The following is a 115,343-nucleotide window of genomic DNA, read 5'->3' as shown; positions in this document are numbered from 1 at the left end:
TGCTGCGTTGGCAGCACCCGGTGCGTGGTCTGCTGTCTCCGGCAGACTTCCTCCCTCCGGTTGAAAAACACGCCCACTTCGCTCTTCCGCTTGGCGACTGGGTGATGGAAACTGCCCTGAAACAGATTGCAGCGTGGCAGGAAACCGGCCTCGATTTTCCAGTCAGTATCAACGCCAGTGCCCTTCAAATTGCGTCGGACGATTTCGAAATCAAACTCAGATCACAGCTGGGCCGGTATCCCGAGATTTCGCCAGGCAAACTGGAGATAGAATTGCTCGAAACGGATGCGATCAAGGATTTTGATCATGTTTCGAATGTGATCCGTAGTTGCCGGGATCTTGGCGTTACCTTCGCGATCGACGATTTCGGCACCGGCTATTCGTCACTTGCCTACCTCAAACAGTTGCCAGTCAATACGCTCAAGATTGATCAAGGGTTTGTGCGGGACAGCGTGAACAACCCTCAAGATCAGGAGATATTGAAACTGATTATCTCGTTTGGGCAGGTGTTCGATCTCAAGGTTCTCGCAGAGGGCGTTGAAACGGTCGCGCACGCGGAATTGCTGAAAACCCATGGCTGCCGGTATGCTCAAGGATATGCTTTCGCTAAGCCAATGCCTGCAGCCGCCGTCGAGCGTTGGTACCGCACATGGGAAAGCGGAAATCCGCTTGGCAACAGCGCCCCCAGGCGGGCGTCGGCAAACTAGCTCAATAACTTCAAGCCACACTCGGCCATTTTTTCCGCCAAGGTCCTATCGACATTTATATAACATGTTATATAAATGCGAAGAGGTTCGAGAGATGCACCATGAACGACATTTTAAAAGAGCTGGGTTACACCTCGCTGGGCAGCCGGTTGAAACGAATTGGCGAGTTGCTGCAGGCACAAACCGCTGATCTGATGGAAGACATCGGGACCACGGGGACCGCAGTGCCCCAAAACCCTGCGCTAGCCGCACTTGCGCGCCATGGGCCTATGAGCGTCAGCGCTTTGTCAAAAAGCCTTGGCCAAAGCCAGCCCGGAGTGACACGGATGACAAACGCCCTCAAGACGGCGGGGCTTGTCGCAGCCGTGCCATGCAAAAAAGACAAGCGCATTTCGCTGCTTGCGCTGACCGACAGCGGATCCGCTCTCGTCTCCCGCCTGCAGGCAGACCATTGGCCAGCAGTCACCCGGGCCGTCACCAATGCCTGCGCTGACCTGCAGGGTGATTTGTTGCAGCAGCTCGAGCAATTGGAGACCACTCTTCTCAGCAAACCACTGGCAAAAAGACAGGAAACAAGTTGGTCATTTCAGGCACCGGCTCTTCCCGCATTTGCAATAAACGGAAAAGCCAGCGCTCCTCCAGCGTTCCGGCGTGCGATTTGGTCTGCACTGACCACCCGACAAAGGGTGTTTTCCTTAGGGGAAGGCACTGCCCTCCGGTTTGACCCAGAGATCGGCGCATTTGCAGCAACAAAAGACGACAGACCGGAAAGCCTGGCCGCTTTGAGCGCATTGCTCCGAACCCGAAGCGGCCCGGTGATGCTCTTGCAAGCTGACGAAATTGCACTGCCAGATGACCTCACCGCCGAAAAGACCGCGACAGGCGTTCTCCTGATCAAACGCCGATCAGTCACGGTTCATCGGAAAGACTTCAAGATCCAGCCGCTCGGAGATACGGATCATGCAGACATGCTTGCCCTGGCCGAACTCACCAAACCCGGGCCGTTTTTTCGGCGAACGCCGGAACTTGGCACTTTTTGGGGACTGAGGATCGATGGGCAACTGGCGGCAATGGCCGGAGAACGGCTTAAGCTCGAGGGCCACACCGAAGTAAGCGGCGTATGCACTCATCCTGATCACCGGGGCAAAGGGCTTGCAAAACTTCTGTCGGCTCGTGTCGCTGAGACAATCGAAGCCCGCGGTGAAGTTCCGTTCCTGCACGCCTATGCCGACAACGAGGGCGCGATCAAGCTTTATCAAAATCTCGGTTTTGACATTTTGACACCGGTCAATGTTGCGGTGGTCAACTCAAGGGACACGGCACCCGTTTTGTAATGCTCGCATGAGGTCATCGGAAAATCTTTCGAAGCGCCTGCATCCAAACCGGCCGCTCAAGTGTCTTTTGCATGTGACGTTTGCTGCTGGCTTTGTGCCCAAACCGGGCGGGCAGCGGTGCGACCACTTGGAGGAGACTACGATGAAAGCTTATCTCACTTTAGGAACGGCCCTTGCGATTGTGTTTGGCGCGGCCACCCTGGTTGCTGCAAATCCGCAAGTCGGCGGCGCTCCGATGTACGAGACCAAAAACATCGTCGAAAATGCAGTGAATTCCAAAGACCACACCGCGCTTATCACCGCCGTCAAGGCGGCCGGTCTGGTCGATACATTGCAAACCCCTGGCCCGTTTACCGTTTTCGCGCCAACCAACAGCGCCTTTGAAAAACTGCCCGATGGTTCCGTCGACAGTCTGTTGATGCCTGAGAACAAGGGTCAATTGACCAAGGTGCTGACCGCCCATGTGGTGTCCGGCGACATCTCCGGCAAGGACCTTATGACTTGGGCGAAATCGAATGGCGGCCGCTATAACATGCAAGCCGTTTCCGGTGATGCACTGACCGCCGTCGTCAAAGGCAGCAGTCTCTACATCTTCGATGAGGCAGGCGGCGCGGCGCGCGTGACCATCTCAGATGTCAATCAGTCGAACGGTGTCATCCATGTGGTCGATGACGTCCTGCTGCCGAAATAACCTGGATCGGCGCCAAAATCCGGTTTTAGTCTCCCGCGCTTAAGCGCGCGGGGGCAAGACTGTACGATTTCCCGGCAACCATTGATATGAACCAACCTGTTTTCAAAGGGCTCGTCGCCCTGCTTGCATTCATTCCCGTATTCATAGGCCTGACCGGCGTGGTTCTTGGCACGTCTTTTCCGGGATTTGACCTCACGGCGCCGGGCATTGATGCAGACAGTCACCTGCGGTTCCTGTCTGCCATTTTTCTTGCTGTCGGGCTCGGGTTTTGGTCCTGCTGTTTGCGCATCGGAGCTTATCAGGCACGGTTCGAAATGCTGTGTATTCTCGTTTTTGCAGGCGGTCTGGGCCGCTTGCTTTCGGCTGTTTTGGAAGGTCTGCCGTCAGCCGGTCACACGGTGGGTTTGTTCATGGAACTGGTGGTCGTCCCGTACCTTTTGCTCTGGAGCCGCCGTTCGGTTGCAGGCCAGCGAACCGAGGGGAAAAAGCCCCTGGCAAAGCTCAGCTAGCGATCCTGCAGCGCGTACCACCAGTAAGCGCCTTGAAGATAAGCGCCGCGTAGGGCCGGCAGCGGAAATTTCCGGGGCGGCGCAGTGATCGCCTGAGGCAGGCTGTCCTGGCCAATTCGGCCAAGGGCCAATTCGGCAAGCTTTTCTCCGGACAAAGACGCCATTGCGATACCGCTTCCATGCCAGGCCATGGCAGCGAAAACACCATCCATCCTGGGCACGGGCCCGACATAGGGTACCAGATCGCGGGTAAGGCAGACATGTCCGTACCAGGCGTGACTGGTTTCGACGCCGCGCCAAGCCGGAAACATGCGATCAAAATCGTCACGTGCGGCGGCATGCATGCGGCTCAAGGATGACTGTGTCTCAAACAGCCCTCCCCGCGTTCCGAACAGGAACCTCCTGTCCGGCAACAAGCGAAAATAATGCAGCAAGGTGCGCGTGTCAGATGCCATAAGATCCGATGTCCACCCCTGATCGGACAATTCGGCATCCGTCAGTGGCCGGGTCACCAGAATACTGGACATGACCGGAAACAGCCGCCCTTTCAGCCAGGCTGGCGTGTCCTCGCGGGCATAAGCGTTGCCGGCCAGGATCACCTTTCCTGCCCGCACGGTGCCTTCGGGGGTTTTAAGGCTCCACGCGCCGTCAAGTGCCGGTTCGATACCAGTTGCCGGAGATCTAGCGTAAATCCGCACGCCGCGCGCCCGTGCCTTGCGCGCCAAACCTTGAACATACTTCATCGGATTGAGGGCGAAACCGACGGGAACATGAAGCCCGCCATGAAACTCCGGACCGGCAATGCCTTCGGTACGAAGGTCCCCGGGCGACAGAACACGGGCTTTTATACCGTAGCTGTCGTCCAGGAACCGGGCTTCCTCCGCAAAACCGGCAAAATCAGACGGCCTGTGCGCGAGATAGATTTCCCCGTGCGAGTGCCGGTCAGCCTCGATCTGATAGCTTTCCAGCCGGTTTGAAACCGCCTCGATCGCTTCGCATTGATAGTCAAAGTAAGCGCGCGCCTGATCCAGGCCATACCGGCGCACCATTTGCCGGTCGCTCAGTTTGCTGCCCCCAAGGCAACAAAACCCGCCATTGCGCCCGGAAGCCCCCCAACCGACACGGCCGGCCTCCAGAATACAGACCGATGCCCCAGCTCCGGTGAGAGCAATTGCGGCACTTAAACCGGTGAAACCTGCGCCGACAATGGCAAAATCAAAGGCCGCCTCACCGAACAGCTTCGGATCTTCCTGAATGCTTCCAACGCTTTCTTCCCAAAAGCTGCCAACATTCAGACTGCCCGTATCCGGCGGCAACGGCATGAGCTAGATCCCCAACCGGTCGCGCAGAGAGAACCAGGTCATGGCGAGCACTAGAACCGGATACCGCAACGCCGTTCCGCCCGGAAACGCAGGAACTTTGAGGCGCTCAAAGATGTCAAACCGGCCGGACAACCCGTCGATTGCCTCTGCGCAGATCTGCCCAGCCAACGTCGCCATGGCAACGCCGTGTCCGGAATATCCGGTAGCGGTTAGAACATTGGGGGCAAGGCGGGCAAAATACGGCATACGCTTCGGGGTAATGGCAAGCGTCCCCCCCCAGCCGTAGTCTATGCGGACGTTCTTCAACTGCGGAAAAATCTCGATCATCGGACGGCGGACAAACTCCTTGATATCCTCCGGGAATTTATACCCATAGGTCTCGCCGCCACCAAACAGCAGCCGTTTATCCGCCGACAGGCGGAAATAATTGATCACAAATTTACTGTCTGCGACAGCCACATTGTCCCTGATCACTTGCCGGGCATCGGCATCCGAGAATGGTTCTGTCGCGACAACAAAGTTATTTATTGGCATCACATGGGCAGCGGTCGTTTTGTCCAGCGTCCCGAGGTATCCGTTGCAGCCAAGCACAAGGTGTTTGGCCCGGACGGTGCCGGTTGCCGTCGTCACAGTTACGGTCGCCCCCGGCTCATATCCGGTCACCCGGCTGTTCTCGCAGATGCGGACGCCTTTCGCCTCTGCCGCAGCGGCGAGGCCCAGGGCAAAGTTCAACGGATGGATGTGACCGGCGCCCCAGTCGACCGACCCGCCGAAATAAGCCGGACTCCCGACCATTTGCTGAACCTTCTCGTAGTCGAGAAACTGCACCTTGTCATAACCGTAGACGTGGCGCAGATGCTCGACATAGTCACGGCTCTCCATTACCCAGTCTTCGCGGTGATCCGCGTGCAGCACACCTGGCGCAAAATCGCAGGAAATTTCGTGTTTTCGTATGAGCTCCAGCATCAGGTCCATGGACTGGATCGACAGGTCCCAAAGCGCCTTTGCATGCGCCATACCGTGGCGCTTTTCCAGAACCGTCTGCTCCACGCGCTGGCCCGGACCGATTTGACCTCCATTGCGGCCGGAAGCGCCCCACCCGACCTTGTGCGCTTCCAGCAAAACCACCTTGTGGCCCCGTTCAGCAAGATGTAGCGCGGTTGAAAGTCCGGTATAGCCGCCGCCGACCACGCCTACGTCACACGTGGCGTCGCCTTCAAGCCGCGGGTAATCGGTCTGCCGGTTTGCCGTTGCAGCATAATAGGAAGGTGCATGAACACCTTGGCGGTCGTTGGCGGTCAAGAGATCTGGATTGCTGAACATTCACAAATTCCGGAAACATTTGTTTCTGCCGATGCGGATTCACGACACCGGCAGCTTCGAACGCACTGCAGCGGAAAGCAAGTGCATTTTGTGATCACAAAAATCCAAGCGCTAAGACAGGGCGAGCACGCGCAAAACATAGGCGGCCAATGCACCTAACACCAGCATGTTTAGGACCCACCAAACGCCTAGGAGCCGCTTGTGTTGCGGCATTTGCGAAAAGCGGCCTTGTCCGGCGTTTTTATTTTTCGCATGCTCAGTCATATGTAAAACGCTCCAAGAGAATGCGATCGGATGGAACGCCAAGGCCGATCAGGGCCACCTCCACTCCGGACATCATGGCCGGCGGGCCGCAGAGAATGTACAGCCAATCCGGGTCCGGCGTGCTGCCGAAAACACGGCGGACAAGCGCACCGTCAAGCATCCCCGTCTCCCCAGCCCAGCCTTCCGGCGGCTCAGACAAGCATTGGACCAGATGCCGGTTGTCTTTTGAGCAAAGCGAACGCAGCTCGGCCCCGGCAACAATCTGATCCGCAATCCGGTTGCCATAAACCACAATCACTGGCCGGTCGTCCCGCTCGGCTTCCAGCTGGCGGAGAATGGACAGCATCGGGGCAATTCCAACTCCACCGGCAATCAACGCATGGCCCGTTGCCTTTATTCCGTCGATCGTCAGATTGCCGAAAGGCCCATCGACGTAGGCGATGGTTCCCGGCGGCACATTTCCGATGGTGTTTGTGAAGTCACCGAGTTCCTTGATGATGAACCGTAAAACACCGCTCTCAGCCGGGGCCGAGGCAATCGAAAACGGGTTTTCCGCCAGTGAAAACGGACTGTGGCCCATATTAATCCAGCCGAATTGGCCTGCGCGGAACTCAAGGCCTTTGTGCCCCTCGGGCTTGAGAACGGCCTCCCATGTCCGGTCGGCCACCTTTTCCACCGACGCCACACGCCAGGGTCTGGCGCGCTGTAACAAGGGCCTTACCAGATAGACAGACAAGAGCGATGCCAGCGCGATTGCCAGAAGCCCGGTCCAAACAGCGGCCAACGCCGGGTCCTGCGCGTACCGTCCGGCATAAACCGTGTGATGCCAGGCCAGAAATGCGATCAGCGCCGCCCCGAGACCATGGGTCCAGCGCCAGCCTTCATAGGTCTTGAACACCTTGTCCCTTGCAAGCGACAACAGGACAAATGCAGGCAACAGCACCCAGGCGGCAGCTCCCGTTGCCAGCGCCAGACCGGGCTCGGCCAGGGTCAACTGACGTGTCGGATCGTAAGGCAGGGCGCGTCCGAACGGCGTCTGATAGAAAAAGGGGTGAAGGATTGCCAAGACCAGGCAGCTGCGCGCCAGCAATTGGTGAAAGCGCATGGTAATGTCCATACCGACACCGCCGGACATGGCTTTGAACCGCCCGGACAGCAAAAATTCTGCAAGCAGTATGGCGAAAGCCAGCATGCCCATTCCGGACGCGGCTTCATCCCAAAACCCGCGCGGCTCCCGCATACCGGCCATTGCCAGACCGAGTGGGATCAACACCACAAATAGATAGAGACCTGAAAGCGCGATACCGTTCATGGCTGTTCCCGGATGCAACGTCTTACATGCAATCCGGCGCAGCAAAGCGCGCGGGGGCCTTGCCCGCGATGATCTCAATCAAACAGCTGCGCGGAAGTCGGCAAGCCAGCCAAGTCCCTCGTCGGTATTGGTGCGCGGTTTGTATTCCGCCCCGACAAACCCTTTGTATCCGATCATATCCAGAACCTGCATCAAAAACGGATAATTGAGCTCCCCCTGGCCCGGCTCCCCGCGATCTGGAACACTGGCGATCTGGACGTGTCCCAAAACCTCTTTGAGCACCTGCAACTTGGTCGCAAGATCGCCTTCGGTGATCTGCACATGATAACAATCGAACAGCAACTTCACGTTTTGCCGTTGGGCCTCTTTCAGAACCGTCACAGCCTGAAACAGCGTCGACACCAGATATCCCGGCATATCACGGTCGTTCATCGGCTCGATCAAGATCCACAAACCCGCGTCGGCGGCAGCGTCGGCCGCATAGCGCACATTTTCTATAAACGTGTCGAGAGCGTCTTGGCCGGTGGCCTTGCCGGCCAGCACATGCACAGCCCCGGCTTTGACTTCCTTTGCATAGGCAATCGCTTGATCGATCGCCGCCCGAGCCTCGTGTTTACGATCCGGCAGGGCGGACAGGCCAAATTCGCCTGCAGCCATATCTCCCGGAAATGTGTTGATACAAATCATGTGCAAACCGGTCTCGTTCAGGACCGATGCGATGTCTTCGGGTGGATAATCATACGGAAAATGGCATTCCACCGCATCGAAGCCCGCGCGTTTGGCCGCCCGGATTGCATCCGGCAATGTCAATTCGTTCCAAAGGAACCCCAAGTTCGCCGAATACAAGGTCATGAGATGACTTTCTCCTTGCAAGAGGTGCATCTCCCACCCAAATGGAGACGGCCAGCATTTGCAAGGGGCTAAAACTTTGTCTGCGCACACTTCACACGCGTTTTTCGACCCTTTGTGGCGGCGTATCCTCTTGGTTTTGGTCTGCGCGGCATGGGTGGGCGTCGAGCTTTACCACGGGAATCAGACCTGGGCACTGATCACCGGCGGCATCGCTGTCTATGCGGCATGGAGCTTTTTGGTCACCTATAAGAAAATGCCGGGAACCGGCAAAGATCCGGGTTAACCGCCCGAAACCTGGGTTGCAGTTTCCCGTTTCAGCCAATCACAAAAGACCTGCGCTTCGGGGGCAAGCCCGCGTCTCGGGCCTGGTGTCACCAAGTAATGGCTGTGGCGGCTGGTAATCCTGTGATCGCTGGAGCGGATCAGGCGCCCGGTGTCGAAATAGGGTTGGGCTAGGCTTTCCAGAACCAGCGCATGGCCAAGACCCTGCGCGGACAATTCCAGAGCAGACAACGTCTGGTCGACCTGCAGTCCGGGTGTCCGCACACCTGGATCCCGGTCCAGATTGCGGAAAAAGCTCTCCCAAGTATCGATCACCCCCATAATGTCCAGCCGCGGCGCTTCAATGAGCTGGGACAGCACGTCCCCGTTCGGATCCAGGGCGAGGTCTGGATGGCAAACGGGCACAATCGGATCGTTGAACAGAAAGTCGACCGCCCCGTCGCGCCAGGAGCCGTCACCGAACCGGATATCGATGCCCAACTGATCCGGATTGAGCGTTTCAGCCCAGGACGCGCTGATCATTTGCAAAGGCACATCTGGGTGAAGGGTCTGAAACTGCCGCCAGCGGGGAATCATCCACAATTGACCGAAGCTGTTCAAGCAACGAAACCGGACCGGTTTTATGTCCCTTTGGCCGAACACGCTGACGGTTGCGATCGACAAATCGGAAAACGCCTTGGCGACCGATGGCAGATAGGTCTGGCCAAGACGCGTCAACTCCAACGAGCGGTGAGACCGGTCAAACAGCGTGTAGCCGAGATGCTCTTCCAGTGACCTGATTTGATAGCTGACCGCGGCCGGCGTGATTAAAAGTTCTTCTGCCGCCCGGGTGAAATTGCCCAGCCGGGCAGAAGCTTCGAATGAGCGCAACCAATTGAGCGGCGGCAAGATTTGGCTCAAAGCGTTTTCCTTCAAATTTTTTCGATGTCAGACCAAATCATTTTTCGTTTCCAGAATCCAGACAACAGAGCGATTTTGATGCTGAGCATCGATCAAAGCTGTATTTTGGCAAGGATTGGACACGCCTTGGAAACGTTCGACTACATCATTGTTGGCGCAGGGTCCGCAGGCTGTATTCTGGCGGAGCAACTCTCGCAGCATCCTGACGTTACTGTGCTTTTGATCGAGGCTGGCGGCAGCGACCGCTCGCCCTGGGTCTCGTTGCCACTCGGCTACGGCAAATTGAACACAGACCCGAAGCGCACATGGCAGTTTCTGACCGAGCCAGATGATGGCCTGTCCGGGCGCCGCATCAAATGGCCGCGCGGGCGGTTGATCGGCGGCTCAGGGTCGATCAATGCCATGGTCTATTGCCGCGGCCTGCCTTCGGATTTCGAGGACTGGGACGCATCCGGCGCGCAAGGCTGGGGCTGGGAAGATGTCAAGCCGTGGTTTGAAGCCTTGGAAACCCGTGTTGCGCCGAATGGCACAAAGCAAGGACAAGGCGCGCTCCATATTCAGGATGTGTCTGACCAGATCCACCCCGTGAACCGCTTCTTCTTCGAGGGTCTTGCGGAAGCGGGTTTGCCATTGACCGAGGACATGAACGGCCCCGACCCGGAGGGCGGCGGCGTCTATCGGATCAACACGCAGGACGGCCGGCGATGCTCCTCGGCCCGTGCGTTCCTGGCAAAAGCGCGCCGCCGGCCCAACCTGAAAGTGGCCACCGCCGCCCATGTAATGCGGGTCCTCGTTGAAAATGGCGTCGCGAGCGGCATAGAGCTAACAGACGGACGGCGGTTTATGGCCGATGGCGAGGTCATCTTGTCCGCCGGTGCAATCGGTTCGCCGCAGATCCTGCAACTCTCGGGCATTGGTCCGGGCGCTCTCATATCCGGACTTGGCCTGCCGGTTCTCGTCGACAATCCGAATGTCGGCGGCAATCTTCAGGATCATACGGGCGTAAATTATGTCTTCGAAGCCAATCAACCCACACTGAACCGGACACTTGGAAGCTACTACGGCCAGGCCAAGGCAGCCCTCACCTATGCTATGACCCGCAAAGGACCGCTGTCCTTGAGTGTCAATCAATGCGGCGGATTTGTGCGTAGCCATCCCGGCTTGAACCGGGCGGATCAGCAGCTTTATTTCAATCCGATCAGCTACAAGCTGATCTCCGCTGGAGCGCGCACCAAACTGACCATCGATCCGTTTCCGGGCTTTATCATTTGCGCTCAACCGACCCGCCCCACCAGCCGTGGCCGCATCGATGTTCAAAGCGCGGACCCGTTGCGGGCGCCAATCATCCAGCCCAACACGCTTTCGACGGAGGAAGACCGGCAAAGCGTCATCGCTGGTGGCAGGCTGTGCCAGAAGATCATGGCAACAAATGCACTGCGCGGGCTTGTAAAATCCCCGGTTGCTCCCGACTTGTTGACCATGGACGATGCGGCCCTGCTGAGAGACTTCCGCGACCGGGCGAGCACCGTTTACCACCCGGTTTCAACCTGCCGCATGGGCACCAGCGCGCAGACCTCTGTCACCGACAACCGATTGCGCGTGCATGGCGTTGACCGGCTGCGCGTCATCGATGCGTCCGCCTTTCCATATATCACTGCGGGCAATACCAACGCCCCGACCATGATGCTGGCGCTGAAGGGCGCAAGCATCGTTCTTGAAGACAGAAAGCGAGTTTTTGCATGAGCGTCCAACATCTTGCCGACACCTATCTGCAGTCCGGCCAGATCGACAATCTGCCCGATAACCATTTCATTGATGGCACATTCGTCGCCGGCAGCTCCGGCGAAAAAATGGAAAGCTTCGACCCGGCCCGTGCAGAGGCCTTCGGGAGTTTCGCGCTCGGCAGCGCGTCCGACATGGACAAGGCGATCGCGGCCGCGGAAAAGGCAGCCGCCAGTTGGCGCAAGGTCGCGCCGTCCGAGCGCTGCCGGATCCTGAACAACGCTGCTCGGGTGCTGCGCGAAAATGCAGACCAGCTATCAGTGCTGGAGGTCGTCGACAGCGGCAAAACGCTTGCGGAGGCGCAAGGCGACGTTGCCGGCTCGGCCCGCCTGTTTGAATATTATGCTGGGGCGGCCGACAAACTCGACGGCCGATCCGTCAACCTGGGTACGGCCAACACTGCCTTCACAGTGCGCGAGCCGGTTGGTGTCACCGGCCACATCATTCCCTGGAACTATCCGACGTCAACCTTCGCACGCGGGGTGGCACCTGCGCTGGCCGCGGGCTGCTCGGTCGTTGCCAAACCCGCCGAAACGACACCTTACACCGCGCTTGTCATGGCCGGGCTGCTCACCGAAGCGGGCGTTCCGGAAGGGCTTGTCAATGTGGTTACCGGCCTGGGGTCCGAGGTAGGTGCGCAGATGGCAAAAGACCCGCGCATCAAGCAGCTGACCTTTACCGGCTCGGTGAACACTGGTGTCAACGTCATGCAGATGGCGGCCCCAAATGTGACCCGCCTTACGCTGGAGCTGGGCGGCAAGTCGCCTTTGGTGGCGTTCGAGGACGCAGACCCGGAAGCGGTCGCGGATGGCGCCTATTGGGCGATTTTCTCCAATTCCGGCCAGATTTGTTCGGCTGGGTCACGGCTGGTCGTTCACAAATCGATCCGCGACGATGTCATTGACCTGCTTGTTCAAAAAGCAAAGGCACTCAAAGTCGGCCACGGATTGAAAAACCCGGACATGGGTGCGGTCAATTCCGAAGTACACCTCGGCCGGATCAAGGCGCATGTGGACGCCGCCAAGGCGCGCGGCCGGGATATTCTGACCGGCGGCAACATCACGACTGACCCGGAAACCGGTCTCGGCTGGTTCTTCGAACCGACGATCATTGCCGACCTCCCGCTCGACGATCCGGCTGTTCAGGAGGAAATTTTCGGCCCCGTCCTGGCGGTTCAGGTGTTCGACACTGAAGACGATGCCATCCGGCTGGCCAATGGCACGGAATTCGGCCTGATCGGCAGCGTTTACACCCGGGATGTCGGCCGGGCGATGCGAGTGTCTCAAGCGCTCGATTGCGGTCAGGTGTCCGTCAATGACTATTGGGCCGGCGGCATAGAGCTGCCTTTCGGCGGCAATGGCAAATCCGGATACGGCCGCGAAAAGGGCTGGGAAGGCCTGGATGCCTACACCAAAGTGAAAAGCATCACGATCTCCAACGCCAGCTGAACCGGACAGACCCCATGAAACTGGACACAATCGAAACCTTCGTGGTCGGCAATCCCCCGCCGCGCCACGGGGGCCGCTACTTTATCTTCGTCAAGCTAACGACAACCTGCGGCATCACCGGCTATGGCGAGATCTACAACGCCACCTTCGGGCCGGACCTGGTGGCAAAAATGGCCGAAGATGTGTTCGCGCGGCAGTTCACCGGTGAGGATCCGCACCATATCGAGCGGCTCTGGCACAAGACCTACGGCGCGGGCTACACGATGCGCCCGGATGTGTCGGTCATGGGCGTTTTGAGCGGGCTGGAAATGGCGTGCTGGGACATCATCGGCAAGGCGGCCGGAAAACCGGCCTATGAGCTGCTCGGCGGCAAAGTGCATGAGCGGCTGCGCTCCTACACCTATCTTTATCCGCCGGCCGGAGACGTTTACCCGGACCCGGCAACGCCGAATGTCTACAACGATGCGCATCACGCGGCCGAAGCGGCAATCAAGGCCGTCGACCAGGGCTTTACCGCGGTCAAATTCGATCCGGCAGGCGCCTACACGATCTATGACGGGCACCAGCCAAGTCTTGGGGATCTGGAGCGCTCGGAAGACTTCTGTCGCGAGATCCGAAAGGCCGTCGGCACGAAGGCGGATCTTCTGTTCGGCACGCACGGCCAGTTCACCGTCTCCGGCGCCAAGCGCATGGCCCGGCGGCTGGAGGCTTACGATCCGCTGTGGTTTGAAGAGCCGGTCCCGCCAGAAAGTCCGGAAGACATGGCCAAGGTTGCCAATGCCACATCGATCCCCATCTCGACCGGGGAACGGCTCTGCACCAAGTACGAGTTCGCCTGCGTCCTCCAGACAGGCGCTGCGTCCATCTTGCAGATGAACCTTGGCCGGGTCGGCGGCCTGCTGGAAGCCAAGAAGATCGCCGCCATGGCTGAGTGTCATTCGGCGCAGATCGCTCCGCATCTGTACTGCGGACCACTGGTGGCAGCCGCCAACATTCAGCTGGCGGCCTGCAGCCCGAACTTCCTGGTGCTGGAATCGATCCGCACCTTTGACGGGTTTTACGCTGACCTTCTGACCACCCCGATCCGCTGGGAAAACGGCTATGTGATCCCCTCAAGCGAACCGGGCCTCGGCCACGACCTCAACGAGGAGGTCGCCCGCGCCAATCCCTACACCGGCACCGAACTGCATCTGGGGCTACAGGAAGCCCCTGCCCTGCCGCTTTAGGCAGGGTCAGTTCCGGCTGGATAACCGGTCATCCAGAGCATCGTGCCGGGCACGGATTCCGGCCGGCCAGCTGGATTTTATAAAGGACAAAACCGCGATGATCTCCTCATCGCTGAGAATATCCCGATAACCCGGCATGTTTGACAGGTGACCGTCCAGACCGGCGGCTTTCGCAACGCCGTACTTGGTCATCGCAAACAACAACTCCGAGCTGTGGTGCCAGGTGTGGCCGGTGGCATCATGGGGCGGTGCGGGCATGGTCCCGTCCGGGTTCGGCGTTTGCCAATCAGCTTCGCCTTCCAGCTGCGCGCCGTGGCACACTGCGCAGTGGGCCGCATAAACCAACGCCCCGAGGGTCACCGTCTCGCGGTCTGCGGGCCGGAGCAGACTGTTGTCTGCCTCACCCGCCCAGAAACCGACACCGCCGAAATACCAAGCGGCAAGGCCGAGCGCGAGACCGCCCAGCCCGCCGAGAACCAGCGTCTTGAGTGACCCGCGCATGATTTAGACCACCAGGACTTCGGTTCCATCCGGAACACGCTGGTAAAGATCAATCACATCCTGATTGATCAGCCGCACGCACCCGGACGACACGGACGTTCCGATGGTCCAATATTCCGCGGTCCCGTGCAGCCTGTAGAGCGTATCGACATTACCCTGGTAGATGTAAAGCGCGCGGGCCCCAAGCGGATTTTCAAGGCCCGGATCCATGCCACCATTCTTCCAGCTCCATTGCTCAAGTTCCGGCTCACGCGCGATCATGTCCTCCGGCGGCACCCAGCGCGGCCATTCCGCCTTACGGGCGATCCGGGCCCGTCCGGACCATTCAAACCCGGCCCGGCCCAGGCCAACGCCATAGCGCATCGCCATGCCATTTTCCTGAACCAGATAGAGATAGTAGTTGGAGGTGTCGACCACGAGCGTACCGACGCGCTCCGTGGTGGGATAGCGCACTTGCTGGCGGTAATAGCGTTCCGGAACCCTTGAAAGCTTGACTGCCGGGATCGGAAACCGCTCTTCAGGCATTGGCCGGTACATCAAAGCGTAAGGGGATGGCGCTGCCGCTGGCGCCGGGGCAGGCCCCGACGACGCACAGCCCGAAACGGCGAGGCCCGCCAGGCTTGCCGAGCCTGCCAGAAAGGTTCGTCTTGTCAGGAAGGACATGTTTCAGTTGCCCTCACCCATTTGCATAAACAGTTTCAGCGGATCGCCAGCCTTGTCCGGCAGCTCATGAACCGGGTACTTCGCCGCCGCATCGTAGTCCATGCCAAGCGAGCCCATCGGCATACCTGCCACGGCAACGCCGCGAATGTCAGGCTGTTCGCTTATCAGCCTATGCATGGCTTCGAGTGGCACATGGCCTTCCAGAATGTATTTGCGCTCCGATCCCAGAACAGCCGTATGGCAGGCCTGGAGTTGGTCTGGAATACCCGCCTGCTTTTTGATGCCGGACAAGTCTTCCATGTCTTTGACGACGACGGAATATCCAGCCTGTTGAACCTTTTCGGCCCAAACGTGACAGCATCCGCACCAGGGAGTCTTGAAGACGGTCACTGTGTTTTCGTCGGCAATGCCGGCCGCCGGTGCGGCGACCAAGACCAGCGTGAGCGCTGCCTGGGTAAGGCGTATTTTCAATGTCATGTTTACAATCTCGTATCTTCGGGCCGGACGCAGTGTTGGCGCAGGGCACCGGAAGCGTTTTTGGTGCATGTCGGGTCCGGCGACGGCCGGTTTCCGCCACTATGTATGTGAATTAGAGGATCACCACCCGGGTGCCGAGCGGAACGCGTTCGTAAAGATCTTCCACGTGCGCATTCACCATTCGGATGCAGCCGTTAGACACCGAGCGGCCAACCGTCCAGGGCTGGGTCGTACCGTGAATCCGATACATCGTGTCCCGCCCGTTCCGGTACAGATAAAGCGCGCGCGATCCCAACGGATTGCCGGGGCCTCCCGCCATGCCCTTAGCGTAGCGGGCGTACTTTTCCGGGCTGCGACGGATCATGTTGTCGGTTGGCCGCCAGCGCGGCCACTCGGCCTTGCGCTCAACGATGGCCTCACCTTTCAGCGAAAGGCCGGCCCGCCCGACGCCAACACCATATCGGCGTGCGCGTCCCCAGCCTTCGACAAGATACAAAAAGTGGTTGCCAGTATCGACCACAACAATTCCCCGATCATAGCCGAAAAAGCGGACCCGTTGCGGCGAAAATTTCGGGTCAAGCTTCGTGTGATGCGCAAAGGCCGGTGCGCCTGTGGCAGACACGGCTGCCCCGGCCAAGGACGCCCCGGCTCCTGCAAGTAAACAACGTCTTGAAATCATCAATTCATCCTCATGTTCCAATCATGAAAGAGGCACGCGGTTCAGGCGGCCAGCTCAAATGATCAGAATCGTTTGGGAGGATGGTCCGATGCGAAAGGCAGGTCAGAGGACATGCGCAAGCCACGTTTGCTTTCCGGGCTCGGCGGTGCTTGCGGATGAATGCCCGCAACAACAGGCAGAAGTGACAGACAATCGGACGCGCAATGTCCGGCACCCAGATAGGCGGACATGTCCACCGTCTCGTCGCAACAGCTGTGCGCGCTGATGTTTTGCCCGCCATCTGGAAAGGTCATCGCAGTAGAGTGCGCGTTTGCCTGCGCAAAAGACGTGGTTGCGCTGACCAAGATGCTGTGTTGCAGCCCGGCAGAAACGGCCGGGGCCGTGTGGACCGCCGTCAACAAAACCAGCAAGAAGACACTCAAGAATCTGCGCATAACCTCCCGATACAGGAAAAGGTTAAAGAAAACCACGTGCCTCCCGGACACATTTTCGAAAGCAGCCGGATCTGCCATGCGGACCCGGCTTTTCTCAACGCCCCTATTTTCCAAGGGCTTCCTTGATCGGCTCGATCGCCTCCCGCACTTTTGCAAGTCCGAAATGGTAAGCCTGACGCGCATTGATCTGCGGTGGCATGATCAGCTCTCCAGGCTCGGTTTCCACGTTCACGACCGTTGCCTTGCCATTGGAAAACGCGGTTTTCAGCGCATGATCCAGCTCCTCAGGCCGGGAGACCTGGATGCCCTCGCCCCCGCAGGCGCGGGCAAAGGCAACAAAATCCGGATTGACCAGATCAATGGAATGTTCCGGCAGGCCTTTGCCTTCCTGTTCCAGTGCGATGAAGCCGAGCTTCTTGTTTTCAAGCACGATAACCGTCACAGGCAGATCGTAGCGGACGGCGGTCACAAAATCCGCCATGAGCATGGCAAATGCCCCATCGCCGCACAGCGCCGCTACAGGCCGGTCCGGATATTTGAGCTGCGCCCCGATCGAGCCGGACATGGCAAACGCCATTGTCCCGAGACATGCCGAGGCGGTGAACCGTTGGGTCTCCTTGACGATGAGATGCCGGGCCGACCAAGCGGTTATTGTTCCCGTATCGCACAGGAACACCGCATTATCGGGGGCGTGCGTGCTCACCGCATGCAGGAGCGTTTGTGGGCGGACGGGCGTATGATCCGATCCTTCGTCGGATGTCCAGTGGCGGCGCTCTTCCTCATGCCGCCTGGTCATGTCCTTTTTGAAGCTGTCATCTGATTTTTCATTCACCAGCTCCAGGAGTGCACCAACCGTCGGGTCGGTATGACCATGCAGCGGGACATCGATAGAGGTTCGCTTGCCGATGTTCCGGACATCGATATCGATCTGAATGACCTTCGCTTTTTTCGGATAGAAATCGACATAGGGATAGTCTGTGCCGATCATGACCAACAGGTCGCAATGCTCCATGGATTTCGACCCGGCGACACCGCCGAGCAGCCCGAGACCGCCGATGCAATCCGGATGACTCTCGTCGATCCAGTCTTTCGCGCGCAGGGTGCGCGCGATCGGTGCTTTGATCTTTTTGGCCAGCGCAATCACCTGGTCACCGCCGCTTCCAGCACCCAAGCCAGCCAGGATGACCGGCTTTTCCGCCTTGTTGATCAAGTCGGCCGCGTGTTTAAGGTCTTCATCGCAAGGCCGCATCCGGGCGCCTGACAGGCCCGGTGTCAAATTAGAGGGGATTTCTGCCACCTTCCGGCCGGCAACATTGGTTGGAACCGATAGATGCGCCGGGGCGCGCTCAGAAATCGCTGCTTTACAAGCTTCCATGATCAATGCTGGAAGCTGGCCTTCATCCATAACGGTTTTCGAATAGACACAAGCGTCGGCAAAAAGCCGCTCCGTGTCGACCTCCTGATGATAGCCGGTTCCGACAAATTCCGTTTGCACCTGTCCAGTGATGGCCAAAACCGGGGCGCGATCGAGCTTGGCATCATACAAACCGTTCAAAAGGTGGATGGCGCCGCCACCGGCCGTGCCCATGCAACAGGCAAGCTCTCCAGAAAGCTTCGCCTGGGCAGAAGCGGCAAAGGCCCCAGCTTCCTCATGGCGCACAAGGATGAAGTCCATATCCTGGCGAGACTTTAAGGCATAGGTGAAGTCACAAATCGCGTCGCCTGGAATGCCGAAAACATGACGGACGCCGTGCTGGTGAAGGGTTTCAATGATCAGTTCCGCAACATTCATGGCAAGCTCCCGCCAAAAAGGTTTAAATACCAAAGCATGCGACACCACCGACATGCGCAGATCCGGGAAAGACACCGGAGGCGCACGGGCAGTCGGATATGGTGCGAGGTTGCCCTCGACGGATCAAAAACCAGATGGCGCGTCAGGTAAACGGAAAAAGCTGTTTTGGAATGCGTATCAGGCGACACGGACCTTTAGTGAAGGCACCGTCTCCATGTCTTTTTGCATCGCCATATCATCGCGCAGCTGATGGCGCAGCTCGCCGATCGCAACCGGTTTGCTGAAAAGGTACCCCTGCACTTCGCTGCATCCCTCACGGGCCAAAAGCACCATATGATCTTCCGTTTCCACGCCTTCTGCCAAAACGGGAATGCCAAGACTGCGGCTCAAAATAATTGTCGCCTGAATGATCGCTTCGGACTGCTTGTTGCGGCCCAAATCCTTCACAAACTCTCGGTCGATCTTGATCTTGTCAAAGGGGAATGCCTGCAGGGTTGCCAGCGACGAGTACCCGGTGCCGAAATCATCCATGGCAATCCGCACACCCAGCGCCTTAAGCTGATGAATGACCTGGAGCGCAAAGCCCGTGTCGCTGATGATGCCGCTTTCGGTGATTTCCAACTCCAGCCGCTGCGGGTCGAGCCCGCTTTCGACCAAGGCCCGCTCAACCACGATCGGCAGGTCCGGATCTGCAAGTTGAACGGGTGCGACATTCACCGCAATTTTGATCGGATTGTCCCAGCTTGCCGCCTCGCGGCAGGCCGTCTTGATGATCCACGCGCCAATGCCGACAATGTGGCCATTTTCTTCAGCGATCGGAATGAACTTGAACGGCGGGATCATGCCGCGCTCCGGGTGGTGCCAGCGCAGCAGAACCTCCGCTCCCGTGACCCGGCGCGTGAGAACGTTGTTCTGAATCTGGTAATAGAGCTCAAACTCACCACGCTCCAGCGCGTGGGCCAGATCGATGGCAAGTGCACTGCGCTCCCGGTTTTCCTCGTCCTTCGCCGGATCGTAGGCGAGGATGCGGTCACTGCCGGCAGCACGTGCCTGCTTCATCGCCCGCTCTGCATATTCAATCAATCCGCCAGCTGTCTTGCTGTCTTTCGGATACATGGCATAGCCGAAAGATGCCTTCACCTGAAAAGACTCCTCATTGAAAATGAACGGTGTTGAGAGCGATTTTTGGATCCGTTTGCAAAGTGCGTTCACTTCATGCCGGGTAAACACCGCGTCGCGCACAATCACAAACTCGTGGGAGGCAACCCGGGAGGCCATTTCGCCGTCTTGAAGGCAGCCCGACAGTGCTTGCGAGACATGCCGCAGCAGGGCATCGCCAGCCGCATGCCCGTGAACGTCGTTGATCTCCTTAAACCGGTCGAGATTAAAAGAGACCACAGCGAGATCGGCCGTGTCATCAAGGTGTTTTGAAATACGCCGGTTGATCAGATTGACGATGCCTGCCCGGTTGGCGAGCCCGGTCAACGGATCGTGCCGCGCAAGATGATCAATGCGCCCGGATGCTGCCTCTTCGTTTTTAGCATCGATGCTGTAGGTCAGGACCGCCAGAAGCAGAAGCGTTACCATGATCACAAAGATCGCGATGCCAACGTAGGTATTTGATACAAGATCGCTGGAGACTGGTCCCAGTTTCAAGGGCACGATCTCGACGCCGGTCATACCGACATAGTGCAGTGTGCCAACCGCGAGAGTAAACGCCAGAGCCGACCCGTATTTGCAAAACCGTGTCACCGGGCGAGCAATGCGGCTCGTAGCCAACATACCGAACAAACATGCAAGCAGCACAGAGACAACGACATAGGTGTGGTCGAGCAGCAAAAGCCCGGACATCTGAATGGCGGCAATACCCGTGTAGTGCATCGCCGCAATGGAACCGCCGAATATGAAACCGCCGACTTCAATGAGCACCGATTTGCGCGTTAGCGCGGCAACGAATAGGCCAAGGGTCGTTCCGACGATTGCAATCACGAGGGAAAGTGCCGTCAGCGGAAGGTCATATCCAAGCAACAGCGGGCTTTTGTAGGCCAGCATGGAGACAAAGTGAGTGCTCCAGATGGTACCGCCTGCAATCATACCGGACAGCATCAACCACAAATACTGAAGCGCGCCCTCTGTCCGCCTGACACGGGCATACAGCCGCATTGTGACCAAAGCGCCGATAACAAGAATGACCGCCGCCAATCCGACGAATACCGGATCGTGATCAAACGCGATGCACGCAAGTACAGATAACATTCAAAGCCCCTACTCGGTTGAATGTTATACTTCGGAACTTGCGGAAACGGATGTTCGCTTCAAAGTCTATGACTAACAAAAAGCAAACATTGACTTGGTAAAACACCCGCCAGTTTTCATGGATGGCATTCCGGTTCTTTTTTGCCTCCCGCGATCAAAGCTTTTGTTATCGTGGGATATTTATACACGGTTTCACAAGAAGCGGCGGATTAAAAGCCATGGAGCCGCTCGAAATGTTACCGTCTTTGTGTCATTCAGACACAGGATTTCAAAACTCCTGACGGATGCACATTTTTGATCACAGACTTGTGACCGCTGATCCGGCAGGCTCGTTCTAGAAAATCAAATTGTGCTGCGCATCCGGTAGCCAGCGGCAAAGATCAGTTTCACATGGGTGATCGGTGCATCGCCGGTCCAGGTTATCCGTTCCATGGTAAAGAGCGCGGTGCCGGGCGTGCAGTCGAGGATCCGAGCCGTATCCTCGTCAGCATTGAGCGCGGAAAAGGAAAGGTCGCCCCGGCTGTAGGGCGCGTTGTGAACCAGCCATTCATTGGCGCTTGAGACCTCGAATTTGCGCTCGCGCGCCTGCGGGACCGTATCCAGGTTGATATGCCGTTCTTCAAAGGCATAGGGCCGCTCATCGGCGAAGTGGAGCGTTTTGAGATAAAGCACATCTTCGCCAAGCGAGGCGTGAAACACGCCGTGAAGCATGGGCGGAACCGGTTGGTACGCCCGTTCCAGAAGGCTGTGGCGGTAGGTCTTGCCCAGCGCCTCGACCTCTTCCCGGATAATCGGAATGGTGAGCGTTGCCCGCTGCGGCGGATTGAGCGCAACGCGTGTGCCCGCCCGGCGCTTTCGGATGACAAGCCCGCTTTCCGCCAGATCTCTCAGGGCCCGGTTCACGGTCGTGCGCGCACAGCCGAACTCCTCCGCCAGATCCGCCTCATGCGGGATCTGCGCGCCCGGCTCCCAGACACGGTCATGGATCCGGCGAAGCAGCTCTTCGCGGATACCCGTCCAGGAGTTTGTATCCGTCACGGCCACGGAGGCTTGGTTCCTTGTTAGAGGCGGGCGCGCAGCGCGCTCATTGTCGAGCGGTACCGCGCGCGGATTTCGTCGCCTTTTACATGAGTCCCGCCGGTGACAACATGGCGGCCCGCGGACCAGACATCCTGCACCATCCTGTCGTCGCCAGCGAAGATGTAGGCATCCAGGATTTCGTCACCCGCACGCCCTTCCAGATCAATGGCCCCGGCATCAAGGGCGACGAGATCCGCGAAGCATCCAGGTGCGATCTGTCCAGACTTGCGTCCGCAGGCCTGCGCGCTGCCGGAAACAGCGCCATCAAACAGCACCCGGCCGGTGGACTTGTCTGGTGTTGCGACGGACGCGCGGCATTTGTCGCGCAGGCGCTGGGAGTATTCGAGTGTGCGCAATTCTTCTGACAAGGAAATGCGGATGTTGGAATCAGACCCAACCCCAAACTTACCGCCCGCCTCCAGATAACGGACGCCTTCGAAAATGCCGTCCCCGAGGCTTGATTCGGTGATCGGGCACAGCCCGGCAACGGCCCCGGTCGCGGCGAGCCCCCGCGTTTCTTCCGGCGTCATCTGGGTGCAGTGGATCAGGCACCAGTTCGCCGAAACACCATGGTTTTCCAGAAGCCACTCGACCGGCCGTTTGCCTACCGCCGCGAGGACTTCCTCAACCTCGGCAACCTGCTCGGCCAGATGCATATGCAAGGGCTTTTGCCCCGCAAGCGCGACCGCATTCAGCAAGCCCTCAACATCGACAGCGCGCAGGGAGTGCGGCGCGACGCCCAAAATGCAATCCTGATCAAGGGACTTCAGCGCGTTGCCAGCCTGATCATGCAGCTTCTGGAACCGGTCAAACGCATTGCCGAAGCGGATCTGTCCCGGCGCGAGCGGACGCTTGTCGCAGCCGCCATGGGTGTAAAGTACCGGCAGCAAGGTCAAGCCGATGCCGGTGGCGCTGGCCGCAGAGACGATCCGCTCGGAAATTTCCGCAAGATTGCCATAGGGCTCCCCGCCCGGCTGGTGATGGAGATAGTGGAATTCGCCGACGCCGGCATATCCGCCTTCCAGCATTTCCATTTGCACGAAGGCGGCAATCGCCTCGACATCGTCCGGGGTGAGCGTATCGAGAAACCGGAACATGATCTGCCGCCAGGTCCAGAAGCTGTCGCGGCTTTCCTGGCCGCGCCGTTCACTCATTCCGGCCATGGCGCGCTGAAAGGCGTGGCTGTGCAGGTTGGACGGTGCAGGCAGCAAGATACCGGCCTTGTGGTCCGCTCCCGCAGACGAGTTGGCCCCGGTTTCGACCCCGGAAACCGTGCCGTTGGCGGACAAATCAATACGGACATTTTCCGCCCAGCCGCTGGAAAGCAGGGCGTGGCTTGCGAAAATCGTGGTGTCTTGCGCCGTGGGCATGCCGGTCTCTTTCCCTCGTTGACACGTTAATATGTGCATGCATATTATCTTTTATCGCAATCTAATCAAGCAGGAGATGTCCGGTGCCTCAGAGGCTGCTGACACATGCCAGACTGGCGACCTTCACCCACACGGGGACGCCCTATGGCTTGATTGAGGACGGTGTTCTCGCCATCGACAGCGGCACGATTGCCTTTGCCGGACCTGCTGCAGACCTCCCGCAAGCCTGTGCCGGGTTTCCAAAGGAAGATCTGGCGGGACGCCTGGTCACCCCAGGCTTGATCGATTGCCACACCCATGTCGTGTTCGGCGGCGACCGGGCCCGCGAGTTCGAAATGCGGCTCGAAGGCGCCTCCTATGAAGAAGTGGCCCGGGCGGGCGGCGGCATTGTCTCCACCGTCAAGGCCACCCGCGCCGCCAGCGAAGACGAATTGCTTGAGGGCGTGCTCTCCCGCGTGGATGCGCTGATTGCCGAGGGCGTCACGGCGATCGAGATCAAGTCGGGCTACGGGCTCGATCAGGAGACCGAACTGAAAATGCTGCGGGCTGCCCGCAAGGTCGGGAGCCTGCGGCCCGTCACCGTGCGCACCACCTTCCTCGGCGCGCATGCTGTTCCGGCCGAGTACAAGGATCGGGCGGACGCTTATCTCGACGACATCTGCCTGCCCGCCCTGGACGCGGCCCATGCCGAAGGCCTGGTCGATGCGGTCGACGGCTTTTGCGAGGGCATCGCCTTTTCGCCGGACCAGATCGCCAAAGTGTTCGACAAGGCCAAAGCCCTTGGCCTGCCGGTCAAGCTCCATGCCGAGCAATTGTCCAACCTGGGAGGCACCGCTCTTGCCGCCTCCTATGGGGCCTTGTCCGCCGATCACCTGGAATATCTCGATGAAGCAGGCGTTCGGGCCATGGCAGACAGTGGCACAATCGCCGTCATCCTGCCCGGTGCCTTCTATACCCTGCGGGAGACCCAGGCTCCGCCGATTGACCTCCTGCGCCAGCACAAGGTGCCGATGGCGCTTGCGACCGACTGCAATCCCGGCTCCTCGCCGCTCGCCTCTCTGCTGCTCACCATGAACATGGGCTGCACGTTGTTCCGCATGACGCCTGAAGAGGCGCTGGCGGGTGCGACCCGCGAGGCGGCCAGAGTGCTTGGCTTCACCGACCGGGGCACGCTGGAGGCCGGCAAACGCGCCGATCTTGCCATCTGGAACGTGCAGCATCCGGCCGAGCTCAGCTACCGCATCGGCTTCAACTCTCTCGAAAAACGCATTTTTGGAGGCTCTGAATGAGCGCCCTGACGCTGACACCCGGCTCTGTGACACTGGCCGATCTGGAACGGATTTACCGTGAGGAACGGGCGGTGCGCATCGACCGCGCTGCGCAACCCGCGATCGACCGCGCGGCAGAGCGCGTTGCCGAGGCGGCCCGCGGCTCGGAAGCCGTCTACGGTGTCAACACCGGCTTCGGCAAACTCGCCAGCGTCAAGATCGCCGCGGACGACACAGCCACCTTGCAGCGCAATCTGATCCTCTCCCATTGCTGCGGCGTCGGTGAGCCGCTCGACCGCACGACCACACGGCTGATGATGGTCCTGAAGCTCTTGTCCCTGGGGCGCGGCGCGTCAGGGGTACGCTTTGAGGTGTTGAAGCTGATTGAGGACTGCCTTGAGAAGGGCGTCACCCCGGTTGTTCCCTCGCAAGGCTCCGTCGGCGCTTCCGGCGACCTTGCCCCGCTCGCCCACATGACCGCCGCGCTGATCGGCGAAGGCGAGGCCGAATTCGAGGACCAGCGCCTGTCCGGCGGAGAGGCGCTGCGCCGTGCGGGCCTGACGCCCGTGGTCCTTGGCCCCAAGGAAGGCCTCGGGCTGATCAACGGCACCCAGTTTTCGACCGCCTGCGCGCTGGTCGGCCTGTTCGACGCCTGGCGGCTGGCCGAGGCAACCCTCGTCACGGCAAGCCTGTCCACAGACGCGATCATGGGCTCGACCGCGCCGCTCCTGCCCGAAATCCACGAGCTGCGCGGGCACCGGGGCCAGATCGAAGTCGCCAGCGCCATGCGCGGCATCATGGAGGGGTCCGAGATCCGCGAAAGCCACCGTGAAGGCGATACCCGCGTTCAGGACCCCTACTGCATCCGCTGCCAGCCACAGGTGGCCGGGGCGTGCGTCGATCTTCTGCGCATGGCCGCGACGACGCTGGAAATCGAGGCGAATGCCGCAACCGACAATCCGCTGGTGCTTGTCGAGGCGGACCGGATCGTCTCCGGCGGCAACTTCCATGCAGAACCCGTTGCCTTTGCCGCCGACCAGATTGCCCTTGCGATTGCCGAACTCGGCGCCATCGCACAGCGCCGCATTGCCCTGATGGTTGACCCGGCCTTGTCGTTCGATCTGCCGCCGTTCCTCGCCAAGGATCCGGGCCTGAACTCCGGCATGATGATCGCCGAAGTCACGACCGCGGCCCTGATGAGCGAAAACAAGCATCTCGCAAATCCCTGTTCGACGGATTCAACGCCGACCAGCGCTAATCAGGAGGATCATGTCTCCATGGCGGCCCATGGTGCGCGCCGCCTGATCCGCATGACGGCGAACCTTGCGCATATTCTGGGCGTCGAGCTGCTGTGCGCCGTTGAAGGCATCGAACACCGGTCCCCGCTCAAGACCAGCCCGCTCCTGCAACTGGTCGCCGCGCGCTTGCGCGACGTGATCCCGCCTCTTGCAAAGGACCGGTATCTCGCCCCGGATCTGGAGACAGCTGCAGAACTGGTGCGCTCGCGCGCGCTGGTCTCGATTGTCTCCGATGACCACATGATCAAGCTGGGAGCCGCCTATGCAGCCCGTTGAGGTCACCGCTGGCGACAGCCCCATCGTTCTGGGCGTGCCCCACGCCGGAACATATGTGCCGCCGGAAATCTGGGCTGACTTGAACGAGACCGGCCACAAGCTGGCCGATACCGACTGGCATGTGGACCGGCTCTATTCCGGCCTTCTGCCCGGGGCGACCATGGTGAAGGCCAACTTTCACCGCTATGTCATCGACGCCAACCGGGACCCGGCTGGCGTGAGCCTTTATCCCGGCCAGAACACGACAACGCTATGCCCGACAACCGATTTTAACGGCCACCCGATCTATCTGGACGGCCGGGAACCGGATGAAGCCGAAATAGAAGCCCGGCGCTTGGCCTGGCATGCACCCTATCATGCCGCGCTCAAGGCCGAGCTGGAGCGGGTGCGCGAAAAACACGGCATCGCGATCCTTTATGACTGCCATTCGATCCGCTCCGTCGTGCCCTATCTGTTCGAGGGCACCCTTCCGGACTTCAACACCGGCACCAATGGTGGCACCACCTGCGCGCCCGAAATCGAGAAAGCCGTTGTCGATGTCACCGCCAAGGCCGGGGGCTATACGTCGATCCTGAACGGCCGCTTCAAGGGTGGTTGGACGACCCGCCACTACGGCCAGCCGCAAACCGGCATCCACGCCATCCAGATGGAACTGGCCCAATCGACGCATCTTGTGAGCGAAGACACGCCCTTTGCCTATGACGAGGCCAAGGCCGACCGTCTGCGCGTTCACCTTGGAGCGATCCTTCAAAGTCTGGCAGAACTGGGAGTGACGAGATGAAGTCAGAAACAGCCGATCCGCTTGCGAGCCTTTCGGCGGACGAGCTCGACTACTATCGCCAAAACCCGGAGGAGATACACGAACTCCTGAACCGGGAAACCGTCCGCCGGAAAATGATCGGATGGATACTCCTGGCAGCGGCTGTCTTGGTGACATTGTCGAAACTTGTCCCTTTCTTCTTCGGGGATGTCATCGGCGAGTTTGCGTCCGAAGTCGCGATGGATCTCGTGTTCGAAATGGGTGCGGCGCTGATGGGCGCAATTGCGACCCTTTATTTCGTCGAGATCACCCAGGCTCAGCAGTATGAAGAAAACAAACGCCTCTATCGTGCACTGAAAGCCCGCCTAGGCGACAAAAATCCTGAACAGCAGGGAGGAGATTCGAATGGTTGACCGCCGCCACAATGCCCGTGACGTTTTTCCGCCGACCGGCACCGACCTCAACACCAAATCCTGGCTAACCGAAGCGCCCTTGCGGATGCTGATGAACAACCTGCATCCCGATGTTGCCGAGAACCCGCATGAGCTGGTTGTCTATGGCGGCATCGGCCGCGCCGCCCGCACCTGGGAAGACTTCGACCGGATCGTCGCGAGCTTGAAGTCCCTGGAAGAGGACGAAACCCTCTTGGTGCAGTCAGGAAAGCCCGTGGGTGTCTTCAAGACGCACAAGGACGCCCCGCGCGTTCTGATCGCCAACTCCAACCTGGTGCCGAACTGGGCGAACTGGGACCACTTCCACGAACTCGATAAGAAGGGCCTGGCCATGTACGGCCAGATGACCGCGGGCTCGTGGATCTATATCGGCACGCAAGGGATTGTTCAGGGCACCTATGAAACCTTCATGGAAGCTGGCCGCCAGCATTATGACGGCAACCTGAAGGGCCGCTGGATCCTGACCGGCGGGCTTGGCGGCATGGGCGGCGCCCAGCCGCTTGCCGCTGTCATGGCGGGGGCCTGCTGCCTTGCCGTGGAATGCGATGAAAAAAGCGCCGACTTCCGCCTGCGCACCAAGTATGTCGATGAAAAGACCCATTCCCTTGACGAAGCGCTGGAGATGATCGAGCGCTGGACCAAGGCGGGCGAGGCAAAATCCGTTGCCCTGATCGGCAACGCCGCCGATGTTTTTGCAGACCTCGTCAAGCGCGGCGTCAAGCCGGACATCGTCACCGACCAGACCTCGGCCCATGACCCGGTCAACGGCTACCTGCCGCAGGGCTGGACCGTCGCCGAATGGCGCGCCAAGGCCGAAACGGACCCGAAAGCCGTCGAGAAAGCTGCCCGCGCCTCGATGAAGGTCCATGTGCAGGCGATGGTCGATTTCTGGAACGCCGGTGTCCCGACCCTCGATTACGGCAACAACATCCGCCAGGTTGCGCTGGAAGAGGGCCTGGAAAACGCCTTCGCCTTCCCGGGCTTCGTGCCGGCCTATATACGGCCGCTGTTCTGCCGCGGCATCGGGCCGTTCCGCTGGTGCGCGCTGTCCGGCGACCCGGAAGACATCTACAAGACCGATGCCAAGGTGAAGGAGCTGATCCCGGACGATGAACACCTGCACAACTGGCTCGACATGGCCCGCGAGCGGATCTCGTTCCAGGGCCTGCCCGCCCGGATCTGCTGGGTCGGGCTCGGCCAGCGCCACCGGCTCGGCCTTGCCTTCAACGAAATGGTCCGCACCGGCGAGCTGAAGGCGCCGATCGTGATCGGCCGCGATCATCTGGACAGCGGCTCCGTTGCCTCGCCCAACCGGGAAACAGAGGCCATGCAAGACGGGTCGGACGCAGTGTCCGACTGGCCGCTCTTAAACGCGCTGCTGAATACGGCCTCAGGCGCGACCTGGGTGTCGCTGCACCATGGCGGCGGTGTCGGCATGGGCTTTTCCCAGCATTCGGGGATGGTCATTTGCTGCGATGGCACCGAAGATGCCGACCGGCGCATCGGACGGGTTTTGTGGAATGATCCGGCAACGGGCGTGATGCGTCATGCCGATGCCGGGTACGAGATCGCGCTCAACTGCGCGAAAGAACAAGGGCTTAACCTGCCGGGTATCTTGGGGAGATAACCAGCCACGGCGCAACAGCTTTCTGTTGCAGTTTGAAAACGAGGGGAACGAGATGAAAAGACGTGATTTTCTGAAAGCGGGCGCCGTTGGTGCTGCCGCCACGGCGGCAACCGGCCTTGCCGCGCCTGCCATCGCGCAGGATGTCATCGAGTGGCGCATGGTCACCGCATGGCCGAAGAACCTGCCGGGACCTGGCGTTGCCGCGCAGATGCTGGCCGACCGGATCACTACGCTTTCGGGCGGACGTATTCAGGTGAAGCTCTTTGCCGCTGGCGAGATCGTGCCCGGCAACGGTGTGTTCGATGCCGTGGGTCAGGGCACGGCCGAACTCTACCACGCCGTCCCGGCCTATTGGGGCTCCAAGTCCAAGGGCATCCTGCTGTTCGGCTCCCAGCCGTTTGGCCTGACGGCACCGGAGCAGGCCGGCTGGCTGATCCATGGCGGCGGACAGGCGCTTTATGACGAAATGTATGCCCGCTTCAATCTGAAGCCGTTCCTTTGCGGCAATTCCGGTCCGCAGTGGGCCGGCTGGTTCCGGAGCGAGATCAACAGCGTGGACGATCTGAAGGGGCTGAAGTTCCGCTCAACGGGTCTGGCCTCTGAAATGTGCGCCAAGCTCGGCATGGCGGTTCAGGCCATGAGCGGCCCGGCCATGTTCCAGGCGCTGCAGTCGGGTGCTCTGGATGCGGGCGAGTTCATCGGCCCATGGACCGACAGCGCGCTTGGCTACTACCAAATCGCCAAGAACTACTATTGGCCGGGCGTCGGCGAGCCGTCCTCCGCGGAGGAATGCGCGGTCAATCTGGAAGCCTATGAAGCTCTTCCGGACGATCTGAAGGAAACGGTCTCCAAGGCCTGCTCCAGCCTCTACAATGACGTTCTGACCGAGTACAACACCAAGCACGCCCAGGCCCTGCAGCAGCTGGTCAACGAGCATGACGTGATGGTGCGCAAGCTGCCGGACGACGTGATCGTTGCCATGGGCAATGCCGCGGGCGAAGTCATCGCCGACCTTAAAGCCGACGATGATGAGCTGGTTCAGCGGATCACCGCAAGCTTCCTGAGCTACCGGGATCTGATGAAAGGCTACATGCCCTATGCCGACAACGGCCAGATGAACGCCCGCCTGCTGGACTATCAGTACAACTGATCGTTTTGGTTGACGGTCTCCGCATTGTCCTCCCGGGTGACACCTAAGACCGGGGATCGGGGAACCTGGGTGGTCCCACAAGACACACGGAGCTCTCCGATCCCGGATAAAGCCTTGGGCTTTTCCGGGATGACTATGGGCACATTCGGCGCTCTTGCAGCCCCGGCCTTGAGCTGAGGCCAGCTCCGGAGTTATTCCGGCCGCAAAGGATCCGAATGGCAAGAGCAGGGAATGGATGCCCCGGTCGAGCCGGGGCATGACGAAAGAGACTGCGGCACACTTTGACCGCCCTCTCCGTCATCCCATGGCTTGACCATGGGATCCAGTCCGTTCTGTTTGTCACTTGGCGCAATCACCCAGGGGCATCCAGATTTTGCCGGGACAGTCCCACTTCCGGGCGGCCCGCCATAGTCCCTGGATCGTGTTGCTCCAAGGCTGAGATGCCGGGCCAGCCCGACAAGACCCTTTGACGTGTCTCCAGGTGAACCGGTTGTCACCTCACCTGGAGACGCAGGAACACAGGACCCGACCGCGATGGAAAAATGTGCGGCTGCGCTTGAGCGCGTCAACTTCGTCATCGGCAACACGCTGTGCTGGGCGGCGCTTGGCATGCTCCTGCTCCAATTCGGGGTCGTGCTGTTGCGCTACGTGTTCGGTTACAGCTTCATCTTCCTCGATGAGGGCGTTTTGTATTTCCACGCGGCGATCTTCATGCTTGGCGCGGGGTACACCTTTCTCGTCAATGCCCATGTGCGGGTCGACATATTCTATGCGAAGTGCTCGGTGCGGACCCAGGCCTGGATCGACCTGTTCGGCCATCTGTTTCTCCTCGCACCCGCGCTGGTGCTGCTGATCTGGTATTCCTGGCCCACGGTGCGCGGAAGCTGGGCGATCCTGGAAGGACCGATCTCCGTTGGCGGCATCCCGGCCTCTTTCCTGCTCAAATCTCTCATTCCCGCCTATTGCGTGCTGCTGCTGGTTCAAGGACTGGCCGCACTGCTGCGCGACATCCTGCGCCTGAAAGACACACAAGCATGAGCCTTCCCCTTGATCTGATCATGTTCGGCGCGCTGATCGCGTTCATCTTGCTCGGCTATCCGGTTGCTTTCACCATTGCCGGTGTTGCGACCGGGTTTGCGTTGCTGGGCTGGGTGCTTGGCGACTTCAACATCCAGCTCATGGGCGCGATGGGCCAGCGGTTCTTCGGCGTGCTCACCAACCCGGTGCTGACGGCCATTCCGCTGTTTGTCCTGATGGGCGTGATCCTGGAGAAAAGCCGGATCGCGGAAGACCTTCTGGAAACGATGGGCCGGCTGTTCGGCAAGATGAACGGCGGTCTTGGCGTTTCCGTCGTGCTTGTTGGTGCGCTTCTGGCCGCCTCCACGGGCATTGTCGGCGCGACCGTGGTCGCCATGGGGCTGATCGCCCTGCCGACCATGCTGCGCAACGGCTATGATCCGAAACTTGCCTCCGGCATGGTCTGCACGGCCGGTACCTTGGGCCAGATCATCCCGCCCTCGACGCTTCTGATCATCCTTGCCGATGTGATGTCCAACGCCTTCCAGCAGGCGCAATATGCGCAGGGCAAGTTTTCCATCGAGACGATTTCCGTCGGCCAGACCTTTGCCGCCGCCATGGTGCCGGGCCTGCTTCTGGTCGCGGTTTATTGTGTCTACATTCTTGGCCGGGCCTGGATCACGCCGAGCGTTGCCCCCGCCATGCGCGAGGATGTCGATGCGCCAACGGGCCTTGAGATCGCCAGCGCGATCGTGCCGCCGATCCTCCTGATCATCGCCGTGCTCGGCTCGATCCTTGGCGGCATCGCCTCCCCCAACGAGGCCGCTTCGGTGGGCGCCATTGGCGCGATCCTGCTGGCCGGGCGCCGGCTGGGGGTGCCGTCGCAATTGATCCTGCTGGCAACCGCCGCGCTGCTGGTTCTGGCTGTAGCTGCAACACTCTTCCCGGTCCGCCTGCAACGCTCGGACGCCGGCCTCGGCAGCTATGGTCTTGCCGCGGTCTATGCCGGGCTGGCGCTCTTTGCGCTGGGTGTGGTGCTGCGGATCCTGATGGCCGCGGTCAAGGACGGGCTGTTGAAAGCCTCCCTGCTCTCGACCCTCACCGTGACCTCGATGATCTTTGCGACCATCCTCATGGCCAGCTTCTTCAGCCTCGTGTTTGTCGGGCTGGGCGGCGAAGACCGCGTGCACGAAATCCTGAAGGAACTGCCGGGCGGTGCGACCGGCGCGCTGATCTTCGCGATGGTGTTCGTCTTCGTCCTCGGCTTCTTTCTGGACTTTGTCGAAATCTCGGTGATCCTGCTGCCCGTTCTGATCCCGCCGCTGATCCTGATGGGCATTGACCCGATCTGGCTGACGGTTCTGATCGCGATCAACCTGCAAACCTCGTTCCTGACCCCGCCCTTCGGCTTCTCGCTGTTCTACTTGCGCGGCGCGGCCCCGAAAGAAATCACCACGGGCCAGATCTATCGCGGCGTTGTTCCCTTCATCTGCCTGCAGATCGTCGCGGTCGGCATCCTCTGGCTGTTTCCAGTGATCGCGACATGGCTGCCGCGCTGGCTTTATTGAAACCGGTGCTACCGGAAGCGGATCGGCAATGTGAATTTCCAGCTCGACCGGTTCGCCGACGCAGGAATTTTCGGGAACGGGGCTGCCCGGCGAACCGCATCAAGCGCGGCCTGGTCATGTTGAGATGATCCGGAAGACCGCACGACCCGCACGGCATCCACCCAGCCGGATGTCGAAATGGTGAAGGCCACCACGACATCCATCTGCCTGCGCCCGCTGCGCCTAGGCGCGCGCACGTACCGGTTTAGCTTGCGTTGCACTTTGGCTGGATAGTTCGTGACATCGGAATTGCCCGCCTGTTTACCGGCGGTTTCGCGCTGAGACCCGCCTTGCTGCGCCGACCGGCTGCCCTGCCCCCCTGCGCCATTGCTGTCTGCTCGGGCCTCTGTCTTGCGCTCCTGGGTTTTTCTGGTTTCCGCCGGTTTGGACTCTGCCTTTTTTAACGGCAGCTCTGCAGGCCGTTTGCGCGGAATTCCAACCGTCTCGACCGCTTCGGCAACCACAACTTCAGACACCGGTTCTTGTGTCTCCGTTTTGATTGCCTCAGCTTCAACACGCTCAGGGGCCGCGTCTTTTGCGACCTGCGTTTCTGCCTCAAGAGTCTCAGCCGGCGGAGCCGCCGCCGCATTTGCAGCATCCAGCTCGGTTTCGGCCGCCGGCAACGCTACCGCATTTTGAGTCGGTTGGACCGGCACCGCTCTAAGAGGCTCGCTCAATTGTGTTGAATCGGCTGGAACCGGCTGCGGATTTTGGGGCACCGGTTCCAAGACTGCCGTGGCCTCCCGTTCAGTTCGCTTGGTTTCGTGAACCACTTCCGGCTCAACTGTGCCGGCAACGGAGCCTGCAACGACCGTGTTGAAAGCAGAACTCCCCAAAACGGCGTGCTCGACGCTGCCACCGCCTTCGACCTCGATCGCAGGCTTGCCCGAAACCGTCCATGCCACTGCGGCAAAATGCAGTCCGGCAGACAGCAACAAAGCCGCGCCCACAGACCCTTTCGTGATCCTCATGGCACCACCTTTCGGGTCACCACAACCACGCGCTCTGCCCCTGCGCCATAGAGCGCATCAACATGTGCAAGGAGATCTGCCGCTGCCAGCGCCTGATCGGCGGCAAGACGCACCTTCGGCATCTCGGTTCCTCCCGTCTTCGCGAGCTGCCGCAGATACTCCTGCGCTGTGACCGGTGCATCCCGATAGAACAGCCCTCCATCCGCCCGCGCATAAAGCGCATCAGGTGGCGGCAGCGGCATGGCGTCCTCGCTTTGAGAAAGCGTCACTTCCGGATCTTCTGGCGGGGTCAATTGGCCCGCGACAAGGAAAAAGATCAGCATCAGGAACACGACATTGATCAACGAGATCGTCGCTTCCGGCGGGGTCTTTTTCGGTGTCGTTTTCAGTTTCAGCATGGCCTGGCCATTTTTACCTTGCAATGGTGACCTGCAGGTCCGGCACCGTCCGCAGAATGCCGAGAACCGTGACCAGCTGCTGGGTTGTGGTTTCGCCGCGAACCAGAACGAGCAGGCTGTCGATCTGTCTTTCACGCAGGGCCTGCACACCCGCAGCCAGCTTCTCGGTTCTTTCAGGCGCGCCATTGAGCTTCAGCGCCTCACCTTCCACAACGAGGATTGCCTTTGGCGAGACGCCGGTTCCGCCGCTGCCGGCGGGTGCGCCGATGTCGATCTCGCCGAAATTCGTGAAGGTCGAGGACAGCATGAAAAACAGCAGCAGCAGAAAAATCACGTCCACCAGCGGCGTCAGGGAAATCGCACGACGGCGTTTCGGCGGGCGTTCAACGCGCATTGAACGCCGATGCCGGAATTTCCAGCCGCCGTTTGATTGTCTGCGGGGTCGGTGCGATTTTGAGCAGGACGGCCCCGGCCAGGGTTTCCACAGCGATCCGCTCAGCTTCCAGACGGCTTTCCAGCCACGTCACGACCAGAGACACGGGCATGGCAACACCAAGCCCGGCTGCTGTTGTCATCAAGGCCACCCAGATCCCGCCGGCAAGTGCGGACGGGTCAACGCTGGATCCCGCCGACTGAAGCGCCTGAAACGCTTCGATCATGCCCAGAACGGTCCCGAACAGACCGATCAGCGGCGCGACCTGTGCAATGGCTTCCAGTGCCCGGACACCCTTGGAGAAGCGGTGCAGATCAACGGCAGCGCGGTTGGCGATGCTTTCTTCTGCAACTGTCTTGTTGAACGTTCCGGTTCCCATGAAGTCGATCGCCTGCGCCACCGCACGTTCAGCTGCGCTGACGGCGGGTTCAATGCGTTTTTTCGCCTCACTCCTATGACCGGACAGCCACAACTGCGCTGCTTCTTCGGCCCTTTTCGGCTGCCCGATTCTGCATCTGAGGAACTGAAAGACTTTCAAAAATACGATCGCGAGCGCAATCACTGACAACAAGGCGATAACCGTAACCACAGGACCGCCAAGGGCGAGTAGGTGTGAAATGCGCTCGACAACGGACTGCATCATGGATTTGGCTTTCTATTGAACGAGGGGAACAGTGGCGCGGCTGGACAGTTTCAACACGGCTGAACAATGCGCCGGTTTTGTCTCGCCGGTGCAGCCGGATGGACCGTTGACCAGGATCCGGCCCGTTCCTGCGCACTCAAGCCCGGGAACCTGAAACTGGCGCACGACTGTCTTGCCGGCGCTCAAGGCGCCGAAGTCGAATGCGGTCAGGCTCTCGATCACCCCTTCCCTGTCAAAGAAAACGAGCTCATATGGGCTCTTCGGAAGGTCTGTGCCGGTACCGTTGACGGCCAAAAATGACAGGCGGCACCCCTTGCTTGTCTGCTCGATCTTGTTGAGTTCAATCGAAAGGCCGTTGCTTTCTGCCGCGACCGGATGACCGGGCAGACCGGCCGATGCCAGGAACGTCAGTGCGGCCAGTATACTGATTGAAAACATCTTTTCGAAAAAATGGCTCATAGCCGTCTCCATCAAGAACGGCGCCGGCCGGTCCCCCGGACAGGCGCCGGTCTGGCTCAAAACCTCTGTGTGAAACTCAACTTGAAGCTGCGTCCCGCCCCCTCATCGTCGCTTAAGTGGTTTCGGTAGGCTTTATCGAAAATATTGTCAATATTAAACCTGAGTTCAGAATTCCGGAAATGCCCATCCTCAGGTTTCCAGGACGCATAAAGATTGTGTAGCGCATAGCCCGAAGTCTTGCTCTCATTGTCGCCGACACGCTCTTGCGCGGCGACGAAATCGCCTTTCCAGCCGAAATCAATGTTCCAGGGCCGGTAAACATAGCCGAGCTTCACAAACACGCTGTCAGCCGGCACAGCATTGAGTGCGATATCATTTGTCAGATTGTCACCACGGATAACCGAGCCGCCGAGACCGGCATACCAGGTTTCTGAACCATAGGCCGCTTCCACTTCCAGCCCTTGGAACCGGGCTTTGGGAACCACGTCTGTGACCACGCGGCCAAGCGTATGATTGTAGTAGCTTGCATAGTAATTCGACAAATTGTTGTGGAACGCAGTGGTCTTGACCTGGACTGCATCGCCCTTTCGGAAGACGTCTTGAAAAGACAGTGTGAACCCGGCTTCGAAATTGGTCGAAACCTCCTTGTCTACGTCATTGACTTCGTAGTTGTTGTAAAGTTCGTCCAATGTCGGCATGCGCTCGGTGCGGGCCACGGAGCCGAACACGCCGAACCAGTCCGACAGCTTCACCAGGGCAGCGATCTTGGGCGAAAAGGCTAAGTCCGTGCTGGTGTCATTGAGGTCGGTCGTCGTGAACCCACCGGTTCGCGAATCGTAGACACTGACGCTGCCGACGTGGATTGAGGAATAGTCCAACCGTGCGCCGGGAATGAGCGTCACCCGGTCATTCCAGATCAATTCGGCCTGGGCGTAGCCTCCAACCAGGGTGCTGTCGCCTTCCGGATGCGAACCGGATCCGTCGGCGACACCCTCCGGATAATAGCGGGCATTGCGCCGCTCCTGATACTGTCCGTCCAGACCCGTGGTGAGATAGGCATCCCAGGTGTCGGACAGCTTGAAAAACGCCGTATTTTCCACACTCGATTGCCAAGTTTTGTAAGAATACTCCGACCGGGTCCCGAACGGATAAATGCACGTGGTGGGCCCGAAACAGACCAGGTCCTGATTGTCCTGTTTGACCTGGGTATCCGACCAGCTCGCTTGGACTTTCACATCCAAAAGGTCGTTGCCAAAGAAGGCGTTCTCGTAACCAATCACCGCGGTCTGGTCGGTGACGGTGCGGTCGACATCGCCAAAATCCGCCCCCCAGGCAATCTGGTCATATTTCTGATTGTCTTCATCGCTGTACCAGCGCTCGTAGCTGGCAAATACCGACTGATCGTTGTTCTGACCGAACGTGTAACGCGCCTTGGCCAGCCCGCTCATTGAGCTAAAATCGCTGTCGTCGATCGTGTTGCCGTGTCCGTCGGTCAGGTCCTGGGATTGGCGGTAGTTGAAGGCCCCCAAGACCTCGAAGTTTTCGACGGGCCGGACGGCAACGATGCCGCTTGTCAGCCAGCCATTGCCGTTGGAATCCCAGCTGGTCTTCAGCTGTCCGCCAAAAAGATCGCCCGGGTCCAGAAAATCGCTGGCATCCTTTGTCTCGAACAGCACGACGCCGCCCATGGCCCCCGCACCGTAGAGCGTGGACGAGGCCGGACCGCGCAACACCTCCACCTGTTTGTAGAGTTCCGGGTCGGAAAAGAATGAGCCCATCCGGTACTGTTCGTAAAACTTGTTGACGCCATCAACTTGAAAAATGATCCGGCTTTCATCGCCTGAGAGAGCCTCACCGATGCCGCGAATATTGATGCTCTCGCCAAACACGGAGTTGCTGCCGATTGTGGTGATCCCGGGAATTTCGGCAAACAGATCACCCACAGTGCGCGGCTGTTGATCATTGATGGCTTCCTGATCGAGCACGGTCACGGCCTGGGGGGTATCGATTGCGACTTTATCCGCCCCGGTTCCGGCAACAATCCTTTGCAGCGGTGTCGCGTCCTGAACTCCGCCTGCCTCCTGCGCTTTTGCGGCGCACGCTATTACGATAACGCCAAATGCAACCGCTCCCATCAGAGCCCTCTGATGGCGATCAATCCTGCCCATAATCTTCTCCAACTCGAGCGGAGACCACCGCCCGTTTCATCAATTTATTCTTGAGTAATTAACTCAGGTATTGATGCTCTTAAAAAACATGAGTATATGAGTCAAGTATAAGAATTGCACAGGCCAACCAGATCAAAGGGTTCTTTTGAGATAAAAAAATCTCAATGATTTCCGGAGCTTTTATCTGAATTGACTCCGTTGGCAGATCAGCCCTCATTCGAGAAATATTGAGCAAAACACCACCATGACCCAAAGCGAACCAGAGCTTGAACACACGATTTCACCTGCGCATATCCGGCGTCTTCGGGCTGAAAACCCAAAAATGCGCGAGCGCGATCTGGCCCGCACACTCGGCATCTCGGAAGCCGAAGTCCTGGCCAGTTTCTGCGGCCATGGCGTGCGCCGGATCAAACCGGATTTCGATGTGCTGTTTCCCGGTCTGCAGCAGGCTGGAGAGGTCATGGCCCTGACCCGCAATGAAAGCGCTGTGCATGAAAAAATAGGGCTCTTTGAGAAGTTCATTCCGGGCAAGCACGCGGCCCTGATGCTTGGCGAAAACATCGACACTCGCATGTTTCCCTCCAAGTGGGCACATGGTTTTGCCGTTGAAAAACGCGATGGCGACACGGTCCGCCACTCGCTGCAATTCTTCGACGCTCACGGCGTAGCGGTGCAAAAAATCCACACCCGCCCGGCCACGGACCTGAACCGATGGTCCGCTCTGGTGGACGATCTGACCGTGAAAGACCAGTCGGAGTGCATTCCGGGCGGTGTTACGGCTCCGCCGCCAGGCCCCGCGCGGCCGGATGCATTGGAGTTGCAAAACGAATTGCGCGAGCGCTGGGAGGGCATGACCGACCCGCATCAGTTTCATGGTTTGTTGCGGGATCTGGGTCTCGACCGCCTCAGCGCCTTTTCAATGGCAGGCGAGAACTGGGCGTGGAAGCTCGACGCGGGCAGTGTCACCGCCATGTTGAACCATGCGGCCAGCGAAGACCTGCCAATCATGTGTTTTGTCGGCAACCGTGGCTGCATCCAGATCCATTCGGGCCCGATCGCATCGCTGTTCGAGCGCGGCCCCTGGTTCAACATCATGGATCCGACATTCCATCTGCATTTGCGCACGGATCATATTTGCGATGTCTGGGCCGTCCGCAAACCCGCGGACACCGGCCATGTCACGTCCCTCGAAGCCTATGACCGGGAAGGCAACCAGGTCATCCAGTTTTTCGGCGTCCGGTCGGAAGGAAACGCAGAAAGATCGGACTGGCGCGCCCTTGTGGAGAAACTGCCCAGACTTGAAACGCCAACCGTTTTGGGAGCTGTTCAATGACATTCCGTTTTTCAACCGGAGCCGCTGCTGCACTCGGCCTGTCTTTGCTGGCGGCCATCTTGCCCTTTAAACCCCATCTTGGGATTTCGCCGGCGGCCGCAGCCGAAAAGGCGCAGAGTATTGTCGCGGTCGGTGGCTCAATTACCGAAATTATCTATGCGCTGGGTGAGCAGGACCGCCTCGTTGCCCGCGATACGACCAGCACGTTCCCAAGCGCGGCACAAGATCTCCCGGATGTCGGCTATATACGGGCCCTTTCGCCGGAAGGAGTCCTGTCGGTTGCGCCCGACATGATCGTGCTCCTGGAAGGAAGCGGTCCGCCGGAGACCGTTGAGCTTCTCAAATCGGCCGGCATCGCGATTCGAGACATACCGGAAACCTATTCGGCAGATGGCATTTCGCAGAAGATCGCAGCTGTTGGCGCAGCGCTTGGGACACCGGACAAGGCCGGGGCGCTGATCGCTCAGGTCGAACAGCAGCTTGCCGATGCCAAATCCGAGATCGGTTCAAAAGCGAAGGAAACCAGGGTTCTGTTCGTGCTGTCGACCCAGGGTGGCCGGATCCTCGCTGCGGGCGCGGACACAGCAGCCAACGGGATCATATCTTTGGCCGGCGCGCAAAATGCGATCACCGGTTTTTCAGGCTACAAACCGCTGAGCGATGAAGCCATTTTAAATGCGGCGCCCGATGCCATCTTGATGATGGACCGGGCCGGCGATCATCAGGGCGCCGACATTTTCGAGTTTCCCGCTGTTGCGGCAACACCGGCAGGTGAACACCGGCGCATTATCCGAATGGACGGTCAATATCTCCTCGGGTTCGGACCGCGTACCGCCGATGCGATCTGCGATCTTGCAAAGGCCCTGTCGGACCTGCAAGCCGCTGAGAACACCCAATGACGCTGAGTTCCTGGCCGTTGTTCGGCGGTGGCTCCCGCTCTTGGTTCAAAAACGGAATGCCCGGCACCCGGGAAGACCTTGCCCGCAGCAGCATCCTCCTGCTGGGCATGACCCTGATAGCAGCCGGGGTATTTAGTCTGGCCACGGGCCCAATTCCGGTCCCGGTTCTGGAGGTCCTGCCACGGGCATTGACTGCGATGATGTCCGGCAGTTTTGACCAGCCGGATGGCGTGTCGGCGAGAGACTGGATCGTATTTGCCGAAATTCGCCTGCCGCGCGTTCTGCTCGGCGCTTTGGTGGGCGCATCGCTTGCTGTTTCGGGCGCTGTCATGCAGGGCCTATTCCGCAATCCGCTGGCAGATCCGGGAATTGTCGGGGTCTCTGCAGGCGCAGGTCTGGGTGCGGCCATGTTCATCGTACTTGGCACCGGTTTGCTCGCCCCAATCGCCGCCCTTCTTGGCATTTATGCGCTGCCTCTGGCCGCGTTTTTCGGCGCACTGATCACAACGTTTCTACTGTACCGGATCGGCACGCGCGGGGGCGCGACATCCGTTGCAACGCTGCTTCTGGCCGGAATTGCCCTGTCAGCGCTGTCCGGGGCTCTGACAGGCCTTCTGATTTATGTGGCGGACGACCAGCAACTGCGGGACCTGAATTTCTGGGGCCTGGGTTCTCTGGCCGGGGCCAGCTGGGCCAAGGTGTTCGGCGCAGGTCCAATCATTGCCGTTGTTCTGTTCAGCGTTCCGTTTCTGGCACGCGGACTGAATGCCATGATGCTCGGCGAAGCATCAGCGGGCCATGTCGGCATTCGGGTGCAAAGGCTCAAACGGCTTGCGATTGTGGCTGTGGCGGCCGCCACCGGCGCCGCGGTTTCCGTCAGCGGCGGTATCGGCTTTGTCGGCATCGTTGTGCCGCATCTGCTGCGCCTGACCATTGGTCCAGACCATCGCTATCTCCTGCCCGCATCGGCGTTGCTAGGTGCCAGCCTGCTGATTCTTGCCGATACGGCCAGCCGAACACTTGTGGCACCGGCCGAACTGCCGATCGGAATTCTCACCGCCTTTGCAGGCGCACCGTTCTTTTTGTGGATCCTGCTGCGCAAGCGCGGCCTGACCGGGATGTAGTCATGACCATCGCCCCCTTCCTCACAGACCGTAATGCAACCTCGCGGGAGCTTTTACGTGTGAAAGACGCCGGGATTCGGCTCGGCGGAACGCAAATCGTCGATGGCGTCTCATTTACCGTCGAAGCCAGGGCATTTCACACCATCATCGGACCGAATGGATCGGGCAAGAGCACCCTGTTGAAAGCAGTCATCGGTGAACATGGCTATTCCGGCAGCATCTGTCTTGCCGGCCATGAAATACGCCGCACCCGCCCGGAGCACCTGGCCTTCGTGCGCGGTGTTTTGGCCCAGCAAACAAGTGTGGCCTTTCCAATGACCGTGAGCGAAGTGATCAGCCTCGGGTTCACATCAAACGCGGCCGGCCACAAACAGGAACACCGTCGACAGCGCATCCGCCAGGCGCTATGCGCTGTTGACCTTCAAGGATTCGAAGCCCGGCTTTATCCGGATCTGTCCGGCGGCGAACAGCAACGGGTTCAGCTTGCACGGGTCCTGTGTCAGGTCTGGGAGCCGGTTCTGCCCGACGGAACGCCGCGCTGGCTGTTTCTAGACGAGCCGGTCTCCAGCCTCGACATCAAACACCAGATCCAGATCATGACGCTTGCCGCGGACTACGCACGGCGCGGCGGCGGTATCTTGGCGGTGATGCATGATCTCAATCTGACGGCCCGGTTCGCCGACACGGTTCTGGTCATGCGCGGCGGCCGGGCGATGGCTCAGGGCCGTGTTGCAGACGTGTTTGAAGATGACATCCTGTCAACAGCCTATGACCACCCCATCCGGGTGAATGTCACTCCAAAAGACACGGAAATGCCTTTTGTGCTGCCGTTTGGCGACCCTTGAGACAAAACGGCACTGGCAAAAATCCGTCATGCTTCCAAATATGACCATCATGACAGATGCTGCGCTTTTTGACACCACGTCCGATCGAGGCTTTGCCTTCCTCCCAACACGCCGCGCGGCAGAAGCCCGCCTGCAAGCGTTCCTGCCAAGTGCGGGCAAAGCCTATGCTTCAAAACGCAATTACGATTTCGGCCCTGACGACCGGAGCAACATCTCGGCGTTGTCACCATACATCCGGCACCGGCTGCTGCTTGAACAAGAGGTGCTGAAGGCGACGCTCGTCAAACACAGCCCATCCTCTGCCGAAAAATTCATTCAAGAAGTGTTCTGGCGTGGCTATTTCAAGGGTTGGCTGGAACATCGACCAGACGCCTGGACACGGTATCGCGCGGATGTGCAGCATTTGGCCCGGCAGCTTGAGGACCATGGCGGTTTGCGCAAGGCCTATGAACAGGCGGTTTCCGGCGCCACCGGCATAGACTGCTTTGATGCGTGGGCGCATGAGCTTGTTGAAACCGGGTATCTGCATAATCACGCGCGCATGTGGTTTGCCTCGATTTGGATTTTCACACTTGGACTGCCCTGGCAGCTCGGCGCGGATTTCTTCTACCGCCACCTGCTTGATGGTGACCCGGCCTCCAACACCCTTTCCTGGCGCTGGGTCGGCGGGCTGCATACAAAGGGAAAAACCTATCAGGCGCGCGCTTCGAACATCGACACCTATACGGCCAGCCGCTTTTCGTACCCGCAAGGGCTCGCCCCCTCCGCTCCGCCGCTGGACGAGGAACCACTCGGGCCACGGGTTCCGATCCGGCTGGCGGATATGGTACCGGATACCGATTCACCGGCTCTGCTTCTCATTACGGAAGAAGACTGTCATCCGCACACATGGCAACTCGGCGGCGCGCGGCCCGTTGCTGCGACCGGACTACTTGCAACATCCAAGCGCTCGCCGCTTGAGATGGGTGAGAAGGCTTCGGCGTTCGCCTTTGGCGCGGTTAACGAAGGACTGGAGCAAGCGCAGCAGGTTTTCGGCATTGAGTGCTCTGGACCAAAATCGAGCGACGATTGGGCCGCCAGCCTGATCGAAGCGGCCGCTGCGGCCAACACCGAGACCATTGTGACAGCCTTTGCAGCCATAGGGCCCGTTCAGGACCAACTTGAAGGAGCCAAACCACATCTGGAGGCGGCCGGTATCCGTCTGATACAAGTCCGGCGGCCTTACGATGACCTCACCTGGCCGCACGCCACTGCAGGGTTCTTCAAGCTGAAAACCAAAATCCCTAAAATTCTCGAGGGTTTGGGGCTCGGGCGTTAGAACCTTCAGATTGTCTCGGCAAAGCGGTGCGTTCCAACAAGTCCGGGCAAAAAAGTCGAGGCGCGGCGGCGCTGGTTCCTCTGGCACCGTTCTCAGCAGCGCAACGCTTTTACGCAGGTGATCATGCAGCGGAAAACATCGGCGTAGACGCGGCTATAGCCCAGGCAAGGCAAACTCCCAGCCCAATGCCGGTGCCAAATACCGCACCACGGCCAGCCGCAAAATGCCCCATCGTGCCGTAGACCAGCCAGAACAGCAGAAGGACCGGCAAAACCGTGAAGGCGACGCCGAATTGCCCGGCACCGAATGACATGGCGCTACCGAGCGCGACCAGAACGATCAGACGGACGGTAATCCGGCGCCAGACCGGCGCGTTCTGAACGAGCACCCGCTCCGCCACCATGAATGGCAAGGTTCCAAGCGCCAGCACACACATGACAATCACCCGTACGCCAGAGGGAACAAAAGCGGCAGCATAGGTGTCCATTATAAAAGCAAAGCCCCCCAGGCCCCACGCAGCGAGCAGAAGCGCGGCCGCAAGATCCTGACCGGTCACCTTCGGCAGATGGCGGCGAAGCAGGAACAGCTGAATACAGCCCCAAACAAGAAAAAATGCAGTGATCTGCCCAAAGCCCGCCAGACCTGCGATCGGAACTGGCACAAACAGGGCTGCCGTGACAGCAAGCGGCAGCGGCAACAATGCAGCTTGAACGAACAGTCTTCTCGTCACCGGTTTTCTTTCGACTTCGCGCCGCGGCAGTGCCCATTTCGAAATAGGGAAAAACAACGCGGTGACACATGCCAGCCCGAGCAAGATCCACGGCCCCGTACGCGTAAGCGTATTCTTGCCGCTGCCGGTACCGGCTGGTTCACCGAGGATCCAGTTCCGCACTTCAAGAAGGCTTGTCGGACTGTACAGCACGCCGACATGTTCGACCAACGGCGCGAAAACCACCCGGCGCTCCAGCCCGTTCTGCCGCACAGTGCTGCCCTCTTCAGCCGAAGGGTCCAGCAAGCGGAGCTTTTCGACGGCGATTTCACGAAGCCGCGGCTCCCATTCCCCGGAGACCACAAGGAGCCGGGCCGGAAAGCTGTCAGTGACCGCGTCGGAATACATGGAAATTGCAACAATAGACGCAACGTCGGGCATATCCTGCGCGGCCCTGACGATGATGTCCGTCGCCATGGAATGACCGAGCAGCGCAACCGCTCCCTCGTGGCCGAGATCATTCCGGATCCCGCCGGTTATGGCTGAGGTTTGCTCGACAAGTTGCTGTGTGGTGCCATCCAGCTCGGTAACCCGCGGAGACAGGGGAGCAAGATTGCGGCCGTGGCCGATAAAGTCGAATGCAGCAACGCGCAGACCCGACTTTGCCAGCGTCAGCGACAGCGCTTCCATCATTTGCCGCGACCCGGCAAAACCGTGCGCCACGACCACAAGGGGCCCGTCCGCAGTTTGCTGCGGCAAATAATAGGTCACGGGACCGTCTGGCAGGTCCTTGCGCACAATCTCGACACCGGCGCGGGCCATCTCAAGTTGCCAGACAGACATCCCCAGCCCCGTCAGAGACAATAGGGCGAGGATCAAGGGCATTAACCGGTGCAGGCCGTTCGCAGACACCGCACCTGCCGTGGATCTGCCGTCATGTGTTTCTGGGATCTGCCTCACCTGGCTTCAAACCTTCTTGACCTTTGTAAACAGCACACCAGATAGCCGCTCCGCTGCCAACACCGATTATAACCCGGAATGGGAGACGACTGAGTGCCTGAGGGACATACGATCCATCGCGCCGCGCGGGATCATCGCCGCATCTTTAAAAACAGAATTTTGCAGGTTTCCTCGCCGCAAGGGCGGTTTGAAGACGGCGCCAAGGCGCTGAACGGCAGCACGTGCACCGAAGTAGAAGCCTTCGGGAAACACCTGATTTACCACTTCGGTGGCGCGCGTGTTTTGCATGTGCATCTGGGACTTTTTGGACGGATAACAAAGCGAAAACTGCCAGCGCCGGAGCCCAAGGGAGCCGTGCGGGTCCGGCTGATCGGCGATACGCATCTGGTTGACATCAATGGCCCGACAGCCTGCGAAATTCTCGACCCGGATCAACTGGCACGGCTAACCAACCGTATCGGGCCGGACATGCTGCGTGCCGATGCCGACCCGGACCGGGCATTTTCGCGCATTTCCAAAAGCCGTGCATCCATTGGCAAACTGCTGATGAACCAGTCCGTCATCGCGGGAATCGGCAATATCTACCGCACCGAAATTCTGTGGCGGCTCGGCCTCCACCCGGACATGCCCGGCAATCTCTTGAGCCGAGAGCAGTTCGATGAATTGTGGGCCGATGCCCGGGAGCTTCTGGAACTGGGCGTCAAGCGGAACGCCATAATTACGGTGGATCAGGCCGGGCCCGGCAAAGGCCGCTACCGTGAACGCACCAACATTTTCAACAAGCCGGACTGTCCGCGCTGCCACGGCGCGGTGACGCGCGTCGAAATCGAGACCCGGCGCGCTTTTTTCTGCCCCTCGTGTCAGGTCCTGCCAACCAACTGGAGCTAGGTCTATTCCGCAGCCACCTGAATCCGGCCAAGCAGTTTGCGCTCGAGCGTACGCGCATACCAGTCAATAAACTGAATGACGCCGCTTTCCTGCCGCTGCGAATAGGGCCCCGGCACATAGGCCGGTGAATTGATCCCGACCTGGTTTTCCTCAACGATCTGGCGGTCCTCGTCATTGGTGTGCAGCCAGACCTCGGTCAGGCGGTTCAAATCGTAGTCGCGGCCTTCTTCCGCTTCCCCGTGCACAAGCCAGGTCGTGGTGACCTGCGTCTCCTGCGGCGAAACCGGCAGCACGCGGAACACCAGCGCCTGGTCATGCAGGAAATGGCACCAGGTGTTCGGATAAGAAAAGAACAAGCAGGTACCCGCGTCCTGAACCGGGACATGGCCGATGCCTGTTGCCACCGCCGCCTTGCCGTCCATGGTGTAGCTGACGGCGTCTCCAAGGAACGGAATGCGCACGAACCGCCAAGTCTCGGAGGGGTCCAGAACATAGGCCGACGGCAAGCCGGCCGCCTCGCACCGGGCGATATGCGCCGCGCCTTCGGTTGCGGCCTCGCCAAGACTGCTGCCGACAAGATCCGGATTATCGGGAAAAGTGCGGCACAGTGAGGGATGCGAGCCGGAACAGTGATAGCATTCCCGGTTGTTTTCCAGAACGAGTTTCCAGTTCGCCTTCTCAAGAATCGTGCTTTGATGGGCAATCTTGGCATTGCCGAGATCATGCGGACCGATGTAGCGCACGGCCTCACGCTGCAACGGCGCAAAATCCGGGGCTTGATCCGCCAGACAGATGAAGACAAGCCCCGCCGCTTCAGCGACATGCACCGGCTTCAGGCCATGGGCGGTCAGGTCAAACCCCGCGCCCATGTCGCGCGCAAACAGCAACCTGCCGTCGAGCTCATAGGTCCACTGGTGGTAGGGACAAACCAGCTTTGGTGCCGAGCCCTTGCTTGCGGCACAAATCCGGCTGCCACGATGGCGGCAGGAATTGTGAAACGCGCGAATTTTGCGATCTGCGCCGCGCACCACGATCACCGAATAGGGACCGATTTGCAAAGTCACGTAGTTGCCGGGCTTTGGTATTTCCTGGGCCGGCGCTGCGAACAGCCACTGCGTCCCGAACACCTTCATCACATCGGTTTGAAACAGATCCGGATCGGTGTAAAACGGCTGCGCCAGCGAATACCCCGGCGTGCGGCGCATCAACAGCTGGAGAATGTCGGCTTCGCTCATCATGGTCAAAGGTCCTTTACAAGCCGCAGCGCGTCATAAATGGCAGCGTGGGTGTTGCGGGCAGAAACGGCGTCTCCGATCCGGTAGAGCGCGAAAGCACCGTCCGGGTTCGGCCCATCTGGCTGCGGCACACCGGACAGGAGTGCGTCCTGATCGATCTCACCGAGATTTCGTGATTGCGGCTTCAACTCGAAATACAGGTCATCGAGCGGCAGCGTCCCGTGATTGACGACCACCTGGTCGAAATCGCGTTCCTCGCGGTGGCTCGAATAGTCGGTTCCGATCACCGCCGTCAGCATGTTGCCGCTACGCTTCACATCCATCAGCCGGTAGGTCACCGTGAAGCGGACGTCCTTGTCCTGCAGCACGCGCATGTAGGGCACAAGGTTCATCGCCATAACATCCGGGGCAAAGGAGCGGTCGGGCGTCATGATCTCCACATGAGCACCGGACTTTGCAATGATCTCGGCTGCCTGAAGCGCGGCATGATCGCCGGCATCGTCATATACCAGCACCCGGCGCCCTGGTTTAACGTCGCCGGCAATGATATCCCAGCTGGACACGACCAGATCATTGCCGGTCTCCAGAACCTCCGTGTCCGGCAGGCCGCCGGTGGCGATGATCGCCACATCGGGGGCTTCGCACAAAACGTCCCCGGCCTCGGCAAACGTGTTGAAGCGGAACTCGACTCCGCGCGCGGCGCATTGATCCATCCGCCAATCGATGATCGAAATCATTTCGCGGCGCCGTTCGGATTGCGCGGTCAACCGGATCTGACCTCCCGGATCGGGTGCGGCCTCAAACACAGTCACCTTGTGGCCGCGCTCCGCCGCCACACGCGCTGCTTCCAGTCCGGCTGGTCCCGCCCCGACAATCGTGACTTTTTTCGCCGCAGCCGCGGGCGCAATGTCGTGCGGCATGGACAGCTCGCGCCCGGTGGCCGCATTGTGAATGCACAGTGCATCGCCCGCCTGATATATCCGGTCAAGACAGTAGGTCGCGCCGACACAGGGACGAATGTCATGCTCCCGCTTCTCCATGATCTTCTTGACGATCATGGGATCTGCCATGTGCGCCCTGGTCATTCCGACCATATCCAGAATGCCCTCGGCAATCGCATGACGTGCGGTGGCGACATCCGGAATTTTCGCCGCATGGAACGTCGGCAGACCCGTTTCCTTGCGGATCGTGCCGGCAAAGTCGAGGTGCGGTGCGTTCTTCATACCCTGAACGGGGATGACATCCGTCAGGCCGGGATCGGTGTCGATATGACCGCGAATGACATTCAGAAAATCGACCTGCCCGCTCGCCTTCAACCGCCGCGAAATCTCCAGCCCCTCGGCGACGCTGATACCTCCTGGAGCCACTTCGTCAGCCGTGTAGCGAATGCCGACGATAAACTCATGGCCGACGCGTTTGCGGATCGCATCCAAAACGTCGAAGGTGAACCGCAGCCGGTTATCCAGAGGGCCACCGTAAGGCGCGTCGAGCTGGTTGGTCCGCTCTGACCAAAACTGGTCCATCAAGTGGCCATAGGCCTGCAATTCGATGCCATCCAAACCGGCCGCCTGCATGCGCTCGGCTGCGTCCGCATAGTCCGCGATGATGCGGGCGATTTCCCAGTCTTCGATTTTTTTCGGAAAGGCCCGGTGGGCGGGTTCACGTTGATGTCCGGGGGAGACGCAGGGCAGCCAGTCGGCCTTGTTCCAATGCGTCCGCCGCCCCAAATGCGTCAGCTGGATCATCACGGCGCAACCATGTTCGTGGCAGGCATCGGCAAGCTTGGCCATCCAGGGCACAACCTCATCCTTGTAGGCCAGAATGTTATTGAAGACCGGCGGCGAGTTGCGCGAAACGGCGGCCGATCCGGCGGTCATGGTCATGGCAACACCGGCTTTCGCCCGCGCCTCGTGATAGGCCCGATAGCGGTCTTTCGGCATGCCGTCTTCCGGATAAGCCGGCTCGTGACTGGTGGTCATGATCCGGTTCTTGAGCGTCAAATGCTTGAGTTTGAACGGCTGCAAAAGCGGATCTTTGGAAGCAATTACCGTGGTCATGGCCAATCCTGAAAACAAACGGAATGCGGACTCTGAAAGGTCCGAAGGGCTGGAATGCTAAATCCGCCACGTCACCGGCTCCACGCCCACAAACGACATATGTGTCGTTTTTTCCGACATATATGTCGATACGCTTGAAATGCCTTGTTCCGGTTGGTATTCAGGCGCTCATGACACAGGCTGACGACATCAAGCCGTCCGGGTGGCGCGGGTCTCGGGAACTCTGGCTCCAGGCGGCCTACGACCAGCTTCTCGAACACGGCATTGACGCGGTGAAGGTGATGCCGCTTGCCAACCGTCTGAGCCTGTCCCGGACCAGCTTTTATGGCCATTTTTCCGACCGTGAAGACTTGCTGCAGGATCTGATCGATATGTGGCAGGCAAAGAACACCCAGAGCCTGGTGCGCCAATCGAAAGCCTATGCGGGTTCGGCGGCGGAAGCGATTTTGAACGTTTTTGATTGCTGGCTGAACTCCGAACTGTTCGACTCGCGGCTGGAATTTGCAATCCGCAACTGGGCGCATACAGATGCGCCTTTGGGTGAAACGCTCAAGGCGGCGGACGGAGTGCGGGTTGCAGCTTTTACCGCGATGTTCGAGCGGCACGGTTTTTCAAATTACGACGCTGAAATCCGAGCAAACGCGATGTATCAGACCCAAATCGGCTACATCTCCATGAAAGCCGAAGAGCCTCTGAGTGACCGCATCGCGAGAATGCCCGCATATGCGCAGACCTTTGCCGGCGAGCCGCCGTCGGATGCTGAAACCGCCCGCTTTCTGGCACGGCATGCCGCCCGTCTGACCAAGTGACATTCCACCTTGGCAAGACGGTGCGGTTTGAGAACGGCCGAACGCCACCGTTTTGGGCGGCCGCAGGCAGCTCAGGCGAACCGGCCGCTGCGCTCCAAAACCTCGATCTGGTAGCCATCCGGATTTTGAACAAAGAAAAACCGGGCCACCAGCTCGCCGGCCGGGGCAAATTCCACCAATTTTCGGGGACTTAGCCCCTCCGCTTCGAATCTTGCATATTCGGCATCCAGGTTGGCCACCGAGACGGCAAAATGCCCATAACCGTTGCCTAGATCGTATGGCTCCGTTTGAGCCTTGTTGACCGTCATCTCGAGTTCAAAGTCGCTCTCAGGATTGCTGAGATAGATCAACGTGAAATCCGGAAAATCCAGCCGGTCTTTCACTTTGAGCCCGAATGCCTTGTCGTAAAACGCCAGCGACCGCGCTTCATCCAGCACGCGGATCATCGAATGGATTGCCTTGGCCAAACCCGGCTCCTTTTCCTGTTTGCGTCAATGCAGGTTGGACATAACATCCTGCAGGCGTTTGGAAACCATGGAATGCCCAAAACGCCCACCTAGCGGTAAAACTGTAACCACCGCTGCCGGCCAATCAACACAAGCCAGACCAGCACCTTTCAAGCACCCACAAAACCTTGCAGGAACAAATCCGGACGTCCTAGGGTAAATGGTGGGCCCGGAGGCGCTACCAAAATGCTTATATTTCAATAGGTTAGCGTGTACAACTCGGTCATTTTCCGCATAATGTATCATAGACTTAGCGGGACCAATTGTACAACTACGCGCACAAATCATTCCGCGCAATATTCGGGAACACCTCCGAAGGCATGACATAATGTCTATTTCATTCCCGCAACCGCCCTCGCTCTTACGAACGCATTGAGATCATGCGCGCGCCCTCCAAAGTCAGCTATACGGCTTTAAGCTTCTTAGCCGTTTGCCCCGCCACAAAGCTGACGCCCGGCGATAAAAAGCATCTTACGCAGAATGATCCACTCCCAGCAGCTCCGGCCGGATTGAAAACGACTCGATATGCGCGGGCCATCCGAGCGAATTGTCCAAAAATGCGTTATTTTCTTCAAGGAAAGAGATTAGTTACAGGGGTATGCTTGCTGCAAAGTATGAACAAGCAAACTCCCGGCCGTAAAATGTAGGTGTTGCGGGTTATCCTGCGCGAATTTCAGAAAAATGCGCGCCAGCTGTCCTGGCGTGTAGTTTTCTGGAATACACACAAGGGTGCTCTCAGTGAAGCGAAGCGTATCTACTACACCCTGTATAAATCTACCACATGACACGTTCTGTGCCAGCGTTTCATAATCGACTATTGCACTCTGTCCTTGAATAAATGTCTCGCAATCTGTCAAAAATTCGCTTCCGGTGTAAGCTGATACTGCAGTGGACGTATTAACTATTAAGCCGAAAGCGAAGAACAATGGAAGCAACATCAGTTTCACGGAAAATACCTCAAACCATGTTTATCTGAGCCTGAAAATAATAACCTGCGAAGATTTTAGCTCAAGTATTTGGAGCCGCAACTGAAGCTAGGATGGCCAGGAAGCTATCTTACTTTCTTGGGGCTAATTTTTATGTAAATCAAGGGGTCCGGTCGTTTAAGCCGTAGATGGTAGTCCCGCTTGGCGTTCTTCCTCTCTGAAAAAGTCATAAAAAATAAGATTGAGTAGACCTCGTGTGTGGGATCGATGGGCATTACAAACAAAACGCTCCACGAACTGCGTGCTCTAGCAAAAGTTGCTTTTGATAAAATACATATTTGTTAAGGTATCCGCTCACATCGGTTTCAATATCGTCAATCAGATCGTCTGGATAAATTACGCCTAAGTAATATCTAAGTAAGAGACTATATAATATCGGCGCGACATCAAAACGAAATACTTCTGACCGCTTACATTTCAAATCATTGAGGTCTATCCGATTGCCATGCAGAAATTTGTTGCGGGCTTCATACATTTCACCATAGAGAGAACCTGCAACATTTAGTTTACCCTTCGTATTTTTCGCATCAGCGCTATTCCCGCTTTCATGTGCTTCCTCGGCGAGTGTTTGGTCTAGCCACTCTGCTTCTTTAAGCACTTTATAAATTGTCCACCGACTTCCAGTCTTGTCACCGCCGGGATGTAATAAAATTTCAATAGCACTCACCCACAGCGAGATAAGCCTGCCGTAGTCATACATCTCCGAAGACAAACCTGTTGAGGGCATCAACGATGCCTGATGCGCCATATTTAGCGAACGAAACAACGCAATGTTTTTGTGACTATCGACGTGATGCAAAAAATAACTTTGCCATGCTTCCAAAAGAAATCTGAGTAGCTCAATGTCAAATGCATGCGCGCCCCGAGTTATATTCGGCTGGATCGGGTTATTCTGGCCCTTGATTCGCTCTACACTGTGATGACCTATAAATACTGTACTCTCACCTACAAGAGAATTACCATCTTTGGAAAGCATCCAAGGATAAAATTCAAATGTCTCGGCGAATTTAATTCCACTTCCCGATTCACGTATATGCATCGCTCTGGCTATGGGTACAGCGCACGAAACTAGTATATTGCGAAAAGCTGCAATAGCTTCGAATGACAAAGCAGAGCTAAGATTATCGCACCTGAATATTATGAGAGATGGTTTTATTGAAACCCCAAATTGATCAGTAAAACTGTTTAGAAAGATCTCCAAATTTGGCCTATGGCGAAAGATTTTTTTGAGCCTTTCATCGTTCTGACTGACGAGGGCAATCTGCTCACACCCAATGGCCTCATTAAGGGAAATATTTGGTAGTAAAGGCCCATCGAGCCAACTTGTCTGAATCTTCATAACACACGCATAATAAATCCGTTTGAGACAAACAACTTCACCAGAATAATTACACCCTGACCCTTGTAGGCCCACCATGAAACACGCAGGCTAGAATTTCATTTCAATTATTCAGAGCAATAGGGCGATTAACTGAATAAAAACCCAAAGATCCGCGTCTTTCAGAAACAAGTTTTTTGAGTACGTGTACAACTCTGTACAACTCGCCCCGTAAGTCATTGAAAAATATAGGGGTGGTGGGCCCGGAGGGACTCGAACCCCCAACCAATCCGTTATGAGCGGACGGCTCTAACCAGTTGAGCTACAGGCCCTTGCGCCGGGAGTTTCTGTCGAAACGGAGTGCGGCGCAACACCCCCTTACACCAACCCGCGTGGACGGGGCAAGGGCTTTGGAAACCCGTTGCCATTTGTCCTCGGCAAATGAAAAACGGCTTGCACAGTCTGCCGCGTCACACGGACCAACGTCCGCTTTGTGAGCGGTAACATGTGCGAACCCAGGCGCCGCTCTGTGACACCGGCAGCGGCGCGGTCTCCCTTTCCAAACCGCACCCTGCCGTGTAGTTGAAAAGGATTGGCAGCGCCAAGCGGAGACCTTTATGCGTTCCCCCTTGCTTACGGCGACCTTGAGCGTCGTCCTTATCACTTTGATCGGCTACCTGCTCGTGGCCGGCCGGTCATTGATCTTGCCGTTCGTGATCGCGCTGATCGTCTGGTATCTGATCAATGCGCTGTCCCGTGGCTTTCAGCTCATTCCGCTTGGCAGCTGGCGGCTGCCGGGCTGGGTCTCCTTCCCCCTCGCCCTGGCTACGATATTCGGCGCCGCCACCTTCGTTCTGGACATAGTGACGGTCAACCTGACTCAGCTTGCCCAGGATGCGCCCACCTATCAGCAGCGGCTCGAGGAGGTGTTCAGCGAAATCTCCTCTCTGGTGCATTTGAACGACCCGATCGAGCTGAAAGACCTGATGCCGGATGCAGTTGTCAGCCGCATGGTCACTGCCGGGGCCGGGTTCTTGACAACCATTGCCAGTTCGGCCTCGCTGGTCTTTATCTATGTCCTGTTTCTTCTGCTCGAACAGTCCACTTTCGACCGCAAGCTGGAACGGCTTTTCACCGACAGCGAAAAGGTGAAAGCAGCCTTCGCGCTGCGTGCGGAAATCAACCGCTCGGTCATGAACTACTTCGGCATCAAGACCGCGGTGAGCATTGCGACCGGGGTCCTGACCAGCTTGATCCTGATCATGATGGGCCTACCTTATGCCGCACTGTTTGGATTTATCGCATTTGTCCTGAATTACATTCCAACCATCGGTTCACTGATCGGCGTGATTTTTCCCTCGCTTTTGGCGCTGGTGTTTTACGACACCCTTGTGCCTTTCTTCGTCATCGCGGTCGGTCTCGGCCTGATCCAGTTTTCAATCGGAAACCTGGTGGAGCCCAGGCTAATGGGATCGAGTCTGAACCTGTCCGGCCTTGTGATCATGTTGTCCCTGGCATTTTGGGGGGCCATATGGGGTGTCGTCGGAATGGTCTTGTGTGTACCGCTGACCGTGGTCATCGTAATCATCTGTTCAAAGTTTCCGGCCTCCCGGCCCGTCGCGGTGCTGTTGTCGGCCAACGGAGATATTGGCGACATTCCGCTGGCAACAACAGCTCTTGCACCGGAACCGGCCAGAACGGCGGCCGATCCAGAGGAGCCACCTGCGCAGCCGTCTGCAAGCCCCTCATCTGCCAAGCGGATGAACACAGGATGAACCGCATTGTCATGGCCGCGCCGTAATGGCTTGGCAATCATACACTTACCGGCGCGGAACAGCGCCCAAACTTGACAATAGGGACCTGCCCAGATGAGCCTTTCAAACCGTCCATTTTTGCCAAACGCTTTTTCCGTCCGGACCCTGGCTCCGGCACTGGCTGTCGCCGCGGCCATCGCGCTGACCCCGGTGTCCGCCCTAGCCGAAACAGCCAAACCGGTTGCGACCATTTCCATCGACGGTCGCGGAGAGGTGTCGACAGCTCCCGATATGGCCGTGGTCACCACACGGGTTGTCACGATGGCCGAAGAAGCTCCTGAAGCCCTTAGCGGCAACACCGAGGCCATTTCCAAGGTCATTGCCGAAATCAAATCGGCCGGCGTGGAAGCCAAGGATATCCAAACCAGCGGTTTTTCGATCTTCCCGCGCTATGACCGTTCGGACAACAACCAGGCGCCGAAAATCATCGGCTACGAGGTTGCCAATGGTGTAACCATCAAAATACGCGACCTTGCCAAGCTGGGCGGTATTTTGAACACGGTCGTCGAAAACGGAGCGAACTCTATTGGGGGCATCAGCTTCCAGGTCAGTGACCCGGACGAGAAACTGGATGAGGCCCGTAAGCTGGCTGTTGCGAACGCCAAGGCCCGCGCCCAGCTCTATGCACAGGCAGCCGGTGTTGAGTTGGGCCGTATCCTGTCGATTTCAGAAGGGGGAGCCTCAATCCCGCGGCCGCTGTTTGCTGGCCGGGAAATGATGATGAAGGCAGATGCCGCACCGGTGCCGGTTGAAGCTGGTGAAAACACGCTAAGCGCAAATGTTTCCATCACTTGGGAAATCGACCAAGACACCTAAAAGCCTTCCATTCCAGCAATTCAGTTCTGTAAGGGCGTCCCCACAGGGTAGACGCCCTTTTCTTTAGAAAAGCCGATTTCAAATCCCAGCTTTTCAGACCATTTGCGTGTCAACTGATCGGAGAAAACCGCGTCTTGCTGAAGAGACGCAAACGCATCCTGCCACGCAGCTACGGTTTCGCGGTCGGTCTGCTTTGAAATAATCAAGTAACTGGAAGCCTCCCGAAGAACAAACACCGGCTGCACGTCAGAAAGTTTTGCGCCGGATAGGCTGAGATTGGGCAAGGCTTCAATGTCTGATGAGATCCACAGATCGTTCCGCCCAAGAAGCAGCTTTTTGACATTCATCTCGTGAACCGGATTGGTCTCGACCACTATGCCTTGCTCTTCCAGATATGCGGTGCGCCAGTCGCCCAGAATACCCGCAACCGTAAGCCCCATATCGGCAATCTGCCGGAGGTTTGCAATTGCCAAGTCAGAGCCGGACCGGGCATAAAGCATATGAGCCCTTGTGATGAGCGGTCCGATAAAATGATAGCCGTGCTCCACCCGGGCAGCTGTTTTGCCCGCGGTGAAAAACGCCGTATCCCGCGTTGTCTCTACAATCTTCAGGGCGCGGGCCGCCGGTAACACTTCGATTGGGTGCGCGCGCCCCAACCGCCGATCCAGCTCCCGAACGATATCGACGCTGGTGCCGACAAGCTGGCCCTGTTCTACATAGTTTGTTGGCGGCGCTATGGTCGTTAAGATCTTCAAGTCTGAAGCGTTGGTCGGGTGGACTGCCGGCACAACAGCAAGCAGGACGGAAAAGGCCATCAACTGCAGCATTAAGCGCAGCTCCAAGAAAAAACACCGTCCCGACAGTCTCCCTCCGAGCCGGGGCCGGCGTATCATGAGACCGCCTCCAGCCGGCCGGCTCACGGTATTACAAAGCTGATGTTTTGTGGTTTTGCGAAGGTGCCCTGATCCGGGTCATGACCAAGCGGGATACCCAGGCGGGCGCTCCATAGCTCCACCAGTTCGTCGTAAAATCCGGTCGATTTCAGCGCCTGGAAGGCACCGCGCCACTCTGCCAGAAGCGCCGGATCTGTACCCTTGGAAATCATCAGATAGGATGGCGATTTGCGGATTGTAAAGTGCTCGACTACAGCGTTTTGAGGCTCGTTCAAGTCGCGTAGAACAACTGAGGCCTGCAGGGAGGACGTAAACCACAGGTCTATACGCCCGGCCAGCAGCATACGGGCACTCATGGCCTGGTCATCGGTTTCAACAACATCTACGCCTGCCGATTGCAGCAGTTTGGCCTGCCAGGATCCACGGACCGCAGCGGCGGTCAGATCCTGCATCCAGACATCTTCAAGATCGCTGATCTCGAATGTGGCATCGGATCGTGACAAGAGCACGTGGCGCCACATGACAATCGGGCCGATGAACTCAAAGCCCGCGGCCACTCTTTCGTCGGTCCTGCCAGCTGTGAACAGCATCACATTTGGATTTTGTTCTGCAATCACGTAGCCGCGCGCCCAAGGCAGCACTTCGATCGGCGTATCGACGCCCAACCGGTGTTTGATCGCCTCAACGACAGCAACACTCAAACCTGTCGGACGGCCCTCTTCGTCCAGATAGTTCGAAGGGGGCCAAGGCGAAGTGATCAGGCGAAATTCCTGTGCAGAGCCGGGTGCCGCACCGAGCACGGCGGCAGACAAAAATGCGGTGCAATACAGGAGTATTGCCCTGCTGCTCAAACCAGCTAGCCAACGCATATTCCGGTTGTAGACCTTATCCAAGACTTTGACGCTTTCCCTAGACAATATCTGCTGACGCAGTGCCTGCCGGATATATTGCTGTCGACACGCAATTTTCCAGTTGTTCGTTAAAGAACATCGTAAACCGGTTACAGAAGTCTGAACCAAACCTGCATCGGTTTTTCAGTCTCCTCAGCGTCGCCGACATCCTGCCAGGGGAAGTGAACGATTGCGTCATCCAGCATCTCATATCCGCGTTTTCGCCAAAATGGGTCCAGCGGCCAGTAATCTGAAGGTTTTGCGGGATGGTCATCCGGACGGACCACCGCGCAGAAGCTCGCGTAGGCATATCCCAGACGGCGCGCATGGGCCTCGCGCTCATCAAAGAAACGGTGGCCAATGCCCTGACCCCGGTAAGCCGGATCAAGAACGGATTCAGCCAGATAAAAAACCTGCTTGATGTTGTAGCCGCGGTCTTCAAACGGGCGGCGGAATTGGATTACCTCCGCCTCCATCGGCTCTCCGGTCGCTGCCCCCACCAGCCGGTCGCCGTCATAGGCGCCGATGATGACCGCTCCGTCCGTGTCAGCGTAGCGCGATAGGTACTTTTGCTCGTAGGCGAGCGAGCCCTCGTAGAGATAGGGCCAGTCCCGGAAAACCGATATCCTGAGCTGTGCGAGATCTTTCAACGCGGCCCTGAGATCTGTCCCCGTCAAAGTCTTGATGGTGACTGGCATACCGCCCCCCTTTTCGGTTTTGTTTTTGTGCGCTCGGCAACAGGCCGCAGCGTTTATACCGTAACGTCAGATTGAGCAACCGCGGCGTAGTTGCGGAGAGGGCAATCCATCAATCGCGCGCTTCCAGCCAGATCCGCGCAGTTTCCATCTCTCCGCTCAACGCCGCTTCAGCCAGCTTCTGCCCGACGACCGCTCCGAACTTATAGCCATGGCCCGAGCAAGCAGAAACGGCGGTTACCTTGCCCATGTCTTGAAGATAGAAATGCTCATCCCGTGTGAATGTATAGGCGCATGTCACGACATCAGCGATGCCATATTCCGCTATCCGGCAAAATGGTGGACTAAAAAGGTCACGGATGACCTCTCCCTCGCCGGGTGCAGGGCTCCGGTCAACATTCGGATCACTCCTGCGCTTATGAACCCCTGCGCCGACCTTCAGCCCGGTTCCTGCAACCGGCGGCAAAACATATCCGTCAACCGGCCCGCCGACATCCAGAATGACAGGTGCGTTCTCCCAATGCGACCGGAGATCCTCCGGTGGGGTCAAATAGGCAACAGCAGTGCGGTAGGTTGTAAGCGATGAGGCAAGTTCCGGCAGAAGACCAAGCGTCCAAGCTCCCGCAGTCACGATGATCTTATCTGCGTGAAGCATCTGACCACCTTCCAGCGTCACGGACCCGATATCCCGGTCCAATGCAAGGACCCTGGTGTGTTCGCGCACCTCAGCGCCGTTTTGCCGCAACCAGCTGCGCAGGCCTATGGCAATCTTCTGACACAACAGCACTCCGCCTTCGGTACTGAATGCACCAAAGCGCAGTGTGTTGCCATCGATGAAAGGGTAGCGGTCCTGGGTTTGCCCGCCGCTCATTTGTTCAAACGGATACCCACCGTCCGCGAGCCCATCCCGGTATTGTTCACCCTCATCACCCGGGGTCTGGGACAACAACAAAAAGCCGGTGTTTTCATAGTGACTTTCGCCAAGGTCGTCCCAAAGCGCGTCCCAGGCGTCAAACGCTGCACCGATCCGCCGCTGATACCCTCCCTGTCCGCCATAGGCGCGGCGGATAATCCTGTGCTGATCCCCGGACGCACCGAGCGGATTGGGAACCGGACCTTGTTCGACAAGGGTGACGGACACACCCTGCTTGGTGAGCGCCCAGGCGGTACTCAAACCGGAGATCCCGGCTCCAACAACAATGATATTCATGAATGGCTTCCAAGTTGCAGCAGCGCGGCACCGTATCCGCCGGGGTTGCGGACTGACAAGCGATATGACGTCTTGATCTCATTCCGGTTGTTCAAAATCCGGCATGTGCCTAGCGCAACTGCGACCGAACACGGTCCCTTTCCGTTTTCTGCTTGCCTCCGGCACACCGCGCCATACAAAAGCTTTCCGTAGCGTCGTTGTGCCCGATGCAGCAAACAAGGAACTGCGCCCCATGGACGCCAATTTTGAAGCTTCCGTCTCCACGCGCCGGTTATCGGATTTTCCGGACTGGATCTACCTGCTGCGGGAGTATTACGAGGTCTACCGGTTCTTGTCATCGGGCGGCAGCGACAAGATCCGTTCACATCAGCGGGCTGTCCGCGAGGCGATCAGCCGGGTTCAAAAAGCTAATGCCCCGCTGCGTTTCGATGCGCCGGCCCACAAACCGGTCACAGCACATCTTAAGCGGGCGCTCGATGAAGGCCGTCTTGAGCGCACGGCAACTTTGATAAGGGCAATAGAATCCGTTCAGGATCAGCTTATCTGGCAGTACGGTTACGAGAAGGTGCCAAAGGGCCTTGAGCGCAACTACGCTTATGCTGAACTATGCGGCCCCAACGGACCGGTTCTGACCGATGAGGTCATTCTCGGGCTCGTGCTTTTTGCGCCCAATTGCACCTACCCCGCGCATGCCCATGCAGGGATATATGAGAGCTACGTGTGTTTGTCCGGCGCTGTGTCGGAAAACCACCAGGGCGTCTATGCCCCCGGGTCGATGATTTACAACCCGCCAGAACACACGCACCGCATCACCGTGTCGAAAACCGAGCCCGCGCTGCTTGCCTATGCATGGATTGGGCCGAACGAACTCTTGGCCAACCAGAAGATGGTGTTCAGCCGGAAGAGATCAAAATGACTGCGGCGGTCAGGCCGCCACAGCCGTTTTTCCAGGGCTCACGCATCTGATATCGAGCGCGGCCTGTCCCAGCGCGCCATCTGGTCCAACCCAGGCCGGTTCGCCCAATAGCTTGGTTTCGACAATTCCGAGCTCGGGGAACGTGAGTCCCATGGAATGTGACGTCGCCACACGCATGCCCGGCCGGGGGTTCAGACCGCAACAAATCTCACGGGTGCCCAGCTTCAAATGATGGGCAATATCCCATTCCAAGACCACGCCTTCATGGCGGGTAACCACCCAGCAGTGACCATCTTCGCAGGTGCCCTGCTTTTCTTCCGGAAAAAAGTAGCCATAAACATAGCCGGCTTCCAACCCCGCCGCGCGCAGATTTGCGATCAGGTAGGTGTTGATATCAACGCAGGAGCCTTCAGTGAGCCCGCAGGCCAGATAGGGCACTTCGTCAAGCCCGTCATTGAACCGGATGTCTGGATGTCCGTACGAAAAGCGCTCGGCAACAGCATTCACAATCCGTTCGATGGCGCGGTGGCCATCCGGAGCGCCATCGGCAATTTCCCGGACGCCACTCACCAAAGCGTCCGCCGCCTTCGTGAACCGGTTCTTGCGCGGAGCAAACATGATGTCCGGGTAGCCCGAACCGCCGTCTGCAAACGCGTATTTCAACGTCAACCGGTCATAGTCGGACGGCGTGATCAGGGCGGCGACCTGTCCGGTGGTGACTTCCCCTGTCAACCTGATGTCACCGCCATCAACCGAAAACGAAACAGGTGTCTGATGCGGTGTCGGGATCCCCACCGGAACCAGCAGTTTCTGGCCGCGGTTCATGGTCAGGTCGATTCCTACTTCTAAAATCATGGTTGTTCTCCCCAAGGAGCCGCTGTTTCTAGATGACCAGCTGGAACAGGATCCCGGACATTACCGCGCCGCTGACACCCAGCGCCAGGTAGGTGGCAAAAACGCCCGGTTTGACCAAGGACCAAACAGCTGCCATCGCGGGAATTGAGCTAACAGCACCTGCAATCATGAACGACATGGCCGCGCCCGCGCTCATGCCCTGCTCAGTCAATCCCGCGAGCAACGGCGGAGCGACATAACTGTTGAGATAGGCCGGCATGCCAACCAGGGCGGCGATGACAATCGGAAGCACTCCCTCGCCGCCAACAACACGGGCAATAAGGTCGGCCGGAACATAGGTGACCAGCAAGGCCTCAAGCATGTAGGCCAGCGCAAGCCACTTTGCCAGAAACAGCGCATTCGCCGTCAATTGCCTGCCGAAGGTTTGCCGGCGTGTGTTCTCTTCCCAAAACCGCCAGCGCGGCTTGCCCGTGAACGGAGACGGGCCGCAACCACAACCGGTTACTGTTATCGTTTTGACGGGGTTCTTGAATGTACCGCCAGACATCAGCAGCTTGACGGCGAAACCGCCAAAAAGACCAAGCCCGACGGCGAAGATTGCCTTGCCGATCGCAAACGGCCAACCGAGCGAGGCAGCCGTGATCAGCAATGTCGGCGGATCGATCAGCGGCGAAGACAGCCAGAATGCCATGATGGCGGGAAGCGGGGCGCCAACCGCGAGCAACCCGGCAATAAACGGGATGACCTCACACGAACAAAATGGCGCAAGCCCGCCGAACATCGCGGCGAGAAAGATTGCCTGGGTTTCGCGACCCTGAAACGCGCGGCCGATTGATGCCTCTGCGCCTGCTGCCTTGAGCCAGGCAATCAGCAACACGGCAAAAGCGATGTAGGGAAGCGTTCCACCGAAGGCTTTAAGCGCGAACTGAACCACGGGCACCACTTGTGCCGGATCGAAAAGCGCGACACTCGCAGGAATGACAAGGACGACCGTCCAGGGTGTTTTTAGTCTGCGGCCCACGGCCGAGAGCTGCGACAGCCGGTTTGAAGGCTTCGTTGCCGGTTGCGCGCAGCAAGAGCTGTTTGTTTGCTCGCTTACGGCCATCACACAAGCTCCCCTTTTCGCAAATTCGCGGAAGAAAGGACATTTGAATCCGCGCAGCATTCCTTCAGAAGGTACCCTGCTAACGCCTCTAAATGCTGATAGGCCGCCGTGTTGATCACGCTGCGGCCGGATTTTTCCTGGGTCACAAGGCCCGCGGACGCCAAGAATTTCAGGTGATGGGCAAGCGTCGAAGCCGCCATACCGGTCTTTGCTTGAATATCGCCGACCGTCATGCCCTCGGGACCAGCCTTGACCAAGGTCAGCACAACTTCAAGCCGGGCTTCAGAGCCCAGCGCGGCAAACCCTTGCGCGGCTTCTTCGATAATCATTCACAGCCCCAAATAACGATATAACTAGAAATATAGTTATATTATTTCGAGCAAATGGCAAGCCCTCAATGGAAGGCTTGCCAAAAAAGAAACGAAGACCGTTGTTTTAGCCGGCCGCCGCCTCGGTTTGCGGCGCGCTCACCTGTGCAATCCAATCCTTCAGATTGTAGTAGGTCGTGATGCGGGCGATCTTCCCGTCCCGGATTTCAAAGAATGATCCCGCGGGCAATTTGTAGGTTTGCCCGTTGGCCTCCGGCAGCCCATCGTCTGACTCAAGATAGGTTCCGTGCACCATAAATTCTGCGGCCGCCCGCGTTCCGTCTTCGGAGATCAGCAACATCATATCGGAGATACGTTCTTTGTAGCAGCGGCTCATATGCACGTTGAACGCCCAGAACTGATCCTTGCCGACACGCCTCTCCCCCTGATTGACATCATGGATCAAATCTTCCGTCACCAAGGTTCCCATCTTGGTGGTGTCTCCGGCATTGAACGCGGCAAAATAGGTATCGATCAAAGCACGGCTTTGTGTGTGGGGCATGGAGTTGTGTTACCTGACTGGTGTTTCGTCGGACCGGCCGCCTGAGAGCGGCATATGCTCGTGCTGAGTTTCCTAGCACGCGTAACAAAATGCAAGCCCGCGTTGTAGAAAGGCTTTCAGAACCGGACCGCGAAACCAAGCATCGGACCGTGTGTCACCGTGTCATAAGAAAACGAACCGACACCGCTTTTGCCATTGTCGTAATCTACGCCGGTCGCCTTGTATTGAAGATGAAGCGCGTAGCGTTCATTGAAGTGATAGCCGAGGCCGCCCTGCGCTGCCCAGGTAAAATCTGACACAAGGCCAAAACCCCCGATGTTCCCGCTGCCATAGACTGACCACGCAGGCGAGAAAAAATACTGGCCACGCACACCAATCACCGGGTCGACCCAGTCTTCGGTTATCGTTCGTGAAAATCCGGCCGCCGGAACGGCCGCCGTTATGTCCAGATCATTGTGCCACCATCGCGCACCGGCATAAGCTTCTGCCCAATTTCGGTTTTCCTGCCAAAACCGGTAGCCGAAGAACGCCTCGGTGACCAATTGCTTGACGCCGCTTTTCACGGTCCCACCGGCTCTCGGCAGTGTCGTTGCAGACCCGAGATCCATGTAGGCTATATCAAGTGTTGCGCCCCAGCGTCTGTTGTACAGAACCTCGAAATGCGCCATCGCGCCAAATTGCAGATTTTCAAAAATTGTACCGGGCGACACATCCAAGCTGGTAGACGGCAACCGGCCGATCTGGGCATCACCTTGGATGGTTGGCGCAAGAAGGTAGGGCGCAAAGACGAATTCCCAGCTCCGAGCTTGCTGCCCAGGAGCCACGGGATCGGCCACAGCTGGCGGGTCATAGACAAGATCAGCCGCAGCAGCTGGTACCAGTGACGAAACCAGCATGGCACTCGCCACATACACATTTAATCGCATATGCCCCCCCGAACAACGACGCAGTACAAAGTGCTTAGGCAGAACCGCGGCATTGAGCAATTGCGAGAAGTATCATGACAGCTGAATAATCAGAGTTCTGCGAGCGATTTCCCGGTCGTCTCAATTTGGAAGCGCCACGTCACAACAGCGCCTATCAGCGAGGTTGCCATCAGTCCATAAAGCAGCGCGTCTGTGCCAATGAGAACCAGCAAAACCGGGAACAGAAAGGCCGTTGTCACCGCACCGACCTTCGCAATGGAAGCGGCAAGCCCTGCGCCCACACCGCGATAACGGGTCGGAAAAACTTCGCCGGCGATCAGATAGGTTTGAGCGTTGGGACCCATGTTTGTCATGAAATTGAACAGCATGAAGCCGGCAAAAATCAGCGGCACATGCAGGCTCTCGGATACATGGTTGCCCATGGAAGCGATGAACAGCCCCGCTGCGCAGCCGACAAAACCGGCAACTTGCAGCTTGATGCGCCCAACCCTGTCCGTCAGCAAAATCGCAAAGATGATGCCAACGATCAGCAGCACATCAATCATCGCTGCACCTTTTGCGGCCAGCAGATCGTTGTGCAGCAGATCCGCCGTTGAGGTGGCGTGCACCTTTTCGTGCCCCAGCGCCGTTGCCAGAATGACCGGTGTGAAGATGCCGATACCGTAGGTCCCAAGATCCTGTAGGAACCACGGCACCGAGGCCAGGATCAGCGCCCGCCTGGCTTGCTTGTCCCGGATCAGTTCCTTGAAGCCTGCCTCTTCGCCGCTTTCAGCCCCCTCATCCGGCTGTCCGGCGGCCCCGGGCTTGTCTGAAGACGAAGGTATGTCCGCCAGAACGATACGTTTGGGATATTGCGGTTCGCGCCGCAACAACCATGACAAGGCGTGCTCGGCATCGCTCTTGCGCCCCTTTTCGAGAAGCCATGTCGGGCTTTCGGGGATGAAAAAGCGCCCCAAGAGTACGGCGAAGGCAGGCAGGATGGCTGCGGCATACATCCACCGCCATGCTTCCAGACTCGGGAACCAGGACAAAATCAAATAGGCCAGTCCTGTGCCCAGCAAGGCGCCGACAGCCTGAAAACTGAAAGCCCCCAGCACCAGCTTGCCGCGCTCACGTGACGGTGTGCTTTCGGAAATAACCAGATGTGCGGTGGGATAGTCACATCCCAATGCGAGCCCGAGCCCGAACAATGCCAAAAGAACGACGGGGAAACTGTGAGAAATGGTCAGCGCAACAAGAAACACCAAAAACAATATCATCTCGATGATGAACATCCGGCGGCGGCCATAAGAATCGGAAAGGCCACCCAGCGCCGTTGCCCCAATCAGAATGCCGAAAAGCACGGCTGAACTGACCAAGCCATGGCCAAGCGACGACAGTGAGAACTCTTTGGCCATGAGCGGCAGTGCGATGCCGGTCATGAACACCACCATGCCCTCGAAGAACTTTCCTGCGCAGGCCAGCCACCAGATGCGCCATTGGACGGGTGTCAAAGGAGCGGAGGACGTACTTGTTCCATCGGGCCATTCGGGTGTCTCGTCGATATAGACCTGAGGCAAGACACCTTTTTGCGCACTTGCACCGCCAGCATCCACTGCACTCATCAGCACTATCCCCCTGGCCGGAACACATCGTCGGTCCAACACGCTAGCGTCTGAATCATGACAGGGCCATGATGGTAGAAATCGCAGGCAGAAGTATGGTTTCAGCCGCGGCCCATCATGCGGTCAATGCTCAAAGGCCCCGGGCCTTCGGCCGACAAATACAAAAACACAAAAACAAACATTAAGGTCAGCTCGCCGCCATTCAGCATAGGGTAGACGCTGCCGGGCAGACGGAACATCACATAGACCACGGCCATGGTTAGTGCTGCAATCAGAGCGGCTGGCCTTGTCAAAAGCCCGGCCGTCAAAAGCCCGCCGGCCACAAGTTCTACAGCGCCGACAGCACCGCTCACGCTCATCAGCTCCGTTCCGGTCTGACTGGTTTGCGGCAGTCCGAAAAACTTGGAAGTTCCGTGAAATAGAAACATCAACCCTGATGCAATCCGCAAGGTGCTCAGAAAAAACGGCGAAAAACTTTTCAGAAATCTCATTGCTGCGCCCCAAAGGTCTTTGGTCTTTGCAAGCTCGATAGATCGTCAAATGTAACAGGGGCGTTAAGACCGGCGCGTTTCCCCGGAAAACCGTGCGGTGCGATTAAAAAGTCGGGAACCCCCGGGCCCGCCACTGATCGCGCGGGACGACACCGCCGACCTTGTACTGGAACCGGATAACCCGCGTGATGCGGTCGTCCAGTTCGCATCGGAAGGCGACATTGTACCAGAGCCCCCGGCTTCGGAAGGCTGCCTGATTTGGCTGGATAACCGTTCCTGCGCCGAGACGGAAGGTCGGCAGGTATTCCGGTGGCATCGGCGGCAGTTCATTGCGCAGCTGACCCTGCAACTCCGTCATGCAGAGCATGTTGGCGCGCTGGTCTCTTGGTATCCCGGCCATTTGCCGGCGGGCCCTTGCGTCATTCGACAATTCTGCTGAAAACAGCGTTCGCGCTGTCGTCAGATTGCCGATCGGCGCAGGATTGGACGCAGCCGAACTGGCAGCGGAATTCGCCGCGCGGCGCCGCACGGGCGCGGGCGGTTTGGGCGATGGCGCTGCGCTGGTCACTATCGGACCTACAGTGCCGAAATCCTCCACGACAACGGCCCCTTCATCAGCAAGCTCCGGGTCCGGTTCCGGGCTGGCATTTTCGTCGGCGATGACATCGCTCACAGGCGCCTCGGCATCTTCAGCTGGCACATCCGCAGGATCGTCAAGCGGCTGTTCTGCGAATTCCTCTGCCGTTTCGGTGGCGGGTGTCTCCGGCGCGTCCGCGACAACATCACCGTCTTCCTTCACAAGGTCTTCCCCGCCTTCTTCGAGAACCGGTTCAAGCGCATCCTCCACGGCGGGGTCTTGGGCCGTTTCAACGGGGGCCTCGACGGTCTCGTCGGAAACTGGCGCGTCTGCCGGCTGCTCCACCGCATCTTCAGCGCTCTCTTCCTGTGGCGTTTCTTGCAGTTCCTGCTCAGCCGAAAGGTCCGGCGAGCTGTCAACATCACCGTATTCATCGACTTCCTGAAGCACAGGAATTCCAGCCAACTGTTCCGCCGGTTCTTCTTCAGGCGCTTCCGACTGGGGGGCCGGTTCTGGTTCTGGTTCTGGTTCGGGCTCAGGTACCGGCTCGGGCGCGCTCTCCTCTTCCACCTCAGGCTCGGGCTGAGGAATGTCTTCCGGCGGCTCGGGGACGTCTTGCAAGGCTTCGGGCGGCACCAGCTCGACACTGACCGGCTCTTGCGACGGCTCTGGCCGATAAGCTTCCACATCAACGGCAATCGCCAGCGCCACGATGGCATGGAGCAGAACAGAGACCGCAAGCCCGGCGCCGAACAACCAGGACGAGCCGTTTTGTTCGTGCGCGGGCCTCGGATCAGGAACGTCCAATAGTGCCAAGCAAACCGCCTCTTCGTACCGAAACCAAATCCCGCCGCCCAGGAAATCCCTTCATAACAAAAAACCCGGCGATGTCGCGCCGGGTTTTTCAAAGTCCGCATCACAATCCGGTGGCACCGGACAGATGGTCCTCAGCTGTCGAGGAACGACCGCAGTTTACGCGAACGGCTCGGGTGCTTGAGCTTACGCAGAGCCTTCGCCTCGATCTGGCGGATACGTTCGCGCGTCACCGAGAACTGCTGACCGACTTCTTCAAGCGTGTGATCGGTGTTCATGCCGATGCCGAAGCGCATTCGAAGGACACGTTCCTCGCGCGGGGTAAGCGAGGCCAGAACGCGGGTCGTGGTCTCACGCAGGTTCGACTGGATCGCCGCATCGATCGGCAGAACGGCGTTCTTGTCCTCGATGAAGTCGCCCAGGTGCGAATCCTCCTCATCCCCGATCGGGGTTTCGAGTGAGATCGGCTCCTTGGCGATCTTCAGAACCTTGCGGACCTTTTCCAGTGGCATCTGAAGCTTTTCGGCCAACTCTTCCGGTGTCGGTTCGCGGCCGATCTCGTGCAGCATCTGGCGCGAAGTGCGGACGATCTTGTTGATCGTCTCGATCATGTGCACCGGAATACGGATCGTGCGGGCCTGGTCGGCGATCGAACGGGTGATCGCCTGCCGGATCCACCAAGTGGCGTAGGTCGAGAACTTGTAACCACGGCGGTATTCGAACTTGTCCACTGCCTTCATCAAGCCGATGTTGCCTTCCTGGATGAGATCCAGGAATTGCAGGCCACGGTTGGTGTATTTCTTCGCAATCGAAATCACCAGACGCAGGTTGGCCTCGACCATTTCCTTTTTGGCTATGCGTGCTTCGCGCTCACCCTTTTGCACCATGGCTACGATGCGGCGGAACTCAGTGATCTCAAGACCGGTTTCAGTCGCGAGCGTCTGGATCTCCTGACGCAACTCGCGGACGTTTTCCTTTTCCTTGGCTATGAAGTTCTTCCAGCCGCGGGTCGACAGGTTTGCAACCTTGCGCAGCCAGTTCGGATCAAGTTCCGCGCCCTGATACTGTCTCAGGAAGTCAGCCCGGTCGACATTGTAGCTGTCGGCCAGGCGCAACAGACGGCCTTCATAGCCCATCAGCCGCTTGTTGATGTCATAGAGCTGGGCAACCAGCGCATCAATCCGGTGCTGGTTGAGCGACAGGCTCTTCACGTCGACGACAATGTCTTCCTTGAGCTTTTTGTAGCGGCGCTCTTGGCTCGGAGACAGCGTCTTGTTGGCCAGCTTGTTCTCGACGAGCTGGTCCTGCAAACGGCGCAGTTTTTTGTAGTTGTCAGCGATGCCATCAAACGTTTCGAGGACCTGCGGCTTCAGCTCGGCTTCCATGGCGGACAGGGAAACGTTGGCCTCGAACTCGTCATCGTCCTCGGCGTCTCCATCTCCCTCGCCTTCGGTTTCATTCTCGTCGCCCATGCCGTTTTGCGCCGCAGGTGCGGCCTGCGGTTCGGCTTTGGCCTCGGGCTCGGCATCCGGGTCATCGTCATTGGCACTCTGAGGTCCGGCTTTTGCATCCGGTCCGGCATAGGTTGCTTCAAGATCGATGATGTCGCGAAGCAGAATATTGCCTTCATTCAGCTCGTCGCGCCAGATGATGATGGCCTGGAACGTCAGCGGGCTTTCACAAAGCCCGGCAATCATCGCCTCTCGGCCGGCCTCGATCCGCTTGGCAATCGCGATCTCGCCTTCGCGGGACAGCAGTTCTACCGAGCCCATTTCCCGCAAATACATGCGCACCGGGTCATCTGTCCGGTCGGCAGGCTCTTTGGTGGTTGTTGTTTTGGCGACGGCTCCGTTGGACGCTGCCACCAGGTCGCCACCGCCAACGACCTCTTCAGAAGAATCCTCGACTTCGTCAGAGTCAATCACGTTTATGCCCATATCGGATAACATGGACATGGTGTCTTCGATTTTTTCGGAGGACACCTGCTCGGAGGGAAGCACCTCATTGAGCTCGTCATATGTCACGTAGCCGCGCTTTTTCGCGGCCTTGATCATTTTTTTGACAGCTGCGTCTGACAGATCCAGAAGCGGCCCGTCTGGGCCTTCGCCCGGTGCTTCTTGTGTGTCGTCCGCTTGCGTCGCTTTGGCTACCATATTTTGCTCCAGAACCGCAGCTTTCGGAAAAGCTGCGCCGCGCCCGAATTCCGCCTCAAGGCCATGTGCTAATCGCCCGCTGGGAATGCAGCGCAATCTCGATCAGCACGCTCGAATGATTCGTTTGTAAAGCCGTGTCCTTAAGTCCCTATTAACTGTAGTTCCAGCTGGCCGATCCGATTTCTTCCAGCCTTGAACACGACAGATGGAAACGGCAGGAAAACCCACCGCACACGATCTTCGGATTTTGCAGCGCATCTTGATGTTTGTCCGAGGCCCGTGGCCTTTCCAGGACTTTCTCTGCTGCGACTGTTCTATTTAGCTCGACGCGCACGATTCGCAAGTGTGATTCGCATTTCGTCAATCTGATTTGGCGCTTTTTCTCAGTGATCGCCAATTTCGCAGTGAAAATTGACTGTGCTGCGCATCATCCGGCCGCCAGATCCAGGCCTGGCTGCAAGGGAGCGGCCTTTATCTTCTTGGCGCGTTCGGCAAGTTCGCCTTCCTGACGGGCGCATTCCTCGCGGCGCCGGCTAAGGTCCTGTGTCAAGGCCCGCATCCGGTTCCAGCGTGCTTCATCCAACTCATCATCCGCATATGCCATTTCAGCCTCAAGCTCAGCTTCAAGGCCACGCAGCTCGATCACATCGACGAAATGCAAAAACACCGCTTCGACGAAATCTTCTGGCGGGTTGCTCTTCAACACGGGGAACCGCTGAACCAGCGCCGAAAACCCGCCGGAACGTTCTGCATCCCGGGCTTCGACCGACACCTCCCGGATCAGCTGATGCAAGGAGTCATCAAACAAGTGCTCCATTTCAGCAACCGGCGTGTTCGACGAACCATCCGCCAGCTGGCACAGCGCATCCCGGAACCGGCGGTGCTTGTCGTCGGAAATCGGCAGAGCCGAAATCCGCTCAATATGCCGGTCCAGAAGGTCTGGATATTTCAGGCACAAGCCGCAAAACAGCCGCTCCGTCCCAAAAAGAGGGGTATCCGGCAACGCCTGGCGGAGCGGACCACCGCTTTCCAGCGGGTCCTTTTTGTCTTTCCAACCCTTTCCGCTCTGTCTGGAGCGCTCGAAAAACAGGTTGGACAGCTTGAACCGCAGGTCCAATTGATAACGGCGGCGAACCCTCTCATCCTTGATCGTGCCGACAAGATCGTCAAAGCGTTTTTCAAGGGCAGCCTTGCGCTCTGGCGTATCCAAGCGCGCAACTGAAATCTCCCGGTCCCAGACCACGTCGAACAGCGGCTGCGCTCTTGACACTTCCTCTTCGAAACCTGCCAGCCCTTTTTGCTTGACCAGATCATCCGGATCCATTCCGTCGGGCAAAAAACTGAACTGGAACGAAAATCCGCTTCTGAGCACCGGAAAAATCCGGTCGATCGCCCGGTGTGCCGCTGACACGCCCGCGGCATCGCCGTCGAAACAAATCACAGGTTCAGGTGCAAATTTCCAAAGCCGAAGGATTTGATCTTCGGTAAAAGCCGTTCCCAGGCTGGCAACCACATGCGTGATGCCCGCCTGCCATAGCGCGATCGCATCAAGATACCCTTCCACAACAACCGCTTGTCCAGCCTTGAAGGCGGGTTCGCGGGCGCGGTGGGCGTTAAACAGCATAATGCCCTTGTGAAACAACGGCGTCTCAGGCGAGTTAAGGTATTTTGGCTGCCCGTCCGGATCCAAGGTCCGCCCCCCGAAAGCCACAACTCTCCCTCGATCGTCCTGAATAGGGATCATCAGCCGGCCACGGAAACGATCATAGCTTGGCCGGCCACCTTCCGGCTGGATCACCAGACCGGCCTCAATCATCATCTCCTCCGGAACCTCTTTCAAGGTCAGGTACCGTTTCAGCGCGTCACGGCCATCAGGCGCGTAGCCGAAACGAAACTCGGAGAGGGTTTGAGGCGTAAAGCCCCGCTTGAGAGCATAGTTTCGAGCCGCTTCTCCGCGCGGCGCGGAAAACTCCTGCTGAAAAAAACGGGCCGCCAATTCACACACATCGGCAAGGCTCGCACGCTTCTTCTCCCGGCGCGCCGCTTGGGGATCGGGCGCAGGAAGAGCCACGCCAGCCTGCTCTGCCAGCCGCTCCACCGCCTCCGGAAAAGACAGCCCCTCTGTCTCCGTCAGGAAACGGAAATGATCGCCGGACGCGCCGCATCCAAAACACTTGTAGCGGTTGCGCCGGTCATCGACATGAAAACTTGGGCTTTTTTCCTGATGAAACGGGCAACAGGCCCAATAATCGCCTTTGCCAGGCTGCGTCTTGCGACGGTCCCACGTCACCCGCCGCCCGACTATGTCGGACAAGGTCAAACGTGCCCGGATTTCGTCTAGAAGACGGTTGTCAAAGCGCATGAGATAAGGCCTGTGCCCCTAAAGGTTTCGGGAGGCGCGGTTTACATCACCGAACTCCAACTCGCCAGTCAGAATACCGATTATGATCCGCCAGGAACAGCCTGCCGGATGTCAACGCACAAACGGTGGAAAACCCGTCAAACAGCTTAGTCGATTGACGGCGGGCTACTGGTCACCCGAGGTGGATGGTGGTGTGTCCGTGTCAGGCGGCGATGGGTTCGTTCTCAGCAGGTCTTTGACCAGACAGGACGCCTGTACGAAGTCCATTTTCCCAGGATACCGGCTTTTCAGCTCGTTCATGCACCGCCCAATGTCACGCAAGCCGCTGGCATCGATGTCCTTCAGGGTTTCCTCGCAAATCTTGCGCATCTCGCTGTCATCAAGCTGAGCGGGGAGGAATTCGCGGATGATGTCGCGCTCAACACGCTCCTGCTCAGCCAGATCGAGCTGGCCGTCCTGCTCAAACTCGCTGGCGGACAAATCACGCTGCCGGACCATCTTTTGCAAAATGTCGAGCACTTCTTCACCACTCACCCCGTCGCGGCCGTTTTCACGTGCCGCGGCATCCCGGTCCTTGATTGCTGTTTGGACCAGCCGAAGTGTAGCCGCCCGGCGTTTTGCACCTTCGGCTTGGGCGGCTTTGAGAGCCGATTGGATTTTTTCGCGCATCATTCACCCCTGCCGCACAAGGCACCGTTTGGCCAATCGCCCTAAAGGCCATGATCCCGGCTTCAGAACCGGAATGCAAACGGGCAAGTCGTTGATAGTTATTACCTTTTTTTCATAGGATCAATATTGACGATCAAGCTGGCTTCCCATAGAGTGCCGCTCTTAATGCAGACGGCTTTGACAGGTCTTCACCTGTCCCGCTTTCGCCCTTCCTGCAGCGCATGATGTCATCAACTATACTCGGAACGCAACACATGTCGACTGCCGACGCATGGTCTGTCAAACCGGCCACCGCCCTCCTTGTGCTCTCAGACGGCAGCGTCATTGAGGGCGACGGTTTGGGCGCAACCGGCATATCTGCCGGAGAGGTCTGCTTCAACACTGCGATGACAGGTTATCAGGAAATCCTGACAGACCCGTCTTATGCAGGCCAGATCATCACCTTCACTTTTCCCCATATAGGCAACGTCGGTGCAAATGACGAGGATGTCGAAACCGTCAATATGGCCTCGGAAAGCGGCATCCGCGGCTGCGTACTAAACGCACGGATCACCGACCCGGCCAACTATCGCTCGGCCAAGCACCTGGATGCCTGGCTTACCGCACGCGGCATTGTCGGCATCAGTGGCGTCGACACCCGCGCTCTGACCGCCCTGATCCGCGAAAGAGGCGTCCCGAATGCCGTCATTGCGCATGACCCGGACGGCAATTTCGATGTTGAGGCACTGAAAGCGCAAGCCGCTGCCTGGCCGGGCCTTGAAGGCATGGATCTCGCCAAAGGCGTTTCAACGACCCAGCAGCACCCATGGTCGCAGACGGCGTGGAAATGGGATCACGGGTATGGCGAGGCCCAAGGCGGCGCCTACAAGGTGGTCGCCCTGGATTTCGGCATCAAGCGTAACATTTTGCGGCTTTTGACCGAAGCAGGCTGTGAAGTGACAGTGCTGCCGGCGGAAACATCCGCCGAGGATGTTCTTGCGCATCAGCCGGACGGCGTTTTCCTGTCCAACGGCCCTGGCGACCCGGCTGCGACCGGCACCTACGCCACAAAGACCATAAAGACCATTATCGAAACCGGCATTCCGACCTTCGGGATCTGCCTGGGCCACCAGATGATGGCCCTTGCGCTTGGCGGAACCACCGTCAAGATGCACCAGGGCCACCACGGCGCGAACCATCCGGTCAAGGACAACACCACCGGCAAGGTTGAAATCACCTCGATGAATCACGGGTTTGCAGTGGACGGTAAGAGTCTTCCGGACAATGTTGAAGAGACCCACGTCTCGCTGTTTGATGGATCGAACTGCGGCCTGCGCGTGACCGACAAACCGGCCTTCTCGGTGCAGTATCACCCCGAAGCGTCTCCGGGACCCCAAGACAGTCATTATCTGTTCAAACGCTTCACCGATATGATGAGCGAAGCGCGGTCCTGACGGTCCCTCCAGGCGCCCGTCAGGCGGGTCCTGAATGCCAAATAAAAAACCCGGCCACAAAATGGCCGGGCATTTTTATAGACCTGTTCCAGCTGATTAGCGCTGGTCAACAAGTTCCTTCAGCGAATAGACGACGTTGTCGACTTCTGCGACCTGCTCTTCAACAAGCGCTTTTTGCTCAGCCAGCAAGACCTGCTGGTTTTCACAAATTTCCAAGAGCTCGGAATACTGCAGATCTTTCGGGCTGTCGCCCTCAACCAGCTTGATCACCCGGCGAATTTCAACGAGCGTCAATCCGATTTTCTTGGCTTGAAGGATGACGCGCATGCGCGACACATCGCGGTGGCCGTAGAACCGGCGGGCGCCGCGGCGCACTGGGTTCAACAAACCCTTTTCTTCATAGAAACGCAACGTGCGCAGGGTCACCCCAAAAAGTTCAGACATTTCGGAGATGGCCAGAACGCGATCGTCCTGTTCATTTGTGTAGTCGACAGCGCCGGCAATATCCGGAACTGCTACCATTTTGGTCGCGAGGTTGTTCATAGTCTCTTGCCCGATCTTGTTGTTTGCATGTGCAAACGTCCACTTGAGCCCCACCTCGCCGCAATACCCACCATTATCGCGCCGTGGTCCCACACGAAGCCTTGTGAACGCGCCCGTTCGTACGCTGGTCGGACACCCCGCCCGAACGAAGCATTACACAAATTTTATGGCGGTCTTATACACCGATCCTGCGTCAATAATCCATGCAAAAAATTCGCACGTACGGTTATATCTTAATAGTTTGGAACGATACAGTTCCTAATTCCATGTTTTCGCAAATTGAAATCTATGTTGAAACGCCGAATTTACCAATACAGTTCTACTCACCAGGGGTAGATTTCCTGTAATATTAATTATTGATAACTCCATTACCATTTTGAACATCCAAGATAGAACGAATGTACAAATTTGCGACGTCTTCTGCCTTAACGAGAGGTCTGCTCGGTACTCCATCAAAAAACCTTGATAACTGTCAATTTCGACAATAATCAAAAGTTCTATACTGATTGACTGCCGCAATTAATTGCATCGTTTCATCGTTTCGAGAATTTTCGAATGAGCGCTCATATGAAAATTCTCGCTGTTTTTGTAGCGCGCTGCCAATAAAAAAGATGCGGATAAACATCAAGTTTTGAGTAACCACCCTGACAAGTCCTAGAAAAATCGATCAAACCAGCCTCGTAAAGTCGCACAATGTGCACTTCCGGATTGACAGTTTGACAGGAAAGGGATTTTTAAAGGGCCATAAAGACCGCACTGAATGCGGCCCGGCTGGACTGGCCCTTCTTCAAATCGCTCGATACCGCATGACAAAAGACAAACCATCTTCGATCAAGACCGCAAGCGCCGAACCAGTGATGAGTCCGGAACAGTTCCGCGATTGGCGAAAATCACTTGGGCTGAAGCAAAAGGAAGCAGCGGATCAGCTCGGCCTCAAGAAACGGATGATCCAGTATTACGAAAAGGGAAACCGGGACGGCCGACCGGTCGATATTCCCAAATCGATTCGGCTTGCCTGTTATGCGCTTTCGAGAGGGATTGTTGACTTCAACGGGCGCCGGGAAGTCCTGAACGCACCAGCGTCCAACAGTGCCGAAGACGACAAGAGCACCGACGCCTTGGCATAACTCTGCGCTGCGGTGCGCAGCAGCGCACGGTTCCAAAATTCTTATCTGAATCGGGCATGCGCGGGGTTTCATACCCCGCAGCTTTTGCCTATAAGACGCGCTCAGCCAACATCGTTATTCATCCATCGGCCGCGCCGACCCCGGAATGCACTGTACCGGGGACGGTTGCTGCGAGCCCCTGCGAGCCCAGATGCCAAAACGCACAGATATTTCCTCCATCCTGATCATTGGCGCTGGCCCGATTGTCATCGGCCAGGCCTGCGAATTCGACTATTCGGGAACACAAGCGTGCAAAGCGCTGCGTGAGGAAGGCTACCGCATCATTCTGGTGAATTCGAACCCGGCAACGATCATGACCGATCCGGATCTTGCCGATGCCACCTACATTGAGCCGATTACGCCCGACATTGTCGCCAAAATCATTGAAAAGGAACGCCCGGACGCGCTCTTGCCAACCATGGGCGGACAAACCGCGCTGAACTGCGCGCTTGATCTTCAGGAAATGGGTGTTCTGGAACAGTTCGGTGTCGAGATGATCGGCGCCCGCGCCGATGTGATCGAAAAGGCGGAAGACCGGGAAAAATTCAGGGCTGCCATGGACGCAATCGGGCTGGAAAACCCGAGAGCGGCGATCGCCTCGTCTCCGGCCATCCGCGGCGAGAACGGAAAGATTACCGGCTATGATCGCAATGCCGGGTATCTGGAGGCGATGCGGGCTCTTGATGAGATCGGCCTTCCGGCCATCATCCGTCCCGCCTTCACGCTGGGCGGAACTGGCGGCGGTGTCGCCTACAACCGAGAAGAATACGAGACAATCGTCCGCTCCGGAATCGATGCGTCTCCCGTTGGTCAGGTCCTGATCGATGAAAGCCTTCTGGGCTGGAAAGAGTATGAAATGGAAGTCGTCCGTGACAAGGCGGACAACTGCATCATCATCTGCTCGATTGAGAACGTTGATCCGATGGGTGTGCATACGGGCGATTCCATCACGGTTGCTCCGGCGCTCACACTGACCGACAAGGAATACCAGATCATGCGCGACGCCTCGCTGGCGGTTTTGCGTGAGATCGGCGTCGAAACCGGCGGCTCCAACGTCCAGTTCGCGGTCAATCCGGACAACGGACGTCTGGTTGTCATTGAAATGAACCCGCGGGTGTCCCGCTCATCCGCTCTTGCTTCAAAGGCAACCGGATTCCCGATTGCCAAGGTCGCTGCCAAGCTTGCGGTCGGCTACACGCTGGATGAACTGGAAAACGACATCACCGGCGGTGCAACGCCTGCTTCGTTTGAACCGTCAATTGACTATGTCGTGACGAAGATCCCCCGCTTCGCCTTTGAAAAGTTCCCGGGCTCCGAGCCGACACTCACGACCGCCATGAAGTCGGTTGGCGAAGTGATGGCGATCGGCAGGAACTTCTGTGAGAGCTTGCAAAAAGCCCTGCGCGGGCTGGAAACCGGACTGAATGGACTGGATGAGATCGACATTCCCGGTCTCGGCCAAGACGACGACATGAACGCGATCCGGGCGGCAATCTCGACCCCGACACCGGAACGGCTGCTCTACGTCGCTCAAGCCATGCGCATGGGCGTCAGCCTCGACGACATTCACCAGGCGTCCAAAATCAATCCTTGGTTCTTGGAGCAAATGGCCCAGATCGTTGCGATGGAGCAGAAGATCCGCTTGAACGGACTACCCGAAGACGCCGTCAATTTGCGCATGCTGAAAAGCATGGGCTTTTCAGACGCCAGGCTGGCAGGATTGAGTGGCCTTTCAGAGGCGGATATCGCCCGCAAGCGCCGCGATCTGGACGTGCACCCCGTGTTCAAGCGGATCGACACATGCGCCGCGGAATTTGCCTCCCCGACCGCCTATATGTATTCCACCTATGAGGCGCCGTTCATCGGGGCTCCAGCATGTGAAGCCAATCCGTCCGACCGCAAGAAGGTCGTCATTTTGGGCGGCGGACCGAACCGCATCGGTCAGGGTATCGAGTTCGATTATTGCTGCTGTCATGCCGCGTTCGCCCTCGAGGACGCTGGCTATGAAACCATCATGGTCAACTGCAACCCGGAAACGGTTTCCACGGACTACGACACGTCTGACCGGCTCTATTTCGAGCCGCTGACATCGGAAGACGTCCTGGAGATCATTCGCAAGGAGCAGGAAAACGGCACGTTGCATGGCCTGATTGTCCAGTTCGGCGGTCAGACACCGCTGAAATTGGCACAGGCACTGATGAAAGCGGACGTTCCGATCCTCGGAACCTCACCTGACATGATCGATCTGGCCGAAGACCGCGACCGGTTCCAGAAGCTTTTGATCAAGCTGGACATGAAGCAGCCCGAAAACGGGATTGCCTACTCGGTTGAGCAGGGCCGCTTGATCGCCAACCAGCTTGGATTGCCCCTGGTGGTTCGCCCGTCTTACGTTCTTGGCGGACGCGCGATGCAAATCATCCGTGATGAGGAAGCGCTCAATTCCTACCTCTTGGGAACACTGCCCGAGCTGGTCCCTGCCGAAGTGCGGGCGAAATACCCGAATGACAAGACCGGACAGATCAACACGGTTCTGGGCACAAATCCGCTCCTGTTCGACCGGTATCTGGAAGGCGCGATCGAAGTCGATGTCGATGCGCTGTGCGACGGCAAGGACGTCTTTGTTTGCGGGATCATGGAGCACATCGAAGAAGCCGGCATTCACTCTGGCGACAGCGCCTGCTCGCTTCCGCCTTTCTCTCTGTCCGAAGAGCTGATCGCAGAATTGAAACGCCAGACCACGGCTCTTGCCCTGGCGCTTGAAGTCGGCGGGCTGATGAACGTGCAATACGCCATCAAGGATGGCGAGATCTATGTGCTGGAGGTGAACCCGCGTGCTTCCCGGACCGTGCCTTTTGTCGCCAAGACCGTCGGCGCGCCGTTTGCAAAGATCGCCAGCCGCGTCATGGCAGGCGAACCGTTGGCCTCATTCAATTTGAGTGAAAAGCCGCTCAATCATGTCGCGGTCAAAGAGGCCGTGTTCCCGTTTGCCCGGTTCCCGGGCGTCGACACGATCCTGGGCCCGGAAATGCGTTCGACCGGTGAGGTCATGGGTCTCGACACCGCATTTTCCACCGCTTTTGCGAAATCCCAGATCGGTGGGGGGACGCGTGTACCGGAGACCGGCACTGTGTTTGTGTCCATGCGCGATCAGGACAAGGCCGGTGTTGTTGAGGCGGTGCGCAGCCTGGAGGCTGCAGGCTTTGCCATTATCGCGACAGGCGGGACCCAGCAGTTCCTCAATGAAAATGGAATTTCCTGTACTAAAATCAACAAGGTACTGGAAGGCCGGCCACATATCGTCGATGCCATCAAGAACGGTGAAGTGCAGCTGGTGTTCAACACCACGGAAGGGGCGCAGGCGATTTCGGACAGCCGGTCGATGCGCCGGGCGGCCTTGCTGAATAAGGTACCATATTACACAACACTTGCAGGGTCTGTTGCCGCAGCGAAAGGTATTGTTGCGTTTAAGTCTGGCAGCCTTGAAGTAAAGCCTTTGCAATCTTATTTCGCCTGAGGCTAAGATAGTCGAGCCCAGGCCGGGAAAGGATGCCTTTCCCGGCCCGGTTTGTTTTTGTGACACGCGGTCCTTGATAGAGGGGGACCCAATAAACTGAAGGTCTGAGACCCATGGAAAAAGTTCCGATGACCTCTGCCGGTTACAAGATGCTGCAGGACGAGTTGAAGCATCGCGCATCGGTCGAACGCCCGCGCATTGTTGACGCCATTGCAGAGGCACGCGCCCATGGCGATTTGTCGGAGAACGCGGAATACCACGCCGCCAAGGAAGCCCAAAGCCACAATGAAGGCCGCATCACCGAGCTCGAAGACAAGCTGTCGCGCGCCGAGGTGATCGACGTGTCCAAATTGTCCGGAGACGTTGTGAAGTTCGGGGCAACCGTTTCTCTTGTCGATGAAGACACCGAGGAAGAAAAGGTCTACATGATCGTCGGCGATGTGGAATCGGACGTCAAACAGGCCAAGATTTCAATTTCCTCCCCGATTGCGCGCGCGCTCATCGGTAAATCCGTCGGCGACAGCGTCGAGGTTGCTGCTCCCGGCGGCGCTCGGTCCTACGAGATCGTTGAAGTCAAGTTCGTCTAACCGACATTCCTTCAAGTTTGCCTTTGACGCGTGCGGAAGCGCCGCTAGAGTAGCGTCAGTCCGTCGCTTCAAGGGCGAACCTGATGGTATTTAATACGCTTAGTTTTTTCCTGCTTGTTTTGGCGGTGCCGCTTTGGGCGTACCGGCAGAACCTATATTTGCGCCTTCAAGTACGCGAACGCAGCGTGTTCCGCCGCATTGTCAGCAAACGCCATGAACCGCTGTGGTCATTCGGCCTCAAACTCTACGGCGCTCTTTTGCTGGCTGTGAGCATTTTCGCCGCTTTCATTTATGGCCTCCGCTACATCAAGCGGGGAGACATCTATGAAAGCGACTACAACGACGTTATTCGCAACCGCTTATACTCCGGACACGACAGCGTCGACGGGTCTCTCGATGCGGTGATTTACGACCAGCATTTCCTGCTCGTCATCCTGATCACCTGCCTGATCCTGACAGTGAGCATTATGCTCGCTCTCGCGCCGGCGCGGGACATACTGATCATCAAGAAATTACGCAGCAAACTCCAAAGCCGAACGAGCTGACATACTCAAGCACGCAGGATTCCACTTCCAGGGCTGCAAAATAGCTCTGTTCAACAGCCCGCTGTTTCCATGCCAGATGCATCCGTTTTGAGAGCTTTTATCTTCCTCTGAGACGCTCCCTTGGGAGCCATTTTGCGCGTCGAAACACGGGCAGCCGTGGTCACGCAGCCGTTCGCACCCGGACCGGCCGCGCCTCAGGCTTGGTCACTTTTGAGCAAGTGTCTGATTTTTCGAAGTTTATCTTACGTATAGTAAGATTGCATGTTACATTTTATCGTCTTTTGGTTGTTTAACGCAGATTGGAGAGGGCGTTATGGCAGACGATGAAAGCGGCAAGGAAGCCGAACCAATTGTACTTCAAACTTCAGACGGACGTTTTTTCAAAATTCCAGTGTCAGCACTCGAAGATTTCTCAATGAGTTCCGAGGATGTCGAAAGCGAACTCAAAAAACGCGGGATGACGCCGGCGCCCGCTGGGGGGCAAGCACCGGTGCCAGGCTCGTTTGTGCGGGCCGCCCCGTCCGGCATGGTCCGCGCAGCCCCGTCCGGCATGGTCCGCGCAGCTCCGTCCGGCATGGTCCGCGCAGCCCCCGGTGTCACTTTTGTTCCATTCACGGGCTACAGGTGAGCATATGGCCATTCCATATCATGCCTTTTTTGAAAGGCCTTACGTCGCACCAAACCTGATAAGGCGTGCGGTGTCTCATGGTGGCGAGGTTTTTGACTTCACGATTGATCCGGGCACTCAAAACTGGGCTTTATTGGACCAAAGGGCGCGCTTTTATGCGCGCCTTGCTGATGGAAGAACACGGCTGGCAGACATCATGGGCACAGCCTCCACAGACATCTGCACGGCCGATCTCCTGACGCTTCATGAAGACATGCGGTCAACTGGTCTCAGCTGGTCGTCAATGCGCGAACAACGGCAGGCCTCAACGCCGGTTTATGCCCATGGCGAACCGGTTGGACTCCACCTGGAGATCACCAATGCTTGCAATCTGTCTTGCAAACACTGCTATGTGGCCTCCGGCAAGCCTTTGCCCAATGAAATGAGTGATGCAGAAATCTACCGCGCCATAGATCTGCTCCCGCCATTTGCGGGTCTCCAGCTCGCCATCTCGGGAGGCGAACCAATTGCCCGGAAGAACTGCATGGACTTCGTGCGGTATGCAGCAATGGACTGCGGGCACCGTGTTGATCTTTACACCAATGCCTGGAAGTTCCCCCGCAAGTATGCCGAAACAATCAAGTCCATCAACGACAGTGCCATCGGACACGTCCGGATCCAGATGAGTTTGGAGGGCGCAAATGGCCAGACCAACGATATGGTGCGCGGTGTCGGGTCCTATTCCGAAGCGATGAAATCGCTTCAGATGTTTAAAGAAATGGGGCTGGCAAGGGATGTCGTTTTGTTTGTCTGCATCACGGCGAGCAACATTCACGAAATTGATGCACTAATCGAGCTGGCCGAAACCCACGGCATCGGCCAGCTGGTGTTCTCACAATGGCAACGGCAGGGCCATGCGCAAGACACCCCCTGGGCCAAGATCGCACCAACGACAGAGGAGTGGGTTGCCGCTGGAGAGCGAATCCTGCGGTATTCGAACCCGAACATGCGGGTTTACGGGAACTTTCATGGCGATATCCGGAATACACCGGAAGGGCGGCTTGATCTGGATTCCCCTCTTTTCCCGAAACATATCTTCTTTTTCAATGCGTTCCCGCGCATCACCCCTGAAGGAGACATTCTCGCGGACCAGCTATGGGTGAGCGAAGACTGGTTCCTGGGGAAATCTGAAAAACGAAACCACGTTGGAGAAGGCGTTTCAGAACCCGAAATTTCATGCCCAACTGGAGATGATGCGCGAGCGCACGAAATACATCGACGACTGCAAGAAGTGCCGTTGGCATGACGTATGCGAAGGGGGCTCTCCCGGTCACACACACGCCGAATATGGTCACATGAATGAAAAGGATCTGTTCTGCGACGCCCGAATGTACTGGTTTGACCGGTATGTCGAGCACCAGTCCCGCAAGCTGCTCGGCCCGGAGGCACGGATCATTGACGACGTGCCAGCCCTTGATCAGGCCTATTGAACCGGCAAAAATTACGGAAACTGGCGGCATGGTTCAAAACATGCCGCCCAAATGAACGCCGAGGACCCGATGAGCAGCGAGGACCGGCGCTGGTCGAATTCAGTCCTCGATCGGGACAATCGGGTCGTCCTTGGTCTTCCGGATGGTCAAGGCGGTGCGGACACTGTCGACATTCTGTGTCGCGGTAAGCTCGCGGATGATGAAATTCTGAAAGGCCTGAAGATCCGGCGCCACACATTTGAGCAGGAAATCCACCTCACCAGACAGCATGTAGCTTTCGCGCACAATCGGCCAGGATTTCACGGTTTGCTCGAACGCCAGAAGATCGGCCTCTGTCTGGCTGTGCAATCCGACCATGGCAAAAGCCGTGACGTCGTAGCCGAGCTGCTTTTCATCCAGCAGCGTGCGGTAGCCCTGGATAAGCCCGACTTCCTCAAGCGCGCGGACCCGGCGCAGACACGGCGGCGCCGATATCCCGACCCGCCGCGCCAGCTCCACATTGGTCATCCGGCCATCGGCCTGGAGTTCCTTCAAGATATGCCAGTCAATCGTGTCGAGGCGCGCTTTCACCGTGATCTCCTCAAACCCTTGTTCAGCAAGGGTCCAATCTGCCAGCACAAACGTGCTACACAGGGCAGCAGCGGCTGGTCCGTTCGATAGGGATGCCATTCAGGCGTTTGTGTCTGCCGGATTATGATTTTTTGCGCGTCTGTGCAAGAGTATAACAAAAATGCGCACGATTCAGAAAGATAACCAAACGGAAAGCATCGTTTCCGATCCCAAAAATGACCGGCCCCTGCCCCGGTTGGTTTGGGTGCTCACCGATGGCAAGGCGGGGGACGAGGCCCAGTGCGTTGGCGTGGCCGAAGCGCTCGGCGTGCCCTACTCCGTCCGCCGCATCGCGCCGCGCGCGCCCTTCTCCTGGTTCTTGCCGCACGGTCCAATCGACCCGAAAGAGAGCGAACGCCTGCCGGGAAGTCCGATCGCACCGCCATTTCCTGATGTTGCAATCGCCTCGGGTCGGCGTGCCGCCGCCTATCTCAAGCGGATCAAAACAGCCTCGGGCGGGCAGACATTCACGGTTTTCCTCAAGGATCCCCGTATTGGACAAGATGCGGCCGACGTGATCTGGGTGCCCGAACACGACCAGCTGCGCGGAGCCAATGTGCTCGTGTCACCGACCAGCCCGCACCGTTTTTCGGGGGAAAAACTGCAAGACCTGCGTGCAGGCGCCGATCCGGACATTGATGCACTGCCTTGCCCGCGCATCGCCGTTCTTGTCGGCGGCAACAGCCGGCACCACAGGTTTGAGAAGGACGACGTGGCAGAATTCACCAGGGGACTGTCTGAGTGGAACAAGGACCAGAGCGCTGGCTTTATGATCACCGCCTCGCGTCGCACACCCGAAGGGTTGAAAAGCGCATTAAAAAGCTTCGCACAAGAATGCGGGGCCATTTTTTGGGATGGCACCGGCGGCAACCCGATGGAGCGCTTTTTGGCCAAGGCGGATGCCATTGTGGCAACCGCCGACAGCACCAACATGATTGGCGAGGCGGCAGCAACCGGCAAGCCGATCCATGTGTTCAGGCCGAGCGGCGGTCACGCGAAAATTGAACGCTTTCTCGCTAACCTTGAAAAGAAAGGGGTTATTCACCCCTTTCCCGGCCCGTTTAAAACCACTACCTACGAACCGATTGACGCAACGCCCTGGATCGCGCAGGACATTCTCAGAGCTTTTCAAGACCGTACTTGAAACAACGGAAAAGAGATCGCGCCCAAGAGCAGGCGATCCTGCGCACACAGGCAAGACAAGGCGTAAGCACATGACGACACAGCATTCGAAGCTGCTCATCATCGGCTCCGGCCCGGCCGGATACACAGCGGCGATTTATGCAGCCCGGGCGATGATGGAACCGACCCTGGTGGCCGGCATTCAGCCGGGCGGCCAGCTCACCATTACAACAGACGTGGAAAACTATCCTGGCTTCGCGGATCCGGTCATGGGGCCATGGCTCATGGAACAGATGGCCAAGCAGGCGGAAAATGTCGGCACGAAGCTGGTGCACGACACGATCACGAAAGCCGACCTTTCCAAACGGCCGTTTGTTCTGGAAAGCGACGGTGGCACGACATACACGGCCGACGCGCTGGTGATTGCAACGGGCGCGCAGGCCCGGTGGCTTGGGCTGCCGTCGGAGGAAGAATTCATGGGTGCGGGCGTGTCGGCCTGCGCGACCTGTGATGGCTTTTTCTACCGCAATAAGGAAGTCGTCGTGATTGGCGGTGGCAACACGGCTGTCGAAGAAGCCCTCTACCTTGCAAACCTGGCCTCCAAGGTCACGCTTGTGCACAGGCGCGACTCGCTTCGGGCAGAAAAAATCCTTCAAGACCGGTTGTTCAACCATCCAAAGATCGAGGTGGTCTGGGACCACACGCTCGATGAAATTCTGGGCGGCGGCATACCGAAGGGCGTGACCGGCGTCCGTCTGAAGCATGCGCAGACAGGTGAAACGCAGGAACTTTCGGCTGACGGTGTCTTTGTTGCAATCGGCCATGCGCCATCTGTCGAACTTTTCAAGGACCAGGTCGAGCTTAAGCCGAACGGCTACATCCTGACGAAACCGGATTCTACCCAGACATCGGTGCCGGGTGTTTTTGCAGCCGGTGACGTGACCGACGACATCTACCGGCAGGCTGTAACTGCCGCCGGCATGGGCTGCATGGCCGCGCTTGAGGCAGAGAAATTCATTGCCGAGAACGAGGCACTGGTCACCAGCGAAGCAGCGGAATAGAAGGCAACCGGCCGGGTGGGACCCGGCCGCACGGGAGACGTGAGCGATGGACTGGGACAAACTGCGGATTTTTCACGCCGCAGCGCAAGCGGGCAGCTTCACTCATGCGGGCGACAGCCTCCATATGAGCCAGTCCGCCGTGAGCCGGCAGGTTAGCTCCCTTGAGCAGGACCTCGGCGTCTCCCTGTTCCACCGCCACGCCCGCGGCCTGCTTTTGACCGAACAAGGCGAGCTGCTGTACCGCACAGCCCGCGACGTGCTGATGAAACTGGAGAGCGTGCAAACGCGCCTCAGCGACAGCAAGGATAAACCCTCAGGCATCTTGCGGGTGACAACCACCGTCGGGCTCGGCTCCACATGGCTGACATCGCGGATCAATGATTTCATCAATCTTTATCCCGATGTCGAGCTTCAGCTGATTTTTGACGACGATGAACTGGACCTCGGCATGCGCGAGGCGGATATCGCGATCCGCCTGCGTCAGCCAACCCAGCCGGATCTGATTCAGCGCAAGCTTTTCACGGTGCATTTTCACGTATTCGCCTCCCCCGCCTACCTTCAGCAGTTCGGCACACCAAAAACGATCGAAGACATCGACAGTCATCGGATCATCACGTTCGGCGAACAGGCCCCTGCCTATTTGCGCAGCATGAACTGGTTGGAAACGGCGGGAAGGGTCGCCGGTTCCCCACGCCGGTCGGTTTTGAAAATCAACAATCTTGTTGCGATCAAACGAGCGGTCCAAACCAATGTCGGCATCGCGATCCTTCCCGATTACATCATCAAGAAGGATTCGAACCTTGTTCAGGTGCTGACCGACATGGAAGACAAGGTGCCAACCTTTGACACCTATTTTGTCTATCCATCAGAGCTGAAGAACACGGCGCGGGTCACCGCATTCCGCGACTTTCTGGTCGCAAACGCCGAAGCCTGGGTGTATTGACGCCTCACAACCTGCTTCAAAAGCACAAGTGCCGGGCGCTGTTGCACCCGGCATTGCGTTTCGCTCAGTCCGATGTTCTGAAAGTCTGGTACTTGTCGAAAATCGCCGCGTGGGTGCCGTCTTGACGCAGCTTCGCAATCGATGCGTCGATCTTGCTGCGCAACTCCTCCGCGCGCGGAGATGCCCTGGAGATGTAGATGTGATAGGTGGCGTTTTCCGCCGTCTCGAAAGTCTGAATCCTGAGCCCCGCCGGCACAATCGGGTTTCCAACAGCTGCAGAGCCCAGGACAGGTTCAATTGCAGTCGGAACAGCATCACATCGTCCGGCTTCCACCATCTTCAAGGCGAGCTCGGTGCTTTTGGCAGACGTGTCGATGTCTCCGATAACCCAATTTTCGTAGGCATACCCAAACACACCGCAAAACTTGTATTTTTTGGTATCGGCAACCGTCATCAAATCCAGTCCGTTCGGATGGTATGCCGGATTGTAAAACAAGCCGCTGGTCGTTTCGTATAACGGCTTGGTGATGAGATATGTTGCCGCGCGCTCTTCAGTGAAGCTGCCGTTGGAAAAAGCCTCGAACCCGCCGCTCGGGCCGAAACTTGCCACCTCATACATACAGCGCTTCCACGGCAGCAGTTCGAGCAAGTATTCGATTCCGGCATCTGCGAAAACGGCTGTCATGAACTCGACGGCGGCGCCTTCGATCTTGTCAGTATTCACCCGGCCGTTCTCTACTGGATGATAGATGTAAGGCGGCCAGCCCTCCTGATCATCGCAGATCTTCAGGGTATCGGCCTGCGCAGATACGGATAAAAAACATCCGCACATTCCCAATAAAGTGGTGAACCGCATCTCAAACCCCGCACAACAAATACGCAGCGCCAGAAACGACCCTCTCCTAGAAAGCTTAACAAACCACATTTGAAGAACGAACGTTACGGGCCGGTTGATCGAATGAGCATCTCAATCCATGCCGACGCAGCGCTTGTGCCGGCAACATGAGCTGGACGGTTCACGCAAACGAAACGGTGCATAAAAATTAGTCACGCCAAAAACCGAGCCATGTTCATAGTGAACAGCTCATCCGTTTTTGCATATCTGCGTTGCAAGAGTGCCTCTTGTTTCAGCAGCTTGTGCACTGCATATAAGCATCACTGTTGGCCAGTCGGCGCCGTACTTTCCTCCCAACGGCGCTGTCTTTGCCAGCTGTTCCCCTCTGGAAGGTGATTCCACTGGTTTATCAGTGAATCGAAACAAACTGCCGGGTCCTTGGACCCGGCTTTTTTTTGCCCGCATTTTTGTCATGGATTTTTATGACAATAAAAATACCGTGGCCATATGGCGAAATGCCAGACCAATCCCCATATCAAGCTGGAACGGGCAAGACCCGTTTTCCTCCCCGGAGCCCGCTTCCCCCAGCGAGGCTCAAAACTAAGGGCCGGTCGCGGAAAGCGCCGGCCCTTCTTTTCTGCCCCGTCAGTTCATGGTGCTACATGAACAGCAACTCACCTTCCATATCCTTGTAGAGATGCGCCACCTGCTCCTCGTAACCGTTGTAGAGCATGGTGTTCCGGCGCTGATCGGTGCCCAAGAGACGCTCGCTTGCCTGGCTCCAACGCGGATGTGGCACGCTCGGGTTCACATTGGCCCAAAAACCGTATTCCTTCCCCTGGATCTCTTCCCAGAAGCTGACAGGACGCTGATCGGTAAAGCTCACACGTACAATCGACTTGATGGACTTGAAGCCGTATTTCCATGGCATCACCATCCGGATCGGAGCTCCGAACTGCTTGGCAAGAGGCTTGCCGTAGATGCCCGTCGCCACGAATGCCAGTTCGTTGTTGGCCTCATCGATCGTCATGCCCTCAACATACGGCCAAGGATACCAGCTCTGCTTCTGGCCACTTGCGACCGAAGGGTCGAGAAAGGTTTCGAACCGGACATATTTGGCTTCCGGTTTCGGGCTTGCGAGCTTCACAAGCTCAGACATTTGAAAGCCGGACCAAGGCACAGCCATTGCCCATGCCTCAACACATCGGTGCCGGTAAAGGCGTTCCTCGAGTGGCATCTTGGCCAGTATGTCGTCGATATCGAGCACTTGCGGATTGTCGACCAGGCCGTCAATCGTCACCGTCCACGGCCGGATCGGCAGCTTTTGTGCCAGGGGCGCAATTTGCTTGTGAGAACCGAATTCATAGAAATTGTTGTAGGTCGAAGCAGCATCTTCTTCCGTCAGATCGCGGTCCAGCGTGAAGGCGGGATTGCGTTCCACCGGATAAAGACCGGCACTCGGATCGGTTTCGGCAAAGGCAGGGCGCATGCCGAGCCCCGAGCCCAAAAGAACTCCGGTTCCGGCGATGCCGGCTAAAAACGTGCGCCGGTTCAAAAACACGTGTTCCGGGGTCGCTTCGCTTTCCGGGATAGCCCAGGACGGCTTGCGAATAATATTCATCGAATGCGCTCCTCTAATCGCACCGCATTAAAACCGCATGCGCCCCATCAAACGCAAATAAAGCCCTGGTGAAGCCGGATTGAACCGGACCAGCAAGGCGCCCTGTTCCGAAGCATGCTTCATTGACACCATATAGGGCCCGCGGGCGCCCTGCCTATTTCTTGCAGGCCTGCCCGCGCTTTGTGTGCTCAGGCCGCCTGTTTTCCGGCCCTTTTGAGCGCAGCTTCCGCCGGTTTTCCGGTGAGTTCCGCCATATGATCAAAGACCGACGTGAATATCGCAACGCCAGCTGTTGCCGAGCGCAGCTCGACGATCAGATCGCCGAGCTCGCTTTCAGGCATGAGAGCCAGGACTTCATCCCAGCCGTTCCAGCCAGGCCTTGCATCGAAACCGAGGATCTGCCCGCGGCGGGCGGACACGATCGCATTGATCCGGGCCGTCGCATCCGACGGACAAAAGACCGACACCTTCCGGATCGGCTCAAGCAACACCGGTTTGCACTCCGGCAGCCCCTCGCGAATGGCCAAAATACCCGCCATCTTGAAGGCCTGATCGGAACTGTCGACCGAATGGTAAGAACCATCTGTCAGACACGCGGCGACATCGACGACCGGAAATCCGAGCGGCCCGCATTGCAAGGCTTCGAGGACGCCATCCCGCACCGATGGAATATACTGTTTGGGCACCACTCCACCGGTGATCCGGTCAGAAAAATGCACTCCTTCACCACGCGGCAACGGAGAAATTTCCAAGACCGCGTCACCGAACTGGCCATGGCCGCCAGACTGTTTCTTGTGCCGTCCCCGGACGGTGGTTCGGGCCCGAATGCTTTCAGCGTACGGCACCTCAGGCGGGGCCACGTGCAGATCAAGCCCGTATTTGCCCGCCAGTCGCTCGCGGGCGACACGCAAGTGCATTTCCCCCTGCCCCCTTAAAATGGTCTGGCCGGTTGTCTGGTTCTGTTCCACCTCAAGCGAGGGATCTTCTTCGACAAGTTTTGCCAAGGCGGCGGACAGACGCACCTCATCCTTGCGCTGATTTGCGGAAACCGCTACCGCGAGCACAGGCGGCATGCTGACCTTGCAACCGGATGCCGGCGCTTCGCTGAAGGTCTGACGCAGGGCCTCCCCGGTTGCGACCCCCTCAAGCTTTCCCAATCCGACCAGATCGCCGGCTTCGGCCGTTACCCGTTTGCTTGCCTGCTGTCCGAACACGGAAAACAGGCCGGAGACTTTCACCGCGCTGCCGTCCGCACGCAGCAAGCTGTCTCCATCTGCAACTGGGTCCCCGAAGATCCGCGCGATACTCAATTTGCCTCCGTGCAGCGTATGCAAGGTCTTGAGAACCTGCACCGCTCCTCCACCGGCCGCTTCAAGCCGTGCCCGGGTAACACTGGCCTCCGGGGTTTCATGGCGCAGCGCCTTCAACAACCGGCCAACGCCATTGCCGTGTTCGGCGGAACCAAAGAACACGGGGCAAATGAGACCTTGCCGCAATTCGCTTACCAAGTCGGCGAACACAACATCCGACTCAGGGGCGATGTCGTCCAGCAGCGCTTCCATCAGCGCATCGTCGTGATCTGCAAGCGTCTCAAGCATCGAGAACCGCGCCTCGTGTTCGCGGGCCCTGTCCTGATCACTCATATCGATCCGGGTACTTGCCTCGCGCTCGTGGTAGACATGTGCGCGTTCCAGGGCCAGATCTATAAAACCTGTGGCCCGGCCATTCTCCCAGATCGGGATCTGACGCAAGACAAACGGCACCTCGGAGGCCGGCTGCAGCATCGGCAGGACATCACGCAGGGCCCGGGTACTCTTGTCGATCTTGTTCAAAAACAAAACCCGCGGAATGGCGCGGGCTTCAAGGGATTTCAGGATCAATTGCAAGGCCGGCACCTTGCGCTCGTCGTCTTCGGCGACAATGACCGCCAAGTCCACCCCGTCGAGCGCACCTTCCATGTCTCCCAGGAATTCAACAGACCCCGGACAGTCTATGAAGCTGTAAGTGTCGCCAAGATACTCTACTTCGGCGAGGTTCATCTCAACACTCATGGCGTGATTGCGCGCCTCAGGCGAGGCATCGCCAACCGTGTTCCCATCGCCGACACTGCCCTGACGGGCGACCGCACCTGTTCTGGCCAAAATTGCTTCAAGCAGGCTGGTTTTGCCACTTCCGAAGGGCCCGACAAGCGCGATGCATCGATGCCGTCCTGCCGCGCCCGCCGGACTGACACGTCCACCCTGCCCGCTGCTGTGTGTGCTGCTCGCCATACTTCGCCTCCCGTTTGCTTGAGGGATCCCCCCATACAACGCGGTCCGGCCGGCAAAGACGCGGCCAGCCGCGCCTGATCCACCTGCTATTGGTGGGCTTTCATCGTCGCGCCACACGGGTGCAAAACGCAAGGGAAACTTACGCGGCAGCGCAGCATCCGAGCCATCTGGACGTTCGCCGCCAAACACACCATGTTAAGGCGCGGGCAGGCCGCAATTCAGATTTTGGAGACCGCAATGAACCGACATTTGAACTGGCGCCAGGTCTTGCGCGGCTTAGTGCCGGCAGCCCTGATCACCGTGGCTGCCGCTGGATTTGCCGCCGCCGATGCGAGCGCACAAACCAACCAGCTGCGCGGGCTCAATCAAGGCAATGCGTCCTCCAACCTGCCCTCTGCAGAACAACAGTTGCAAAGCAACCAAAACCGGCTGCAATCGGACTTTTCGACCAGCCGCCAGATCGACAGCGCAGAGCGCCGGCAAAACATCGACACGATCAATCGTCTCGCCCCGCTGGAGGCGACCGGAGCTTGCGCAAACGCTCAAGATTGCGCCGAGGAATAGCCAGAAAAGCGGGACTGCAGCCCCGCATTCCCGTCTCGGGCTTGGCCCTGGGCCAGAGGCTTAGTTGATGTGTTCCAGTGTCAAGGTGCTGACGCCGAGTGTCAGGTTTGTGCCAGTCTCGCTCTGCAGGCTGAACGGGTTGAGCGCGATCGACTTGTCGAGACCGCCTATCAACGCATTGGCCTGGACACCGGCCCCCACGCTGACACCGGCAGAAACACCGGCATATCTGCCAGACAGAGCACCAGGCTTCATGTCAGCGCTCGGCGCCAAGACGCCCCAAACAAGCGTTGCATCTTTCGTGGTGCCAAGATCAAGCCCGTACTCGGACACCTTTCCGGTGTAATACTGGACCGGTCCGCCGCTGCGCGGTTTGAAATTGCAGCCGAGTGTGTGGTTGGAGCCAATGATAAAGCCGCTCTCCCCGGTGATTGCGCAGGTCAAAACACCGATCTGCACACCTGGCGCGGTATCGCTGGCGAAAGCCGCAGATCCAAACGGAGCTGCGATCAATGCGGCAGTGAGAAAGGCTTTCAAGTTCATAGACATCTCCAAGAAAAACGGCCCGCGTTCCCGCAGGGTCTTGAATGGCTTAATCCGGCAATGTGTCCGAATTGAAATGGCCTGATGGCAATACGATGTCTGTCCGCAATACGTTGTTTCCGGACGCCTCCGGCAGCGATAGGCGGCTGGCACCTATCGGAACTGCACTCAAGCGGCGTCCGCGGCGCCTGGTTCGGTATGAGCTGCCAGGGCACCTGCCCCGGCGGTTGCCACAACGCTTGATTTAAGATGATGCCGCCCGCGGGCCTGGGCCCAGCGCCTAATAAAAATCAGCGCAGAAATCGTGGCAATCACGGCCACAATACCGTTGTCCGATCCGCTAAAGGCCCAAAGGATCCCGAACGCTGACACGCAGAGCATTCCCAGCGACACGGCCAGGGTGCCCTTCTGTGGAGTATCGGGAAGTCCGGCAAAGCCGGACCGTCGGCACAGTGTCAACACCAGACCCGTCAGAAACACCGAAACCAAGAGGCTCTCGCGCGTGTACGGCAAGAGCGCGGCCGCAAGTTCATCGCCAAAGGTCCCGCCATACTCAAACAGGCCGCGCAACAGAGGTGTGATGAGCAGCATGTAAACATTCACCCCCAGCATTACCGGGTTCATCCGCACATCCAGATACTTGAAAACGGCGAAGACGCACAGTGCGGTGACGCATCCGATCCAACCTGCCGGTTCCGCCTCGCCAAAAACACGCAGCGCGATCACGAACGCCAGCGATGGCGCCCCCTCCAGAACATCCGTAATCAAGGCGCGCTGCTGCGACATCGGCTTGCTCCCTTTCGGCCAAGTATGAATTGTGAAATACAACTTTTCTAAGAAAAAGACAAATATAACAATTTATAATCGTATCATTTTTGTCAGGAAGCTCCCCAAAACCGCTTCTTCAATAGGCCGCGTGCTCTTTGTTAACCATTCGTTTCTTATAAAATCTAGAAATGCGTGCGACGCCACCTCAAGCCACGTGCGAAGGCCATCATGAAGCTGATCGTCCAAATTCCGTGCCTGAATGAGGAAGCGAATATTGCGTCGGTCGTAAAAGATATCCCAAGTGAGATACCCGGGATCGACATCATCGAAATTCAGGTGATTGACGATGGCTCAACCGACCGGACGGTTGAGATCGCCCGCGAGCTGGGCGTTACGCACATCGTCGAAAACGACGTGAACAAGGGCCTCGCGAAAAGCTTCCAACTGGGAATAGAACATGCGTTGAGAAACGGAGCTGACATTATCGTCAACACTGATGGCGACAATCAGTATTGCGGCGCGAGCATTCCGGACCTTGTCCGCCCGATATTGGACAGGCGTGCGGATATTGTGGTGGGCGACCGGAAACCGGGGGCCAATCCTGAATTCAGTTTTTTGAAACGCCAACTTCAAAAACTGGGCAGCTTCGTCGTCCAAAAACTATCGGGGTTGGTCGTGGCCGATGCGGTTTCTGGTTTTCGCGCCTACTCCCGCGAAGCGGCCCTGACCATCAATGTCATGACGACATTCAGCTACACCACGGAAACCCTGATCCATGCGGGCCAGCATGGTTTGAGCGTACTATCCGTGCCGGTCGCTACAAACAGCGAAACACGGCCGTCCAGACTGTCCACTTCAATGATCGGGTTTCTTTACAAGCAAACCATCACCATCTTACGCAGCTTTTTCATGTATCGGTCGCTTAGCGCCTTCCTTTTCATGGGAGGCCTGATGATCTTGATCGGGCTGCTTCCGGTCGCACGATTTCTTTATTTCTATTCGATTGGAGATGGAGAAGGCCGCATTCAATCCCTCGTCCTGGGAAGCATGTTCCTCCTGGCCGGGTACATGACGGTTGTGGTGGCATTTTTGAGCGACGCCATTGCGACAAACCGGCGCCTTACGGAAAATGTCCTGCGGCGTCTGCGGTCCCAAGAGCTTGCGAACCCACCCGAAACGAACACTTGGCAGGACCGCACAGATGCCGAGTGAGGGGACGGCACCAGCAGCCAGAAGCGCTTCCGGCACCCGCGCCATTGCCCTGATCACAGCAATTTTCGGCGCGGCGTTCTACGCGGTGTTCGCGAGCGGCGCTTTCAGCCCCCCAGGAACGGCTTTTTTCGGTCACGACATTTACGACTATTATTACCGGGCGGTTCTGGACGGCCGCCTCGATCTTCCGATCCGCGTATTGCGTCTGGAAGGACACTACACGCCTGACGGTACAGGTTTTCTGTACCACGGTCTGGCACCGCTCATGACACGCTTTGCATTCGGGTGGGCCTTCCCGTTTGGCAGTTTTTCGATGGCGGCTTTCTCCATCTGGTTTTGGGCTGTCTTGGGAACTGCTTTCTACCATGCCGCCTTCTTGAAGGCTGGCCACGCCCACTTCTCAAAAAACCCGGGCCATGGCTATGTTATTGGGCTTTTGCTCTGGTTTGCCGGCCCGGGTCTGCTCCTGAGCAGCAATCCCGGCCTGTACAACGAACCGATCTCGGTGGCCTTTGCAATGACCGCATGTGTTGTATTTCTTTGGGTCCGCTACGTGGCGGCCAGAGTTTTCGGCTGGCAGTCTTTGATCCTGATGGCACTTTGTGCCGGACTGTCTGTGCACGCGCGCCCAAATATCGCTATTGGCCTGTATGCCGTCACTCTGTTCGCGATCCTGATCGTCCTGCGCAGCGACCTGAAACGTGGCGTATTGCCAGCAGTAATAGCGCTCGGCATCCTCGGCCTCTTCGGGTCCGGATATGTTTTGATCAATGCTCTCAAGTTCGGCTCACCGGTAACAACACACGGCAGTTTCACCTCCGGAGAGGTCCAGCAAGGCTTCGCTTATTGGGGGCTGGAAGACGAAAACTCCGAACGCGCCCGCGGTTTCAATGAGCACGGCAGGTTCAATCCACTGCGCGTCATCCCCAACGGCCTGATATACACCTTTGATCTGCCCCAAAGCCTGCCGCCTTTCAAAGAGGCCGGCCGCAAAATCAGAAACCTTTATGCCGACACCACCCAGCCACTCTATGGTTTTGTTCGGTTCGAAGTTCCGCGAATTGGCATTGCGTATCTTTGGCCGGGTTTTTTGCTGCTTGGTGCATTTGCTTTGCGAACGCCGCGTTCGGAGTTCACCCGGTATGCGCCTTTGATGGCGGGGCTTTTCCTAACCCTTCTGCTCACGCTGTCCTACGCAACAATAACACTTCGATACCGGGTCGATTTGTGGCCGTTCATCGCCGTCATTGCATTGCTTGGCCTCGCCGGTCTGAACCACTCCACATTGTCTGCCGGCTGGAACCGTTTTGCCGGTTTTGCCCTCGGTCTGTGCGCTATGCTTGGTATTTCAGCGACAGCGCTCGCCGCTCTCATTATGCAAATCCGGCTGACGGAAACCGACATCATGAGCAGGTGGGACTTTGAGACATGCGTGGAATTGGTCGTCGAGCGCGGCTTCAGCCAAGAGCGCAGCGAAACCCTATGCGCGCTTCCGTCTTAATTCACGAATATCGGGATGAAAGATCAACGATGCCAATAGAAGTTGCGGCCAAAAAGGCATATGTCGCCTGTCTTCGGGGGCTAAGAGCTGCAAGCGACGGTCTTGGGACAACACGCCTCCTTCAAAGGAACAGCAAAACCTCACGCCGGGCACACTGGCTTTTGAGCCTTTTGGCAATCCACGATCTGAAAGCGCTGATTGCACTGGATGTGCCATGGTGGGCCTATGATGCAATTGACGAAGTAAACAGGTTTTTGGACCTTCGGCCGAAGGCACAGGTTTTTGAATATGGCTCCGGGGCAAGCACTATCTGGCTTGCGCATCGTTGCGAACATGTCTGGTCGGTTGAGCATGATCCGGACTGGGCACGTCAAATGACTGCCGAGATCGCCCGCCTTGAGCTTACAAACCGGATAGCGATTGAGATCTGCAGTCCCGACAAAAAAACCGGCTGTGCGGATGTGTTCCGCTCTCAAAAGGCTGGATATTCAGGGCTTTGCTTTGAGAGTTACGCTAAGGCTATCCAGCAGCATCAGACCAAATTCGATCTCGTCGTCGTGGATGGCCGGGCTCGTGCAGGGTGTTTGTTGGAAGCTATCAAATGCCTAAAGGATGACGGTTTGATTGTCTTCGACAATTCCGGGCGGCGGCGATATCGTGAAACAATCAAATCCCTGGAAGAGAACATGGATGTCCGCACGTATCATGGCATGACCCCCTCTCTTCCCTATCCGGAAGAAACCACCCTCATTTCTGCGTCCAAGAACACATCATTGGCACCGTGACGACCGGCGGCCGCTCAACAACGGACAAATGGAAGGTGACTTTCCTTTGGGCCGGCAGACTGGCGATGGTGCTGGCGCTTCTGCTGCTTTGCCTTGAAAGCTACAAGAGCTGGCCCGGCATCTCCAGCTGGCGTCCAGATGCCGCCGATCTTTTTGTGCTGACCGGATGCGCTGCCGGCTATGCCTGCGCACTCTTTCTTTTGGCAGAGGCATGGCATCGGATCGTTCGCGCATTTGGCACTCCGGAGCGGGCTGTCTCATACAAGGCATACATGCGTTCCAGCGTCGCCAAATACCTCCCGGGAAATGTTGCGCATCTCATCGGCCGCGGTTTTCTGATGCGCGGCAACACATTGAAAGACGGGGACATTGTAAAGTCCACGTTTGTTGAATTGATCATAACGCCGGCCGGGGCGCTGCTCACGCTCGCGGTGCTGTTCTTAGTTGCTGGCCAAAGCACGTTTGCGCCATGGTTTGGCAACTATTCCGAAGGCATGGCTGTCGGAGGGCTTTTTGTTTGTTCGGCCGCTGCGATTGTCCTCGCTTTAGGCCGCATTGCAAACCGGCCGAATGCACGCCTGCAACTGTCCTGGGCAGTTTTCTTATCCGCCCTGTTTATGGCAGTGCTCGGTTTGATTTTCATCGCCATCTACAGCCTGTTGTCATCGGATATACCCCGGGCTGAGCTTTTTGAGGCATCAATCGTGTCATGGCTCTTAGGATTTGTGACCCCCGGCGCACCGGGCGGGCTAGGCGTCCGCGAAGCCTCCCTTAGCATCTTGTTGCAAGACCATGGCGCGGACGCGACCGTGTTGATTTCAGCCGCGCTTTTAAGACTGGTGACAATTGCCGGAGACCTGATCTTCTTTTCAACCAGTTGGCTGATTTTTCCGCACCGGCCTGCGCGTGAAACCAAAAAAGGCGGCCGGAGCCGCCTTGGATGACCGCACGTACCGGTCAGATTATTTGAGATTGCCGCAGAACCGCTGGATGCGGGTGCAGGCTTCTTCCAGGGCCTCTGTCGCTGTCGCGTAGGAAATCCTGAAATTCGGACCAAGACCGAAAGCTGAGCCCTGCACAACCGCAACGCCCTCCGTTTCCAGAAGTTCTGTGACAAAGTCTTCGTCGGATTCGAGCACCTTGCCGGACGGCGCGGTCTTGCCGATCGTGCCTGCGCAGGACGGGAACACATAAAAGGCACCTTCGGGCACCGGGCAGGAAATGCCGTTTGCCTGATTGAGCATCGAAACCACCAGATCGCGCCGCGCCTTGAACACTTCATTGTTTTTCGGAATGAAGTCCTGCGTGCCGCTGATGGCTTCCACGGCCGCCCACTGCGAAATGGAGCAGGGGTTCGACGTCGATTGCGACTGCACCTTGGCCATTGCCTTGATCAGGCTGGCCGGGCCGCCCGCATAGCCGATCCGCCAACCGGTCATGGAATAGGCCTTGGACACGCCATTTACTGTCAAGGTGCGGTCATAGAGCTCTGGTGCGATCTGGGCCGGCGTCGTGAACTTGAAATCGTCATAGACCAGATGCTCGTACATGTCGTCGGTCATGACCCAGACATGCGGATGCTTCTTGAGCACATCACACAATGCCTTCAGCTCGCCTTCGGTGTAGGCGGCGCCGGATGGATTGGACGGCGAGTTGAAGATCAGCCATTTGGTGCGCGACGTAATGGCTGCGTCAAGCGCTTCGGGACGGATCTTGAACGTGGACTTGTCGGCTTCCACGATCACCGGCTCACCGCCGGCCATCAGCACCATATCCGGATAGGAAACCCAATAAGGCGTTGGGATGATGACTTCGTCGCCCGGGTTCAAAGTGGCGACCAGAGCGTTGTAGAGCACCTGCTTGCCACCCGTACCGACGGTGATCTGGTTCGTCTCGTAGGTCAGTCCGTTTTCCCGCTTGAACTTGGCTGCAATCGCCTCTTTCAGCTCCGGGATGCCATCAACGGCCGTATATTTCGTTTTCCCGGCATTGATGGCGGCGATTGCCGCCTGCTTGATATTGTCCGGCGTGTCGAAATCCGGCTCGCCGGCGCCCAAGCCAATGACGTCTCGGCCGGCAGCTTTCAGCTCGCGGGCCTTGTTGGTAACGGCAATCGTCGCAGAGGGTTTAACACGGTCCAAAGCGTCGGCGAGAAAGCCCATAGTGTCCTCCATGGGAAACGGGAAAGAAAAGCGCGCGGACCGTAGTCCCGCATGAAATTTATGACAAGGGCAAGGCCGCTGGAAAAGGAATAAAAAAAGGCCACGCATTCCGCGCAGCCGTTCAAAAAGCTTCTTCACACACCGCGAAAGCCACGGCGAACTGGTAAGCCTTGCGATGGAGCATCCAACGAGCCAGACATGGAAAGGCTATTGGCAGCGTTGATGCTGTACGAATCGCCCAGATCATCTTCCTATCTCAAAAGCCTGGTTGCGCGGCTATGGCGCCGATACCGGTGTCTACGCCGAAGAGCCTGTCCCTCATGATTTGGTGCGTTGGCCACCAGATGCCGGGCCGGTCAGGCACGTGCTTCCAGAACCAGCTTCGGCACCTTGGTGGTGTCAATCAGGCTCGCCTTGAGCCGCTTCTTTTTGGACTGCCCGTTCAAGGCATTCACAACAACCGACATGGGAACCTCCGAGCCTTGCTTGGCAGAGTCCAGAAGGTTCGAGTAACTGCGCGGATGCAGAAGGGTTTCCGTTATCGGTTTGACGTCCATGATTTCAGGCGTCAGTCCATAGGCTTTCATGGCGGATTTGTTTGCCGCGACGATCATGCGGGTGTTTGTGTTCACGACAACCATGGCCGAGCTGCAGAGATCGAACACCTTGGAAAAGTCGACATCCCCGCCGATCTGCCCGGCGGAAAACAAAACACCCCCGACATTGCCGCCAATGCGGAAATACATGGCATCGTAGGACAGTTCGACACTTTCGCTCGACGGCAACAAGAACCGTGTGCGGCCGGTTGCGCTGGCGCGCCGGGTCAAAGCCGCAATGGTGAGCGACACAAGTGTTCTGCCTACCCGGTTTTGAACATGCGCAATGTTGCGGCCGAGGATCAGCCGGGCATCCGAAATGCGGAAATGCTGGACAAAGGCTTCGCTGGCAAATCGTACATAGCCAAAATTGTCGACCAGAAGCACAACACGGTTCGAATTGGCCACGAAATGCTGGAGGATCGGTGCCAGACCCAACACCACATTGCCCGGATTTGCATCGCCTTCGCCAAGCGAAGGGAAACAGATGGCCAGCAGCCGCCCGTCCGGCATCTCGTAGCGATAGGCCATCAATGGAATGCCTGGGATCCGGTGATCGGGGCCGCCGCCGACATCATAAGGGCCCGCCTTGCCGTCCTTGATGGCTCCTTGAACGAGGCGAAGGATGTTTTTGCGGTCCTCGGGGGTCAGCAGCCGCAGAGCCTCCGCGGATGGCGCCTGTTGCAGATCTTTGATCTCGCTGTGAAAGCTTTGCGAGGCGGATTCATGCCAGAGAATGGTCTTGCGGCTGATGTCGGCAATGAAAAAATGAAGCCCCGCAAGTGACAGCGCCGGTCCGCCCTCGGTTTTTGCCGTATCTTCCGTTCGGACTGGTTCGGCGCTCACGGCCTTGTCCGCACCGGTTTTGGGTGCCGGCGTTTTACGCTGCGCTGCCTGGGTACTCATAACTCGTGTCCCGATCCCCATGGATCTTTTCCAATGGCCGAGAATGGCCTGCAAAAGCAAAAAAGTTATGAAGACCGGCCTTACAATCTGCTGCAAACGCCGAAGTTTCCAGCGCCACGAAAGGGTCACAGAATCTTACCGAGCCAGCCCGATTGCGGACTGCCAACGGGCGGATTCCCTTGCGACAAGGCACCTATTGGAATTCGTTGGAGGGATTGCCAATGGACTGGGAAAGATCGCTCGGACCCGCCGATGACCGGAAGAATTTCCGGCCGGTGTTGCGTGAAGGATTAACCATTGCCGCAGCTGCGGGCTTGAGTACGGCTTTGATCACCGTCATAAGCCCGGCCGATCCACTGCTTTGGCTGGTCTCAGCGGGGTTTGTCACGATGGCCGGCCTGACACTGGCGTTGGCAAAGCGTTTGCGGCGGGATCTGCGTGGTCCGGCACACTATGCCTCCAGCAAAACGAGACTCAGCGTTCTCGATCGCGCAGCGCGCCGGGTCTCCACAAGTTTGGACGTTTGAAAAATGACAAAAGACTCCACAAACGGGAGCACCGCTAAAACAACGGTCTCCCGCAGGGCCGACGCGGGGCCGTTGATAATTGCCATCGTCATAGGATTGTGCGTGGCCCTTTCGCTGACGATCGCCGCTGCATGGGCATCTGATCCGGAACGATTTTCCATCGACCGGCCGTCGGCTCCTGCAAGCGTTCTCAGCATTCCACCTGAGAACTCAGAGATTGTCAGCGGCAAGCTTCAGGACCGGCACCCGGCCTTCGAGGACATACAAACGCCGTAACTTGTCCAAACGGCGGCATCGCCGGATCCTTTAGATATTGTATTCTAGGGTCCCCGCTCTCGGCTTGGGGCCTGATCCCCAGGGGGCAATGCCGCACACGGATCAGGCCCCTCGCCCCAGGTCCGCCCCCCGGTAGCTTCAGGCGCCGGAACGCACTGGACGTTTGACAAGGCACCTTGTTGAACTGGCGATTGTTACAGAGAAGTTAGCGCGCCGTTCACACGCCGGGCAATGCCCGCAGATCCGCGTTAATGACATTTCTCGATATTCCGGCTCGGGGCTACGGGATTGCGGGGATAACCTGTCCCCTCGTCATGCTGCTTTTGATTTGCGCAAACTCAAACACCATTGCACTGCGCGGCCAACCGGAGGATAAGAGACCTGAAAATCGAAGTATGGGGAAACCGCAATGGCCGTTGATCTCAGCATCTCCGCCGACACCGTCCGTCTCTTGATCCAGAAGGCGCGCGCCGCCGCCAACACTGTTGATGACAGTTTCGACGGTGGCCATGAGGGTGATATTGAGTTTGACGAAGAAACCCTGACAGACACGCATCATCACGACGGGCTGGCCGAAGAAGAAAACGACGACATGTCGGAAGCAGAGCTGCGCGAGCTGATCGATGACCTGAATGTCGACGAAGCCGCAGAACTCGTTGCAATCGCCTGGATCGGACGCGGTGATTTCGAAGCGGACGATTTCGCAAATGCCACCCTGGAAGCCAAGGAACGCGCGACGCGCGCGACCTCGTCCTACCTGCTCGGCATCCCGCTCTTTCCCGACTATCTCGAAGGCGGTCTCGACGCGTTGGGCCTTTGAACGTCCGCGCCCTGCGCAATGGCTCGCGGCTTCAAATGATTTAGGCTAACCGCCGCCAGTCGGCGACGGAAACGAAGGGGGGCAGGCCTTTTCCAGAGCCGCACTCCCCGCGTCTTCCTGAGCTGACTGCGCAACCAGGTGCTGTTTAAAAACGCGATTGTGGCCCGTATCCGTGACGCAGCCGGCGGACCAAGACAACGATGTTCGGAAGGGCAACATGGGTCACGCCAACTTCTTCAGGCAATCAGCGCTTTTCCTTTGGAAAAGCTGTTAAGCATTCATTTACCATATTCCCCCACGGTCCGTTTTGTCCCAATCTCACCCGAGGAATTTTCCGAGGACTGACGGAGCCGGGGGGTAAGTTTATGTTCCAGGATCATTCAAACTTTGATCAAGACTCTGCGCCGCGTCCATCTCCATGGCCAATGGTGTGCGGTATGCTCGCATTGGCCGGCTTGATCAGCACTTTGGCCGTCGCTTTCGGAAACTAGATATCACATCCCTTTCCAAGCCTTCCGGCTTGAGCCGGATTTTCGCGCTGGATGCCGCACGCGGCGTCGCGATTTGCGCGATGATCGCCTATCATTTTTCCTGGGATCTTTCCTGGTTCAGCTTCGTGACATGGCCGGTTGCAAATGGCTGGAGCTGGCGGGTTTTCGCCGGATGCATCGCCGGCAGCTTCCTGTTTCTGGCCGGCATTAGCCTTGCGCTGGCGCATGGTGACGGCATCCGCTGGCCTTCATTCTGGCGACGCGAGGCAACGATCGCGCTTGCGGCTGCAGGTGTTTCCCTTGCCACATACGTCACCTTTGGCAGCAGCTTCGTGCGTTTCGGGATTTTACACGCCATTGCCGCGAGCTGTCTGATTGCGCTTCCCTTTACGCGCCTTCCGGCTCCGGCAAGCGCTGTTGCCGCGCTTTTGTTTGCAACCGCACCTGTGTGGCTCAGCAACCCGGCTTTCGACGGAGCCCTGTGGGTCTGGACCGGGCTGGGGGAACCGGGCTTCGGCAGTGTCGATTATGTCCCGATCGCGCCTTGGACTGCTGCGACCCTGGCAGGCGTTTCGGCGGCCAAGTTTCTGATCGCCTTCAACGTGCCCGCAAGGATGCAACAATGGAATCCGGGCGGTCCGCTTGCGTCCATATTGCGGCTCTTTGGCCAACGCTCCTTGCTGATTTATCTGATCCATCAACCGATCCTGTTCGGCCTGGTCTGGTCGGCGGACGCGGTTGGCTTGGCGCCGGACCGGACAGGGCCCGCCTTTGTCGAAAACTGCCGGATCAGTTGTGAGGCCGTTCAAGGGCCCGGATCCGATTGTGCCGGAGCGTGCGCATGCACTCTTGACGGCCTTCGGCAAAACGGCTTGTGGGATCCCCTGACAAAGACTCCCAATGATGCCGGGCTACGCCAACAGATGAACCAGACCTACGCGCTTTGCCTGGCCGATCCAACCGTCTTCGATAGCAATACGGCGAGCAACTGACCGGCACCTTCCGAAACAAATATTCTCAACAGGCGCTTTTGGCCTTGCCGTTTTCCCGCCCCAATCCGGGGCAAAAAGCCCAACATGATCAAATTGTTTCGCGCAGCGGCGCTTTGCGCAGCCTTGGCTCAACCGGCTCAGGCGGCGGACCTCATTCAGTTTTGGGACACCCCCCAAAAAGGGGGCAACAGCTTTAACGCCGAACCGCCGGACGCGGACTATTTCGAGGCCCTTGCCGACACCGGTGCAACCTGGGTGCGGCTCGCGTTCAGCAAATGGCCCGGTGCGCGCCGGGATTTTCTCATCGGTAGTGCGGGTGCTTATACGGGCCTTGAAAAGGCAGACCTTGAAACCCTCCGCCAAGTGCTTGATGCCGCCCATGGCGCGGGCCTGAAGGTGGTTGTTGTGCCGCTCAGCCTGCCCGGTTCAAGATGGTCTCAGCAAAATGACAGCCAGTTTGATGACAGGCTTTGGTCGGACACAGCTTTCGCCGATCAGGCAATACAGTTCTGGAAAGACCTTGCGGACGCGCTGAAGGATCATCCCGCGATTGCCGCCTACAATCTTTTGAACGAGCCTGCCCCCGAAAAGCCGACAGGCCTTGTAGAAAACGGCAGGACGGCCGATCTGCAAGCCTGGCAAACATCCCATAGCGGTACGCCGCGCGACTTGCCTTGGCTTTATGAACGGATGATTGGCGCAATCAGGGAGGTGGACCCGGTCACGCCGGTCATGGTCGACAGCGGATATTACGCCAACCCGCGCGCTCTGGCGGCCTGGCCGAAAAAACTGACGGATGAACGGGTGCTCTACGCCTTTCATATGTACGAGCCCTACGCCGCAACAAGCTCTCCGAACATGAAGCGCGACACGCCCTTGCGCTATCCCGGTGTGGTCACGGATTATGACGGCAAGGGGTTGACCTGGACAGCGCACGACGTCGCAGCGCATATCGGTAAAGCCTATGAGTGGGCGGACCGCGCCGGAGTTCCGTCCAACCGCATTGTCGCGGCTGAGTTTGGCTGCATGCGCCGCTGGCAGGACTGCGGAGCCTATCTCACCGATGTCATGGATGCGCTGGACAAACACAACGGTCACTGGGCGTTCTATTCCTTCAGGGAGGATGTCTGGGAAGGCATGGACTATGAACTGCCGCAGGACTTTCCGCCCGGCCGCTTTTACTGGCTGATGGAAGAAGGCAAAGCAGCCAAATTGCCCAGAAACGGACAGTTGATGGAGCTTTTGAAGGCCCGGATGGCAAATTGAGCCGGCATCCCCACTCAGACCAGGCCGATCCGCTCCTGAGCACGGTCAATCCGCATCTGGGCGAACGCCAGAAACGTCGCCGGGTCGCGGCCGGCGGCAACCTGCGCCAGCGCCCAAGACGCGGATACCGCGTCGCACACGGATTTCATTTCCCGAAACCGTGAAACCAGACTGTCCGGCGGCGTTCCTCCCGAATAGGCGTCCAGCAGAAGCTTTTCATCCGCCGCCTCGAAATCATTCTCCAACGCCGCATAAGCGAGATCCCAAGCCGGTTCACACTGGCCGGAATACTCCCAGTCGATCAACACCAGCTTGCCAGCGGAATACAGGATATTACCGGGCGACAAATCCCCGTGGCACGGCGCAAAGTCGTCCGGCCGGCTTTGCAGCGCACCCGTATCGGCAAGCGCCTCAATCAGCGGCGCGATGCGCTGCGCCAGATCGGCTTTTTTCGAAAAATAGGCTTGTTGCCCGGCGATCACCTCTTGTGGGACAAGCTGCCATCTGAATTTTTTGGGCACGCTATGCAGGCGGGTCAGGACCGCACCGAGTTTTTCAGCCAAACTCCGTGCATCCAGCGGTTCATCAGGCAGCGCGGCACTCAGTTGCACCCCGGTATTGGGATCGGAATAGAGTGGCACCGGCGCAATGCCCAATTGCGCTGCTATTCGATGGTTGTGTGCTTCCTTCACCCGGTCCACTGCCCCTGCGGTTTCCGCCCGAGGCAGACGAAGGATGTAGGTACCGTTGGCGCAGGCAACGCGAAACACACGATTGGTCAGCCCCGCCTCCCGGCGCACATCGGAGATATCGCCACAAATCTTTTTAAGATGCGGAAAATAGGCGAAGGCGCGCTCAACATCGCTTAAAGGTGAAATGGACAAAAGACCTGCATTCCGAAATTGGGACCGGGCTCTCCCGGGATCCGCACAGCGTGGAATCGACATGACCGACCTGGCCAGCCCGCACATCATCATCACCTATTGCCGCCAATGCAACTGGCTCTTGCGCGCTGCCTGGATGGCGCAGGAGATCCTGTCCACCTTTTCAGAGGAAACCGGAGCCGTAACACTGGTGCCGGGTACCGGTGGTGTCTTCACGATCATCTGTGACGGCAACCAAATTTGGAACCGCACGGTCGACGGCGGCTTTCCGGAAGCGAAGGTGCTCAAACAGCGCTTGCGCGATCTGCTGTGGCCGGAAAAGTCCCTTGGCCACAGCGACCGGTGACGAATATTATTGGCTCGGCCCCAGCATCTTGCGGGGGTCCACAACCTCATCGAAAACCTCGGCCTCGATCAGACCCAGCTCAAGACAGGCCTCGCGCAAACTAAGATTTTGCTCAAACGCGTGATGGGCCGCGTGGCTCGCCTTGTCATAGCCGATCACAGGCGACAGCGCGGTCACCAGCATCAGCGAGTTTTCGACATAATGATTGAGCTGCTGAATGTTCGGCTCGGTGCCCTCGACCAGAAAATCCGCGAAGTTGCGCGCGCCGTCGCCCATGATCCGGATAGATTGCAGCACCGCGTTGATCATCACCGGCTTGTAGACGTTCATTTCCAGAAGACCGCCCGCCCCGGCCATGCCAACCGTGACATCATTGCCCATGACCTGCACCCCGATCATCGCCAGCGCCTCGCACTGGGTCGGGTTCACCTTGCCGGGCATGATGGACGAGCCGGGCTCGTTGGCCGGAATGATCAACTCGTTGAAGCCGCAGCGGGGGCCGCAGGACAGGAGCCGGATGTCGTTGGCGATCTTGTAAAGCGTTCCGGCCACCGTCTTGAAGCTGCCGTGCAAGGCGACAAGCGCATCATGCCCGCCCTGGGTGGCGAACTTGTTCGGCGCGGTGCGGAACGGCAGCTCCGTCAGGGCCGCGATCCGCTCCGCCGCGCGCTCCGCAAAGCCGATCGGCGCATTGATGCCGGTGCCGACCGCCGTGCCGCCGAGCGTCAGCGCGTAGACGTCCTCCAGCGCCCATTCGATGCGCCGGATGCCCTCGTCCAGCATCGCCACATAACCGGAAAACTCCTGCCCGAGGGTGAGCGGCGTCGCGTCCTGCATATGCGTGCGGCCGATCTTGACGATGTCCGCCCAGGCCTCCGCCTTGGTGTTCAGCGCTTCGCTGAGATGCTTGAGGCCCGGCAGCAGGCGGTGCGTGGTGTGGATCGCCGCCGCCATGTGCATGGCCGCCGGAAACGTGTCGTTCGACGACTGGGACATGTTGACGTGATCGTTGGGATGCACGGGCGTCTTGGAGCCCATTTGCCCGCCCGCCATTTCAATGGCCCGGTTCGAGATCACCTCGTTGACATTCATGTTGGTCTGCGTGCCCGAGCCGGTCATCCACACATGGAGGGGAAAGTGATCGTCGAGCTGACCCGAACCGACTTCCCCGGCCGCCGCCACGATCAGATCGCAGATGTCCGGTGGCAAATGCCCCAGATCCCGGTTCACCTCCGCCGCCGCCCGCTTGAGGGTGCCGAACGCATGCACGATTTCCACCGGCATCAGATCCGTGCCGATGGAAAAGAACTTCAAGGATCGCTGCGTCTGCGCGCCCCAATACCGGTCACCGGGAACCTCGATCTCGCCAAGACTGTCGGATTCTGTGCGCATGGGAGCTCCTTTGCGTTCGGTGCATTCTGGTGCCCAATTCGTCAAAATTTCGAAGCAAATGCAACCCACCCCGTTTATCACCGGAGCCCACCACGCAGATTTGTTCTCACAGCGAAATTAAAGCTGTTTGCGACATACTCAGGTGCCTTAACGTCATGTAAATTCCGCCAAAGGTACCGTAGCGGGACTCAAACACGGAGCAGTCAATGAAACTGTTAGGTTCGACGTTTCTGTTTGCCATGGGAATGGTTGGCATTGCTCAGGCAGCCGACCTACGAGTTGAAGTCAAAACTCCGGAGGGGACCCCTCTGGCCCACGCTGTCGTAACTGTTTCCGGTCCCGGAAAAGCGACCGGCGTCCCGGCAAACGCGTTTTCAATGGCCCAGAAAAACAAAACGTTCATACCGTTCGTCATGGTTGTTCCGGTTGGCGCGAAAGTCGCCTTTCCAAACCAGGATGAAATCAAGCACCACGTCTTTTCATTTTCTCCGGCCAAGCGCTTTGAGCACGAGCTTTACGGCAAGGGTGAAACCCGCACGGTCGTTTTTGACAAGCCTGGTACAGTAGCAATCGGATGCAACATCCATGACCGGATGGAAGCCTATATCCGGGTCACCGAAGCTCCCCTGGCGGCGGTGACCGATGAAAAGGGTGTGGCAATGCTCAGCGGCATCACAGACGGAGAGCATACTGTTGAAATCTGGCATCCCTATCAAAAAGGTGATTCCGACACGCCAATCTCGCGAAAAGTCTCTTTCAGTGGCTCCGGCATCACCACGGAAGTGGTTGAAATGACCATCGGCCAGTCTCCCCGCGCACCGCAACAACAGAACTAAACAGAGATATGTGAACTTGTTTACCCGCCTGCGTACAAAGCTGACGTTCTTTTACAGCGCGCTGTTCGCGCTGATCATGATGACAGTGGCGGGCGGGGTATATTCGATGATCTCGACCAATGCCATAGGTTCGGCCCGCGCCCAGCTGGAGGCAACTTCCGCAGCCTTCCAACGGCTTGAAACTCTGCAAATCGAACAGTTGCGCGAAAATGTGCAAATCTCATCGCGTGATTTCGGGTTTCGGTCAGCGATCTCACTCGGCCCATCCGAACCGGAGACCATCCGCTCGGCTCTGGCCAATCTCCGGCTCCGGATGAATGCCGATGTAGCCTATGTCATCTTTCCGGACGGAACGAGCATTTCCGATACCCTGTCGGCCGCATTACCCGCTTCCATGATCGACACACTATCGGACGGCAATGAGCACGAAGGCGGTGTTGTCCTGGGGCAGTCTGCCTATCGCGCTGTCCTGTCTCCTGTTTTTGCGCCTAACCTGGTCGGATGGATTCTTGTCGGAAACCGGCTTGACGATTCTCAAATGCAGGCGCTTGTGACGCTGTCTTCCATTCCGATTCAGGCCGAGCTGCTACTGCTGGAGGGAGGCCGCCAAATCCCGGTTGCGCGCTCGACCCCATCCGCCCCCGAGCCCCGGTCAGCCGCCTCCGCGCCCGAAGGTCAGCTTCTGCAACAAACGCTCAGGCTTCCAGGGCTGGCTGGCGACGAGATGGAACTCGAACTGAGTTTTCCAAGAGAACTCGCACTGCAACCCATGTGGTCGTTGCTGAGGGTCCTGGCCGTGATCGGAGCCCTTGGACTTGCCCTGTTGAGCATCGCGGCGTGGCTGCTCGCCCGCTCCATCACCAGCCCTCTTGCCCGGCTGGAACAGGCAACACGGGATGTGGAAGATGGGACCTACCAAGCGGTTGAACTGTCGTCATCGGACGAGATCGGCCGCCTGGCCAACAGCTTCAATCTGATGACTGAAGCCATCGAGGAGCGAACCCACACCATCACCCATCAGGCGTTGCACGACCGGGAAACCGGCCTGCCAAACCGCGCATTCTTTGAAGAACGTCTCACCGGCTTGCCGCCGTCCGATGTTGTTGTGTCCGTTGTCGGCATCGATCGGTTTCAGCCCATTCGGGACGCCATCGGCTATGCGCAGACAGCCGAACTCATCAAGGCCATCGGGGCCCGTCTTGGCCTTTTGGAAACCGTTGTTCCGCCGGCGGACCTGTCCGGCGGATTGCTTGCAGTCGCCTTTCAGGCGCCTTCGGACGAGGACGCGGAAAACTGGCTCGCCCATCTTCTGGATGTATTGGAGCAGCCTGTTGATATCGCTGGTCAGAAAATCGATGTGATGGCCCGCGCAGGCTTTGTCCGCAACAGTGTAACGGAAGCCAACGGCCCGACCGTCGTGGAAAAGGCGGCGATTGCATTGGATCAGGCGCGCGGTGCCTTTGCGAAGACCGGCCTTTTTGATGCCAAGTCCTATGGTGATCCGGTCGCCAACCTGTCCCTGATGGGCGATATGCTGACCGGCTTCGAAAACGGCGACATTTTCCTGGCCTATCAGCCCAAGTTGAACCTGCAGACCCAAAAGATTGAATCGGTTGAAGCCCTGCTGCGGTGGCGGCATCCGCAGCGCGGCATGATCCGGCCGGACATCTTCGTCACCATGGCCGAAAACACCGGCCACATAAGGGCGCTCACCGAGTGGGTTGCCCAGAGGGCTGTGGCGGATCAGCGAACGCTGGCAGACAGTGGGCTCCCGCTCCGCTTCTCAATCAATGTGTCCGGCCGGCAACTTGGCGACGGCTCCCTGATCGAGCTGCTGGACACTCTGGAGGTTTCGTCCCCAGACCAACTCTGTTTTGAAATCACGGAAACGGCTGTTATGGGCGACCCTGACAATGCGGTGTCGGACATGCGCGCCATCTGCGAACACGGCTTCAGCATTTCCATTGATGACTATGGTTCTGGCCTCTCCTCCCTCGCCTATCTGAAAATGATACCGGCACAGGAATTAAAGATCGATCGCAGCCTCCTTCTGGGCCTGGCACCCCAGTCCCGCGAGGCCTTCATGCTGCGCTCAACAGTGGAACTTGGTCACGGCCTCGGCATGAAGGTGGTTGCCGAAGGCGTGGAAGACGTCGAAACGCTGGAAATCCTGCGCGACGTCGGCTGCGATCTTGCTCAAGGATATTTCATCTGCCGGCCGGTGCCGCTGGCCGATCTCACAGACTGGCTCAAGCAGGAACGCCCGGCCTTTTTGCCGGAGGCAAGGCTGTCTGCGTGACCGGAGAGCCGCGCTCCTGACACCCTCCTGTCAGCAGATCAGCGCGGCAGGCGGAAAAACAGGAACAAAGCCGCAACGGCCTCTTTCCCCGCGGCCGGACTCGGACCATATTGCAGCGCATGAGCAGCAAGACGTCCAAATCCGCCCAAACTCCCTCAGACGCCGATCCTGAAACCGGGTCCGGCGCAGGCCAGCCGGACGGCTTCGGCGAAGCGCCGCAGCAACCGTTGTCCGGTGCGCCGCTGTCCGGCTCCATCAGCGATTGGGCCGCGGAGATCGCCGAGGAAGCGGACAAAGCGATGTCTCCGGAGCAAAGCGGAGGCAAGCGCGACCGCGCGCCGGCCGGTCAGGCCGCCCCTGCGGAGGGCAGCGCATCAGCGCGAACGCCCGTGAGCAAAAAGACACCCTCCAAATCCAGGATCAAGAATCCGGCAAAGCTTGCGGACCTGGCGCCGGGCGCGCCGGGTTCGTCCAAACGCACGGCGCGGACCTCCTCGAAGGAGCGGGAACGGGCCGGAGGCGACGGCTCAGTTGCCGCCAATGTCGAGGAAGGCCGCAAGGCAAAGCTGTCGCCCAAGGGTGCGAAGGCGAAGGGCACCTACGGCGAAGTATCCAGTGGGGAAGCAGAAGACCGGGCCAACGGCCCGCAAGCCCAAGCGGGCGCCGGAGCTGATGCGACGCCCACGCGGAGGTCAGGCCGCAAGGCCGGTGCGACCGCGAGCGAAAAAAAAGAAAAACCCACCAAATCCGCCCGCGGAACCAGTATGGGCAAGGCGGACACGGCGCGCGAGCGGGCTGCCGGCGGTCTCAATCCTGTCGCGGGCATGGACATGTCGCTGGAGGAGGCCGAGGAGCTCGAAGCCAAGCTCAAACAGCACAAAAAGGACAACAAGAAGAAGTCCGCCGCCGATGGCCGCTATGGCGAGCTGGGCGGCAATCAGGGCGCGACCGCGACCGTCGAGGCCCTGTCCGCGCTGATCGAAAGCGGCAACCCGCTGCACAAGAACGGCGAATTGTGGGTGCCGCACCGGCCGGAACGTCCGGCGAAATCCGAAGGCGGCGTGCCGATCAATCTGGCCTCCGAGTATGAGCCCAAGGGCGACCAGCCGACCGCCATTGCCGAACTGGTGGAGGGGGTAACCGGCGGCGAGCAGACCCAGGTGCTGCTCGGCGTCACCGGCTCGGGCAAGACCTACACCATGGCGCAGGTCATCCAGCGCACCCAGCGCCCGGCGCTGATCCTCGCCCCCAACAAGACGCTGGCGGCCCAGCTCTACGGCGAGTTCAAGAGCTTCTTCCCGGACAACGCGGTCGAGTATTTCGTCTCCTACTACGACTATTACCAGCCGGAGGCCTACGTTCCGCGTACGGACACCTATATCGAGAAGGAAAGCTCGATCAACGAGCAGATCGACCGGATGCGCCACTCGGCGACCCGCGCCTTGCTGGAGCGCGACGACGTCATCATCGTCGCCTCGGTGTCCTGCATCTACGGTATCGGATCGGTCGAGACCTATACGGCGATGACCTTCGCCATCGAGGTCGGCGAACGCATCGACCAGCGCCAGCTGATCGCCGATCTGGTGGCCCTGCAATACAAGCGCAACGACGCCGCCTTCCAGCGCGGCACGTTCCGGGTGCGTGGTGACACGATCGAGCTGTTCCCGGCGCACTATGAGGACCGGGCCTGGCGGATTTCCCTGTTCGGCGACGAGATCGAGCAGATCACCGAGTTCGATCCGCTGACCGGCAAGAAGTCCGGCGACATGAAGTCGGTGAAGATCTACGCCAACTCGCACTATGTGACGCCGAAACCCACCCTTCAACAGGCCATCAAGTCGATCAAGACCGAGCTGAAGGGCCGCCTGGAAGAGCTGAACGCCCATGGCCGCCTGCTGGAAGCCCAGCGGCTGGAACAGCGCACCATGTTCGATCTGGAAATGCTGGAGGCGACCGGCTCCTGCGCCGGGATCGAGAACTATTCGCGCTACCTCACCGGCCGCAAGCCGGGCGAGCCGCCCCCCACCCTGTTCGAATATCTGCCGGACAACGCCCTCGTCTTCGCCGACGAGAGCCACGTAACCATTCCGCAGATCGGCGCCATGTACCGGGGCGACTTCCGCCGCAAGGCAACGCTCGCCGAATACGGCTTCCGCCTGCCCTCCTGCATGGATAACCGGCCGCTGCGCTTTGAGGAATGGAACGCCATGCGGCCGCAATCCGTCGCGGTGTCCGCCACCCCCGGCTCCTGGGAGATGGAAGAGGCCGGCGGCGTCTTTGCCGAACAGGTCATCCGCCCCACCGGCCTGGTCGATCCGGTGATCGACATCCGCCCCGCCTCCTCCCAGGTCGACGATCTTCTGGGCGAGGTGCGCGAGGTCGCCCAAAAGGGCTACCGCACGCTGGTCACCACCTTGACCAAGCGCATGGCCGAGGATCTGACCGAATACCTGCACGAGAACGGCGTGCGCGTGCGCTACATGCACTCCGACATCGACACGCTGGAGCGGATCGAGATCATCCGGGATTTGCGGCTTGGTGCCTTCGACGTGCTGGTCGGCATCAACCTGTTGCGCGAAGGCCTCGACATTCCCGAATGTGCGCGGGTCGCGATCCTCGATGCGGACAAGGAGGGCTTCCTGCGCTCGGAAACCTCGCTCATCCAGACCATCGGCCGCGCGGCGCGGAATGTCGACGGCAAGGTCATTCTTTATGCCGACAACATGACCGGCTCCATGGAGCGGGCGATTGCCGAGACCAACCGGCGCCGCGAGAAGCAGCTGGCCTACAATGCCGAGCACGGCATCACGCCGGAAAGCGTCAAGCGCTCCATCGGCGACATCATGCAAAGCGTCTACGAGCAGGACCACGTGACGGTCGATGCCGGGTTCGCCGAGGAAGGCTCGCTGGTCGGGCACAATCTGCAGGCCCACATTTCCGATCTGGAAAAACAAATGCGCGATGCCGCCGCCGATCTCGATTTCGAGACAGCGGCCCGCCTGCGCGACGAGATCAAGCGCCTGCAGGAAACCGAACTGGCGGTCGCCGACGACGCCATGGCCCGGCAATCGGACGTTGCCGGGGCCACCGGCGGTTACAAGGGCGACAAGAAGTTCGGCGCCGGCGGCACCAAGGAAGGCGCCAGCGGCAAGAAACGCGAGACCGCAAAAGATAGGGCCATCCAAGCGCGTGAGCGAAGTGCTGCGTCTTCCGGGGTGTCAGGGAAAAAGGGTTCGGGCGCAGCCCGCAAGGCCGACCGGCCGTCGCCCGGTCAGGGCGCCCCCGCGGAGGGCAGCGCGTCAGCGCGAACGCCCGTGAGCGAAAGCCAACCAGCACCTTCAAAGAAGGTGCGCAAGAATACGCTCGACGAGATGACCGTCGGCCGCACGGAAGTGCCGCTGTCAGGCAAGGCGGCCCCGCAGAAACCGGCGCCCATCATCCAGGCCGAAGACGCCCCGCATCACACCCCGCGAGGCAAGATCGGGGTGGGGTCCTATGAAGACCCGGTGGACGAGAAAAAGCGCCGCGGCCGGCCGAAAAAGAGCGGACGGCCGGGGCGGTAGTCTCCCCTCAGTGGTCATCCCCCGCCCCACGAAGCGGAAATGGGCAGGGATCTAATCCACTGGCCCGCACCGGCCAGAGAACAATTGGGGTCCGCGACGGGCCGCAGTGACGGGTCCCTATCCCGACCCTCGGCTGCCAATGGATCCCCGCATGAAGCGGGGATGACGTCCGAGGTTGTGGAGAGGCTGTGCCTGTGCCTGTGCGCCAGTGCTCTCGAAGCGGGAAGGTCCCGCATCAGGTGCGGAAGGACCGAGGAGTAAGTGGCGCGGCCCATCAACAGACACCGCGTCATCCCATGGCTTGACCATGGGATCCATTCCGTTCCCGCGCCACAAGCACGACTGATCGGGTGGAGCCATCGCGGTATGGATCCCCGATCAAGTCGGGGATGACGACAGTGGGTGTGCCTGTGCCTGTGACCTAGAGCTCTCGAAGCGGGAAGGTCCCGCATCACGTGCGGGGGGTGGAGGAGTAAGTGGCGCGGTCCATCAACATACACCGCGTCATCCCATGGCTTGACCATGGGATCCATTCCGTTCCTTTTCCAAACGGCACGGCCCTCCTTTGGGCGCCATCACGGTATGGATTACCCGGTCGAGCCGGGTAATGACCGAGGAGTAAGTGGTGCGGCCCATCAACAGACACCGCGTCATCCCATGGCTTGACCATGGGATCCATTCCGTTCCTTTTCCAAACGGCACGGCCCTACGTTGGGCGCCATCACGGTGTGGATCCTCGGGTCAAGCCCGAGGATGACAGCAGTGGAACAGGCAAGGCATCATGTTTCAACACGAACAACGTCATCCCATGGCTCGACCATGGGATCCACACCCTTCCATATCCAAACAGGACGACCCGGCGCCGGGCACCGTCAGGGTATGCACTACCCGGTCAAGTCGGGTAGTGACGGAGGAAAATACAGCCGGATTCTCCATCCGCTCCATCACCCTGGGGCTGACCCGAGGATACACACCCTGATCCTGCCACCTGCACAAGGGGCGCTGGAACGGAACAGATGCCATGGTCAAGCCATGGCATGACGCGGAGGGATTGTGCATAGTCCGGTGTGGCGCAAGAAGCGCCGAAAACAGCCCTCACCTGTTGAGCGTCTTGCCCAAATCAAACCAGTCCGGGTTCAAGCCCTCGATCAGGTCGATCTTCCATTTTCGTGGCCAGCGTTTGATAGCCTTTTCACGGGCGATTGCTTGAGGCGCCGTCTCATGTTCTTCATACCAGATCAGCCGTTTGACTGAGTAGCGTTTGGTAAATTGCGACCCAGTGCCGGACATATGTTCAACAAGCCGCCTGGGGAGATCGTTCGTCACGCCGGTATAAAGCGTGCCGCCCTTGCGCGTTGTCAGGATGTACACCCAGTAGCGCTTGCGCATTTGCCGATAGGAAACGGTATGGATCCTCGGGTCAAGCCCGAGGATGACATCGGAGAGTGTGGCGAGGGCTGCACCTATGCCTCGGTCCGCTGGAAGCGGGTAGATCCCGGGTCAGGTCAATGATGACAGCCTTTACTTTTGGTAAAGCTCTCTTCCCGCACTCCGTCATCCCATGGCCTGACCATGGAATCCACTCCGTTCCTTTTCCAAAACAGCACGGCCCGACTTTGGACGCCATCACGGTATGGATTACCCGGTCGAGCCCGAGGATGACGGCGGAGAGATCCGGTCATGACGGTTGATCCCAAAGCAGTGGGCCAGAGCATGCAAACACCGTCCCCGACCAAGTCCGGGGCGGGCTCACAAGCAGGAGAATGACGTTGGGGCGCATGGTGGGTTTGCGCCTCCCCCCTCCTGACAAACAGAAAACTTGTCCACGCCCCTTCGCCCTGCCCCTATACTTGCCCCGCCTGCTCAAAGGGCTCCGTGGGGGACCGTCCTT

The 115,343-nt window shown here is 58.3% G+C and carries 104 protein-coding genes and 1 tRNA gene (1 of these 105 running past the window's edge); 51 read left to right on the top strand and 54 right to left on the bottom strand.

The window, feature by feature from the left end; genetic code table 11:
- The 4 genes from JM93_RS05365 to JM93_RS05350 form a co-directional block, all read left to right on the top strand.
- Positions 1-707 carry the 3' portion of an EAL domain-containing protein gene (locus tag JM93_RS05365; protein WP_145341163.1) on the top strand. 2,386 nt of this gene lie to the left of the window's left edge, so the window shows 707 of its 3,093 coding nt (coding positions 2,387-3,093); the start codon falls outside the window, past its left edge; the stop codon is at positions 705-707.
- Between the two features lie 101 nt (positions 708-808).
- Positions 809-2,041 carry a GNAT family N-acetyltransferase gene (locus tag JM93_RS05360; RefSeq protein ID WP_155197692.1) on the top strand — a complete coding sequence of 411 codons (1,233 nt, stop codon included), beginning with the start codon at positions 809-811 and terminating at the stop codon, positions 2,039-2,041.
- Between the two features lie 142 nt (positions 2,042-2,183).
- Complete coding sequence (locus JM93_RS05355) at positions 2,184-2,732, top strand: fasciclin domain-containing protein (protein ID WP_145341162.1); 549 nt, start codon at positions 2,184-2,186, stop codon at positions 2,730-2,732.
- Between the two features lie 86 nt (positions 2,733-2,818).
- Positions 2,819-3,241 carry a DUF4345 domain-containing protein gene (locus JM93_RS05350; RefSeq protein WP_145341161.1) on the top strand — a complete coding sequence of 141 codons (423 nt, stop codon included), beginning with the start codon at positions 2,819-2,821 and terminating at the stop codon, positions 3,239-3,241.
- Here the strand turns inward: JM93_RS05350 and JM93_RS05345 are convergent.
- The 4 genes from JM93_RS05345 to JM93_RS05330 all read right to left on the bottom strand — a co-directional run bounded on the left by JM93_RS05345 (position 3,238) and on the right by JM93_RS05330 (position 8,314).
- The gene (locus JM93_RS05345) at positions 3,238-4,563 is read right to left on the bottom strand and encodes an NAD(P)/FAD-dependent oxidoreductase (RefSeq protein WP_145341160.1); all 1,326 of its coding nucleotides are present in this window, start codon (positions 4,561-4,563) and stop codon (positions 3,238-3,240) included. The two genes, JM93_RS05350 and JM93_RS05345, sit on opposite strands and share 4 nt — an antisense overlap.
- A gap of 3 nt (positions 4,564-4,566) precedes the next feature.
- Positions 4,567-5,886, bottom strand: coding sequence for an NAD(P)/FAD-dependent oxidoreductase (locus JM93_RS05340; RefSeq protein WP_145341159.1), 1,320 nt, complete (start codon positions 5,884-5,886; stop codon positions 4,567-4,569).
- 256 nt (positions 5,887-6,142) lie between these two features.
- A complete protein-coding gene (locus JM93_RS05335; protein WP_145341158.1) occupies positions 6,143-7,462 on the bottom strand; it encodes a ferredoxin reductase family protein in 1,320 nt (439 codons plus the stop codon).
- 78 nt (positions 7,463-7,540) lie between these two features.
- Entirely contained in the window at positions 7,541-8,314 is a 774-nt protein-coding gene (locus JM93_RS05330; protein WP_145341157.1) for a hydroxypyruvate isomerase family protein, read from the bottom strand.
- A gap of 76 nt (positions 8,315-8,390) precedes the next feature.
- Between JM93_RS05330 and JM93_RS05325 the strand changes: the two genes are divergently transcribed.
- Entirely contained in the window at positions 8,391-8,597 is a 207-nt protein-coding gene (locus JM93_RS05325) for a hypothetical protein (RefSeq protein ID WP_170230541.1), read from the top strand.
- On the opposite strand, the gene JM93_RS05320 is transcribed toward JM93_RS05325, so the two are convergent.
- The gene (locus JM93_RS05320; RefSeq protein WP_145341155.1) at positions 8,594-9,496 is read right to left on the bottom strand and encodes a LysR family transcriptional regulator; all 903 of its coding nucleotides are present in this window, start codon (positions 9,494-9,496) and stop codon (positions 8,594-8,596) included. The genes JM93_RS05325 and JM93_RS05320 overlap by 4 nt on opposite strands.
- Positions 9,497-9,574: 78 nt before the next feature.
- Between JM93_RS05320 and JM93_RS05315 the strand changes: the two genes are divergently transcribed.
- From JM93_RS05315 to JM93_RS05305, 3 genes are read left to right on the top strand one after another with little or no spacing between them, the layout of a single operon-like run.
- Positions 9,575-11,239 (top strand): GMC family oxidoreductase, encoded by a 1,665-nt coding sequence (locus tag JM93_RS05315; protein WP_244300765.1) that lies wholly within the window; start codon positions 9,575-9,577, stop codon positions 11,237-11,239.
- Positions 11,236-12,726, top strand: coding sequence for an aldehyde dehydrogenase family protein (locus tag JM93_RS05310; protein ID WP_145341154.1), 1,491 nt, complete (start codon positions 11,236-11,238; stop codon positions 12,724-12,726). The genes JM93_RS05315 and JM93_RS05310 overlap by 4 nt, the downstream gene beginning before the upstream one ends.
- 14 nt (positions 12,727-12,740) lie before the next feature.
- Positions 12,741-13,952, top strand: a complete 1,212-nt coding sequence (locus tag JM93_RS05305; protein WP_145341153.1) for a mandelate racemase/muconate lactonizing enzyme family protein — start codon at positions 12,741-12,743, stop codon at positions 13,950-13,952.
- A gap of 6 nt (positions 13,953-13,958) precedes the next feature.
- Here JM93_RS05305 and JM93_RS05300 read toward each other — a convergent pair whose 3' ends face one another.
- The 9 genes from JM93_RS05300 to JM93_RS05260 all read right to left on the bottom strand — a co-directional run bounded on the left by JM93_RS05300 (position 13,959) and on the right by JM93_RS05260 (position 23,204).
- Positions 13,959-14,453 carry a c-type cytochrome gene (locus JM93_RS05300; RefSeq protein ID WP_145341152.1) on the bottom strand — a complete coding sequence of 165 codons (495 nt, stop codon included), beginning with the start codon at positions 14,451-14,453 and terminating at the stop codon, positions 13,959-13,961.
- A gap of 3 nt (positions 14,454-14,456) precedes the next feature.
- Positions 14,457-15,116 (bottom strand): L,D-transpeptidase, encoded by a 660-nt coding sequence (locus JM93_RS05295; protein WP_145341151.1) that lies wholly within the window; start codon positions 15,114-15,116, stop codon positions 14,457-14,459.
- Positions 15,117-15,119: 3 nt separating this feature from the next.
- Entirely contained in the window at positions 15,120-15,593 is a 474-nt protein-coding gene (locus JM93_RS05290) for a DUF411 domain-containing protein (RefSeq protein ID WP_145341150.1), read from the bottom strand.
- Positions 15,594-15,705: 112 nt separating this feature from the next.
- Positions 15,706-16,272: a L,D-transpeptidase gene (locus JM93_RS05285; RefSeq protein WP_145341149.1), complete on the bottom strand. Its 567-nt coding sequence runs from the start codon at positions 16,270-16,272 to the stop codon at positions 15,706-15,708.
- Positions 16,273-16,334: 62 nt separating this feature from the next.
- Positions 16,335-16,706, bottom strand: coding sequence for a hypothetical protein (locus JM93_RS05280; protein ID WP_145341148.1), 372 nt, complete (start codon positions 16,704-16,706; stop codon positions 16,335-16,337).
- A 103-nt stretch (positions 16,707-16,809) separates the two neighbouring features.
- Entirely contained in the window at positions 16,810-18,498 is a 1,689-nt protein-coding gene (locus JM93_RS05275; RefSeq protein ID WP_145341147.1) for a thiamine pyrophosphate-dependent enzyme, read from the bottom strand.
- A gap of 177 nt (positions 18,499-18,675) precedes the next feature.
- Positions 18,676-20,754, bottom strand: coding sequence for a putative bifunctional diguanylate cyclase/phosphodiesterase (locus JM93_RS05270; protein ID WP_145341146.1), 2,079 nt, complete (start codon positions 20,752-20,754; stop codon positions 18,676-18,678).
- Between the two features lie 342 nt (positions 20,755-21,096).
- Positions 21,097-21,798 (bottom strand): GntR family transcriptional regulator, encoded by a 702-nt coding sequence (locus JM93_RS05265; RefSeq protein ID WP_145341145.1) that lies wholly within the window; start codon positions 21,796-21,798, stop codon positions 21,097-21,099.
- A gap of 17 nt (positions 21,799-21,815) precedes the next feature.
- The gene (locus JM93_RS05260; RefSeq protein ID WP_145341144.1) at positions 21,816-23,204 is read right to left on the bottom strand and encodes a formimidoylglutamate deiminase; all 1,389 of its coding nucleotides are present in this window, start codon (positions 23,202-23,204) and stop codon (positions 21,816-21,818) included.
- Positions 23,205-23,287: 83 nt separating this feature from the next.
- On the opposite strand from JM93_RS05260, the gene hutI reads away from it, so the two are divergent.
- From hutI to JM93_RS05220, 8 genes are all read left to right on the top strand, one after another.
- Positions 23,288-24,493 carry an imidazolonepropionase gene (gene hutI, locus JM93_RS05255; RefSeq protein WP_145341143.1) on the top strand — a complete coding sequence of 402 codons (1,206 nt, stop codon included), beginning with the start codon at positions 23,288-23,290 and terminating at the stop codon, positions 24,491-24,493.
- Positions 24,490-26,046, top strand: a complete 1,557-nt coding sequence (gene hutH, locus JM93_RS05250) for a histidine ammonia-lyase (RefSeq protein WP_145341142.1) — start codon at positions 24,490-24,492, stop codon at positions 26,044-26,046. Before hutI ends, hutH begins: the two co-directional genes overlap by 4 nt.
- Positions 26,033-26,827 (top strand): N-formylglutamate deformylase, encoded by a 795-nt coding sequence (gene hutG, locus JM93_RS05245; protein WP_145341141.1) that lies wholly within the window; start codon positions 26,033-26,035, stop codon positions 26,825-26,827. The genes hutH and hutG overlap by 14 nt, the downstream gene beginning before the upstream one ends.
- Complete coding sequence (locus JM93_RS05240; RefSeq protein ID WP_145341140.1) at positions 26,824-27,219, top strand: hypothetical protein; 396 nt, start codon at positions 26,824-26,826, stop codon at positions 27,217-27,219. The genes hutG and JM93_RS05240 overlap by 4 nt, the downstream gene beginning before the upstream one ends.
- Positions 27,212-28,885 carry a urocanate hydratase gene (gene hutU / locus JM93_RS05235; protein WP_145341139.1) on the top strand — a complete coding sequence of 558 codons (1,674 nt, stop codon included), beginning with the start codon at positions 27,212-27,214 and terminating at the stop codon, positions 28,883-28,885. Before JM93_RS05240 ends, hutU begins: the two co-directional genes overlap by 8 nt.
- A gap of 52 nt (positions 28,886-28,937) precedes the next feature.
- Positions 28,938-30,035 (top strand): TRAP transporter substrate-binding protein, encoded by a 1,098-nt coding sequence (locus JM93_RS05230; protein ID WP_145341138.1) that lies wholly within the window; start codon positions 28,938-28,940, stop codon positions 30,033-30,035.
- Positions 30,036-30,569: 534 nt separating this feature from the next.
- Positions 30,570-31,073 carry a TRAP transporter small permease subunit gene (locus JM93_RS05225; RefSeq protein ID WP_145341137.1) on the top strand — a complete coding sequence of 168 codons (504 nt, stop codon included), beginning with the start codon at positions 30,570-30,572 and terminating at the stop codon, positions 31,071-31,073.
- On the top strand, positions 31,070-32,620 hold the full coding sequence (locus JM93_RS05220) for a TRAP transporter large permease (RefSeq protein ID WP_145341136.1): 1,551 nt from the start codon (positions 31,070-31,072) through the stop codon (positions 32,618-32,620). Before JM93_RS05225 ends, JM93_RS05220 begins: the two co-directional genes overlap by 4 nt.
- An 8-nt stretch (positions 32,621-32,628) precedes the next feature.
- On the opposite strand, the gene tolA is transcribed toward JM93_RS05220, so the two are convergent.
- Genes tolA through JM93_RS05190 form a run of 6 tightly spaced genes read right to left on the bottom strand, consistent with a single transcriptional unit; the run spans position 32,629 to position 37,731 of the window.
- Positions 32,629-33,630 (bottom strand): cell envelope integrity protein TolA, encoded by a 1,002-nt coding sequence (gene tolA, locus JM93_RS05215; RefSeq protein WP_145341135.1) that lies wholly within the window; start codon positions 33,628-33,630, stop codon positions 32,629-32,631.
- A complete protein-coding gene (locus tag JM93_RS05210; protein ID WP_145341134.1) occupies positions 33,627-34,028 on the bottom strand; it encodes an ExbD/TolR family protein in 402 nt (133 codons plus the stop codon). The genes tolA and JM93_RS05210 overlap by 4 nt, the downstream gene beginning before the upstream one ends.
- A gap of 13 nt (positions 34,029-34,041) precedes the next feature.
- Positions 34,042-34,422 (bottom strand): ExbD/TolR family protein, encoded by a 381-nt coding sequence (locus tag JM93_RS05205; protein WP_145341133.1) that lies wholly within the window; start codon positions 34,420-34,422, stop codon positions 34,042-34,044.
- Positions 34,412-35,104 carry a MotA/TolQ/ExbB proton channel family protein gene (locus JM93_RS05200; RefSeq protein ID WP_208994965.1) on the bottom strand — a complete coding sequence of 231 codons (693 nt, stop codon included), beginning with the start codon at positions 35,102-35,104 and terminating at the stop codon, positions 34,412-34,414. The genes JM93_RS05205 and JM93_RS05200 overlap by 11 nt, the downstream gene beginning before the upstream one ends.
- A gap of 12 nt (positions 35,105-35,116) precedes the next feature.
- Positions 35,117-35,563, bottom strand: coding sequence for a hypothetical protein (locus JM93_RS05195; RefSeq protein WP_145341132.1), 447 nt, complete (start codon positions 35,561-35,563; stop codon positions 35,117-35,119).
- 56 nt (positions 35,564-35,619) lie between these two features.
- Positions 35,620-37,731: a TonB-dependent receptor domain-containing protein gene (locus JM93_RS05190; RefSeq protein WP_208994964.1), complete on the bottom strand. Its 2,112-nt coding sequence runs from the start codon at positions 37,729-37,731 to the stop codon at positions 35,620-35,622.
- A gap of 244 nt (positions 37,732-37,975) precedes the next feature.
- Here JM93_RS05190 and JM93_RS05185 point away from each other — a divergent pair, with 244 nt between their 5' ends.
- Genes JM93_RS05185 through JM93_RS05165 form a run of 5 tightly spaced genes read left to right on the top strand, consistent with a single transcriptional unit; the run spans position 37,976 to position 43,250 of the window.
- Complete coding sequence (locus JM93_RS05185; protein ID WP_145341131.1) at positions 37,976-39,064, top strand: hemin-degrading factor; 1,089 nt, start codon at positions 37,976-37,978, stop codon at positions 39,062-39,064.
- Complete coding sequence (locus JM93_RS05180; protein WP_145341130.1) at positions 39,061-39,963, top strand: heme/hemin ABC transporter substrate-binding protein; 903 nt, start codon at positions 39,061-39,063, stop codon at positions 39,961-39,963. Before JM93_RS05185 ends, JM93_RS05180 begins: the two co-directional genes overlap by 4 nt.
- A gap of 56 nt (positions 39,964-40,019) precedes the next feature.
- The gene (locus tag JM93_RS05175) at positions 40,020-41,087 is read left to right on the top strand and encodes a FecCD family ABC transporter permease (protein ID WP_244300778.1); all 1,068 of its coding nucleotides are present in this window, start codon (positions 40,020-40,022) and stop codon (positions 41,085-41,087) included.
- A 2-nt stretch (positions 41,088-41,089) separates the two neighbouring features.
- Positions 41,090-41,932: a heme ABC transporter ATP-binding protein gene (locus JM93_RS05170; protein ID WP_145341128.1), complete on the top strand. Its 843-nt coding sequence runs from the start codon at positions 41,090-41,092 to the stop codon at positions 41,930-41,932.
- Positions 41,933-41,972: 40 nt separating this feature from the next.
- On the top strand, positions 41,973-43,250 hold the full coding sequence (locus JM93_RS05165; protein ID WP_244300764.1) for an FAD-binding domain-containing protein: 1,278 nt from the start codon (positions 41,973-41,975) through the stop codon (positions 43,248-43,250).
- Positions 43,251-43,371: 121 nt separating this feature from the next.
- Here the strand turns inward: JM93_RS05165 and JM93_RS05160 are convergent, their stop codons facing one another.
- Positions 43,372-44,802 (bottom strand): alpha/beta hydrolase, encoded by a 1,431-nt coding sequence (locus JM93_RS05160; protein WP_170230540.1) that lies wholly within the window; start codon positions 44,800-44,802, stop codon positions 43,372-43,374.
- 210 nt (positions 44,803-45,012) lie between these two features.
- Between JM93_RS05160 and JM93_RS05155 the strand changes: the two genes are divergently transcribed.
- On the top strand, positions 45,013-45,807 hold the full coding sequence (locus JM93_RS05155; RefSeq protein WP_145341126.1) for an Fpg/Nei family DNA glycosylase: 795 nt from the start codon (positions 45,013-45,015) through the stop codon (positions 45,805-45,807).
- A gap of 2 nt (positions 45,808-45,809) precedes the next feature.
- Here JM93_RS05155 and JM93_RS05150 read toward each other — a convergent pair whose 3' ends face one another.
- The gene (locus JM93_RS05150) at positions 45,810-47,045 is read right to left on the bottom strand and encodes an aromatic ring-hydroxylating oxygenase subunit alpha (RefSeq protein ID WP_145341125.1); all 1,236 of its coding nucleotides are present in this window, start codon (positions 47,043-47,045) and stop codon (positions 45,810-45,812) included.
- A gap of 2 nt (positions 47,046-47,047) precedes the next feature.
- Positions 47,048-49,099, bottom strand: coding sequence for an NADH:flavin oxidoreductase (locus JM93_RS05145; protein ID WP_145341124.1), 2,052 nt, complete (start codon positions 49,097-49,099; stop codon positions 47,048-47,050).
- A gap of 122 nt (positions 49,100-49,221) precedes the next feature.
- Between JM93_RS05145 and JM93_RS05140 the strand changes: the two genes are divergently transcribed.
- On the top strand, positions 49,222-49,908 hold the full coding sequence (locus JM93_RS05140) for a TetR/AcrR family transcriptional regulator (protein WP_244300763.1): 687 nt from the start codon (positions 49,222-49,224) through the stop codon (positions 49,906-49,908).
- A gap of 71 nt (positions 49,909-49,979) precedes the next feature.
- Here JM93_RS05140 and JM93_RS05135 read toward each other — a convergent pair whose 3' ends face one another.
- The 4 genes from JM93_RS05135 to JM93_RS05125 all read right to left on the bottom strand — a co-directional run bounded on the left by JM93_RS05135 (position 49,980) and on the right by JM93_RS05125 (position 53,050).
- The gene (locus JM93_RS05135; protein WP_145341123.1) at positions 49,980-50,375 is read right to left on the bottom strand and encodes a VOC family protein; all 396 of its coding nucleotides are present in this window, start codon (positions 50,373-50,375) and stop codon (positions 49,980-49,982) included.
- A gap of 623 nt (positions 50,376-50,998) precedes the next feature.
- Positions 50,999-51,352: a Rap1a/Tai family immunity protein gene (locus JM93_RS22375; RefSeq protein WP_425280813.1), complete on the bottom strand. Its 354-nt coding sequence runs from the start codon at positions 51,350-51,352 to the stop codon at positions 50,999-51,001.
- A gap of 262 nt (positions 51,353-51,614) precedes the next feature.
- Positions 51,615-52,739 carry a hypothetical protein gene (locus tag JM93_RS05130; RefSeq protein ID WP_145341122.1) on the bottom strand — a complete coding sequence of 375 codons (1,125 nt, stop codon included), beginning with the start codon at positions 52,737-52,739 and terminating at the stop codon, positions 51,615-51,617.
- A 234-nt stretch (positions 52,740-52,973) separates the two neighbouring features.
- Positions 52,974-53,050: transfer RNA gene (locus tag JM93_RS05125), tRNA-Ile, on the bottom strand.
- A 285-nt stretch (positions 53,051-53,335) separates the two neighbouring features.
- Here JM93_RS05125 and JM93_RS05120 point away from each other — a divergent pair.
- Complete coding sequence (locus tag JM93_RS05120) at positions 53,336-54,493, top strand: AI-2E family transporter (protein ID WP_145341121.1); 1,158 nt, start codon at positions 53,336-53,338, stop codon at positions 54,491-54,493.
- 93 nt (positions 54,494-54,586) lie between these two features.
- Entirely contained in the window at positions 54,587-55,348 is a 762-nt protein-coding gene (locus JM93_RS05115) for an SIMPL domain-containing protein (RefSeq protein ID WP_145341120.1), read from the top strand.
- Positions 55,349-55,368: 20 nt separating this feature from the next.
- On the opposite strand, the gene JM93_RS05110 is transcribed toward JM93_RS05115, so the two are convergent.
- From JM93_RS05110 to JM93_RS05095, 4 genes are all read right to left on the bottom strand, one after another.
- Complete coding sequence (locus JM93_RS05110) at positions 55,369-56,175, bottom strand: substrate-binding periplasmic protein (protein ID WP_170230538.1); 807 nt, start codon at positions 56,173-56,175, stop codon at positions 55,369-55,371.
- A gap of 89 nt (positions 56,176-56,264) precedes the next feature.
- Positions 56,265-57,053, bottom strand: coding sequence for a substrate-binding periplasmic protein (locus JM93_RS05105; RefSeq protein WP_170230536.1), 789 nt, complete (start codon positions 57,051-57,053; stop codon positions 56,265-56,267).
- Between the two features lie 188 nt (positions 57,054-57,241).
- On the bottom strand, positions 57,242-57,829 hold the full coding sequence (locus JM93_RS05100; protein ID WP_145341117.1) for a GNAT family N-acetyltransferase: 588 nt from the start codon (positions 57,827-57,829) through the stop codon (positions 57,242-57,244).
- 109 nt (positions 57,830-57,938) lie between these two features.
- Positions 57,939-59,036 (bottom strand): NAD(P)/FAD-dependent oxidoreductase, encoded by a 1,098-nt coding sequence (locus JM93_RS05095; protein WP_145341116.1) that lies wholly within the window; start codon positions 59,034-59,036, stop codon positions 57,939-57,941.
- Positions 59,037-59,268: 232 nt separating this feature from the next.
- Here JM93_RS05095 and JM93_RS05090 point away from each other — a divergent pair, with 232 nt between their 5' ends.
- Positions 59,269-59,952, top strand: a complete 684-nt coding sequence (locus JM93_RS05090; RefSeq protein ID WP_145341115.1) for a dimethylsulfonioproprionate lyase family protein — start codon at positions 59,269-59,271, stop codon at positions 59,950-59,952.
- Between the two features lie 9 nt (positions 59,953-59,961).
- Here the strand turns inward: JM93_RS05090 and JM93_RS05085 are convergent, their stop codons facing one another.
- The 11 genes from JM93_RS05085 to JM93_RS05035 all read right to left on the bottom strand — a co-directional run bounded on the left by JM93_RS05085 (position 59,962) and on the right by JM93_RS05035 (position 72,377).
- On the bottom strand, positions 59,962-60,807 hold the full coding sequence (locus JM93_RS05085) for a transglutaminase-like domain-containing protein (protein ID WP_145341114.1): 846 nt from the start codon (positions 60,805-60,807) through the stop codon (positions 59,962-59,964).
- A gap of 28 nt (positions 60,808-60,835) precedes the next feature.
- Positions 60,836-61,912 (bottom strand): permease, encoded by a 1,077-nt coding sequence (locus JM93_RS05080; RefSeq protein ID WP_145341113.1) that lies wholly within the window; start codon positions 61,910-61,912, stop codon positions 60,836-60,838.
- Positions 61,912-62,241, bottom strand: a complete 330-nt coding sequence (locus JM93_RS05075; protein ID WP_145341112.1) for an ArsR/SmtB family transcription factor — start codon at positions 62,239-62,241, stop codon at positions 61,912-61,914. The genes JM93_RS05080 and JM93_RS05075 overlap by 1 nt, the downstream gene beginning before the upstream one ends.
- A 106-nt stretch (positions 62,242-62,347) precedes the next feature.
- The gene (locus JM93_RS05070; protein WP_145341111.1) at positions 62,348-62,782 is read right to left on the bottom strand and encodes a ketosteroid isomerase-related protein; all 435 of its coding nucleotides are present in this window, start codon (positions 62,780-62,782) and stop codon (positions 62,348-62,350) included.
- 116 nt (positions 62,783-62,898) lie between these two features.
- Positions 62,899-63,708, bottom strand: a complete 810-nt coding sequence (locus tag JM93_RS05065) for an outer membrane protein (protein WP_145341110.1) — start codon at positions 63,706-63,708, stop codon at positions 62,899-62,901.
- An 89-nt stretch (positions 63,709-63,797) separates the two neighbouring features.
- A complete protein-coding gene (locus JM93_RS05060; RefSeq protein ID WP_145341109.1) occupies positions 63,798-65,312 on the bottom strand; it encodes an MFS transporter in 1,515 nt (504 codons plus the stop codon).
- A gap of 101 nt (positions 65,313-65,413) precedes the next feature.
- A complete protein-coding gene (locus JM93_RS05055) occupies positions 65,414-65,803 on the bottom strand; it encodes a DoxX family protein (RefSeq protein ID WP_145341108.1) in 390 nt (129 codons plus the stop codon).
- Positions 65,804-65,906: 103 nt separating this feature from the next.
- Positions 65,907-67,196 carry a DUF930 domain-containing protein gene (locus JM93_RS05050; protein WP_145341107.1) on the bottom strand — a complete coding sequence of 430 codons (1,290 nt, stop codon included), beginning with the start codon at positions 67,194-67,196 and terminating at the stop codon, positions 65,907-65,909.
- Positions 67,197-67,327: 131 nt separating this feature from the next.
- Complete coding sequence (rpoD, locus tag JM93_RS05045) at positions 67,328-69,346, bottom strand: RNA polymerase sigma factor RpoD (RefSeq protein ID WP_145341106.1); 2,019 nt, start codon at positions 69,344-69,346, stop codon at positions 67,328-67,330.
- Positions 69,347-69,773: 427 nt separating this feature from the next.
- Positions 69,774-71,708, bottom strand: a complete 1,935-nt coding sequence (gene dnaG / locus JM93_RS05040; RefSeq protein ID WP_145341105.1) for a DNA primase — start codon at positions 71,706-71,708, stop codon at positions 69,774-69,776.
- Between the two features lie 165 nt (positions 71,709-71,873).
- Positions 71,874-72,377: a GatB/YqeY domain-containing protein gene (locus tag JM93_RS05035; protein WP_145341845.1), complete on the bottom strand. Its 504-nt coding sequence runs from the start codon at positions 72,375-72,377 to the stop codon at positions 71,874-71,876.
- 254 nt (positions 72,378-72,631) lie between these two features.
- Here JM93_RS05035 and carA point away from each other — a divergent pair, with 254 nt between their 5' ends.
- Positions 72,632-73,810: a glutamine-hydrolyzing carbamoyl-phosphate synthase small subunit gene (carA, locus tag JM93_RS05030; RefSeq protein WP_145341104.1), complete on the top strand. Its 1,179-nt coding sequence runs from the start codon at positions 72,632-72,634 to the stop codon at positions 73,808-73,810.
- Positions 73,811-73,906: 96 nt separating this feature from the next.
- Here carA and JM93_RS05025 read toward each other — a convergent pair whose 3' ends face one another.
- Positions 73,907-74,353: a MerR family transcriptional regulator gene (locus tag JM93_RS05025; protein ID WP_208994963.1), complete on the bottom strand. Its 447-nt coding sequence runs from the start codon at positions 74,351-74,353 to the stop codon at positions 73,907-73,909.
- Positions 74,354-75,159: 806 nt separating this feature from the next.
- Between JM93_RS05025 and JM93_RS05020 the strand changes: the two genes are divergently transcribed.
- From JM93_RS05020 to JM93_RS22370, 7 genes are all read left to right on the top strand, one after another.
- Positions 75,160-75,480, top strand: a complete 321-nt coding sequence (locus tag JM93_RS05020; protein ID WP_244300762.1) for a helix-turn-helix domain-containing protein — start codon at positions 75,160-75,162, stop codon at positions 75,478-75,480.
- Positions 75,481-75,670: 190 nt separating this feature from the next.
- Positions 75,671-79,033: a carbamoyl-phosphate synthase large subunit gene (gene carB / locus JM93_RS05015; RefSeq protein WP_145341103.1), complete on the top strand. Its 3,363-nt coding sequence runs from the start codon at positions 75,671-75,673 to the stop codon at positions 79,031-79,033.
- 113 nt (positions 79,034-79,146) lie between these two features.
- Complete coding sequence (gene greA / locus JM93_RS05010) at positions 79,147-79,620, top strand: transcription elongation factor GreA (protein ID WP_145341102.1); 474 nt, start codon at positions 79,147-79,149, stop codon at positions 79,618-79,620.
- Positions 79,621-79,703: 83 nt separating this feature from the next.
- Positions 79,704-80,165: a hypothetical protein gene (locus tag JM93_RS05005; RefSeq protein WP_145341101.1), complete on the top strand. Its 462-nt coding sequence runs from the start codon at positions 79,704-79,706 to the stop codon at positions 80,163-80,165.
- Positions 80,166-80,478: 313 nt separating this feature from the next.
- Positions 80,479-80,793, top strand: coding sequence for a hypothetical protein (locus JM93_RS21680; protein ID WP_155197693.1), 315 nt, complete (start codon positions 80,479-80,481; stop codon positions 80,791-80,793).
- A gap of 4 nt (positions 80,794-80,797) precedes the next feature.
- Positions 80,798-82,078, top strand: coding sequence for a radical SAM protein (locus tag JM93_RS04995; RefSeq protein WP_145341099.1), 1,281 nt, complete (start codon positions 80,798-80,800; stop codon positions 82,076-82,078).
- Positions 81,978-82,262 (top strand): hypothetical protein, encoded by a 285-nt coding sequence (locus tag JM93_RS22370; protein WP_170230534.1) that lies wholly within the window; start codon positions 81,978-81,980, stop codon positions 82,260-82,262. The genes JM93_RS04995 and JM93_RS22370 overlap by 101 nt, the downstream gene beginning before the upstream one ends.
- 99 nt (positions 82,263-82,361) lie before the next feature.
- Here JM93_RS22370 and JM93_RS04985 read toward each other — a convergent pair whose 3' ends face one another.
- Complete coding sequence (locus JM93_RS04985) at positions 82,362-82,832, bottom strand: Lrp/AsnC family transcriptional regulator (RefSeq protein WP_145341839.1); 471 nt, start codon at positions 82,830-82,832, stop codon at positions 82,362-82,364.
- Between the two features lie 160 nt (positions 82,833-82,992).
- Between JM93_RS04985 and JM93_RS04980 the strand changes: the two genes are divergently transcribed.
- The 3 genes from JM93_RS04980 (at position 82,993) to JM93_RS04970 (ending at position 85,997) form a co-directional block, all read left to right on the top strand.
- A complete protein-coding gene (locus JM93_RS04980) occupies positions 82,993-84,015 on the top strand; it encodes a mitochondrial fission ELM1 family protein (RefSeq protein ID WP_196220753.1) in 1,023 nt (340 codons plus the stop codon).
- 70 nt (positions 84,016-84,085) lie between these two features.
- The gene (gene trxB, locus JM93_RS04975; RefSeq protein ID WP_145341097.1) at positions 84,086-85,054 is read left to right on the top strand and encodes a thioredoxin-disulfide reductase; all 969 of its coding nucleotides are present in this window, start codon (positions 84,086-84,088) and stop codon (positions 85,052-85,054) included.
- 46 nt (positions 85,055-85,100) lie between these two features.
- Positions 85,101-85,997 carry a LysR family transcriptional regulator gene (locus tag JM93_RS04970; protein ID WP_145341096.1) on the top strand — a complete coding sequence of 299 codons (897 nt, stop codon included), beginning with the start codon at positions 85,101-85,103 and terminating at the stop codon, positions 85,995-85,997.
- 64 nt (positions 85,998-86,061) lie between these two features.
- Here the strand turns inward: JM93_RS04970 and JM93_RS04965 are convergent, their stop codons facing one another.
- The 3 genes from JM93_RS04965 to JM93_RS04955 form a co-directional block, all read right to left on the bottom strand.
- A complete protein-coding gene (locus JM93_RS04965; protein WP_170230532.1) occupies positions 86,062-86,853 on the bottom strand; it encodes a substrate-binding periplasmic protein in 792 nt (263 codons plus the stop codon).
- A 637-nt stretch (positions 86,854-87,490) separates the two neighbouring features.
- On the bottom strand, positions 87,491-88,453 hold the full coding sequence (gene msrP, locus JM93_RS04960; RefSeq protein ID WP_145341094.1) for a protein-methionine-sulfoxide reductase catalytic subunit MsrP: 963 nt from the start codon (positions 88,451-88,453) through the stop codon (positions 87,491-87,493).
- Between the two features lie 188 nt (positions 88,454-88,641).
- Entirely contained in the window at positions 88,642-90,723 is a 2,082-nt protein-coding gene (locus JM93_RS04955) for an elongation factor G (protein WP_145341093.1), read from the bottom strand.
- A 237-nt stretch (positions 90,724-90,960) separates the two neighbouring features.
- On the opposite strand from JM93_RS04955, the gene JM93_RS04950 reads away from it, so the two are divergent.
- The gene (locus tag JM93_RS04950; RefSeq protein ID WP_145341092.1) at positions 90,961-91,287 is read left to right on the top strand and encodes a hypothetical protein; all 327 of its coding nucleotides are present in this window, start codon (positions 90,961-90,963) and stop codon (positions 91,285-91,287) included.
- A 60-nt stretch (positions 91,288-91,347) separates the two neighbouring features.
- Here JM93_RS04950 and JM93_RS04945 read toward each other — a convergent pair whose 3' ends face one another.
- A complete protein-coding gene (locus JM93_RS04945) occupies positions 91,348-91,830 on the bottom strand; it encodes a DUF992 domain-containing protein (protein WP_145341091.1) in 483 nt (160 codons plus the stop codon).
- 168 nt (positions 91,831-91,998) lie between these two features.
- Positions 91,999-92,616: a hypothetical protein gene (locus JM93_RS04940; protein ID WP_145341090.1), complete on the bottom strand. Its 618-nt coding sequence runs from the start codon at positions 92,614-92,616 to the stop codon at positions 91,999-92,001.
- A gap of 210 nt (positions 92,617-92,826) precedes the next feature.
- Between JM93_RS04940 and JM93_RS04935 the strand changes: the two genes are divergently transcribed.
- From JM93_RS04935 to JM93_RS04920, 4 genes are read left to right on the top strand one after another with little or no spacing between them, the layout of a single operon-like run.
- The gene (locus tag JM93_RS04935) at positions 92,827-93,810 is read left to right on the top strand and encodes a glycosyltransferase family 2 protein (protein WP_145341089.1); all 984 of its coding nucleotides are present in this window, start codon (positions 92,827-92,829) and stop codon (positions 93,808-93,810) included.
- On the top strand, positions 93,800-95,311 hold the full coding sequence (locus JM93_RS04930) for a hypothetical protein (protein ID WP_145341088.1): 1,512 nt from the start codon (positions 93,800-93,802) through the stop codon (positions 95,309-95,311). Before JM93_RS04935 ends, JM93_RS04930 begins: the two co-directional genes overlap by 11 nt.
- Before the next feature lie 29 nt (positions 95,312-95,340).
- Positions 95,341-96,096, top strand: coding sequence for an O-methyltransferase (locus JM93_RS04925; RefSeq protein WP_170230530.1), 756 nt, complete (start codon positions 95,341-95,343; stop codon positions 96,094-96,096).
- A 35-nt stretch (positions 96,097-96,131) separates the two neighbouring features.
- A complete protein-coding gene (locus JM93_RS04920; protein WP_145341086.1) occupies positions 96,132-97,040 on the top strand; it encodes a lysylphosphatidylglycerol synthase domain-containing protein in 909 nt (302 codons plus the stop codon).
- A gap of 18 nt (positions 97,041-97,058) precedes the next feature.
- On the opposite strand, the gene JM93_RS04915 is transcribed toward JM93_RS04920, so the two are convergent.
- Together JM93_RS04915 and JM93_RS04910 are read right to left on the bottom strand one after the other, a co-directional pair.
- The gene (locus JM93_RS04915) at positions 97,059-98,258 is read right to left on the bottom strand and encodes a pyridoxal phosphate-dependent aminotransferase (protein WP_145341085.1); all 1,200 of its coding nucleotides are present in this window, start codon (positions 98,256-98,258) and stop codon (positions 97,059-97,061) included.
- Between the two features lie 356 nt (positions 98,259-98,614).
- A complete protein-coding gene (locus JM93_RS04910) occupies positions 98,615-99,760 on the bottom strand; it encodes a PAS domain-containing protein (protein ID WP_196220754.1) in 1,146 nt (381 codons plus the stop codon).
- Between the two features lie 221 nt (positions 99,761-99,981).
- Here JM93_RS04910 and JM93_RS04905 point away from each other — a divergent pair, with 221 nt between their 5' ends.
- The 5 genes from JM93_RS04905 to JM93_RS04885 all read left to right on the top strand — a co-directional run bounded on the left by JM93_RS04905 (position 99,982) and on the right by JM93_RS04885 (position 104,132).
- The gene (locus JM93_RS04905; RefSeq protein WP_145341084.1) at positions 99,982-100,287 is read left to right on the top strand and encodes a hypothetical protein; all 306 of its coding nucleotides are present in this window, start codon (positions 99,982-99,984) and stop codon (positions 100,285-100,287) included.
- Between the two features lie 3 nt (positions 100,288-100,290).
- Complete coding sequence (locus JM93_RS04900; protein ID WP_145341083.1) at positions 100,291-100,563, top strand: hypothetical protein; 273 nt, start codon at positions 100,291-100,293, stop codon at positions 100,561-100,563.
- Between the two features lie 409 nt (positions 100,564-100,972).
- Positions 100,973-101,383, top strand: a complete 411-nt coding sequence (locus JM93_RS04895; RefSeq protein WP_145341082.1) for a DUF3775 domain-containing protein — start codon at positions 100,973-100,975, stop codon at positions 101,381-101,383.
- 430 nt (positions 101,384-101,813) lie between these two features.
- Positions 101,814-102,866: a heparan-alpha-glucosaminide N-acetyltransferase gene (locus JM93_RS04890; RefSeq protein WP_208994962.1), complete on the top strand. Its 1,053-nt coding sequence runs from the start codon at positions 101,814-101,816 to the stop codon at positions 102,864-102,866.
- 84 nt (positions 102,867-102,950) lie between these two features.
- The gene (locus JM93_RS04885; RefSeq protein WP_145341080.1) at positions 102,951-104,132 is read left to right on the top strand and encodes a glycoside hydrolase family 5 protein; all 1,182 of its coding nucleotides are present in this window, start codon (positions 102,951-102,953) and stop codon (positions 104,130-104,132) included.
- 14 nt (positions 104,133-104,146) lie between these two features.
- Here the strand turns inward: JM93_RS04885 and JM93_RS04880 are convergent, their stop codons facing one another.
- Complete coding sequence (locus JM93_RS04880; RefSeq protein WP_170230529.1) at positions 104,147-105,016, bottom strand: choline kinase family protein; 870 nt, start codon at positions 105,014-105,016, stop codon at positions 104,147-104,149.
- A gap of 61 nt (positions 105,017-105,077) precedes the next feature.
- Between JM93_RS04880 and JM93_RS04875 the strand changes: the two genes are divergently transcribed.
- Positions 105,078-105,362: an Rdx family protein gene (locus JM93_RS04875; RefSeq protein ID WP_145341078.1), complete on the top strand. Its 285-nt coding sequence runs from the start codon at positions 105,078-105,080 to the stop codon at positions 105,360-105,362.
- A 6-nt stretch (positions 105,363-105,368) separates the two neighbouring features.
- On the opposite strand, the gene fumC is transcribed toward JM93_RS04875, so the two are convergent.
- On the bottom strand, positions 105,369-106,754 hold the full coding sequence (fumC, locus tag JM93_RS04870; protein WP_145341077.1) for a class II fumarate hydratase: 1,386 nt from the start codon (positions 106,752-106,754) through the stop codon (positions 105,369-105,371).
- A gap of 206 nt (positions 106,755-106,960) precedes the next feature.
- Between fumC and JM93_RS04865 the strand changes: the two genes are divergently transcribed.
- The 3 genes from JM93_RS04865 (at position 106,961) to uvrB (ending at position 113,452) form a co-directional block, all read left to right on the top strand.
- Complete coding sequence (locus tag JM93_RS04865; protein WP_145341076.1) at positions 106,961-107,590, top strand: cupredoxin domain-containing protein; 630 nt, start codon at positions 106,961-106,963, stop codon at positions 107,588-107,590.
- Positions 107,591-107,600: 10 nt separating this feature from the next.
- Positions 107,601-109,889: a putative bifunctional diguanylate cyclase/phosphodiesterase gene (locus tag JM93_RS04860; RefSeq protein WP_145341075.1), complete on the top strand. Its 2,289-nt coding sequence runs from the start codon at positions 107,601-107,603 to the stop codon at positions 109,887-109,889.
- Positions 109,890-110,008: 119 nt separating this feature from the next.
- The gene (uvrB, locus tag JM93_RS04855; RefSeq protein WP_280114408.1) at positions 110,009-113,452 is read left to right on the top strand and encodes an excinuclease ABC subunit UvrB; all 3,444 of its coding nucleotides are present in this window, start codon (positions 110,009-110,011) and stop codon (positions 113,450-113,452) included.
- Between the two features lie 1,095 nt (positions 113,453-114,547).
- On the opposite strand, the gene JM93_RS04850 is transcribed toward uvrB, so the two are convergent.
- Entirely contained in the window at positions 114,548-114,841 is a 294-nt protein-coding gene (locus JM93_RS04850; RefSeq protein ID WP_145341074.1) for a GIY-YIG nuclease family protein, read from the bottom strand.
- Positions 114,842-115,343 lie beyond the last annotated feature (502 nt).

The organism is Roseibium hamelinense (assembly GCF_007830545.1).
GTDB classification, from domain to species: Bacteria; Pseudomonadota; Alphaproteobacteria; order Rhizobiales; family Stappiaceae; genus Roseibium; species Roseibium hamelinense.
The sequence above is the reverse complement of the archived record's forward strand: the minus strand, read 5'-3'. Positions and strand labels throughout refer to the sequence as shown.

Coding starts and splice junctions, on each gene's coding strand:
- JM93_RS05270 (WP_145341146.1), bottom strand. CDS start 20,754: ATGTTATCTGTACTTGCGTGCATCGCGTTTGATCACGATCCGGTATTC.
- JM93_RS05180 (WP_145341130.1), top strand. CDS start 39,061: ATGACATTCCGTTTTTCAACCGGAGCCGCTGCTGCACTCGGCCTGTCT.
- JM93_RS05205 (WP_145341133.1), bottom strand. CDS start 34,422: ATGCGCGTTGAACGCCCGCCGAAACGCCGTCGTGCGATTTCCCTGACG.
- hutG (WP_145341141.1), top strand. CDS start 26,033: ATGCAGCCCGTTGAGGTCACCGCTGGCGACAGCCCCATCGTTCTGGGC.
- JM93_RS05220 (WP_145341136.1), top strand. CDS start 31,070: ATGAGCCTTCCCCTTGATCTGATCATGTTCGGCGCGCTGATCGCGTTC.
- JM93_RS05340 (WP_145341159.1), bottom strand. CDS start 5,886: ATGTTCAGCAATCCAGATCTCTTGACCGCCAACGACCGCCAAGGTGTT.
- JM93_RS05070 (WP_145341111.1), bottom strand. CDS start 62,782: ATGCCCCACACACAAAGCCGTGCTTTGATCGATACCTATTTTGCCGCG.
- JM93_RS05315 (WP_244300765.1), top strand. CDS start 9,575: ATGCTGAGCATCGATCAAAGCTGTATTTTGGCAAGGATTGGACACGCC.
- tolA (WP_145341135.1), bottom strand. CDS start 33,630: ATGAGGATCACGAAAGGGTCTGTGGGCGCGGCTTTGTTGCTGTCTGCC.
- greA (WP_145341102.1), top strand. CDS start 79,147: ATGGAAAAAGTTCCGATGACCTCTGCCGGTTACAAGATGCTGCAGGAC.
- JM93_RS05100 (WP_145341117.1), bottom strand. CDS start 57,829: ATGCCAGTCACCATCAAGACTTTGACGGGGACAGATCTCAGGGCCGCG.
- JM93_RS05310 (WP_145341154.1), top strand. CDS start 11,236: ATGAGCGTCCAACATCTTGCCGACACCTATCTGCAGTCCGGCCAGATC.
- JM93_RS05290 (WP_145341150.1), bottom strand. CDS start 15,593: ATGACATTGAAAATACGCCTTACCCAGGCAGCGCTCACGCTGGTCTTG.
- fumC (WP_145341077.1), bottom strand. CDS start 106,754: ATGCGCACAGAATCCGACAGTCTTGGCGAGATCGAGGTTCCCGGTGAC.
- JM93_RS05095 (WP_145341116.1), bottom strand. CDS start 59,036: ATGAATATCATTGTTGTTGGAGCCGGGATCTCCGGTTTGAGTACCGCC.
- JM93_RS04940 (WP_145341090.1), bottom strand. CDS start 92,616: ATGTCGCAGCAGCGCGCCTTGATTACGGATGTTCTGGAGGGGGCGCCA.
- JM93_RS05080 (WP_145341113.1), bottom strand. CDS start 61,912: ATGGCCGTAAGCGAGCAAACAAACAGCTCTTGCTGCGCGCAACCGGCA.
- JM93_RS05150 (WP_145341125.1), bottom strand. CDS start 47,045: ATGATGAGCGAAGCCGACATTCTCCAGCTGTTGATGCGCCGCACGCCG.
- JM93_RS05160 (WP_170230540.1), bottom strand. CDS start 44,802: ATGTCTGTCTGGCAACTTGAGATGGCCCGCGCCGGTGTCGAGATTGTG.
- msrP (WP_145341094.1), bottom strand. CDS start 88,453: ATGAATATTATTCGCAAGCCGTCCTGGGCTATCCCGGAAAGCGAAGCG.
- carB (WP_145341103.1), top strand. CDS start 75,671: ATGCCAAAACGCACAGATATTTCCTCCATCCTGATCATTGGCGCTGGC.
- JM93_RS05075 (WP_145341112.1), bottom strand. CDS start 62,241: ATGATTATCGAAGAAGCCGCGCAAGGGTTTGCCGCGCTGGGCTCTGAA.
- JM93_RS05360 (WP_155197692.1), top strand. CDS start 809: ATGAACGACATTTTAAAAGAGCTGGGTTACACCTCGCTGGGCAGCCGG.
- JM93_RS04935 (WP_145341089.1), top strand. CDS start 92,827: ATGAAGCTGATCGTCCAAATTCCGTGCCTGAATGAGGAAGCGAATATT.
- hutH (WP_145341142.1), top strand. CDS start 24,490: ATGAGCGCCCTGACGCTGACACCCGGCTCTGTGACACTGGCCGATCTG.
- JM93_RS05145 (WP_145341124.1), bottom strand. CDS start 49,099: ATGACCACGGTAATTGCTTCCAAAGATCCGCTTTTGCAGCCGTTCAAA.
- JM93_RS05345 (WP_145341160.1), bottom strand. CDS start 4,563: ATGCCGTTGCCGCCGGATACGGGCAGTCTGAATGTTGGCAGCTTTTGG.
- JM93_RS05175 (WP_244300778.1), top strand. CDS start 40,020: ATGCCCGGCACCCGGGAAGACCTTGCCCGCAGCAGCATCCTCCTGCTG.
- JM93_RS05140 (WP_244300763.1), top strand. CDS start 49,222: ATGTCGATACGCTTGAAATGCCTTGTTCCGGTTGGTATTCAGGCGCTC.
- JM93_RS04885 (WP_145341080.1), top strand. CDS start 102,951: ATGATCAAATTGTTTCGCGCAGCGGCGCTTTGCGCAGCCTTGGCTCAA.
- JM93_RS05085 (WP_145341114.1), bottom strand. CDS start 60,807: ATGATTTTAGAAGTAGGAATCGACCTGACCATGAACCGCGGCCAGAAA.
- carA (WP_145341104.1), top strand. CDS start 72,632: ATGTCGACTGCCGACGCATGGTCTGTCAAACCGGCCACCGCCCTCCTT.
- JM93_RS04915 (WP_145341085.1), bottom strand. CDS start 98,258: ATGGGCTTTCTCGCCGACGCTTTGGACCGTGTTAAACCCTCTGCGACG.
- JM93_RS04875 (WP_145341078.1), top strand. CDS start 105,078: ATGACCGACCTGGCCAGCCCGCACATCATCATCACCTATTGCCGCCAA.
- trxB (WP_145341097.1), top strand. CDS start 84,086: ATGACGACACAGCATTCGAAGCTGCTCATCATCGGCTCCGGCCCGGCC.
- JM93_RS05195 (WP_145341132.1), bottom strand. CDS start 35,563: ATGAGCCATTTTTTCGAAAAGATGTTTTCAATCAGTATACTGGCCGCA.
- uvrB (WP_280114408.1), top strand. CDS start 110,009: ATGAGCAGCAAGACGTCCAAATCCGCCCAAACTCCCTCAGACGCCGAT.
- JM93_RS05230 (WP_145341138.1), top strand. CDS start 28,938: ATGAAAAGACGTGATTTTCTGAAAGCGGGCGCCGTTGGTGCTGCCGCC.
- JM93_RS04905 (WP_145341084.1), top strand. CDS start 99,982: ATGGACTGGGAAAGATCGCTCGGACCCGCCGATGACCGGAAGAATTTC.
- JM93_RS05260 (WP_145341144.1), bottom strand. CDS start 23,204: ATGCCCACGGCGCAAGACACCACGATTTTCGCAAGCCACGCCCTGCTT.
- JM93_RS05190 (WP_208994964.1), bottom strand. CDS start 37,731: ATGGGCAGGATTGATCGCCATCAGAGGGCTCTGATGGGAGCGGTTGCA.
- JM93_RS05110 (WP_170230538.1), bottom strand. CDS start 56,175: ATGCTGCAGTTGATGGCCTTTTCCGTCCTGCTTGCTGTTGTGCCGGCA.
- JM93_RS04895 (WP_145341082.1), top strand. CDS start 100,973: ATGGCCGTTGATCTCAGCATCTCCGCCGACACCGTCCGTCTCTTGATC.
- JM93_RS05060 (WP_145341109.1), bottom strand. CDS start 65,312: ATGAGTGCAGTGGATGCTGGCGGTGCAAGTGCGCAAAAAGGTGTCTTG.
- JM93_RS04910 (WP_196220754.1), bottom strand. CDS start 99,760: ATGAGTACCCAGGCAGCGCAGCGTAAAACGCCGGCACCCAAAACCGGT.
- JM93_RS05285 (WP_145341149.1), bottom strand. CDS start 16,272: ATGATTTCAAGACGTTGTTTACTTGCAGGAGCCGGGGCGTCCTTGGCC.
- JM93_RS04930 (WP_145341088.1), top strand. CDS start 93,800: ATGCCGAGTGAGGGGACGGCACCAGCAGCCAGAAGCGCTTCCGGCACC.
- JM93_RS22375 (WP_425280813.1), bottom strand. CDS start 51,352: ATGTTGCTTCCATTGTTCTTCGCTTTCGGCTTAATAGTTAATACGTCC.
- JM93_RS05020 (WP_244300762.1), top strand. CDS start 75,160: ATGACAAAAGACAAACCATCTTCGATCAAGACCGCAAGCGCCGAACCA.
- JM93_RS05120 (WP_145341121.1), top strand. CDS start 53,336: ATGCGTTCCCCCTTGCTTACGGCGACCTTGAGCGTCGTCCTTATCACT.
- JM93_RS05240 (WP_145341140.1), top strand. CDS start 26,824: ATGAAGTCAGAAACAGCCGATCCGCTTGCGAGCCTTTCGGCGGACGAG.
- JM93_RS05170 (WP_145341128.1), top strand. CDS start 41,090: ATGACCATCGCCCCCTTCCTCACAGACCGTAATGCAACCTCGCGGGAG.
- JM93_RS05280 (WP_145341148.1), bottom strand. CDS start 16,706: ATGCGCAGATTCTTGAGTGTCTTCTTGCTGGTTTTGTTGACGGCGGTC.
- JM93_RS05200 (WP_208994965.1), bottom strand. CDS start 35,104: ATGATGCAGTCCGTTGTCGAGCGCATTTCACACCTACTCGCCCTTGGC.
- JM93_RS04865 (WP_145341076.1), top strand. CDS start 106,961: ATGAAACTGTTAGGTTCGACGTTTCTGTTTGCCATGGGAATGGTTGGC.
- JM93_RS05335 (WP_145341158.1), bottom strand. CDS start 7,462: ATGAACGGTATCGCGCTTTCAGGTCTCTATCTATTTGTGGTGTTGATC.
- JM93_RS04980 (WP_196220753.1), top strand. CDS start 82,993: ATGCGCACGATTCAGAAAGATAACCAAACGGAAAGCATCGTTTCCGAT.
- JM93_RS04995 (WP_145341099.1), top strand. CDS start 80,798: ATGGCCATTCCATATCATGCCTTTTTTGAAAGGCCTTACGTCGCACCA.
- JM93_RS05295 (WP_145341151.1), bottom strand. CDS start 15,116: ATGTCCTTCCTGACAAGACGAACCTTTCTGGCAGGCTCGGCAAGCCTG.
- JM93_RS05350 (WP_145341161.1), top strand. CDS start 2,819: ATGAACCAACCTGTTTTCAAAGGGCTCGTCGCCCTGCTTGCATTCATT.
- JM93_RS04955 (WP_145341093.1), bottom strand. CDS start 90,723: ATGGCGAGCAGCACACACAGCAGCGGGCAGGGTGGACGTGTCAGTCCG.
- JM93_RS05275 (WP_145341147.1), bottom strand. CDS start 18,498: ATGAATGTTGCGGAACTGATCATTGAAACCCTTCACCAGCACGGCGTC.
- JM93_RS05355 (WP_145341162.1), top strand. CDS start 2,184: ATGAAAGCTTATCTCACTTTAGGAACGGCCCTTGCGATTGTGTTTGGC.
- JM93_RS05165 (WP_244300764.1), top strand. CDS start 41,973: ATGACCATCATGACAGATGCTGCGCTTTTTGACACCACGTCCGATCGA.
- JM93_RS04850 (WP_145341074.1), bottom strand. CDS start 114,841: ATGCGCAAGCGCTACTGGGTGTACATCCTGACAACGCGCAAGGGCGGC.
- dnaG (WP_145341105.1), bottom strand. CDS start 71,708: ATGCGCTTTGACAACCGTCTTCTAGACGAAATCCGGGCACGTTTGACC.
- JM93_RS05065 (WP_145341110.1), bottom strand. CDS start 63,708: ATGCGATTAAATGTGTATGTGGCGAGTGCCATGCTGGTTTCGTCACTG.
- hutU (WP_145341139.1), top strand. CDS start 27,212: ATGGTTGACCGCCGCCACAATGCCCGTGACGTTTTTCCGCCGACCGGC.
- JM93_RS05305 (WP_145341153.1), top strand. CDS start 12,741: ATGAAACTGGACACAATCGAAACCTTCGTGGTCGGCAATCCCCCGCCG.
- JM93_RS05055 (WP_145341108.1), bottom strand. CDS start 65,803: ATGAGATTTCTGAAAAGTTTTTCGCCGTTTTTTCTGAGCACCTTGCGG.
- JM93_RS05330 (WP_145341157.1), bottom strand. CDS start 8,314: ATGACCTTGTATTCGGCGAACTTGGGGTTCCTTTGGAACGAATTGACA.
- JM93_RS05005 (WP_145341101.1), top strand. CDS start 79,704: ATGGTATTTAATACGCTTAGTTTTTTCCTGCTTGTTTTGGCGGTGCCG.
- JM93_RS04970 (WP_145341096.1), top strand. CDS start 85,101: ATGGACTGGGACAAACTGCGGATTTTTCACGCCGCAGCGCAAGCGGGC.
- JM93_RS04925 (WP_170230530.1), top strand. CDS start 95,341: ATGCCAATAGAAGTTGCGGCCAAAAAGGCATATGTCGCCTGTCTTCGG.
- JM93_RS05185 (WP_145341131.1), top strand. CDS start 37,976: ATGACCCAAAGCGAACCAGAGCTTGAACACACGATTTCACCTGCGCAT.
- JM93_RS05130 (WP_145341122.1), bottom strand. CDS start 52,739: ATGAAGATTCAGACAAGTTGGCTCGATGGGCCTTTACTACCAAATATT.
- JM93_RS04945 (WP_145341091.1), bottom strand. CDS start 91,830: ATGAACTTGAAAGCCTTTCTCACTGCCGCATTGATCGCAGCTCCGTTT.
- JM93_RS05225 (WP_145341137.1), top strand. CDS start 30,570: ATGGAAAAATGTGCGGCTGCGCTTGAGCGCGTCAACTTCGTCATCGGC.
- JM93_RS05300 (WP_145341152.1), bottom strand. CDS start 14,453: ATGCGCGGGTCACTCAAGACGCTGGTTCTCGGCGGGCTGGGCGGTCTC.
- JM93_RS05090 (WP_145341115.1), top strand. CDS start 59,269: ATGGACGCCAATTTTGAAGCTTCCGTCTCCACGCGCCGGTTATCGGAT.
- JM93_RS21680 (WP_155197693.1), top strand. CDS start 80,479: ATGGCAGACGATGAAAGCGGCAAGGAAGCCGAACCAATTGTACTTCAA.
- JM93_RS05115 (WP_145341120.1), top strand. CDS start 54,587: ATGAGCCTTTCAAACCGTCCATTTTTGCCAAACGCTTTTTCCGTCCGG.
- JM93_RS05025 (WP_208994963.1), bottom strand. CDS start 74,353: ATGAACAACCTCGCGACCAAAATGGTAGCAGTTCCGGATATTGCCGGC.
- rpoD (WP_145341106.1), bottom strand. CDS start 69,346: ATGGTAGCCAAAGCGACGCAAGCGGACGACACACAAGAAGCACCGGGC.
- JM93_RS05210 (WP_145341134.1), bottom strand. CDS start 34,028: ATGCTGAAACTGAAAACGACACCGAAAAAGACCCCGCCGGAAGCGACG.
- JM93_RS04950 (WP_145341092.1), top strand. CDS start 90,961: ATGAACCGACATTTGAACTGGCGCCAGGTCTTGCGCGGCTTAGTGCCG.
- JM93_RS05035 (WP_145341845.1), bottom strand. CDS start 72,377: ATGCGCGAAAAAATCCAATCGGCTCTCAAAGCCGCCCAAGCCGAAGGT.
- JM93_RS04965 (WP_170230532.1), bottom strand. CDS start 86,853: ATGCGGTTCACCACTTTATTGGGAATGTGCGGATGTTTTTTATCCGTA.
- JM93_RS04900 (WP_145341083.1), top strand. CDS start 100,291: ATGACAAAAGACTCCACAAACGGGAGCACCGCTAAAACAACGGTCTCC.